Genomic DNA, 115,343 nt, shown 5'->3' with positions numbered 1-115,343 from the left:
CTTCCTATTCCCCTTTGACATCTCGGTAGAAGGGCGCAGATAGCCCGTGAGCGTTTAGAATCCGAACTGGCTCTCGACTGTCGACGTGTTAACCAACGCTGATCCCTGCGACCGTTCTGTTGGTTAAAACGAATTGCCGTCTGCCACTAGTGGCCCTATACTAATATTAATGAACAATAATTAACTATACTGCCGTCGGCGACTTGGCGGCAGATCCGTATGACTCGATCACGATACACAGACGTCGACAATATCGGTGTGCCAGTAGTGCCGTTGCTTTCCTCCCGAGAGAGCGACACGGCAAAAGCGACTGGCAGTCCCGCGGACTTGGTTGACGAGCTCGTGTGGGGCCACGACCCGGACTGAGTTCGACTTCCCCATGCCACCGCTGTTTGCCCAAGCGATCTGACGAAGCGGAGAGTAAGAGCCTTGTAACACACCACGTTTCCGGTGTAATCGTGTGCACGAGGTCTATTATAGGGTGTTTAGTGAGTGAATCCGCTCGTAGAGGTCGAAATTCCCACCAGTCGTATCCCTTCTGATAGTCACGTACTAAGAGAAAACACACACCTCGTTTCCGGTGAACTACTCCACCCTACCGCTCGGGCTGACGCCCTCGCGCTTGAGGATGGGGCTTCCTGTTTCCACGACGCGCTTTGCAGATACGGACGTATCCACAGGGAGCGCAGTCTCCACAGGCGTTGATTCGGAGCGTCCCGCTCCTAACCGCTTTTTGACACCGCGAGAAAGAATGTTCCACGCCGCGTTCGCGTCTCTATCCGCCTCAAACCCGCACGCCGGACAAGAGTGTTTACGGACCCACAACGGCTTGTCCGTCGAAACGCCGCAGGACGCGCATTCCTTCGTCGTTCCCGCCGGTTCGACGGCGACGAAGTGCGTCCCCTCTCGCTCACACTTGTATTTGAGCATCCGAAGGAACGTCCCCCACGCCGCGCCTGCCCGGTCCCGAGAGTTCCCCGGCAGTTCGACCAAGCCTTTCGCGTCCAAGTCTTCGACCGCCACGAGGTCGTATTCGCGGGCGTAGTGGTACGATAACTTGTGGAGGAAGTCTCGCCGCTTTCGCTTGAGGTCAGCATGGCGCTCGGCCACGACCTTCCGCTGTTCTTCCCAATTCGCGGAACCGTGTTCCTTCCGCGAGAGGTCACGCTGTGCGCGTTCTAACCGCTCTCGCTCGTCGGACAGGTCAAGTGATTCGACGGCAGTTCCGTCGGTATCGTGGGCATACTTGCAAATCCCCACGTCGATTCCGACGCACTTCTCGGGATTCTCCGGTTTCTCCGGTGGGTCGTCCGGGGTTTCGACGCCGAGGACGGCGAACCACGTCCCGGTGGGTTCTTGTTTGACTGTGACGGTCTTGATCTCGGCGTCGTCGGGAAGTTCGCGGTGGAAAGTGAGCGGAATCTCTCCGAGTTTCGAGAGCCAAAGTTTTGTTCGACCGCTCGTGTTCTTGAGCTTGAAGCCGGATTGACTGTAGGTGAAACTGCGGTACTCGTCCGGCGCTTTCCACTTGAGTGTCCCGACGTGGTAGCCGTTCTCCTTGCGACCCCGGAGCGTCGAGAGGTTGTCGTACAACCGCTGAACGACTTTCTGAAGAACCTTCGAGTGAACGCTTTTCAGGTCGTTCCACCACTTCTTGAGGCTCGGCAGGAGTTTCTGCTCGGAGTATGCCGAGGTGTCGTCGTTCCGGTTGAGACGGTGGAGGAAGTGGTTGTAGACCTGTCTACAGGTATCGACAGTCCACGCTAACTGTTCGCGGTGGGCGTCGGATGGTCGGAGCCGATACCTGTAGTTGTAGTTCATCTACGGGCGTTCTTCGATGAGTTCGTCAAGTTTCTCTTGGACGAACGACGAGAGGTTGAGGTGGTTCTCCTCGACCCACTCGGCTTGGTCGTCGCGGATAGAGATGTTCTTGCGCGTTGCCACATCACAATATACACAAACTACACAAATATGGGTTGCGATTGTGTAGGCCTGTGGGCCGAGCGTCGGACGTGTTTGATATTCGTGCGGCGTTGACGGGACGCTTGCGTCTCGTTCGCACACCAGAACGCTACGCGTTCTGGGGCCGCTGTATCCCCTCCCTACTCGCTCCCTTCGGTCGCTCGTTGAGGAAGGGGCCTTAGCGCCTCAATTCAGGTAAAACGCACTATACCACCGGGGAAATAGTATGGAATAATATATAAATAAAATGCCTGAAAGAACCGTGACATCAGACGAATTAAGCTATGTAATGTCGGTTTTCACTAGAAACGTGGTGTCTCTATGATTGATTAATGATATTATATAGGTGTTGGAGATACGTTGGCTACGGGATGCGAAACAGATTCGAGCCAACAATGAACGTGCCTTTCCGAGGAGGCATGCCCGCTCTACTGTCGGGAACGTCGAGCGGGCGCAGTAGAATACGGATAGAGCCGGGACCTCGTTTCCGATGAACCGAGATCGTGAATTTTCGCCGATGCTTATCGGACTAAGAATATAATTTCCGATGAATCGAAGATGCCGTTAAAGACAACTGCGAAGCGGTTACCTGCCAGATTACACTGGAAACGTACTGCGCGGCTTTCGGGGAAAAAGTAAAGTCAGTTCCACCGGAAATGTGGTCTGAACTAGGATGTCCGAATCGGACGATCTTTTCATTCGAGAGGACCCAATCTTCGCGAACAAGGAACTTCTGGAGATCAATCATCTTCCGGACGAGGGGCGTATCGTCGGACGGGATGAGGAGATCAGCCAGTTAGCGAACGCCGTGAATCCCGCGATTTTTGGACAGAGTCCGAGCAATATTCTCATCTACGGAAAGACCGGGACGGGGAAATCTCTTTGCGCGAAGTACGTGTCACAGCGACTCATCACGACGGCCGACGAGGAAGGCGTCACAGCAGGGTTCGCCTACGTCGACTGTGCACAGGACTCGACCGAAACGCAGGCCGTCCAGACCATCGCCAGCGCCCTCAACGATCGTTCGATTACGGACATCAAGATCCCCGACCGCGGCATCAGCACGGCGACATACTACAAGCGGCTCTGGTCGATTCTCGACTCGCGCCTCGACGTCGCCCTTATCATCTTAGACGAGATCGACAAACTGGACGGCGACGACATTCTCATGCAGCTCTCTCGGGCCGGCGAGGCCGGCAAGATCGAGGACTGCAAGATCGGCGTCATCGGGATCAGTAACAAGATCAAGTACAAAGATCGGATGGACGAACGCGTCAAGTCGAGCCTCTGTGAACGCGAGTTCGTCTTCCCGCCGTACGACGCGACGCAGCTGCGGTCTATCATGGAGGCTCGCAGCGACGCGTTCCGGGACGGCGTTCTCGAAGAGTCTGTCATCCCCCGTGCGGCGGCGCTGGCGGCGAAAGAGCACGGCGACGCACGGAAAGCTATCGACATTCTGCGCTACGCGGGTGAGATCGCCCAGTCTAACGACATGGGTACCGTTCGCGAGGAGTTCGTGATTCAAGCACGAGAACGCGCCGAAACGGACCGGTTCCGCGAACTGATTCGCGGATCGACGCCCCACTCTCGGTACGTGTTGCAGGCACTGACGGTTCTCTCCCTCGATGAGTCACAGCAGGAAGCGTTCCGTACGACCAAGGTGTTCGACGTCTATCAACAGATCTGCCGCCAGGAAGGGGCGGATCCGCTCTCCCTCCGGCGCGTTCGGGACCTCCTGAAGGAACACGCTTTTCTCGACATTCTGGAACAGTCTCGGCACAGCGGCGGCAGCGCAGAAGGGAGCTACACAGAACATCAGCTGCTCGAAGACCCGCACGTCGTCAAGAAGGTCCTCACCGAAACAGTCGAGTGAACAGGTCGGCGTTTTCCGCCCTCATGAGATCGCTGCACCGCCTTCGGTCCTACCTGTCCCTGTGATCTGCGATTGCGTTTTGTTCGTTCTCGAACTGTCGGGAACTTTTGACAGCAAACAAATGGAGTGAGGTTGTTATCAGAATTGAAAGAGTGATGGTGAGTGACCGATCCGTGGCCGTTCTGAGGACGCTTCCGGAACCCGTGTACGTGGGACTGATGATCTTCCTTCTGATCGGGACGGCAGTTGCGCTGTCTGTGGATCGGAATCTGATCGGCGTCACCGGGTTTCTGCTCCTCGCCCTCATGGCGCTTGGCTATGGCGCCGTCCAGACGTCAGAAGACGTGGCGTGAGTTGGAAAACGCTGGATAGACGTACTGACGGTTGTAAAAGCGACAGAAACTAAGTCTTCAGAGTACGCCGAGTATCGTGCTGCTTACGATACCGACGAGCGTCTCCCAGATCGAGACGCCGACGAAGATACTGAGCAGAGTATCAAATGCGAAAAACGCGAAGAGACCGGCGCCGAAGAAGTGGGCTTTCCGCAGCTCGAACTTGTGTGAGAACTTGTAGAAGAACACGGCGTTTACGATGCTCACCGGGATAATCGCGAGCATCTCGCCGACCCAGATCGCCGGATGGGCGCCGTACTGGAGGGCGAGACTGATCGTCACGAGTTGCGTCTTGTCTCCGAACTCCCCTGCGGCCATCATGCTGAAGATCGGCAGGAAGCCTCCGAAGTAGTCGGGAACCTCGCCGACGACGGGGAGGCGTTGATCTTCGACGGCTGCGATGCCAGACCCATCGGTGTTGAGCGTCTCTTCGCCGGGATCCGGTGCCGACCGGAACAGCAGGAACGCGAAGAGCAGGAACATCCCCGCCGTGATCGCGTCGAGAACGACTGGTGGGAGAGCACCTTTGATCGCCTGTCCGAACCAGATTTCGACCGCTGTCCAGCCCGCAAACGCAGCGCCTGCCGCTGAGACGACGACGATCGGATTGTAGTGCGTCGAGAGCCCGGAGATGAGGAACTGAACCTTCTCGCCCGGCAGCACGGCGAGCTGTGCCGTCAATGCGATCAGCATGATCTCCACGAACCCGCTCACAAGTGGGACACCTCAGGTTCGTCTCGTTCGTCGACGTCGATCGGCCTCGCGCGAATCGTTTCGGCGACGTCGTCGGGGAGATGTTGGTCGCCACCGTCGTGCGTGATCGTGACCATCCCGATCGGAGCGATCTCCCGAATTTCGAGTGCTCGACCGGGGACGATCCCCGCCTTTGCCAGGTAGTTCAGTTCCTCCTCGTTTCGATCCCGGACGCGGGCGACGATGACGGTATCACCGACAGCGAACTCCGACAGGGGTCGTGCATCGTCGTTACCCGGTGGCTCCAGCGTCTCTTCGGGAATCGGGTCCCCGTGCGGATCGACCGTGGGGTTCTCTAACGTCTCGGCGATCCGCTCTTCGAACTCCTCGCTGATGTGATGTTCCAGGACGTCCGCTTCCTCGTGGACGTCGGTCCACTCGTAGTCGAGTTGCTCGACGAGGAACGATTCCAGCAGTCGGTGATGCCGAATGATCTCGATGGCGACCGTTTGCCCTTCCTTGGTTAGCTCGACGCCCTTGTACTTCTCACGCGTGACCAGTCCTCGCTCTTCGAGTTTCTCCATCATACTGGTGACGGTCGGTGACGTCACGTCCAGATACTCCGCGATACGAGACGTCTGGACGGGAGCACCGTGTTCTCGCTGAAGCTGATAGATCGACTTGAGATAATCCTCCATCACGTCGCTCAACATCTTACGTGGGATTAGATGCGTCTAAACCTTAAATCCAACTATGCCAAGATTGATGATTGGCTCATCACTATCGTCTTTTAGCTTAACCAATCGACGACGGCTACCACGTCACATCGAAGGCCAAGGCCGAAGATGCGCTGTACGATCAGCTACGCGAGGACACGGAGTTGACCGCGAATCTCGTCCAGAAAGGGATTCATCAGGCCGTCGAAGCCATCAAGAGCGGCGTCGAACGCCTCAAAAACGACCAAGATACGTCCCGTCCGACGTTCACGGCCGATACCGCCATCTACGACAAGCGAAGTGTCACGTTCCACCGTGACCACGTTTCGCTATCGACACCGGATGGACGAATCAAGTATGACTACATTCTCTCTGATAATCCCGACACACCGCCGACGAAGTACGTTGCCGACGAGGACTACGAGTGTCTGGATTGTGGCTACCAGAACCACGCCGACTACAACGCGGTCGCCGGATTACATCCGGCGGGCAGCAAAGTCACTGCGTGACTTTTCGACGGCGAAAAAACATCGGCCTACAGTCTCTCCGCCGTCGGCAAAACGCAGACGACGGAGGCACACCCGTAGACGTGCGCTTGAATCGCGGGACGTTGAACGTGAGTGGAGAGTACGACCTTCCCGCCTCATCCGAGGCGTAGAACGGGAGTCCACGCGAAAGCCCTGGTGCAGGCGACAGCCTGCACGTCGTCAGACCTCGTCTGACGGAACCCTCAACGAGCGAGCGGGGCCATTGCCCCCGAGTGAAGTAGGGGAGGGTAGTTTACGTGTTCCAGTCGACCTGACTCCCGATCTCGATGTGGTCGGCTGAGTGAAGCATCGCTGCGACGCCGACGCCGACCAGAACCGATCCCGCCAACATACCGGTGACGAGCGTTGCCCAGACAGCGACTGGTGCAGCCGTTATCGAGGGGGAGTAGGTCGCGATGGCCCAGAAGAAGTCACCGATAAACACCCCGCCTCCGACGAGCAACAACAGGCCGAGAAGCCGACTCGGCGTCGGCGTCGCAGGCTTGTCTTTGATTCGCATTACGCGTTCCTCTGGTTTCCATATGAATATGTGTTACTCTAATTATGGATGTTGAAAACCACACTATCACTCAAAAATAAAGTTATTCGAATACCGGTTGATAGCGTGCGATTCCCCGGTTGATAGCTTCCGTCACGACTCGACGTGCGAGGTGCCAAATAACTGCCAGACCACTTCGCGTTCCGGCGTTCCGCGTCTCACTGAAGAACAGAACACCTGGCTCGTCGCTCCCTTGCCGATCGGACGACCCGTCGGCGTCGTGGACTCCAGTTATCACTGCGTCTGTACCGCGGGCTAACCGTTTGAATCGCTGAACTTTCGATTGTGAGCTAGTATATACCATAGCGACCATGTAACAAAGTTGGTGTCTCCGTAAAATGCGATAGCATTAGTCATGAGGGTCGAACAGATTGGTTTGGAGGAGTGGGGGACGGAACTTCCGAAATCGGGGTTCGAGGTGTTTCATCTGCCGGCGGCACTTTCGGTCGTCACTGACCATCTCGACGCCGAGCGTCGGTTGTACGCCGCCAAGAAAGGCCAGGAAACTGTCGGCTTACTCCCCGTTTTCGTCGAGGAGCGCCGCGTCGGTCGCGCTGTTCTCTCACCGCCACCGGGGCTCAGTATCCCGCGACTCGGACCAGTGCTGATGCCGAACAGTCCGAAACTGCGGAAGCGAGAACAAATCAATCAGGCACTGGTCGAGGGCGTGCTCGAAGACGTCGGGGCGAGTTCGTCGACGACGCTCGTCCGAATACTGAGTCCACTGGACTACGGGGACCCCCGTCCGCTGTCGTGGAACGGACTCGACGTGGATCCGAAATTCACGTACGTCGTCGACGTCGACGACGCATCGAGTTTAGCGGAACTCATGAAAGGCTTCAGCAAGAGCCTGCGGAACAAAATGCGGCGCTTTCCGGAGCTTGACGTCACCATCAGCGACGAGGGCCGAAGCGGCGCGGTCAGAATTCACGAGGACGTCGCCGAGCGATACCTCGAACAGGACAAAACGCCGCCCGTACACCGTCGCTTCGTCGAAGACCTCGTCGACGCGCTCGATGACCGGTTCCGAGCGTACGTCGCCCGGGACGACGAGGGCGCGTATCTAGGCGGCATCGTGGTCCTCTACTCGAACGACCACGCGTACTTCTGGCTGGGAGGAGCGAGACACTCGTACGATGGGATCAGCGTCAACACCCTCGTTCACCGCCAGATCCTCGACGATGTCCTGACTGATCCGGACTTCGAATCGATCACTGGATACGATCTGGTTGGGGCGAACACCGAGCGACTCTGTGAGTACAAGGCGAAGTTCTGCGGCGAGCTAACCGAGTACTACGTCGCCGAGTCCTCGGGGGTCGGGATGACGACGGCGAAAACGGCGTATCGAATGTTCTCCGGCTCGCTCACGAAGAGTTGACTGACGTTACTTGGAGCCGAGGACCGTCGACGAGCGAAGCTGTTTGTAAAAGTGGGCGGCGATGTTTATCGCCGTGGACCCGTGTTCGAGCGTGTAGTACTCCTGGAGATCGGGATTGAATTTCGCCTTGTACTTGTTGATCCGCGGATTTTCGGCACCGACGAGGTCGTACGTCGTGATGCCCCGGGATTTTGCGTCTTCCATCACTGCCCAATCGAGGTTGTCGTTGATCGAGATGGCAACGTCTGCGTCAGTTTTGACACCGCCCTGCCATCGATGGATCGTGTCACCGTGCTCGTATGCGAGGATGCCGCCGACGAACTCGCCGGCGACGCGACAGACGTACGGTCGTACTGCTCCCTCAGGCAGTCGCTCGTACAGATCGGTCACGAACGAATCCGAGAGATGGAACGCGATCCCCTGGTTCTCGTACCGTTCGCGGACGCGTTCGAGGATGGCGAGCACGGCGTCACGATCCCCGACCTCGATGGAGACGTCTGCTGCATCCCTGCCGTCACGGATGTTGCTTCGAGCGTCACTACTGAACGACATGAGGAGATCGTCGTCGTCCGGTGTCAGGTCGACGAGATACGTGTATGCCGGCTTCGCGTCGAATCCCTCCCATTGCATGGGACGAAGATCCGGATAATTGCCGTTAAGCCTGACGTGAATGTATCGCGGGTGAAGTTCGTCGTCGACCCAGTCGAAACACTCTTCCAGAAACGACTGGTGGCGTCGCTCCGCTTTCCGCTGTTTCAACTTTCCCATGTTCAACAGCGCCGGGCCCTGGTACGGGACGCGCAAGTCCGGTGGCGGCGAGAACGCGGTCGTCAGTGGCCCTTTTTGAATCTCGAACACCGGAAAGATCCCGACGGGTTCCTGCCCCTTGAAGCCCACCAGGTGGTAGACCTGACATCCCATCTCGTCCGCTTGCGCCTCGAGTGCCTCACGGCGGTGGAACAGATCCGCCTGCGGCGATTGGTCGACGTACCGGTTCCACTGCTCTAAATCGTCGTCGGTTACCTCACGAACTTCGATGCTCATGTCATCGACTCGTTTGTTGATGAGTCAGAATCTGCTCTCATTGTTATAGGGGTCTTTCGAGCGTTCTGTGCCGACGTCACTGCTGTTTGAGGGCTTTGAGATACTCGCCCATCGCGTATGCCATCCAGGCCTGACACCAGCGCATCAGCGTAACCCGACGCGTGTAGAACCGCTCTTTGCGGTAGTAGAATTGCCCGTCGCCAGCGTGGAGGTTGTCGAACACCCACTGCAGTATCTGACGCGCGAACTGGAGATCCCCGGCGTAGGTGAACACCAGGACGCCCTGTGTACTGGCGTGAATATCACGGGGATACGCGTTCTGCTCGTCGAAGTTCGGTGCGCCGTTGGGCTCGAACAGTTCGTGTCGGTAGAAGTGGAGTGCCGTGTCGAGCGTGTCCGCGTACCGCTCCTCGTCAGTGACAGCGTGGTACCGCTGGAAGCTCTCGATGACGAACCCGTTGTGGTGGTTGTCCATCGAGAGGTGCGAGGCGTCCGGCGGATGGCGATACGTCCAGCCCCCGATGTCCGCTTGCAGGTCTGCGATGTGGTCGAGTAGTTCGCGCGCTCGCGTTCGATACGCGTCGTCACCGAACTGGGCGTAGAGATCGACGAAGAGACGCGCGCAGAGTGCGCCGGCGTTGATCGTGTAGTACTCTTCAGAGTGATTGAGGTGATAGTTGACCTTGGCGCCGCGGTCGCCCTCCACCTGCCGATAGTTGAGATGGCCGTCGACGAACTCGGTAGCGCTCCGGGCGATGTCGGGATACGCTTCGTCCAGGGCGCCCGCTCGGAGGAGGGCTTTGGTGGCGTACGACGTCGAGACGACGTCCGGATCGGACGGCTGGCCGCGGCCGTCGAGATGCTGAATGGGATGGCGGTGACCGCCGCAGAAACCACCGTATCCTGAACACTGGTGCTCGACGAGCCAGGCGGCGAGCTCGTCGGCTTCTGCGGCGTAATCGACGGGCGATTGGTTCGGGGCGTGGCGAGCCTGAGTGAACCCTAACTCCGAAGCGGTGAGGTTCGCCATCGAGAACAGTGCGGTTCCTTTGAAATTCCGCCGTTGTTCGACGAGCAACAGCGGTCTGACGTTCACCGGGCATCGCTTACTGGTCTCCTGAAACACGAGGTTGAGCCACTTGTTGTCGACCGGGAGGGCTTGGAGGATCCGACTGCTCATTCCGTCGCCGTAGTCCCAGCCAGTGTAGTCACGGTCGCGTGCGTACGACAGTGTTTGCAGAAACAGATCGACGACCCGATAGTCCTCGATCGTCGTCTCGACACGCTCATCGGCCGTCTCCGAACTGATCTCTACTCCTCTCATGGTTGTAATAGACGCGAGGCCATCGACCTCGTCGTGATGGCCACGGCTTACGAAATCCCTCGACTGGTTCGGATATTGTTATAATTCTCCTACTACACGACGGTCTGCAATCATCTGGCTCACTCCTCTGCTGTCTCCGGTCCGCCCGCTGGTGGTTCGTTCCGTGGGGTTGGTGACACCGGCCTGAACGATCGAGTGGTCACCCCGGAATTGAACGTTGGTTCGTATCCGGATTTCTAGCACCGGGAACCGTTCGAATCGATAGAAACGGTGGCCGTGGTGTCCCAGTTCGGATTCCGTTTCGCTGCTTCCGTGGCAGCGCGCTGGATTGACCGCGGGAACGATTGCGACGTCGGATCGCGACGCGGGAACTGTGACGGCTCGCTGGGTGAGCAACGGCGATTTCATCCACACTCACCCATCACAGTTGGAACATAATCCTGTTTTCAGTAGGATACCCCACATTCGGCACAGAGCTAAATTTACGCCCGTTCGGCCTCACGGGGGCAACGACGACACCTATCCGTCTTTTAGTATCTGGTAGGACCTCTATTCTCCGCCGAAAATTACGGCGGCTGTCCACGTATCACATGGTCGGGCTGTATATTGTACCTAGGAAACGTGTCCGATTCGGCAAGTGAGCCATAACAATGGTGAATCCTTCCGAGAATTGGAACAGTTACCCGACGGCGGTACCCATGAAGGAGATACCTGCACTACCGGCGAGGGAACGGAGTCTCACCATTAACGGCGGTTACGATGCCGCTTTCACCGACGGAGCGAAACGATGAAAATCGCATCAGTTGTCGGTGCTCGCCCACAGTTCGTGAAGGCGTTCCCCGTCTCGAACGCGCTTCGAGACGACCACGAGGAGGTGTTGATCCACACCGGCCAGCACTACGACGACGAGATGAGCGACGTGTTCTTCGAGGAGCTGCCGATCCCTGAACCGGACGTGAACCTCGGTGTCGGGTCGCACTCACACGCAAAGCAGACCGCAGCGATGCTCGAAGGTATCGACGACGTCGTCTCGAAGTGCGCGCCGGACGTCGTTCTGGTCTACGGCGATACGAACTCGACGTTAGCCGGTGCGCTCGTCGGTTCCAAACGCGACGTCGTCGTCGCTCACGTCGAGGCCGGGCTTCGGAGTTACAACCGGTCGATGCCGGAGGAAACGAATCGCGTGCTCACAGATCACTGCTCCGACCTGCTGTTCGTGCCGTCAGAGCGGGCCGTCGAGACGCTCGCGAACGAAGGCATCACCCGGGGCGTCTACGACACCGGCGACGTGATGTACGACTCGCTGCTCGCGGTTCGTGAGCGCGCCCGGGACTGCTCTTCGATCGTCGACGAGCTGGGTCACACCGACGGAAAGTACGTCCTCGCGACCGTGCATCGAGCGGCCAACACGGACAACCCGGACCGTCTCGAATCGATCCTCACAGGCCTCAGCAACGCACCGTCTCCGGTCGTGTTCCCTGCACATCCGAGGACTGTCGACGCGCTCGAAAGCGAGGGTCTCGACCGGGCACTGCCGAGCAACGTCGACGTGATCGATCCAGTTGGGTATCTGGACTTCGTCAGGTTACTCGACGGTGCGGAACGCGTCGCGACGGACTCCGGTGGCGTCCAGAAAGAGGCGTTCTATCTGGACACACCCTGTGTGACGCTGCGCGACGAGACGGAGTGGAGGGAGACTGTCGCCTGTGGCCGAAACGAACTCGTCGGAACGGACCCGACTGCGATTCACCGCGCACTGACGCGGGAGTTCGAGTCGTCGACAGACGACACGCCGTACGGTGATGGCAACGCTGCCGCACGTATCGTCGCAGCACTCGAGTCTGTCACCGACGCTCCACAGCGGAACGTCTCCGAAGGAGTCACGACATGACTACGCTTTCCGGAACCGAATACGAGTTCGCGCTGTGTCTGACCCACGACGTGGACAAGCCCTTCAAGACGGCGTACCACGCGCTTTTCTATACACTCCGTGAGCGTGACCCCCGCCATCTTCGCGCGCTGCGGGACCAGTGCAACCCCTACTGGCAGTTCGAGGAGATCATGGCGCTCGAAGAGAAGCTCGGGGTTCGATCGGCGTTTTACTTCCTCAATCAGCCCAGCCTCGATTCGTTCCCGGTCTGTGACCTCGTCGACGTTTCCGCGCTGACACAGGAGTTCGGTCGTTACGACGTCAGAGAGTCCGACGTCGCTGAGCTGATCCAGCGACTCGACGACGGCGGCTGGGAAGTCGGGTTACACGGGTCGTATCACACGGCAACGGATCGGACGCGACTAGCGGAAGAGAAAACCCGGATCGAAGAGGTTCTGGGCAAAAACATCCGGGGCGGTCGGCAGCATTATCTTCGGTTCGAGGCACCGGAGACGTGGCAACACTACCGGGACCTCGGACTCAAGTACGACGCGAGCTTTGGGTCGGCCAGAAAGCCCGGATTCGGGTCCGGATACGACGTCTTTCGACCGTTCGGCGACGACTTCGTCGTCTTTCCGCTGACGCTGATGGATCAGCACCTTCCGGACCCCGAATCAGAGTTTCAGACGGCGTGGACTGACTGCAAGACGCTGTTAGATACCGCCAGCAGCGAATCGGCAGTGATGACCTGCCTGTTTCATCCTCGATATTTCAACACGCGCGAGTTCCCGGGCTACCGCCGCCTCTACGAGCGATTGATAACGGAAGCACGAGATCGTGGGGCATGGATCGGGTCGCCGGGAGAGTTCTACGAGGAGTTTCTCAGTCACCGGGGCGTAGTGCGCGACACGCAGGGGGAGTACATCGAATCGATTTCGTGACTGCTCTACGGCGACAGTTTTTCCGGTTCCACCGCTGTCTCTGATTCCTGACCCGGGTCCGGGCGCTCCCAGTCCCGGGAGAGAGCGCTCACTCGCTCTAACTGCTCGTGATTCGTGGCCACCTCGACGAGGACGTCCGTGAGGTTCACCTTCTCCTCGAAGAGACGCTGGCGTCGTTGCTGGTACTGCTTCTGTACGCCGTCCTGCTGAAGAATCTCCAGTGCACGGGAGCGCACGTTCGAGAACGTCGCGAGGTTATCGACGAGGCCTCGACGCGCGAGTTCGATGAAATTACCCATGTCGTCGTCGCCGACGAACGAGTTCGACCGAATGGCGGGCGTCCCCAGCAGTGCGGCTTCCGTCACCATCGTTTGCGTGTCCGCGACTAACAGCGAGGCTTCCGCTAACGCGTCGTGAAGGCGTTCAGGTGGCAGATTGAACGGGCGTGCGGGGAGGTTTTCGAGGGGACATTCGTTCCCCTCGTCTGAAACGAATACCGTCGCGTGGTCGGCAAGATCGCGAATTAACTGTCGGCGTTGCGCTGACGTGAACCCTCCTTTGGAGACGTCGTGGTGGGAGCCGAAAGCGTTGAACCGGAGCAAAACGAACGGCTCCGAGCCGATCCTCAGGGCAGACCGGATGTCGTCGTCTCGCTCGAAGATCTCGGGATGGAGATACGCACACTCTTTGAATCCGGGGAACGCGTAGTGGTTCGGTCCGAGAACGCGGCGGAACGAATCCGGTGTCAGCATCGCGTCTGCAAACGGCTTCGAGACGAGATGGTCTACCTGCGTCGGCTCGGAGTCGAGCACCAAAATCGTCGGCGTTCTAGACACAGCCCCCGCGTGCGCCGCGTATGCTCCCATCCCGAAAATCAGGTCGGGATCGTAGCGCAGCGTTTCCTTGATAATGTTCAGGTAGTGAGACGGGAGGTTCGTGACGAGTGACGCTTTGTTCGTGTCACAGCTCCCGTAGATCGTGTACGGCAGATCGAACGCCTCCGCCAGTTCGACAGTGCAACCGTAATCCCTGGCGAGAACTTTCACGTCGTGCCCGTCGGCCTGGAGCCGCCGGATCGCAAATTTATACAGATGTACGTGCGCAGGCGTATTGGTCAGGATCACGTATCGCATACGGGTTGCTAACAGGTATCGATACTTTGTTAGGTCGTGTCGAAATCATCAGTAGAGAATTCATACTCCGTTGCTATGTCCTTTCAGGGGTACGTCCGACTCGTTTCGACGAGAGTGAGTCTCGATCGTTCACACAGAACTGTCTGAGCAGGGAGCCGAAGATGGCTCTCGGATCAGCGTAAACAGGATATAACAATGACAACTCAACCCGATCACGAAACTGATCGGGGGAACGTCGAGACACAATGAGGATTCGTTATACGTGGGTGCAGCGGTCGAGACAGCGTGATCAGAAAGCATGACCACATTATCTGATGGTCACTGGTGGGAGACAGTCCGCGACTCAGTGCGGGCAGTACCGACGGATCTGGTACTCCTCCTCATCTATCTCGCTCTCGGTGACGCCCTCTTACTGCAGGACGCAACTGCTCGTCCGATACGAACAGTCGTCGGCATGCCGATCCTGCTGTTCTTTCCCGGATATGCGCTGGTCGCTGCCCTCTTCCCGAAAAAGAACGAATCGGTTCCAGCAGGTATCATTCCGTTCGGTAATAATGCGGGAAGGGGAACCACTCACGGTCTCGGCCTCGTGGAACGGGTTGCGCTTTCGTTCGGGCTGAGTATCGCGCTCCTCCCGTTGTTCGGGATCGGCCTTTCGGTCGTGGGGTTGCCACTGGATGGAACGGAGATCATCCAGATACTCACCGTGACCGTCGTTGTTCTCACGCTCAGTGCAGCCGTACGGCGATTGTCGGTCGGTCCCAGTGAGCGTTTTCGGCTCCCCGTTGACCAGTGGCTGAATGAAGTGCGAACTGCAACCGTACGTGCTCCGTCTGCGCTCGATGCGATCCTGAACGTCGTCCTTGCACTGGGGATCGTTCTGGCGTTTACGAGCCTCGGCCTCGGCCTAGTCACGCCGACTTCGGGGGAATCCTACACGCAGTTCCAGTTGCTGACGACGAACGAGAGCGACGACTACACAACCGCTGGGTATCCGCAGACGATGGACACCGGCGAACCGCGCTCTCTCGTCGCGAACGTCGTCAACAAGGAGGGAAAGCGAACGACGTACACCGTCGTCGTTCAACTCCAGCGCGTCGAAAAGACGGACGGGGAACTAACCGTCCAGGAACGGCAGTCCATCGAGACACTCGAATACACCCTCGATCCGAACGAATCCGTCTACGATTCGCATACGGTCACGCCACGAATGGCCGGCGACGATCTCCGGCTCACGTATCTCCTCTATGCCGGCTCGCCACCGACGACGCCCACGATACAGAATTCCTATCGCCACACCTATCTGTGGGTGAACGTCACGCGCTCGACGTAGTCCTCAGGAACGGAGTGGTCGTTCCTCGCCGACGGTCCGAAACTGACGGCGTGCGTCTCCGTCCTGGCCGTAGATACGCCATAACAAAACGAACTGGTTGTGTAGCTGAGTGGTGGCCCGAGTGACGTGAGGGGCTTGGAGAAAACTAGTTTCGATGTCTACTACCGACAGCTCACAGACGTCAGCGAGGAGTGGATCGACTGCGTCGCCGTCCAGCCATCGTGTACACGACCGCGACGAGGAGCGCGCTCTCAACGAGGACGTGGAGTTACTGATCGTGGGAACGTTCGGCGGTGGCGGCGTCAATCAGTACGTCGACAACCAGGCGTCGCGGCTGGAAGACCGGATCTCGGTTTCGACCTACGGAATGGGAATGCCGCCGTCCGGGAGCGGTGTCCTGTGGTTCCTTCGGGGTCTCGTTCTCGGATTCGTAGCGATGCTCCGGTTCCCGTGGCGACGACCACCCGAGATCGTCCACGTCCACACGTCCCATCAGTTCTCGTTCGTCCGCTCGTCGTTTTACGTCCTCTATGCGAAATACGTCTGGAACGTCCCCGTCATCCTCCACGTGCACGGGTCGTCGTTCGACGAGTTCGTCGAGACCGCATCGTATCCCCTCGCACTGTTTCAGTCAGCCGTGTTCGCCGCCACGGACGAGGTCATCGTCTTGTCCAACTACTGGCAGCGCGTCCTGACAGACCGCGTCGAGCAGTCGAAAATTACGGTCCTGCCGAACGCCGTCGACGTATCGGAGTATCGGGCGGCGTTCGACGCCGATCCGCCTCGAATCGTCTTCATCTCGAATCTCATCGAACGCAAGGGCGTCACCGAACTCGTCGACGCCATCGATCACTTGGTCGCGCGGACCGACGACTCGGTGGCAGTGGATATCGCTGGCGACGGCCCATTGTCTGGCCGCGTCGAACAACTCGCGGCGGACGCCGAGTCCGTTACCTACCACGGGTACGTCTCGGAATCAGAGAAGCGAGACCTGCTGCGCGGTGGGTCAGTGTTCGTGCTTCCGACCTACGCTGAGGGGCTTCCGATTGCGATACTCGAAGGAATGGCCGCCGGAAACGCGATCGTGTCGACGCCCGTTGGTTCGATCCCCGAGGTAATCGATGACGACGCTGGCGTCCTCGTGCCACCCGGTAGTGAAGAGAAGCTTGCAGACGCGCTCGAATCGCTACTGGCCTCGCCGGAGCAACTCGCCGAGATGGCACGTGAGAACCGCCGACGGATCGAGGACCGGTACACTTGGACGCAGACCGTCGACGAACTGCTCGCGATCTATCGCCGCCAACTTGCTGGCTGACGACGGAATCAAACTAGCAAACTGGCGGCCAGTAGTTCGGATATAACAAAGCTTGATCGCCTGACATGGCTGGCCATGGACGAGATGCCGGACGTATTGTTCGTCGTCCTCGATTCGCTCCGGAAAGATCACGTGTCGACGTACGGCTACGATCGCCAAACGACGCCAGCACTAGATACGCTCGCCGAGCGGGCGACGGTCTACGAGAACGCATACGTGCCCGCACCGTGGACGCTGCCGTCCCACTGCTCGATGTTTACGGGACTGTATCCCAGCGAGCACGGGATTACGAACGGGTTCACTGATTCGTCGCTCTCGCTTCCGGCAGAACACGAGACGATCGCCGAAACGTTCAGCGAGGACGGATACCGAACTGCTGGGTATTCGAACAATCCCTGGGTCGGGCAACTTTCGGATCTCAATCGCGGGTTCGACCGGTTCGTCGAGTGGGATCTCGAGGTTTCCAGCGGAGAGCCGGACAGAACGCGCGACCTCGCCTATGACAGGTGTCACTCACTGCTCGGACGCGCGATCCAGCAGCCGCTCGTGCTGGTAAAACGACGGTTCTTCACGGAGAATCTGGTTTCCCGCGCGCAATCGTGGATTCGTGAGAACGAGCGTGCACCGACGTTCACGTTCCTCAACCTGATGGAGGCGCACAGCCCGTACTACCCACCTGACAGCGGTTTCGAACGGCTCGGGCTGCAACCGCCAAATGCGGTGTCCAAACGGGTCCTCAATACGAAGCTACTCGCCTACGTCATGGGGCAACGCGAACTGGACGGCCGTGAACAGCAGCGAGTTCACGAGTTCTACGACGCGAGCATTCGCTACCAGGACGGGCAACTGGAACGGCTTCTCGCAACGCTGCGTGAGCAGGGCACGCTCGACGAGACCCTCCTCGTAATCTGTGCCGACCACGGGAAGACGCTCGGCGAGTTCGATCGCAACGAGACGCCGCCGCACTACCTCAGAAACATCAACGTCAACGTCCCACTCGTTGTGAAATGGCCTGGCCAGACAGAGGGCAAACGCGTCACTGATCCGGTCGAACTGACGAACCTCCATGCTGCGATGGAAACCATGGACGAGGACGCGCTCACGACGGAGACTGGCTACGCACTGACCGAGGACTTTCTACCGCACACGGCCAGTGAATCGACGTCGATCACGCGCTGGCGTTCGCTGAATGCCACCGATCTCGCTCTCGCGAGATGTGAAGACGGCCGCGAATACGTCCTCGACGGAAACGGTGAGACTGAAACGGCACAGCGAGCGTCTGCCGTCGACACTGACCGCCTTCGAACGCTCCAGACCCGTCTCTCTAAACGGGAGAAGGCGGTCGATGCCAGGGCGGCGACGACCGACCGCAGCGAAGACGACGAAGAAATCGCGTCCGGGCTCGAATCACAGCTTCAGGACCTGGGATACCTCTCGTAAATGGTCAAGAATCTCTCCGGCGGGATCTGAACGATCTGCCCGTCGTCACGCCGTGTGTTGCAGGGGTTGAGAACGAACCCACGCTCCGGCGAGGCGTGGAGGAAGACGTACGCGTTCGCGTTCGGGAGGAACTCACCGAGCGTCTGGGAGTCGGAAAGACAGCGCCGTTTCCGGTATCGTTTCAGCTCGTACCACTCGCTGTAATTCGACGCCGACGAACTCGCGACGACGACCGCCTCGTCGTCAGTACTGCCGCCGCCAGCGTCCGGCGCAGTGCTATCACCACCAGTTTCGATGGCCGTCGAAAAGGCGACCCATTCGTCGTCGACGGAGAGGACTGCGGCGTAGAACACCGACGACGGCAACGTATGCACTACTTCGGGCGTCGGCGACGACGTGCCGAGCTCGCTGCGTGGCAGCCGGTAGACGCGGTTGACATCCGAATACACGCAGTCCATCCCCCAGAGAATCGCATCCGCTGTGATAGCCAACTCGACGGCCCGCCACGATTGGCTTCCGCCGCCGACAACTCGGAGCTGTCCGTCCTGCGGACGATAGCGGTAGAGCCGACACGCGCGATCGACGTCACCAGTCGTGAGCCAGAGCCCGTCGTCGTACGGATCAACTTGCACGGAGTGGACGTGTCTCACGTCGGGAAACCGGTGGGCAGTCGTCCACGTGGCACCGCAGTCGGTCGACGCTAACAGCCGCGGAGACGCGTCGCTGTCGAGCGGATACTCTCCGAGATACACCGTCCCGTCCGCGACCGCGACGGCCGAGGGAAGCACACCCATCTGCCCCGATGACGGCGGCAGTTCCAGGGTCTGTCTCCACGTTCGTCCCCCGTCTGGCGATCGATAGACGTACCGTCCGAGGGTGGCGATCAGATCGGCTTCGGTCACCGACCAGACGTTCACCGTCGGGAACTGACCGACGATTCCTTCGAGGAGAGATTTCCACGGTCGGGCAGTCACGAGCGTGTTTTTCACCCCCTCTGTCGCCAGATCGCGAGGGATTCCGCCGCACCTGGACAGGCTGTCCGGATCGCGGCCACTGAACAGTTGCCGACCGCTGGTCGCGAGAATCCGATCGTTAGCGGCGACGTGTACTCTCACTGTTGTCCAGTCTGCGTTTCGTTTCCACCGACGAGGTAGAGGCGGAGATCGCCGTTCGTGAGCACTCGATCGACGCCACGCTGGTTCTCGACCGCGTTCAATTCTGCTCGGGAGTATCGCAGTTCCCGATACGCGTTCACCTCCCGTTGCACGTCGTACGTCGACAACACGACGTACATCGGCTTCTCTGCGGCCGCATCTAACTGCGTTAAGTTCGTCCCCGAAATAGAGCGATCGTATCTCCCGCTGTTTTGGTACCCTTCCACGCCGTCGCTGTAGCGGGTTGCAGACTGACGGAGCGAAGTCACGTCGATGCCGTCAGCGCCGTACTCGAACGTGGCTTCGTAGCCGGAAAACTGGCTTTCTGTGACGTGTTGGTTCGCCTTGTATATGTACGGTGATTGGTACGCCGTCGCCAGTGAGACAGGTGTCAGAACAGCGAACAGGACGACGAAACCGAGCGCGAACGTCGTCGACCCGTATCTGTCTGCAACGCCCTCGAAGACGTTAAAGAGCGATACCGCTCCGGCTATAAGCAGCAACAGGACGATGAACCCGAAGGTGCGGAAATACATCTCGGCGATGCTGCCGGCGAAATAGAGGACGAAGAGCGGTAACACGCCGAGAACACTCAGCACGAAGTACCGGACAACGGCATCGTGCTCGCTCCGGAAATTGATCCAGGAGGTGTAGCTCGCGAGAACCGCGACCCCTGCGAGTACCGCGAACACAGTCGTGGGCAGAAAGAGCTTCAGGTACATCTCCGGTAAACTCCCGCCGATCGCAGTGATCGACGTCCCCTGACTCGCGACGCGTCCCCCTGGTGTCGGTGGGTTTCCACGTAGATACCCCTGAGCGGCGAGGGAAATCGACTCGATCTGGGCGCGAAAGGCCGGCCGACCGGTGATCCAGGCGACGACTGCGCCAGCTAACAGCAGCGTATGAGCGAGCATCGACCGGTGTGACGTGATCGCATGATCCGTCCCACGAAGTCTGTAGAGATACTGAAGCACCGTGACCGACGCGAACACCGCGAGAAGGTGGACCGACAGTTGCGGATGGTAGATGACGGTTGCGACCGATGCAACCCCCAGAATCACCGCGATCGGAGTCAGCTTGCTCCCAGTCGTCTCTTCAGTCAGGAACTTGAACAGCAGATAGAACACGAGTGCCGAAAAGAAGAGCGTTTGAGAGAACGGATGCGCTCGGAGGAACATACTGATATTGTTGATCGGGAGCAAGAGGAACGTACTGAAGGCAGCGACGACAGTCGCTCTCTCGCTACCGGTGACGTACCGCACACACAGCGGGACGAAAACGAGAAAGATCGCTGTGAAACAGAGAATGGCCACGAGAATGCCGAGACGAAGGGAATAGCCGAGCGTTTCGTGGAGGATGACCGCCGCCGTGTGCAAGCCGGGATAGAAGAGGTTCGCGGGGTCGAGGACGCCGGACGAGATGTCTTTCGCCCAGCCGAGGTGCGTCATCGGATCGGCTGACCCATAGAAGTAGTAGCCGCGGAGAACCGGTAAGGCAACGACAGTGAACGTCGTCGCACCGCCCAGGACGAGCGCGGAACCCCGTAGATAGCGTGACGAAGTGGTGACGCTACTGACGAGCGAAGTGAAGAAGGCCACGGCAAGACAGAGCCACACCAGGGTCGGTGTCGCGCTGTACAGCGAGAGTTCGTATCCCGTTGCTGGAGCTCGGTGCGCGACTACCGCCGCAATCGAAAGCGCACCGAACCCGATGAGAAGCAGCACCCGACTGGATATCCGACTCACTCTCATAAATCTCAGTTACAACCTGTTGTCTCATATTCGACTGCTCTGCTATTTTGTTACACAGTTTTTACTCTCACTGTGGTGCACAACCAGGGGGTTCGAAATGTGGATTTCTGCCGACAGATCGGTACGAACCTACGTAAATCTAGTTACGTGATTTGTAACTGCAATATGTGATCTAAGACAGTCGCAGTGTATTCATAAACCGGGATAGACACCGTCTGTAGTCGCTGGGAACGGTTGTAAACGGCCACTAACAAAGAGTTAGCCGTGCTTCTATGCCGCCAAAAGATATACTATGTCAGACAAATCTAACGGAAAAGACGAAGTCTCCGAGACAGAAGTTCGGAAAATCGTCCGTGAAGAACTCAGAGCAGCGCTGACAGATTCGACGACGCGGCGGAATCTACTCGGGGCGCTGGGTATCGCTGGCATGGCCGGCATTGCGGGAACGCAGTTTTCTGACGCCTCGTCGCTCACTGACGGTTCGCCGTCGAATCTGCGGATAACGAACGGCGAATCAAAGGTCAGGGACAACGTTGGCACGCTCAATTTCAGGGAGAACCTTTCTCTCGATCTCTCGGGGAAGCAAGTCTCCGTTGACGCCGGACTCGACGCCGTCGGACCGAACGGCGAGTCGACTACCATCTCGAGCATCGACATCGGACCGGGACTCGACGCGACGATCGAGGACGGGACGCTCAACATCGCGCAATCGAAGACCCAATCAGGCAACGGCACCCATCTCGCTCGACCCGGCGAACTCCAGCAAACCCTCACCGATGCAGCGAGCGGCCCGGTCGGCTACGTCCGCCTCGCGGCCGGCGAAACATACGAAATCACGAACTCGATCGAGGTCCCGCCGGGCGTCTCCCTCGACTGTACCGGGGCACAGATCAAACCCCAGAAGGACGTGAACGTCTTCGAGCTCCACACGCAGAGTCAGATTTACAACCCGTATGTACGGACGTCGCATTTGAACGGGTATTCGTCGTCGATTTTCCACGTCTTTCCCAAGCAGTTCGACGAGAGCTTCGGAACGAACCGATCGGTGCCGCTCTGGACAGTCTTCGGCGGCTGGTCTGAGATGACTCCCGGACAGGGTACGTGTATCGAGCTTCACGGCGCGAGAGAACGGCAGTCGAACAACTACGACGCGACGAAACACAACCGAAACGTCTACTTCTGTTTCATTGCGCACAACTGTACAGGTGGACGGCGCTTCGCGTATCTTCACCGTGAAGGCGGTAGCACGACCAGGGGCGGTCACGTCAACAGCAACATCATCAAGGGCTACGCCGTGAACGCGACCCGGTTCGTCGAAACGAACGACAGTACCGGTGCGAAGAAGAACATGGTCAACGGAAACAAGTTCTATCTCGTTACGCAACCCGGCCCCGAATCGGACTGGCTCTGGTACGCGAACAAGGGAGCGCGGAACGAACTCTACGAATGGGGAACGAACTGGGATTACGCGAAGTACTCCGACGCAGACGGGGACGGCTACGCGGAATCCTGGTACATCGGTCCGAACGCGGGGATGAACTTTCTCTGGCGAAAGCAGAGCAACGCGAGTGGCGGCCTCGGTTCGACCGTCGTCGACGAAAGCAACGGGTCGAGCGGGAGCAAATACCTCGTGCTCGAACAGCTCGGAACGTCAGTCGGCGACCTTGAAGTCTGGGACAACTGAGGCGAGCATCTCTTCTCTTGGCTGCCCAGTTTCGTTCCAAACGATCAGCGGTGACGGACAGAACACGCAGTACACCGGGACAACTGCAGGGCGATAGATCTCGTAGCGATTCGTCCGGAGGACGGGTCGCTCGTGGCTGAGAGGTAATGATCTCTATAACAAAGGCAGGGATCGGGCAACAACTACGCAGCAACTGGCAATGTCTGACAATCGTCCCCAGCAGTTCGGTCCAGCACGACCGGCAGACGAACAAGTATGAGTCGGTGCTCGACACAGACAGTCGTCCTCGGGTTCGATGCATTGTCACGGAAATACCTCGAGACGTTCGATCTCCCGAACTTCGATTCGCTCCGGGAACGAGGTGCCTCGGCGTCGCTCCGATCGACGTTTCCCCCGTGGACCGGGAGCGCCTGGCCGTCACTGTACACCGGAGTCGACCCGAGCCACCACGGGGTGTACTCGTTTTTCGACTTCGAGAACGGGTATCCGAACGAAGCCGATCTCATCTCCCGGAAGGACGTTCGGGCCCCGGCGATATGGGACTATCTGACTGACGAAGGAGTGTCGGCAGTCGTCCTCAACATGCCGGTCACGCATCCGGCAGACGCGATCGACGGCGCGATCGTGCCAGGGTATCTGGCGCCAGAAGATGCGGTCGGGTACCCCCGCGAGATCCGATCCGAACTGACCGACGCTCTGGGTGAGACGTACCGAATTTACGCGACTGACGAGACGGGGAGTCCCGACGACGAGATGCTCCGCAGCTACGTCGACCTGATCGATCTCCGACGGCGTGCCGCCCGAACGCTGCTGCAGACGCGAGAACCGGACGTTGCGATCCTGCAGGTCCAGAAGACCGACACCGTATTTCACCAGTTCGACGACCGGACGGCGTTCCGCCGCGTCTACGAAGCGGCCGATTCGTTCCTCGGAACGATACTCGAGACGGTGGACGAAGACGCGAACGTGATCGTCTGCTCAGACCACGGTATCGGTCCCACGCGCGGGTACAACATCTATATCAACGAAATACTTCGGGAAGCCGGCTTCGTCGAAGAGACCTACGACGGCGAAACCCCGATGTTCGGCGACAGTAAGCACCGACTTGCAAACGATACCGACGGCGAGGAGGAGTCGTCCGCAGTCGCCACCCGCGCGATGTCGGGGCTCGCGACCGCCCTCGGGAGCGTCGGCATCCAGCCGGGAGACGTTTACACGATTGCTCAACGGGTCGGCGTCGGTGAATCGCTCCGCCGTCTCCTCCCCGCGCACACTGACGCGCTCGCTCGCCACGTAGATTGGTCCGATTCCCGGGCGTACTGTCGGAGCGGCCCGGAACTCGGCGTTCGTATTAACGTCGAGGGACGTGAGCCAGACGGCGTCGTACCGCCCGAGCAGTACGAATCCGTCCGCGACGACGTGATCGAGACGCTCTCTGGGGTGCGGACACCGAACGGCGAACCGGCGTTCGAGTGGGTGAAGCGCCGCGAGGAGGTCTACGACGGTCCGTACGCTGGAGAGGCGTGTGACGTGTTGTTCCAACCGGCAGGGATGAACCACATTGTCGCAACGAACCTCCTGGGCAAGCAGTTCATTTCGATCGACAAGCACAACCACAAATCCGACGGCGTATTTATCGGTGCTGGTCCCGCGTTCGCCGCCCAGAGTGACACTGAACAGCTATCGTTGACCGACGTTGCGCCGATGGTACTGGCACTCGCTGGATGCCCAGTTCCTGAACGGATGACCGGGTCGATACCGCCCTCCCTCCTCACCACGTCACACGAGACGCGTCCGTATGCCGACCTCCAGTACGGGACGGGAACGGTGACGACCGACGACGATGACCAGGTCGAAGCTCGCCTCGAGGATCTCGGGTATCTCTGATGTCGATCGACGAGGACAACATCTCGACGCTCCTGTCGAGCGCCTCGCTCATTCTGGTCGGCCAACTGCTCTTTTCGGTCTCGAAGCTGGGCGAACGGATCATCATTGCCCAGATGCTGACGCCCCAGGCATACGGCGAAGTCAGCATCGGTCTCGCGGTGGTGATGATCTCGACCACTGTAGCACTCGTCGGCTTACGCCAGGGAGTCCCCCGATACATCTCCAGATACGATGACGCTCGTGACATTCGTGGTGCCTGGGTAACAGGGATTCTCATCGCTGGAGTGATCGGCAGTGTCGTCGCGATCGGACTCGCCGTCGAGACCGAGACAGTCGTCGGACTGCTCTTCGAACAGGCTGACTCGACGGGATTGCTGTTCCTGTTCGCGGTAGCGATTCCGTTCGTCATCGGGATGCAGGTCGGTATCGGTGCGATACGGGGGTTCGAGAACACGCTCTATCGGACGTACACGCGTGATCTACTCTATCCCGGGCTCAGGATCGCCGCGCTCGTCGTCTTTCTGTGGGCCGGGTTCGGCATCCTCGCCGCAGGATACGCCTATCTGATCGCCGCTGTGACGACGTTCGTTGCCGTGCACGTCTTACTCAACCGGTTGATTCCGCTCGTGGGAGAGGTGAGAACGCACGTGCGCGAGATGCTTACCTTTTCGATACCACTCGTCATCTCGACGCTGCTCTCGCGGCTGCTGACTCGTACTGATACCCTCATGCTGGGGTACTTCGACACGTCCTACCAGGTGGGGCTCTACAACGCCGCATTTCCGCTCGCGAGCGCGCTCGTCCTCGTTCTCTCCTCGTTCGGATTCATGTATCTCCCGATGGCGTCGCGTCTCGACGCCGAGAACAAACGGGAAGAGGTCGATGCGATCTACAAAGTCACGACGAAGTGGATATACATTGTAACGTTTCCCGGATTTCTCACGATGGTCGTGTTCTCTCGGGACGTGATCGCCGTGACGTTCGGGGCCGAGTACACGCCGGCCTCGACTGCGCTCTCGATCCTCGCGCTCGGGTTTTTCACCCGAGCCACCTTCGGACGGAGCCGCGAAACCTTATCGGCGTTCGGACACACGACCTACCTGTTAGTTACGAACTCTTTCGCGTTCGTCCTCAACATCGGCCTGAACCTGTTTCTCATCCCGCGCTACGGGTCCACCGGTGCGGCCGTCGCGTCAGCAGTCTCGTTCATCGGCCTCAACGTTGCGGTGTTCGCATTTCTCAGCCGTCAGTTCGGCGTCTCGCCGTTTTCGCGGTGGACCCGCCGAACCGTGGTGGTTCTCCCTGTTTGTCTGTTCCCGCCCGCTCTCGTACTCGATTCGCAGATCTCGCTGACGCTCGTCCCGCTCGTGGTATTCGTCGCAGTCGCCGAACTCGCTGCAATTGCCGTCGTTACGGTAACGGGCTGTCTCCAACCGGAGGACGAGATACTGATAGAGTTCGTCGAAAACCGAATCGGAATCGACGTGCCACTCATTCGTCAGTACGTCACTGACTCGACCTAATCCGTCCGTCGCTGGCCACTGTAGCCGGTCCGCTGTGGCTCTCAGAGCAATACGTTCAGACTTTGTCCCGACCGATAACTGAAAGCGGTACCTCGTTCGCCAGACTTGCCACCGAATGCGTGGTAATAATTAGTCGCGCGATAGTTGATTTATATTTTTATTAACTGGTAACTAAACATAGTAAAGTAGGAAGATGTCTCTTGTAAGTAGGATTTTCCTAACACGATATGGAACCAGAGAAGGACGATACTACGCCAGAGAAGGAACCCTCTAACCGCCCGAACTCGCATAGAGGTGAGCAGCCCGAGGAAGAGACCGACGCTGTAGCGGACGATTCCACCGAGACTTCCTGCAGTTCTGCCGACTCCAGACGCGAGACGAGATCGAAAAGCGACATCGATCGACGATCGATATTAAAAGCGACTGGTGCTGCTGCGGCAGTAAGTTCCGTCGGCGCGGTCAGTTCCATCGGCCTCGCAAGCGCGGCAGTCGAGGTCACGCAGGAGAGCGACTACGAGGTCTGGACCGTCACGGGAAAGGAAGTGTACGACCTGTCTGACGGCGAGCAGTTGTCGAACGTCCTCATCGACCAGACTGCCGACGGCGCCTGCCTGACGATCCGGTCGCGGAACAAAACCGGCTGGGAAGTCAGCAACGTCGGCTTCGTCGGCGTCGGACAGGTCGGTGACGGCAGCAATCGGTTCCAGTTTCAGGTCTCGGTACCGGCCGGCGGACACGGACTGATCGAGAACATCTGGGCCAACGGGAAAGCGCGAGACGGGCAGCCGTCGACCGAACTCGGTGGCGTCTACGTCCGCTCGTCGCACGCAGGACACATCGACGTCAAACACACCTATATCGAGGGCTTCGGAAACAACGCCGTCTACGCGAGCGCCGTCGGAAAGGACGGCGGAAGCGACGGCTCGGTGGCGATCGAGAACAGTTTCCACCGGGACAACACCGTCAGTCAGTTCCGCATCGGTTCCCCCGACTCGTACGTCCGGAACTGCGTCGGGATCATCAACGACCCGAACGGCGAACGTGGCGTCTACCCCGGCACGACCAATAATCGCAACGCGCGCGGTATCTGGGGCAAACACTACCGGAACCAGCGCGTCGAAAATTGCTCGTTTTACGTCTCACCCGACGACGTCAATCCGGACGGCGTGTTCGAAGCACGTTACATCTCCGGACGGTCCCACGGCCCCGAAGCCGAGGTCGACGTAGTTGATTGTGACGCCAACGCGGATGCACCAACACTGACGGGTTCGACGAGCAATGCGAACGTGAATCTCGAGAGCATCGAGAACAGTCCAACGGTCGACGTCATCGGGGGCGGCGGTGTTCCCACCTCGCCAGAGATGGCCGCCCGGGGTGAGCGGGAGATGCCGAACCCACCGGAGCTCTCCGCTTCCGACGGTGGAAGCGACGGTAGCACCGACACGTCGACCCTCGATCGAACGCTCACGATCGACGGCAGCGACGCTGACTGGACCGAATACGAGTTTACCGTCTCTGGTACTGTCGAAAACAACGCTGACGTCGGCTCGTTCGACGGCGACGACCAGATCGACGGCTCGACTGTGAGCGGCTTCGTCAACGGTGGCGTCGACGGCTACAGGTTCGCCGGTGAGGTCACCGACGCCACCGTCGACGGAAACGCCACGGTCCTCGTCGACGGCCAGGCGGTCGACCCCGACGGGATCACTTCGGATCGGACGCTCACCATCGACGGCAGTGACGCCGGGTGGACGGACTACGAGTTCACCGTCAGCGGCGACCTCGCCGAAAATCCCGACGTCGGGGGCCTCGGTAGCGGTGATCAGATCGACGGCTCGACTGCCACCGGCTTCGTCAACGGCGGCGTCGACAGCTATCTGTTCTCCGGCGAGATCACCGACGCCACCGTCGACGGAAACGCCACGATCCTGGTCGACGAGCAGCCGCTCGATCTGGGACAGTTCGAGTCTGCGCCGGCGATCGTACGGTACGACGTCGTCGAGGTCGGCTCACCGAATCCCGACGCCAACATCGTCGTCGAATGGGGCGTCACCGACGCCGACGGCGACCTCGCGACCGTCACCGTCGAAATCGTCGACGAGAACGGGTCCGTCGTCGCTGAGTCGACGACGAGCGTCGCTGGCACCGAGGCGTACGACGTCGACTACTTCGCCATCGAGGACGTCGACGACCAGCGCTTCACCGTTCGGCTCACCGTCACCGATGCCTTCGGAACCGAGTCCGCAACCTCCGAGAGTATCCAGGAGTGAACAGCGGTCACGGGCACCACGCGTCCCGTGTTCTCGCAACTCACGATCAGCATGACGCGTTTTAGTTGCCACACCGATACACGTTAACTACTATTCGTCAACGGTCATGAGAGCAGAGATTTGAATACGAGCCCCCATGAGCAAATCTGGAGAAGTTTCGATAGATACGTGGTAAGTTCTCCATAGTTACTGAGACGGAGCACGAAATCACCAGGGAGACAGGTGGAGTCGGGAACGTCCTCTCAGCGCAAGCCCCTGAGAAGGAGTATTGTACCAGAAATAAAGGAGTATCTATAACACGTTTCTGTGCCGAAAAGAGTGACTACTGTTCGAATAACAACAGGCAGGGAGATGGATCCTCACGATCCATGGATCGCCGATCATTGTTGAAAGCGACAGGGATCGCAGCGGCAACAACCACGGTTGGAGTTACGAGTTCCGCCGGTATCGCCAGTGGCGAAGTTGAGGTCACTCAGGAGAGCGATTACGAAGTCTGGACGGTCACGGGAAAGGAAGTGTACGACCTCTCCGACGGCGAGGAGTTGTCGAACGTCCTGGTCGACCAGAGCGCCGACGGCGCTTGCTTGACGATCCGGTCGCGGAACAGTCGCAACTGGGAAGTCAGAAACGTCGGGTTCGTCGGCGTGGGGCAAGCCGGCAGCGGCAGCAACCGGTTCCAGTTCCAGGTTTCGGCTCCGGAAGGGAGCCAAGGCGTGATCGAAAACGTCTGGGCCAACGGGAAAGAACGCGACGGACAGCCGTCGACCGAACTCGGCGGGATCTACATTCGCGCCGCCCACGGCGGACAGATGAAAATCAGAAACACCTACATCGAAGGATACGGAAACAACGGCGCCTACGCGAGCGCAATGGGGAAAGACAGTGGGAACGGCGGCACGGTAACGATCGAAAACGCCTATCATCGCGATAACACCGTCAGTCAGTTCCGCATCGGCTCTACCGACTCGGACGTCCGGAACTGCGTCGGCATCGTCAACGACCCGAACGGCGAACGCGGCGTCTACACCGGCACGACCGACAACCGCAACGCGCGTGGCATCTGGGGGCTACACTACCCGGACCAACGCGTCGAGAACTCCTCGTTTTACGTCTCGCCCGATGACGTCAACCCGGACGGGGTGTTCGAAGCCCGGTATATTCCGGGCCGATCCGGGGGCTCCAGAGCGGTGTTGGAGGTGGTCGACTGCGACGTGAACCCGGACGCGCCGAGTCTGCGGGAGTCGACGAGCAACGCGGAAGTGAACTTCACGAACCTCGGCAACGAACCGACCGCCGACGTCATCGGGGGCGGTGGCGTCCCGCTCTCACCGGAGATGGCTGCGCGTGGAGAGCGGGAGATGCCGGACCCGCCGGAATTCTCTGAATCGAACGGTGGCGACGGGACACCCGACCTGGACCGAACGCTCACCATCGACGGAACGAACGCCGACCGGACGGACTACGAGTTCACCGTCAGCGGCGAGATTGCCGAGAATCCGGACGTGGGCTCTCTCGGCGAAGGCGACCAGATCGACGGGGCGACCGCGACAGGCTTCGTCAACGGCGGCGTCGACGGCTATCTGTTCTCCGGCGAAATCACCGACGCAACCGTCGACGGAAACGCTACGATCCTGGTCGACGGCGAGGAAGTCGACTTCGGGACACCAGACCTGGACCGAACGCTTACGTTCGATGGGACGAACGCCGACCGGACGGACTATCAGTTCACCGTCAGCGGCGAGATTGCCGAAAACCCCGACGTGGGCTCTCTCGGCGAAGGCGATCAGATCGACGGCTCGACTGCCACCGGCTTCGTCAACGGTGGCATCGACGGCTACCTGTTCTCCGGTGAGATCACTGACGCCACCGTCGACGGAAATGCAACCGTTCTGCTCGACGGAGAGGAAGTCGACCCAGAGACGCTGGGTTTGAACCGAACGCTGACCGTCGACGGGACGGACGCCGAACGAACGGACTACGAGTTCACCGTCAGTGGCGGCCTCGCCGAGAACCCCGACGTGGGCTCTCTCGGCGAGGGCGACCAGATCGACGGCTCGACTGCCACCGGCTTCGTCAACGGCGGCATCGACGGCTACCTGTTCTCGGGGGAAGTCACCGACGCCAGCGTCACCGGCGACGCTCCGATCCTCGTCGACGGAGAGCCGCTCGATCTGGGACAGTTCGAATCTGCACCGACGATCGACCGGTACGAAGTCGTCGAAGTCGACTCACCGAACCCCGACGCCAATATCGTCGTCGAGTGGGACGTGTCCGACCCCGACGGCGACCTCGCGAGCGCCACTGTTGAAGTAGTGAATGACAGCGGCACTGTCGTCGATTCGGCAGAGACCAGTATCTCAGGCGACGTGGCGTACGGCGTCGACTACTTCGCGATCGAGGACGTCGACGGACAGCGCTTCTCCGTACAGCTCACAGTCACCGATTCCTCCGGAAACGAGTCTTCAGCCTCCGAGAGCGTCCAGGAGTAGCCAATCACCCCGACAGTCATTCTCTGCCGTTGAGAAGTCTGACGAACACAGACACTCGGGATGGAACCCGAATAACGCATCCCGACACTATACCGCCACTCTCGACTCACCCCGTCACAGCGCACGGAGGATTCTCGAGTCGCGTTGCTGTCTAGGAGCGGACGTTAGGAACACTATTCGATCGAATTATCGGCTTACACGGCTTCTCTATCGATGTATTGCCATTGCCCCTACTGACACCTGAACACGATTTATAGAATACATAACAAAGACGGTTGGACGTCACCGTTCCAGCGGGCACGTGAAGGTGAAAAATATGATAGGTCATTTCGCTTCGTCATGGGGAACACGGACGCCAGGAGATATCGATATTCAGAACGGATCGCACGTACGTGGGGGGACGGTGGGAACGAAATGAAGGTACTCACGATCGTCGGCGCCCGGTCGCAGTTGCTCGAGTCGTTCCCCGTGTCACAGGCCCTTCGTGACGACCACGACGAAGTCGTCGTCTACACGGGCGAGAACTACACCCAGGAGATGGGCGAATCGTTCTTCGACGTGCTCTCCGTTCCAGAACCGGACGTCACCCTCGGTCTCGAGTCGCGTTCGGACGCTGAACAGACGGCGTCGTTGCTCTCGTCGCTGGACGATCTCGTGGAAACCCACGCACCAGACGTCGTCCTCGTCTACGGTGACACGAACGCCACACTCGCTGGCGCACTCGTCGGTGCCAAACGAGACGTGCTGGTCGCACACATCGAGGCGGGACTTCGAGACGATGATCGGAGCCAGCCCGACGAGATCAACCGCGTCCTCGCTGACCACTGTTCGGGCCTCTTGTTCGTGCCATCCGAACGGGCCAAACACTTCCTCGCAGACGAGGGGATCACCGACGGCGTGTACGATACGGGCGACGTGATGTACGACGCCTTGCGCATCGTCCGGGAGCAGGCACGCTCGCAGTCGGGAATCGTCTCCACGCTCGGTCGCGAAGATGACGAGTACATCCTCGCGGCACTCCACAGGGCCAGCAGCATCAACGACGGGGACCGGCTGCGTTCGATCGTCGAAGGGCTCGGCGCTGCGCCACGGCCGGTTCTCCTGCCGTCGCATCCACGACTCGACGAGGCTCTCGAGCGATACGGATTGGCAAGCGATCTCCCGGAGGGTGTGAACCGGATCGATCGGGTCGGCTATCTCGATTACATTCGACTGCTCGACGGCGCAGAACGAGTGGCGACGGACGCCGGTCGCGTCCAGAAAGAGGCGTTCTACCTCGATACGCCCTGTGTCACGCTTCGAGAGCGGACGGCGTGGTTAGCGACAGTCACCTGCGGCTGGAACGTCCTCGTCGGTACGGACCCCGACGCCATCAGTCGAAACCTCGATCGGTCCTTCGACGTGGCAGCGAAACCGAATCCGTACGGAGACGGGAGCGCAGCAGAACAGATCGTCTCGGCTCTGGAGTCGGAGCGCCTGTCGGTCGAATCCAACAACTCAGCTGAGAAACTGACCTCGTAACGATCGGTCCGCTAAGCGAGACTCTCTTTCTAGAACGATACTTTATACTCGAGGTGTTCGTTGTGTTGCATATCGAAGACCATCGCGAACAGGACCAGGGTCGTGCTGAAAAGGACGATGAGAAGCGCGAGTCCACCTGCGATCAGTGAGGAGTCGACGACGACTCCCCAGATACCGTAGCCGACGCCGAGGAGGGTGCCGAGTGTACCGAGGACGTAAAAGAGAACGAGCGGATGAAAGTCAGTGACGAAGTACTTGTACTTCAGTCGCCAGAGGAAGTCTTGGAACAGCAGGAGACTGAGTCCGGGGACGAACGACGAGTAGCGGATGCCGCTTTCCTCGTCACCGTAGACGGCCTTCATGGGGATGTCGGCGACGCGATAGCCGTGTGCGTTCAGCGAGACGAGGAGATCGTTGAGGAAGCCGTAGCGGTCGTACAGGGAGTCAAGATCGATCGCCTCCAGCGCTTCGAGGGAGATCGCTGTGTACCCATTCTGGGGATCGGTCATCTTCCAGTAGCCACTGGAAATCTTGGTGAGGAACGTGAGGATGGCGTTGCCGGTGAACCGCCAGGTAGACATCTCCGACCGGAGTTCGCTCGATCGAAGTCGGTTTCCCTTGGTATACTCCGCGTTGCCTTCGACGATGGGCTCGATGAATCGGTCGAGAATGTCGGGGTCCATCTGGCCGTCGCCGTTGATGACGGCCGTGACGTCCATGCCGTCGGTGAGTGCTCGCTGGTAGCCAGTCTTGATCGCGGCCCCCACGCCTTGATTCGTCTCGTGTCGGATCGGGACGACGCGTGAGGTCAAGCGACCACCGTCAGTCTTCGCCGTCAGTCGCTGTTCGTCGACACCCTCGACACGGTCGTTGATCTCTTTCCAGGTGCTGTCAGTCGAACAGTCGTCGACGACGTACACCCGATCGACGTACGCTGGAATCGAGTCGATAACAGCCCCAACGAGCCCCTCCTCGTTGTAGGCCGGGATAACGACCGCAACAGTCTTCCCTCGGTACATTCATCGTCTGAAAGGGATACGTAATTCCTTTGTAATGGACGACCTGTGAGGTAGAAGCCGCTCTGTTCTCGATTGATTGCGAGACGGCTACCAGCCGGCTACCGAGGGGACGCCGATCGCCGAGCGTCGCAGTTCCGATCCGAGGACGATTCGAACGCAACAAAAGGTGTCTCGGCCACCCCTTCTAGGTCGCCCCCGACGACCTCGTCCGAGGAGTGGTCGGTGACCGGAAGTGCCAGATCGGTGGACCCAGTTAGGCCAGAGTCGCAGTCGGCATCGGAACCACAGTTCGCCGGTTCGTTCCGGCGACGATAGTGTATGCTCGCTATTCCACGGTGTAGCTACTGCCGGGCATACACCATGATTTATTAGCAGACTAATTATTACGCAGATATGCGTCGTGGAACGATCGGCAGCCAGTCTTCCTCCCGCGTACACGGTACACATATGCCATTGGCCTGTGAGAATCCCAGGCAGTACCTGCGTGAACGGCGAGGGCACGTCATGTCGAACCACTACATCACAGCAGATGAACATCTGCCTGACGACGCGCACACGGAAACGACGCTCCAGATCACGGACGCCCGGACGAAGCGGATCTTCGAGGCGCGCGTGCGTGTCGCACGCGACCCCGACGAACTCACCGACCCGCAACCGCTGACGGTCGTGGCTGGCCCACACGAGAGCGTCAGTAAGGAGTGGTACGTCGAACTACTCGACGAGATCGACGCTGCGGGAATCAACGAGGACCTCCTTCGTCGGCTCGCGACCGAACAGGAGACGACGTCCAACATCGTCAACACGCGATCAGACGATCTGAAGGTCATCCTGCGGTATCTCGTCGAGTCCGGCGAGTACAACTCGACAGCGGACGCCGTCAGAGAGATCGCCTTCGAGTACCTCGCTGCGGAGCGGCCGGCCCTGCTCGAGCGCTACGAAGAGATTCGGACCGAGTTCGAGGCAGATCCGCTCCGCCGCGCCCTCGCCGACCAGGAGTGAGCATGACTGTCGACTCGTTTCGTGCGTATCTCGACCTGCTCGACGCCACGGGATCGAGCGTCGCCTTCGAGGAGTCGATGTCGTGGGACCTCGAAGCGAGCGCGATCACGATGCTGGCCAACCTGAACGACGGCCCGATCCCCGTGTTCGAGTCGGTCACGGGCTCAGAAGTCGAGACCACACTGGTCGGCGACCCGTATCGAGGCCCACAATCTCGTCCCTGGGACCAGTTAGCCCAGGCGATCGGACTCCCTGCGGGCCTGTCCGGTCGCGCCTACTACGACGGCGTCATCGACCGGCTCAGGGCCCCGCAGGAGCCCCGGGTCGTGAACCGAGATCGCGCACCCTGCAAGGCGGTCGTGCGAACGGGAGCGGACGTCGATCTGTTGTCGTTCCCGTGGCCGTACATCCATCAGGGCGACGGCGGGCGCTACTCGAACCTCCACACCGTCGTCGCACCGGACCCCGACGCGCAGTGGGGAAGCTGGTCGAGTCATCGGATGATGATCCACGACGACGCGCAGGCCAGCCTCCTGTTGTTGGCGGGCGAGCAGGTGCCGAACCTCTACTACTACGAGTACGAGCCGCGGGACGAACCGATGCCGGTCGCAGTCGTCGTCGGGGCCGAACCGGCCGTCGAGTGCAGCGCGGACATGTGGATCCCGACCGGCCGGAGTGAAGCCGCCTTCGCGGGCGGGCTCAAGGACGACCCGGTCGAACTCGTCGAGTGCGAGACCAGCGGGCTGCACGTCCCAGCGACGGCGGAGGTCGTCATCGAAGGACACGTGCGTCCGAACGACCGACTCGACGAGGGGCCGTTCGGCGATTACTTCGGGTACATGAACGGGCCACGGCGCTCCATGCCGGTGTTCGAAGTCGACGCGATCACCCACAGGCGCGAGCCACGGATACCCTTCTGCGTCGAGGGGACTGGCGTCGGGTACGGCCAGAATTCGAGCAGCACGCTCCAGCTCGCGGCCGCAGGTCCGGACGCGACGCTGGGGCTCAGGGCAGCGGGGTTCGACGTCGAGCTGGCGGTCCCGTGGCGCTTCACGTCCCGAACCGTCTGGGTCATCGCGACGGATCAGCCCTACCCCGGCTACCTCCACGAGCTCGCAAACTTCATCTTCACCACGTGGGGGATGCTCCACATCGATTTCTTCGTCTTCGTCGACCCCGACGTCGACCCGCTCGACCCGCGAGCGGTGCTGACGGCGATTGCCCTGGACGCCGACCCGGACGCGGACTTCCACCAGTTCGGCGTCGAGCACATGCCGAAAGTCCCGCTCAACATCTACCAGACGCCGGACGAGAAGGGGAGTGCCGACGTCGGCACGTCGAAAGCCAAGACGTCGAAAGCGTACATCGACGCGACGACTGGCGACGAGAGCGACGACGGCGATCCGCCCGACCTCCGCAAACGCGCCCAGGAGGTACTCGTCGACGCGGGAGTGGCTGCGGACCGATTCGACCTGCTCGACGAACGGGACGGTGAGTTCGAATGATTCCGTTCGCACAGTACGTCCGCGGACTGGACCGCGACGGTGACCTGGTATCGGTCGACGAGCACGACGACGTTCCGATCGACGTCATCGCAGCCGAGGGGCTCCGCGCGAGCGGCCCGGCGCTCCAGTTCGCGCGGGACGGCGGCGTCGACCTCGTCAGCGGCGCGTTCAGCGGGCCGGATCAGATGCAGCGGCGTGACGCCCAACCGTGGTCGCGGCTCTCGCTCGGGGTCGGATTGGACCCAGACGCGTCGTTCGTCGACCTACTGGAGACCATCGTCGGGCTCGGACCGCTCGGCGGACCACGAGAGCCGACCTACACGGGCCAGGCAGCGTCCCAGACCGACGCCGACGTGCAGGACCTGCAGTTCCCACGCGGTGCTGACGAGACGTGGCCGGGCCTGACGCTGGGCGTCGCGTCCGTCTCGACGAGTGACGGGTCACACTGGGCGCCGATTCACGGCTCCGTCGTGAGCGGTGACAAGCTGCGCGTTCGCGTGCCGACTGCGTTGGCGTCGCTACTGGGCGACGACGAGACGATTTCTATCGCCCTCGGCGTCCCACCGGCCGCGATCACGGCCGCCTACCTGCTCGCCGTCACCGAGCAGGTCGACACGCCAGTGCAGTCCTGTGGCGTGGCGGGCGACGTTCCACTGGTACCGACGAACGGGGGGCTCGTCCCGAGTGCGACGGAGGTGGTCGTCGAGACGACAGTCGCCGATCGACAGCCCGACTTCCGATCCGACCGCCGCGAAGCGTGGGAACACGTCGTCGACAGCACGGCACTGGCGCTCTCGGTCGAACGCGTCGTCGCGACCGACGATCCGATCGTCCCGTTTTCGCCCGTCGGCCGGCCGCTGGCCGGCGATCTGCAGCTCACAGGCCTGACGACGGCGGCGACGCTCTTCCACCGCGTCAACAACTACTGGGGAATCTCGCCCGTGGAGTGGGTGCTGTTGCCGGCGGAGACCGAACTCGGCATCTGTTTCGTGGCCAGCGACGTCCTCTACGCCGGGTTCGAGTGGCAACTGGCGAACATCCTCTTTTCGTTCTCGTCGCTGTTCGACACGGTCGTCGTCGTCGACGAAGACGTGCCGCCGCACGATTTCGGCCGCGTCCTCGGGGACATCTGGGTGAAGGCCCACCCGGCCCGCGACTGGACGTTCAGCGAACCGGACGCACCGGCGGCAAAGCGCCCCAGGTACCGTCAGGACGGTGAAACCGGGTCGCGACTGTACGTCAACGCCGCCTGGGACCCGCGCTGGGAGGACACGTACATCGCCCCACGCGTCACGTTCGAAGAGTCGTTCCCGCGAGCCATCCGAGACGTCGCACGTGCGATGTGGACCGACCGCGTCGGACAACAACGCGGAAACGAGCAGTAAGCGCCGTCTCGGACCACAGAATCGACGGTGAGTGATACTCAATAAATATATAATATATTATATTACGAAAACGGAATCGTTTACGCATTACATCGCGCATATGATTTCCGTTGTAGGTACCCTACACATATTTAGTTCGTTGTTTTTGCTAATGCAATTAACCAATACTGTTATGTAGGGAACTAGTATCCGGAGTGGTGTATGGTGACTAGCCACAATCTGGCGGATTACGAAGCGGAGAGGGAGCGGTTTTCGTGGGACGACATCTACGCGGACGCTGACTGGGACGCACCGGAGGAGCTGAACATCGGACACGAAGTCGTCGACCGACACGCGACTGACCGGGGAAAGGTCGCGCTCTACCAGGTCGGCACCGACGGAGAGCTCACGACCATGACGTTCTGGGAACTGGCCGATCGGTCGAGCCAGTTCGCCAACGTGCTCGAAGCCCTGGGGGTCGAGCAGGGCGACCGCGTGTTCTCGTACATGCCGCGGATTCCGGAACACTACGTCGCCCTCGTCGGAACGCTCAAACGCGGCGCAGTGTGGGGGAGCGTCAACGAGCGATTCGGCCCCGACGGCATCTCCTACCGGCTCGACGACTGTGACGCGAAGGTCGTCGTCACCACGACCGACAACCGCGACACCGTCGAAGACGCGCTCGACGACGCGCCGTCGGTCGAACACGTCATCACGGTCGACCGCGGGAGCGGGGCACCCGCCGACGACGTCGTCTTCAACACTGCGCTCGACGATGCGAGCAAAGAGTACGAGGTCGCCGAGACTGGCGGCGAGGACGACGCGCTCCTGTACTACACGTCGGGGACGACCGGACTCGCGAAAGGCGTCCTCCACAAGCAGCGCTGGATCGCCGGCGTCGCGGCGACACAGAAGTACACCGTCGACCTCCAGCCCGGCGACCTCTACTGGAGCACCGGCGACCTGGGGTGGCTGACGGGTGCGATCAACACGCTGGGTGCCTGGTTCTGGGGCGCGTCGCTGTTCACCTACGAGGGCGAGTTCGACCCCGAGGAGTGGGCCGACCTGCTCGACGAGTACCCCATCAACGTCCTGTTCTCGGTCCCGACCGCCTACCGGATGCTCCGGGAGAAAGCGGAGGTCCTCGAGGGCGTCGACCTCGATCTGCGCCACGCGCTCTCGATCGGCGAACCCCTCAGCGCCGGCGTCGTCGAGTGGGGCAAGGAGGAACTCGGGGTCACCATCCTCGACACGTACGGCCAGACCGAGACCGGCAACATGATCATCAACAACTACCCGACGATGGAGCTGCGTCCCGGCTCGATGGGGAAACCGCTCCCCGGCATCGAGGCCGACATCGTCGATCCAGACACGGGTGAGGTGCTCCCGCCGGGCGAGACCGGCGAGATCGCCGAGCGCGGCGACTACCCGTGTTTCTTCGCCGAGTACTGGAACAAGCCCGCGAAGACCGAGAAGTGCTTCGTCGACGGGCCGAGCGGCGAGTGGTACCTCTCGGGCGACCTCGCGCACAAAGACGAGGACGGCTACTTCTGGTTCGAGGGCCGGGCGGACGACGTCATCCTCTCGTCGGGCTACCGGATCGGGCCGTTCGAGGTCGAGAGTTCGCTGGGCGAACACGAGGCCGTCGCCGAGTCGGCCGTCGTCCCCAAGCCACACTCCGAACGCGGCAACATCGTCAAGGCGTACGTCGTCCCGAGCGAGGGAGCGACCCCGTCCGAGGAGCTCACGGAAGCCATCAAGAATCACGTGAAAGAGGAGCTATCGGCACACGAGTACCCGCGCGAAATCGAGTTCCGTGACGAGCTCCCCAAGACCGTCACGGGCAAGATTCGCCGGACCGAACTCCAGGACGAAGCAGAGGAAGAGGCAGAGGCCGCGTCCTAACGACTCACCGGGACGGGGCTGTGACGCGAGCAACCCACCGATCGAGACAATCAATGAATTTCGAATCCACACAGGAACGTTCGATGATTCGGTCGACCGCCGAGGACGTGGCGGCCGAGTTCGGACCGGAGTACTGGCGCGAGAAAGAGGAAAACGAGGAGTTCGCTCAGGGGTTCTGGGACGAACTCGCGGAGGCTGGCTTCCACGGCCTGTTGGTCCCCGAGGAGTACGAGGGGGCCGGCATGGGCATGCAGGAGATGGGGCTGGCGATGGAGACGCTCTGTGCCGAGGGCTGCGGCATGGCCGGCACCTGGTACCTGGTGCTGACCGCCGGCATGGCCGCCGTCGGCATCCGCGAGAACGGAACCGAGGCACAGAAAGAGAAATACCTCCCGGACATCGCCAACGGCGAGCGGAACTTCTCCATCGGCATCACCGAGCCGGAGGCCGGGACGAACACGCTGAACGTCGCGACCCGCGCCGAGAAAGAGGGCGACGAATACGTCCTCAACGGGCAGAAGGCGTGGATCACCTTCTCCGACCGCGCGGACAACATGATCATCGTCACGCGCACGACTCCCCGCGAGGAGGTCGACCGCGGCACCGACGGCATCAGCCTGTTCATCGTCGACATGGACGACCCCGGGATCGACGTCGCGCCGATCTCCAAGCACGGCATCAACTACTCGAAGTCCTGCGAGGTCTTCCTCGAGGACGTCCGCGTGCCCGCAGAGAACCTTCTCGGTGAGGAAGACGACGGCTGGTGGGCACTCGTCGACATGCTGAACCCCGAACGCATCGGGTTCGCCGCCGCCGGCACCGGCATCGGGAAACTGGCCGCCGACACGGCCATCCAGTACGCCAACGACCGCGAGGTGTTCGACGCGCCGATCGGCTCCCATCAGGCCGTCTCGTTCCCCATCACGCAGGCGTACGCGCGGATGGAGACGGCGGCGCTGATGCGCGAGAAGGCGGCCTGGCTCTACGATCAGGGCGAGGAGTGTGGCTACGAGACCAACGTCGCGAAGGCGACGGCCGTCAGCGCCGGCATCGAGGCGGTCAAGCAGTCGATGCAGGCGTTCGGCGGCTGGGGCTACGCCACGGAGTACGACGTCGAGCGCTGGTGGCGCGAAATCAACCTCACGCGGCTGGCTCCGGTCTCCCAGCAGATGGCGTACAACCACATCAGCCAGCAACTCGGCTTCCCCAAGTCCTACTAATGTTCGAGAAGGTACTCGTCGCCAATCGCGGCGAAATCGCCGTCCGCGTCATGGCAGCGTGTGAGGAACTGGGCATCGAGACGGTCGCCGTCTACAGCGACGCCGACCGCAACGCGGGCCACGTCGACTACGCCGACGAGGCGTACAACGTCGGCCCGGCACCGGCGAGCGACTCGTATCTCGACCAGGAGGAGATCATCGACGTCGCAGAGCGCGCCGGTACAGACGCGATCCATCCCGGCTACGGCTTCCTGGCTGAGAACGCCGAGTTCGCCCGGAAAGTCGAGGCAACCGACGACGTCACCTGGGTCGGTCCGCCCAGCGACGCGATGGAAACGCTCGGCGAGAAGACGAAGGCCCGGACCGTCATGCAGGAAGCGGGCGTCCCGGTCGTCCCCGGCACGACCGAGCCGGTCGACGATCCGGACCAAGTGCGCGATCTCGGCGAGGAGTTCGGCTACCCCATCGCCATCAAAGCCGAGGGTGGCGGTGGCGGCCGCGGCATGAAGATCGTCCGTAGCGAAGCCGAAGTCGAGGACGCCCTGGAAAGCGCCCAGCGCGAGGGCGAAGCCTACTTCGGCAACGACTCGGTGTACGTCGAGAAGTACCTCGAAGCCCCGAAACACATCGAGGTGCAGGTGCTCGCCGACGAACACAGGAACGTCCGTCACCTGGGCGAGCGCGACTGCTCGCTGCAGCGCCGCCACCAGAAGGTCATCGAAGAGGCCCCCAGTCCGGCGCTCGACGCCGACCTCCGCGCGGAGATCGGCGAAGCTGCCCGACAGGGCGTCAGAGAAGCCGGCTACACGAACGCCGGGACCGTCGAGTTCCTCGTGGAGGACGGGGAGTTCTACTTCATGGAGGTCAACACCCGGATTCAGGTCGAGCACACCGTCAGCGAGGAAGTGACGGGCATCGACATCGTCCGCTGGCAGTTGCGCGTCGCCGCCGGCGAGGAACTCGCCTTCAGCCAGGACGACGTCGAGATCGACGGGCACTCGATCGAGTACCGCATCAACGCGGAGGACCCGGCGAACGACTTCGCGCCCACGCCGGGGCCGCTGGAAACCTACAAGCCACCGACGAGCATCGGCGTCCGCCTCGATCACGCAGTCGCCCAGGGCGACGAGATCGGGGGCGACTACGACTCGATGATCGCGAAGCTCATCGTCACCGGAGAGGACCGCGAGCATTGTCTGGCACGCTCGAAGCGAGCGCTCGACCACTTCGACGTCGAGGGCGTGCACACGACGATCCCCTTCCACCGGCTGATGCTCGACGACGAGACCTTCGTGGCCGGCGAGCACACCACGAAGTACCTCGACCAGGAACTCGACGACGACGAACTCGACAGAGCCGTCGATCGATGGGGCAGCGAGGCAGCGAGTGCTGACGGCGACCAGACCTCGACGGACGAAATCGCCGTCGAAGTCGACGGCAAACGCTTCGACGTCGTCATCGAAGACGGGCTCCCGCGGGCACCGAACGGCGGTGCCACGTCCGACGGGAGTGCCGGTGGGTCGTCCGGCAGCGGGAACCCCAACGTCGCCGCTGCGGGCGCGATCACCGCCGAGATGCAGGGAACGATCCTCTCAGTCGAGGTCGAGGAGGGCGACGAGGTCGCACAGGGCGACGTCGTCTGCGTGCTGGAGGCGATGAAGATGGAAAACGACGTGGTGGCATCCACCAGCGGGACAGTCGACGCCGTCCCGATCGCAGCGGGCGACTCCGTCGATATGGGTGACACCCTCGTTACGCTGGAGTGAACACACATGCGAATCAGAGTATCAGACGAGACGACGGAATCGGAGGCGCAGGCGATCGCCGAGGCGCTGGCCGAACACTTTCGGGACGACGTGATCCTCGTCGTCGACAGCGGCGAAGAGGTCGGCAGCGCGTCGTACGACGGCGAGGCGAGCGCACAGCAGTCGGCCGAGACAGCGCTGGACGAGGACCTCGGCCCGACCGAGCGCGAGGAAGCGCTGCTGGACGAAATCGAGGAGATCCTCGAGGGCGGCCCGGAGAAGTACAAGGAGCAACTGCCCGAGGACGGGAAGCTGTTCGTCCGCGACCGGATCGACCTGTGGTTCAACTCCGAGGGAACCTCGGCGGGCAGCCGGACGGAGTCCGGCGACGGCAACGACTTCCTGTTCGAGGACGGCAAGTTCGCGGCGTTCGACGACGACGATCAGTTGCCGGCTGACGGCCTCATCACGGGCGCTGCAGAGTTCGAGGGCCGCGATCTGCACTTCATGGCCAACGACTACACGGTCAAGCGCGGGAGCATGGCCGCGAAGGGCGTCGAGAAGTTCCTCCGGATGCAGCAGCGCGCGCTGAAGACCGGCCGGCCGGTCCTCTACCTGATGGATTCCTCGGGCGGCCGCATCGACCAGCAGACCGGCTTCTTCGCCAACCGCGAAGGGATCGGGAAGTACTACTACAACCACTCGATGCTCTCGGGACGCGTTCCGCAGATCTGCGTGCTGTACGGGCCGTGTATCGCCGGCGCGGCGTACACCCCGATGTTCGCCGACTTCACCGTCATGGTCCGGGACATGAGCGCGATGGCCATCGCCAGCCCGCGAATGGTCGAGATGGTCACCGGCGAGGAGATCAGCCTCGACGATCTCGGTGGCCCGGACGTCCACTCCCAGTACTCCGGGAGCGCTGACCTCGTCGCCGACGACGAGGAACACGCCCGAGAACTCGTCGCCCAGCTCATCGGCTACCTCCCCGACAACTCCGACGAGAAGCCGCCACAGACCAGCGGCAAAGCACCGCAGTTCTCGCCGGAGGGGATCGACTCGATCGTCCCGCAGGAACCGAACAAGGGTTACGACATGTTCGACGTGATCGACCGGGTGGTCGACGCCGGCTCCACGCTCGAACTGCGACCGGAGTACGGCAAGGAGATCATCACTTCGTTCGCTCGGATCGACGGACGCCCCGTCGGGATCGTCGCCAACCAGCCCAACCACCGCGCCGGCGCCATCTTCCCTGACGCCGCAGAGAAAGCAGCCCAGTTCATCTGGACCTGCGACGCCTACAACGTCCCGCTGCTGTACCTCTGTGACACGCCGGGCTTCATGGCCGGATCGTCCGTCGAGAAGGAAGGGATCCTCGAACAGGGCAAGAAGATGATCTACGCGACCTCCTCGGCGACGGTCCCCAAACAGTCGGTCGTCGTCAGGAAGGCCTACGGCGCGGGTATCTACGCGATGTCCGGCCCGGCGTACGACCCCGAATCGACCATCGGGCTGCCGAGCGGGGAGATCGCCATCATGGGCCCGGAAGCGGCAATCAACGCCGTCTACGCTCGGAAGCTCTCCGAGATCGAGGACGAAGAAGAACGCAAGCAAAAAGAGCAGGAACTCCGCGAGGAGTACCGCGAGGACATCGACATCCACCGAATGGCCAGCGAGGTCGTCGTCGACGAGATCGTGCCCCCGAGCAGCCTTCGGGAAGAACTCACCAACCGCTTCGCGTTCTACGAGACCGTCGAGAAGGACATCCCGGACAAGAAACACGGGACGATCATCTAATACACACGAGGGCAACAATGACAGGACGCTACTACGAGGACTTCGAGGTCGGCGAGACCATCGAACACGACAAGCGCCGGACGATCAGCGAGAGCGACAACCAGCAGTTCTGCGACATGACGATGAACCAGCAGCCGCTCCACCTGGACGCCGAGTTCGCGGCCGACACGCAGTTCGGCGAGCGGCTGGTCAACGGGCTCTACACGATGAGTCTGGCCGTCGGGCTGACCATCCCGGACACGACCGACGGGACCATCGTCGCGAACCTCTCGTACGACAACGTCGAGCATCCGAATCCCGTCTTCCACGGGGACACGATCCGCGTCCAGTCGACGGTGACGGACAAACGAGAGACCAGCGACGGCGAACGCGGGATCGTCACGATGCACGTCGAGGTGTTCAAGGTGAACGATGAAGACGAGCCGCTCGTCTGTGAGTTCGATCGAACTGCTCTCTCGCTGAAACGCGAGCACGCAGAGTAACGATTCCGAGTCACTGCAGGCGAACCGATTCACGCCGGGATCTATTCGGTGACGCCGACGATCCATCGCCATCGCTGCTCGAAGGTACCTTCGAGGGAATTGAGGAGGTCGCGGGCTTTTTCGACGCGTTCTTCGGCCGAGAGCTTCGGATAGAGGCGCGCGGCCATCGCCGGGATGGAGTGGAAGAGCCGCAGGTCGTCGGCGGTCGTCGCGAACCGCCAGGTTCCCGTGGTGACGGCGAACTCGCTTTCGAGGGCGGCCTCGACCTCCTCCGCACCGGTCGGCGAGCGCGAGTCTCGTTCGAGGTCGGCGAAGACGTCCGTACCGTCGCCAGTGACCCAGCCGAGCGGTGCGACGGCGCCGACGACACCCCCTGGTTGGAGGAGGCGCGCGGCCTCACGGATTGCAACTGCGGGGTCGGGAACCAGAAAAAGGGAGGCAGTGAACGCGACGCCGTCGAACGACCGATCGGCGAACGGCAGGTGGTCGAAATCGCCCTCGACGCGCGGTGCCGACTCGATCTCGCGCAGCATCTCGCGGCTGATGTCGAGCGCGACCGTCCGCGTGGACTCCTCGGCGAACACGCGCGTACTCACGCCCGTCCCGGCTCCCGCATCGAGGACTGCATCGAGGGAGCCGCCGCGGGAATCCATTTCAGCAGCCAGCAAGCGCGCCAGAGCGGTGAATCGGCCAGTTCGTCGTTCGTAGGCATCGTAGGCATCGACGCTGGCGTCGAAGTTCGCCCGAACGATGTCCTTCATACGCGCTGGCACGGCCAGCCACGGAATAGGTATTCCCGTTGATCTCCGCACGCACCGTCGTATCGTTCGCCAACCATCCGTTTACACGATGACATCGGATTAATTGACGTTTAAATTATATGAATGGGTCGAATCGTGCACGAACCGACCCAGAGTCCGTCGAACCGACGAACGTCTGGGAGTTCATGCAGGCGTCCGACATCGACGACTACGACGAATTCGAGGACGCGCGGTAGCGTTCCAAAGCGCTGTCACGGTTCCAGTAGTGCGCTCGACTTTACCCCCAAACAGTCTCGAAGCCTGCATCACGGATGATTCCGTCGCTCGTGATGATCGCGTCCGTGTTCTCGGCGCGGTGACTGGCGACGATCAACCCGTCGTGGATGCTGAACTCGTCCACGAGTTGTGCGTATTCGATCAAGCCGTCGTCATCCACCGGCGCAACTGAGATCGGGCCGTTCCCAACCAGCGCCTGCCGGGCGTCCTCCGGCGTGCCCGAGAGCGTGATCCCGCGGACGTTTTTGTCCCGGGAGACCGAGTACAGAACTTCGGCGAGGGCAGTACTCGGCGCCTGGACGACTGTTTCCCCAGCTTCGGCTTCGGCGAACACTTGATCGGCTCGCTCCGGGAGCGCGTCGACGAGGTAGACGAGGAGCGAAACCGCGTCGGCCGTGTACGTCGCCACGTCAGTTCTCCTCGTAGTTGCGATCGCGGCGGTCGCGAACCCGCTGGCTGAGTTCGTCCGCGACTTCCTCGCGTTTTTCCGTCGAGATCTCGTCGGGGACGAGCAGGCCGCGGCCACCGGTGCGCGTGCGTTTCTTCACGACGATGCCCTCTTCAGTGTCCATCCAGACGACCTCGTCGCCGGGTTCCAGATCGTACTTCTCGCGGAGTTCCTTCGGGATGGTCGCTTGCCCCTTCTCCGTGACCCGCGTCGACTTGCTCATGTCCGGTAATACTCGTCGTAATACCTTAGGCTTGCGGGGAGCGATATAGCGGCTCGGCGTGAGGGAGGCCCGTCCACGGCCGTCGCCTATCTCGCGGTCTCGGGTCCGACGACGATCTCGTCGATGTTGGCGCGCCAGTACTGGAGGTCGCCGTCCGGGAGATTCCATTCGACGGACGCAGCAGTCGGCACTCGCATTCCGTTCCGCCGTTCGTAGTCACGGAAGTACCCAGTCCACGGCGCGTAGGAATCGTCTTCCTGCCGGTAGCGCTCGGTCGTCACACTCGAAATCTCGTCGTTCTCGTCGAAGTGGAAGACGACGGACGCGCTCGCGCCTTCGTGTTCGAGCGTCGCCATGGCAGACCGCTCGTCGATCCCGTTCCACTCGACGCCGTTCGCGGGCAACAGCGCGGTCGGGTACCAGACCGCTTCGGCGAGGTACCGGACCAGTTCCCCGGCATTCATGTCTGGGCTCGGACCCGCATCGGCGACGGAGACAGCGGAACGGAGTCGCGCGTCCAGCGTCCCGTCTCCGTGACTGTACCTGTCGATCACGCGGACCGGGAGCATCGGCAGCACGTCGATCGTGGCGTCCCAGACGAATCCAGGCGGCGCGGTAGTGACGTGTTGCGTCGCTTCGAGTGACCGCCAGGACGCGTCGGGTCCGCCGAGGCGAAACTCGCCGTGTTGCCGGAGTCGGACCGACCGGACGTGTGACTGCCCGTCGTCGAGGACAGTCTCGAAGTATCGCTGCACGGGCGCCGGCACGTCCTCCCAGTCCGCGTCGGTCACGACCGCGTCGCCGCTGCGCTCGGCGTCCGAAAGCAGCGATTCGACGTAGCGGTCGATCTCTCTCCCGAACTGGCGCTTCTGCTTGGTCGCGTAAGCGATTCCGACGCCAGCGAGAAGTCCCACAGCCGTCAGTCCGACGCGTCGCAGACGGTGCCGTGCGTTCGATGTCAGTGGTGCCCACCTGTGTCGTCGTCCGTCCGGGAGCGACATGAAACCCGCTTACTCGTCGGTGAGCGCCTGGATCGCGGCCCAGGACGGGTCCGTCTCCGGGGCCGTGACCTCGTCGCCGTCGACGTAGACGCCACGCCCCTCACTGACAGTGCCAACGACGGCGGCGGGCGTCCCTCGTGCTTCGAGCGCCGCGACCACGGCGTCGGCGTCAGCAGGATCGACGGTACTCAGGAGCGTCCCGCAACTCGTGACCCGCCAGGGGTCGACGCCGAGCGCGTCGCACACCGGCCGGACGCCGTCTCGGACGGGGACGGCGTCGCTGTCGACGTCGAAGCGGACGCCCGCCCCCGAGGCCATCTCGACCAATCCACCGTGGAGCCCGCCCTCAGTGGCGTCGTGCATCGCGGTCACCCGGCCGGCGTCGTGGGCAGCTGCCGCGTCACGAACGCCCTCGATGTCGTCGACACGCGCCTGGGCCGTCGCGATCGTCTCCGCCGGGAGGGGGAGTTCGTCGGGGTAGAGCGTCGAAACGAGGCCGGCGACCTCGGCACCCGGCCCCGTCGAGACGACGATCGCATCGCCGGGTCGGGCGCCGTCCGGTCTGACCAGGTCGGTCCGATCGCCGACGCCGAACGCCGTCGCCCCGCCGACCCACGACGACTCGACGCCGGCGGCCCGGCTGACGTGATTGGCGACGATTGCGACGCCGAGATCGCTCGCGTGGTCGCTCAGTCCCCGCCAGATCGTCGCGATCTCGTCGTCTGTCATCGACGGGGGAACGGTCAGCGTCAGGGAACAGTGGGTCGGCGCGATTCCCGAGACGGCCACGTCGGTGAGAAAGACGTTCAGCGCGAATCGGGCCGCGCGGTCGAGCCCCAGGTCCGGGAGGATCGAGAGCGGATCGGTCGCGGTCACGAGGAGCTGGTCGCCCACGTCGAGGACGCCGAAGTCGACGCCGTGGCGCGGCCCGAGCGCGACGTCGTCACGGTCGACGCCGAGCCGCGGTGCGATGACGTCGTCGAAAAAGGACCGGTCGACCTTCCCGAGATCACTCATTGGACTTTCCTTCGAGCGCTGTCAAAAAACGCCTCCGAAGCCGCGATCAAAGTCGGTGGACGTCCGCCCTGTCGATGCCGAGTTGCACCGTCGCTCCCGGCTCGGGACGCTGGTCGGTTTTCACGAGGATCGAGCGGTCCTGCCAGTCACAGTGCAGGCGGTACGCGTCGCCGAGGAACTCGACGTTCTCGACGGTCGCCGAGAGCGTCGCGTCGCCAGAACCGAGCGCGATGGCCTCCGGGCGGACCGAGAGCGTCACGGGCTCGTCGGCCTGCACAGCGTCGGCGTCGGGCAGCGGGAACGACTGGCCGTCGACCGCAGCGCTCGGTGGGGTTCCGGGCGTCACGGTCCCATCGAAGAGGTTGTTGTCGCCGACGAACTCCGCGACGAACCGCGAGGCCGGCTCCCGGTAGATCCGCTCGGGCGGCGCGACCTGTTCGAGTCGACCGTCGTTCATCACCGCGACGCGGTCGGAGATCGCGAGCGCCTCTGCCTGGTCGTGGGTGACGTAGACGGTGGTGATGCCCAGGTCCTGCTGGATGTCGCGAATCGTCACGCGCAGGCGCTCGCGAAGCCGCGCGTCCAGCGCGGAGAGTGGTTCGTCCAGCAGGAGGACTTCGGGGCCAGGCGCCAGCGCCCGCGCCAGCGCGATCCGCTGCTGTTGCCCCCCGGAGAGTTCGGTCGGATCGCGGTCGCCCATGCCCGCCATGTCGACCAGCTCGAGCAGTTCGTCGACGCGTTCGGCCGTCGAGTGCCCGCCTGGCGGGTCGCGGAACCGCAGTCCGTACCCGACGTTCTCCCGGACGCTCATGTTCGGGAACAGCGCGTAGTTCTGGAAGACGATGCCCACCTCGCGGTCTTCGGGCGGGACGCCCGCGACGGACCGGCCGCCGATGCGGATCGTTCCCGCCGCCGGCGTCTCGAACCCGCCGATGCTCCGCAGGGTCGTCGTCTTCCCGCAGCCGGAGGGACCGACGAACGTGAAGAACTCGCCCTCGGCGACCGAGAGCGACACGTCGTCGATCGCCGTCACGCCGTCGAACTCTACTGTGAGCCCGTCGAGTTCGACGCCCGGCTCGGCGGACGCGTCGCGTCCAGCGCGATCTGTGCCGGTCACAGTTCCCACCGACCGCCGAGGCGGTCGATCACGACGAAGCTGGCCGCTGTAATGGCGAGCAGGACTGTCCCCATCGCGGTCGCGGGGCCGAGGCTCGGCCCGAGTGAGCGGTTGGCGATGTATCGTTCCAGTGCCACGGGCATGGTGTAACTGTCGACGTTGCTCGCCAGCAGCACCGTCGAGTCGAACTCGCCGACGCTGATTGCGAAGGCGAAGGCCGCCCCGGCGGTCAGCGCTGCACCGACGAGCGGGAGTTCGACGTCCAGCAGCGCCCGAACGCGCGTCGCGCCGAGGGACCGGGCCGCGTCGACGAGTCGAGCGTCCAGACTCCCGAGCGCGGGCGTCACGTTCCGGGTGACGAACGGATACGCCGCCACCGCGTGCGCGAGGACGATCGCGACCGGACCGAGCACGGTGATCCGATAGCCGAACAGGACCGTACCGAACACGAGCGTCTGCAGAAGTCCCAGGCCGACGACGACGCCGCTGACGGCGATCGGTGCCGTCAGGATCGCTTCGGCTGCGCGACTTCCGACCACGTCGCGAGTGGCGACGACGGACACGACGATGCCCATCGGGACGGCCACCAGGAGGGTCCCGACGCCGAACAAAAGCGAGTTAGTGATCGCCGGCAGCGGCCTGGTCGTGCCCGACGCCGCGGCCGTCTGCCGAGACACCAGGAACTCGTAGTACGCCGTGGTGAAACTCCCGTTCGGTCCGGTCAGGCTCTCGACGAGCAGGCTGAGGAGCGGTCCGACGAACACCACGAGTGCGAGCGCACCGTAGGCAAGCAGGGCGACCCGGCGTGGGTCCGCGAGTGTTTCTCGGCCGACCAGTAGTTGACGTCTGCCGAGCGGCCGCCCGCCGCTCGTCCCGGCCGCCTGTCTGGCCTCGTATCGGAGATAGACGTACATCAGCAGGAGCGAAAATACCGTCTCGATGGTGGCCAGCGTCGCCGCCTCGGCGAGTGCGAGGTCCTGAACGCGCGCGAAGATCCACACCTCGACGGTCGCCAGCCGAAGGCCTCCGAGCGCGAGGACGATCGGGAACGACATGAACGTGAACACGAAGGTGAGCAAGGCGGCGGTCAGGAGCGACGGCAACAACTGCGGGAGGACGACGTCCCGAAATGCCCGCGCCGGCGAAGCACCCATCGCTCTGGCCGTCTCGACGCGACGGACGTCCACCGACTCCCAGGCGGCCGTGACCAGCCGCGTCACCAGCGGCGCGTTGTAGAACGCGTGGGCGAGCACGATGATCTCCAGCGAGAACAGGAGGTTCACCGATCCGAGTCCGAGCGCTCCGAGCACGTCGTTGAGGAAGCCGTGCTGGCCGAACATGGCGAGAAAGCCCACGGCGACCATGATCGACGGGAGGACGAACGGCAGCATCGTCAGGGAGCGCAGCGTTCGCCGCCCGGTGAACTCGTATCTGGCCAGCAGATACGCGCCCGGCAACCCCAGGGCGACGCTCGCGACAGTCGAGAGCAGCGCCTGATAGGCCGTGAAGCCGAACAGGTCGTGATAGAACGGGTCGGTCAGCACGTCGACCAGCGGGGCGAGCGTCGGACGGCCGTCGCTCCAGATCGCCTCGACGAAGACGCTGCCCACCGGATAGTAGAACACGATCGACAGCACCGCGACTGTCAGGACGAGTCCCAGTGGGATGGCGAGCCGTTCCGCCCACCGCCGCCAGGTCATCAGTTGCTCGCGACCAGCCGCGCCCAGTCGTCGATCCAGGCATCGACGTTGCCAGCGAGTTCGTCGTACCCGAAGGTCACGGGGTTCGGCGGCTCCAGCGCGTACTCCGAGAACTCCTCGCTGGGCGTGACGCCCTCGACGGCCGGGAACTGGACGTTCCGGACCGCGATTTCGGCCTGCGCTCGCTCGGAAAGCACGAAGTCCATGAACAGCCGGCCGAGCCGCGGGTTCTGCGCGTCGTCGAAGACGGCCATCGCCTCCGGGTTCGCGTAGCCCTGGTCGTTGAGGAACCCGACCTGATGTTTCGACATGTCGACGTCGGGGCCGTGGTAGTACACCTGGTCAGTCGAGTAGGAGACGACCATCGGCGCTTCCCCGTTGGTGTACGCCTGGTAGGCGGGTTCCCAGTCGGAGAGGACGCGCACGCCGTTGTCCAGCAGGTTCGACCAGTAGTCGAGATAGCCGCCCGGGCCTTTCTCGTGGATCGACCAGAGGAGGAAGGCTCGTCCGGGGTCAGACTGCTGGGCGTTCTGGGTGATGAGGTCGCTCTGGTATCGCGGCTCCAGCAAGGCGTCGAACGAACCGGGGTTCCGGACCGCGTCCTCGTCGTAGACGAGCGAGATGTACCCGGTGTCGTAGGGAAGCGCTCGGCCGTCGGGATCGATCTGCAAGCTATCTTTCACGGAGTCGCTGCGCTCCAGGTCGTCTTCGACGACTCGGAAGAGTTGGTCGTCGAGCTGCTCGTCGGCGCGCACGAGTTCGCCGGTGTTCAGGCCGACGTACACGTCCGCACCGAGAGGGGCGCCCTGCTTTTTGCGCTGGATGAACTGGTTGAACCCGTTTTCGGGGGTCGTGAACTCCACCGTCACCTTCGGATACTCGGTTTCGAAGGTGGATTTCAGCCACGTCCCCGCGGCATCCCCCCCGGTGAACGAGGAGTACGTCGCGACGGTGAGCGTCCCGCTCGGCGGTCCGGTCGGGGTGCCAGTCGTCGTCCCCTGCTCGACGGGGGCTGCAGTACAGCCCGCGAGAATCGTCGCCGACGCGACGCCGGCGCCAGCCCGCTGCAAAAATTGTCGCCGTTTCATTACCGGGTTGTTACACCGAGTTAATAAACGCCTTCCGAAACCGAACAGCGCTGGACGCGGCGCTCCAGGGTCGCAATACTCAGCACGGTCGCTGGCAAAAATCAGTCGACGCGGGTTCAGTTCGTCGAGGACGACAGGTCCTGGAAGATGCCGAGGTAGCCGACGAGTCCGTCGTTCCCGTCGATGCGCGTCGACGAGAGGCGCACCTTCCGGAGTTCGCCGGATTTGGTCTGGCGCTTCGTCTTGACGGTCTGGATGGTTTCGCCGCTGTTGAGTTGGCCGATGACCGGTTCGAACTTCGAGGGCTTGTTCTCGGGGAGGAACGGCACGGGCTTGCCGAGCACTTCGTCTTTCTTCCAGCCGAAGAGCCGTTCCGCGCCCTGGTTCCACAGAACGACCTCGCCCGCCGAGTCCACGATAACGATGGCGTTCGGCGAGGCTTTGATGACCGCTTCGAGGGTATTCGTCGTCTCCGAGAGGCCCTGCTGGACGTGTTTCCGGTCGTCGATGTCGATGTGGAGGCCGAGCGCGCGCGTTGCGTTCCCGTGTTCGTCCCGGTCGATGACTTTCCCGACGGTACGGACCCACTGCCAGTCGCCCTCCTCGGTTCGCATCCGGACTTCCTGGTCGTAGCGCTCGGTCTCGCCGTCGAGGTGGGCCTCCAGTGCCTTCCGGGCCTCGGCCACGTCGTCGGGGTGGATCACGTCCTCCCAGATGTCGAAGTCGAACTCCGGGACCTCGCTCGCCAGTCCGACCATGTTGGTCCACTGGTCGTTGAAGACGATCTCCTCGGCGTCCCGGTCCCAGTCCCAGGTGCTGATGTTCGCGCCTTCGACGGCGAGGTCGAACCGCTGTTGGGTCTGGCGCAGCGTCTCCGTGCGTTCGGTCTGCTCGGTCACGTCGCGCGTGGCGAAGACGAGGCCCTCGATGGGCGAATCGTCCAGTCGGTTCACTGCCGTCGACTCGACCCAGGCCCACGAGCCGTCGGCCTGTTTGAACCGGTACTGTTGGGTGACCGTCTCGGCGGGGTTCCCGAGCAACCGCCCGATCTCGGTTTCCAGTTCGTCTCGGTCGTCGGGGTGGACGTGATCGAGGAGGTTCGTGCCGACCAGGTCGGCCGGATCGTGCCCAGCGATCTGTGCGACCGCGGGACTCGCGTACTCGACTGTCTTCTCGGCGTCGATCGTCGCGACGAACTCGGAAGCGATGTCCACGAACGTCCGATAGCGTGCGAGATCCTGTTCGTGCGCTCGCTGCTCCGTGACGTCACGCGCGGAGCCGACCAGTTGGACGACCTCGTCGTCGACGATCACGGGTGCGATCCGGGTTTGCCAGTACGATCCGTCCGTCGGAACCGGAAGTTCGACCTCGTAGTCGACGGGTTCGCGCTGCGCGACGCAGTCGCGGTAGTACGAACAGAGTCGCTCGCCCGCGTCGTCTCCGAACACGTCCTGCGGCGTCTCGCCGCGGATCTCGTCGGCGGCCAGCCCGGTCTGGTCCTCGAACGCTGGATTCAGTCGATCGAACTCGAATCGTTCGGCGTTCTCGCCCACGTCGATGTAGAAGATCGCCTCCTGTGCGTTCTGGAACATCGCGTCCGCGCGGGCGAGTCCCTGCGTGTGCCCCGACTGCTCGGAGCTGTCCTCGAAGAGCGTCACGAAGTAGTCGTCGCCACCGATCTCTTCGCGGCTCGCAGTGACAGTTCCCTCGATTGTGTCGCCGCTGACGGTCTCGAACTCGACCGGCCGGTCTTCGACGTGTCCCGTCGCCTGGAGCGACTCGACGAGCGCGTCACGTTCCCCCGGGTTCGCATAGAAGTCGCTCGGGGCGCGATTCATGAGTGCGTCCGTCGACGCCGCCTCGAACAACTCGACGAGCCCCTCCGTCACGTGGGTGAACTCGTCGTCGTCACCGGTGGTCGCCCGCTCGATGGCGACTGGGAGGTGGCCGAGGATTCGCTCGTACCGGTCGACCTCCTGTTCGCGCTCTTTGCGCTCGGTAATGTCCGTGAAGAAGAGAGAAACGCCGTCGTCGTCGGGATAGACGCGGACCTCGAACCAGCGGTCGACGTCGTCGTCGTAGCGTTCGCACGTTTCGCGCTGGTTCGTCTCCATCGTCGCCTCGATCTTTCGTTGCGCCTCGGTGCCGACCATGTCGGGAAAGACGGTCCAGACGTGGCGCCCGACGACGTCGTCGCGATCCTTGTCGAGTAGCTGTTCGGCCTGCTCGTTACAGGAGAGACACTGGAAGTCAGAGTCGAGAACGACGACCGCGTCGGAGATCCGCTCTAGCATCTCACCCCGGGTGAGGACGTCATCAGGGTTCCCAGATCCGCTCATGTTAGTTTGATTGTATAGGGGGGTAGATAAATTGCTTTGCGTCATTCGACACGTCGAACACGAGCAAGCGGATGGGCAACGAGCGACGTCGGTACCGATTACATGTCGTAGCCCCAGCGACGAAGCACGTCGGCTGCTTCCTCCAAGTTCGCCATTCCCGCGAGGTAGATCGCTTCCCGTGCGTCGGTCCGGGAGAGATCCACGTCCAGCATCGCTTCGAGGTCACGCTCGGCCTCGACGGCCCGTTCGTGTGTGTCGGCCTGGACGAACAGCTGGTGGACTTCCGGCCGCTCGTCTTTGACCTTCTCGCGACGGAGGATGAACGGGAGTTCGTCGCGGCTGAGCCCGGTGACACTACTGTCCTGCTCGTCTGTAGTCGACTCGGTCGTTGGCTCGGGAGTCGCCGTCGAGTCCGGCGGTTCGGTGTCCGTTTCTGCGGGCTCCGCTTCGTCCTCGTCAATGGACTCCGCCGATTCCGCGTCGGACTGCGTCGGTTCGTCGTCGGCGAACGGATCGGAGGCGCCCGATTTCATGCGATCACCTCGCGTTCCGCCTCGGCGACGTCCTCGGGCGTCAGCTCGACGTCGAACTGACTGGAGATGAACCGAGCGAGCGTATCGAACGCCTCGAGCGTCTCGCGTTCGCGATCGGCGCGGTCGTTCTCAGCGACGAACTCGTACGCGGTCGTCTGTGCGTCCCACGCCCCGTTCAGCATCGCCTCTCGAACCGGAATCTGCACCGGCGAGACGGGATAGGACACCGTCTCCAGGGCTTCCTCGTACTTCGCACGGACGCGCGTTCGGCGGACCTTGTTCGGGACGACGGCAACCACGCCGACTTCCGCGTCGACTTCGGCTTCGAGATTCGAGACCGTGTCTTCGAGGCCACGGAGCGACTGTTCGCCTTTCGGCGACAGTTCGAGCGGGATGACGACGTTCGAGGTCGCCGAAACGGCGTTGTAGACGTGCTGGCCACCCGTCGCCGGCGGGTCGATGACGAGCACGTCGTACTCGTCGGTGACCCCGGCGTCCTGCAGGACGCGGCGCAGCTGGAGTTCCTTGACGAAGCGGCCGCCCATGTCCTGTTCCATCTCCTGGGCGCGCTGGAGGTTCGTCTCCAGACTGTCCAGCATGTTGTGGCTCGGGACGACGTGGATGCCGTGGCTCGTTTCTCGGACGAGGTCCTCGAAATCGCCCTTCGGTCGATCGATGAGGTGGCGCACGATGTTATCGACGTCGGGGTCGGACCGCTCGTCGTCGACGCCGAGATGGTGGCTCGCACCGCCGTTCTGGGGATCGAGGTCGATCAAGAGCGTCTGTTGCCCGTGGCGCTGATGGGCCGCCGCGAGGTTGACGGCCAGCGCCGTCTTCCCGACACCGCCCGCCTCGCTCCACAACGCGTACGATATCATTCAGTTCGAACTAATACAAACACCACACATAAATTCTCGTCAGACATTCTGACCAATGTTGTTAATAATACTGACTGAAACTACTGAGCAGTAATACTGACCAGTGTTATTGACCAATATTACTGTAGAGACAGACTTGCTGCTAGTACTGTATGGTAACACATTCTCGCAATACTACCTAGCCACATCTACTAGTAATAATTCAACACCAACATGACCGGTTATACTGATACGGAATACTATTCATTAAATTTGGACGATACAACTATGCGATAACTCTCACGGTCAACACTGATCAGCTAGAAGGTGTAGGTGGCCTGATCAGTATATCCGGAAAACGATATTGGCCGATGGCCCGACACAGTAGAGCCCCAATGTCACTAGTCACTGTCAACCGTAACTGCATGCGATGTGGTTACGCACGAGCGTAGCCCTGACACATCGGAGAGGACCAGAGCCACCGTGTATCGTACGCGCGGCCACCCTTTCTGAAACAGAACTGTTACGTCTCGACCGACCAAGATTCTGTATGAGCAGGCACGATGAACCCACTGAAGGCACTGATGAGCGAAGCATCCATTTCTACATCATCGTCGGAATGGTGCTCGTGTTCATCCTCGCAATAATCGTCGGCATGAGCTTCGAGGTACTGGCCTGAGCTCGATCTACACGTCGGTCCAACAGTGCCGCGTCACAGCCGAAAGTGCAGATTCGTTCCTCCTCGAATGAGGGTCCGAATCGGTTTTCGTGAAACTCGCAAACTAACTCTGAAGGTGAATCTGAGAGTGCGAATATCAGTGATCTCGGGATATAGGTAATTTATCCAACCATTTTTGGTTCGTCGTTGTCCAGTCCAGACAACCACACAACACCCCGATGGTAGGATATTATGACCATTGGCCATAAACTAAATATCGCTATACAGAGTGAACCAGGAGAATAAGGGTAATCAAACAGTAAGACCGTGTGGCCCTCCTATCCGTGAACAGGCGGGTCGAGAGTAAGCACCAGGGGTTGAAGAAACAGCACTACGGCTAAACAAACCCGGATAAAACAGCGAACGGAGGACCGTTACTGGATATCTGCCGAGCGAAGTCGTGAACTTCGCGGACCGGACGCTTCGAGTTCGGCTTCGAGAGCGGCAATGCGGCCCTCTAGCTGACGTTCCATCCTGTTGAGACGCGCGTCGAAGCTTTCCACTACGGACGCGTTACACGACGATTTGCCGTGGACCGCCTCACAGAACCGGGTGTGTACAGGTAATTTCAGATGAGATACCTGGTGTTGACAACCTGGGCAGGTGGGCATCTTGAGTGAGATACTCCCTGTGATAGCATGAGGGTTGACCCAAAAGACATAGGTTCATAACGAAAAAGCGGGGTAATCATCACGCCGTCGGTGACTGACGTTCCTGTCGTGTGATGGACGGGCATCAGGTTTTATCAGCAGGTTCGTGGTACCATTAGGCGGTTGGTCGAGCGCGTCACGCGCCGGCCGACGGGTATAATGAACTACCAGGGAGATAACCCAAACGCGCCCCGGGAGCGACAGCCCAGCGGAACCGGTTCACAGCAATCACGAGGTATTCAGTCACAGCCACAGCAACGACAGCAACCAACACAGGTGCCACAGCAGCCACCGTCACAACAGCAACAACAGTGGCAACAACCACAGGGACAGACTGGACCACCACAGACCCAGCCACAACAGCAGGGACAACCTCAACAGCCCCAGTCACAGCAAGGCCAACCCGGTGGTATGCAGCAGACAATAACGACACCACAGGGACCGACTGGCCAACAGCCACAGCCGAATCAGCAGCCCCCGACTGGACAGCCGTCGCCAGGTGTCCCACAAGGGATGACGACGCCCCAACCCCAGGCGATGCAGCAGGGAACCCAACCCCAGCAGCAGCAACCTCAGGTCGGGATGGCACGCCAGACCTTCGAGCCAGCGAAAGTCGAGGACCTCATCGTCACCGACGTCGTGACAGCACAGCGTGATACGCCCATTCGGACGGTGGTGAGCAGCATGGCCGAGAACAACGTCGGCTCCGTCGTCATTCTGGACGACGACGGCAAGACGCCGATCGACCTGGTCACCGACCGAAAGATAGCCCTCTCGCTGGAAGGGCGCCCCGCGATCGCCGAAAAGAACGTCGAGGAGTTGCTCACCGGCGACCTCATCACCGGATCGACGGAGATGACAGTCTTCGACGCTCTCGAACAGCTCAAAGACGCGAAGATCCGTCGACTACCGATCGTCGACGAAGATGGGACACTGCAGGGGATCGTCACTCTTGACGATCTGCTCGTATTCCTCGGCAACCAGCAGGCGGACGCACTAGAAGTCATCAGCGCCCAGAGTCGGCGATAACCGCGCTGGCGCCGAGGCGTTCGGTTCCCTATTTCTTCTTACAGCAGTACTGGCGTAAAGCAGAGCGCGACTGTCTCCAGATCAGGGACGTTCCTGTCACCAGTCTATTGGGAGCGCGCCTCTTGCACCTGCAGGCAACAAGTATTGGACCGGTGGCGTGAGAGTCACTACAGCATGGCTACCGAGATTACCCAAGAAGACGAAGGGAAGCCAGTCGTCCGCGAAAACGACACACTGGGCCGCATCGTCAACGTCGAGCACGGCACCGCCTACGTCGACCCAGACCCGAGCGTCACGGATACCATCATGTCGAAACTCGGCTGGAGCGACGAAACAAAACGCGACGAAACGCATCCACTCGCCGACAATTCAGTGGTCGAAGTGACGAGTGACGAAGTACGTGTAGAGAGCGATCTCTGAGAGTGTCTCGGCAAAAGGAGAGACGGCACCGACCGGCTATCGTAAACTCTCAGGACCCCCAGACCAGGTCAAGCGAGAGAACAGCTGTACACGCGGGATCTTGCAGCTGCTCGTCGTCCCCTTCGACTTCTGTGACGTCCGCGTCGAGATAGCCAGTACATCGACCTTCCTCGATGACCTGGATCAGTGAGACCGGCGAGCCACACTCCGGACAGTCGAGAAAGTACCCGTTCTCACGTTCGTGCAGTGCGTCTGGTTCGAGTTCCATCCGCGCCCCGTCTGACGAGTCGTGTTCAGGAGAATCGTCGGACATAGCCTTTCAACACAGTCAACGCGGACGTCGATAAAGGTACGCAGTACTGGCGTCGGGACTTTAGGGCGTGTGCGTCGAACTGGTGATATGGAGGTTCAAAGCGCGGCAAGCACGGACGCCGAAGAGATCGCGACCGTCGCGAGAGCGTCGCTCAGTGAATCGTACGGACACTTCATCGACGAGGACGCCATCGTCGACATCGTGGAAGAGTGGTATTCGGCGCCCCAGTTGAGTTCCCTTCTCGACGACGAGAACGAGGTCTTTCTACTCGCTTACGAGGACGACGACCTCGTCGGGTTCGTGCAAGGAGCGCTCCTGCAAGAAGATCCACCAGCAGGTGAGTTAGACTGGCTCCACGTGTCGCCACACTTCCGCGGGGAGCACACCGGCACGCAACTGCTCGGCCAGTTCCAGGATCGGATCGAAGATCAAGGCGCAGAGGTACTCCGCGGCAAGGTCCTCGCCCAGAACGAGGACGGAGGGGCGTTTTACGAAGAGCACGGGTTCGACCACGTGGCCACCCGCGAGGTTACAATCGGGGAGACCAACTACGATGAGCAGATTTACGAGAAACCACTCGGCGGATATCCGGCGGAGGAAGTCGTCGAAACGATCACTGAGCCGAACGACCGAGAACTGTTCGTGAGTTTTAGCGACGCTGAACGTGGTGCGAAAGGACCATTCTACACAGTGTTCAGTAGCGAAGCACTGGAAGAACGGTACGGGTTCTACTGTGGGAACTGCGAGTCGGTGGACACCGCGATGGACGCGATGGGCCGTATCGAATGCAACAACTGTGGGAACAAACGGAAAGCAACCAGATGGGACGCATCGTATCTGTAATCATTCGTCAGAAATCGGGAGTGGAAAACTGTGACTACTACTCAGTAACCACACTCTACTCGCCGAGGTAGAGCGGAACAGCGGATGAAACAGGCTTCTCGAGCGAGGCTAGTCCATATCCTGTCAGATTTCGTAACAGCAGAAAACCTTTTGGTAACCGTACTATAACGGAAGCACGTCACAAATGATGAACCGTAACGTATCAAATACAGAACTCAATACAGTGCCACAACAGGCCCCTCCGAAACAGCAGCAGCCGTACGTGGTCCACCACGAGTTCGGCGGGACGGCGGAGTTGACGACGACGCTCGCACACGCAATCTCTGACGTCACCGGGATCGACGTGACCGACACCGGGTTCACGCTCAACGACTACGTGGATCCGGACGCCATGGACAAACTGTTCAAGCCCAAACCCGACGGGACGCCGCGGACCAACGGCTCGCTCAATCTGACGATCCTGGGTTGCCAGGTCGCCATCCACAGCAACGGGCAAATCGTTATCTCTCCCCCTCAACAATCAGTTACTCAGTATCAAGGCTAAATGCGGATCGGCTGTCTCTGCGAGTCAGCACGCGGCTTGCTTGTCTGATTTCTTCTCGTAAAATCGTGTGCTCGGCTCCCGAATACGCACCCAGCGAGAAGTAACGCGAGCCACACTGAACGCGGAAATATTGACAGAAGGGGCTTACTTGAACGTCGCCGCCCAGTGTCCAAGCCTATCCCGATAAACGATATCGACTGTTTATATCCTGGCCAGAGGACGAAACGCTTGGTAGTGCAGTCGACCGAGACCGGGAACGAGTAGTGTCCTTTCACACTACTGGAACAGTTCACGAAATCTACACTGGTAGCGTGTCGTGGAAGCAGTTGCCGCACACGCTCTCCGAACTCGAAACTATCCAACAATGAGTCAGTCTACAGACCTCGAACAGCGGAACACAGGCCAACAATCGATGATGGCGAACGGGCAGCGGGCCTTACAGCAGGCCTTTCAGATCCCGCTCGAACAGAGCCTGCAGGTTCAGCGCAACGCAGCACAACTCTTCGTCAACGGTCTCGAAGCCCAGAGCCGCGCCCAGCGCCAGGGGATCGAGCTCACCAAGGACACCGTCGACAGTTACCTGCAGACCCTCGATTCCGTCGTCAAGAACACGGAACAGATGGCCGAAACCGAGATGGAAGTCGCCCAATCCCAGGGCCGAGAGATGCAACAGCAGTTCCAACAGACTGGGCAACAGATGCGGGAGGAGTTCCAGCAGATGGGCCAGGATTTAGGTGCTCAGACCGGCCAGGCGGCCGGCGGAATGCAACAGCAGCCATCGCAGCAATATCAGCAGCAGCCCCAGGCAGCATCCATCCAACCGCCGGCGCAACCCCAGCAGACGCACCAGCCACAGGGCCAACAGTTCCAGCAGCAACCACAGCCACAGAGCGGAATCCAACAGCAGCCACCACAACAGCCACAGTCCCAGCAGGTGCAGCAGCCCCCACAACAGGTTCAGCAGCCACGACCACAGCAGATTCAACAGCCACCACAGCAGGCCCAGCAACCCCCACAATTAGCTATCGAGCCCTATCAGGAGGGCGAACCGACGCAGGCACAGACGGCTGAGGCCAGTTCACAGCAGAAGGCGGATTCACAGCGCCAAGTGCCAGTTACCCCTGGACAGCAGGAATCGTCGTAAATACCGCCCGAAGTCACCGAAAAAACGGGTCACCGGAGGATTCGACTCCGGTCATTTTTCTTTTCTCGCGCCAGCGAGCTGGACTATCGCTGAGAAGTCTGTGTCGTCTGCGATCGCCCCTGCACGGGTTCGTTCTGCACCGTCGGTCCCTGGAGGTGTGCCTCGAGGAACCATCGCTTTTCACCGACCTCACGGGAGATTTCGTTGAGCAGGTCCGCCGTATCCACGTCGCCGGACTGGGTCGCCGCCTGAATGTCCTGACTGAGATTCGCGTCGTGCATCGCGATCCGATCCGCAAGCATTTCGATGAACTCGACGCCCGTCACTGCCGACGTCGAGAGCGGTGGGATGTTAGACGTCGAGGCAGCCGTGTACGTGCTGCCGATGGCCTGACCACCGAGCGACGTGATTCGCTCTGCGATCTCGTCGATGTGATCCTCGAACTCCTCCGCGATCTCGTCGAACAGTTCGTGGAGCGGGAAAAAGTGCAGTCCCTTCACGTTCCAGTGAGCGTACTTCGCCTGCGACTGGAGGACGATCGAGTCAGCGAGACACCGATTCAATCGCTGGATACTCGCCGTTCTGACGTTCTGTGACAGATAGCTCCTCGTCGGAAACTGTTGCGCTGCAGGCTGTCCGCCTTGCGCTGTTGTCTGCTGCTGTGTCGCTCCCGTCTGTCGTGGCTGTTGCTGCTGAGACTGGTTCTGGTTGTACATCTGGCTCATGGATTGTGAGTCCGGTCACAAGGTCCACGACCACCCTCAAGAATGTTCGCTAGCCCTCCGTGAAGCGACACGAATTGGCATCCAGACGAAGACTGTTCGATACCAAGAGGAGAGGAGAGGCTAGTCTCGTGTCTCTCCTTCGACTTCCAGTTCGACCGTATCGTCGGTGATCTGTGACACTTGACTGGCCGTCACGGGGTAGGCGTCCTCGTTGTGGCCACCCCAATCGAGTGCAGTCTTTATTTTGTCAGTGATCGACGGATGCGGGTCGACGAACATCGTCTCGTTCTCGACTTCGACGACCAGTCCGACTTCTTCACCGGTCGCGTCCACGACTGACTTGCCTTCCTCGTCTTGCGTCGGAACGAGCCGTCCTTCCTCCGCCCCAGTGTCCCCCATTTCCGTCTCTTCTTCCACCACTGCTTCCTCACGGGTCGTCGCCTCCTCCATCCCGAGGGTCGCCCCTTCTTCGTCGACGATGGCACTCTCGATCGTCTCGCGGGAGATGGTTTCGGCCGACACGGTCTCACCGTCCGTGATGGTGCCGGAGAACTCCTTCTGAAGGGAGAGTTCCTCCTCGATCGTCTTCCGTTCCATCAGCTCGGTCTCGAATACGTCACCCTCTCCGAATTCGGTGTGGATGGAGCCGCTCTCGATGACTTCCGACGTCGTCGCCTCCGTATCGATGAGTTCGCTCTCGAGGATCGTCTGTTGCACACCCTCGATATCGATCGTGCTCTCGATCTCGTCGGCTTCCACTGTGTCGGTCTCGGTGGCTTCGGTGTCGACGATCTGGCTTTCGATAGTCAGCCGTTCAAGTACCTCTCGTGTCAGATCCCAGGACTCGTTGACGATCACCTCGACGTCGAACTCGTCAGTGAGCGTCGTGCCGGGTTCGAATTGCTCGTACTCGATCGATTCGTGCCTTTCAGCCCCTCTATCCGTGACGTCACAGCTTTCGACGTCTCGCGTGAGGAGTTCGGCGTTCTGGATCGACGACTCGACCTGGTCTCGGTCCGCGATCTGACTCTCGATCTCGGCTTCCTCCACGACAGTGCGTTCTATCACCGTCGTTTCCGTGATCGTGCTGGTCACCACTTCACCTTCGACCAAGGCCTGTTTCAGTTCGTCACTCTCGACGGTCGCCCGGCCCATCGCCTCGTCGTGATCGAGAACCTCGAATCGGTCGCCCTCGTGGGCGACAACGACCATATTCTGGTCTTCCATCGTCGAGAAGAACTCGTCCCAGGACACCGTTTCGTGCATCCCACCGACGTTTGATTCCTCGACGAGGACGAGGTTTGACGGTCTCTCTTCGCCTTTCCGTCGGGCCGGAACGACGTTGGCGTCTTCCGCCCACGATTCGATCGTCTGGCGATCTGTCGTGATTTGACTCTCGGATTCGCTGTGGCTAGCCATAGCAGGTGCCGTACGGGAAACAGTTGATTAAATGCGTGGCTGGCCTATTCAAGCCATTGACGACAAGTTGGTCGCCTCGACGGCACACCCAGCCCAGTTGGGAAGGAAACGGGCGAAGAAGGCCTGCTCCTCGACTGCAGTGGCGAGTTGGCGGATGTCACACTTCATCGCCTTTGGGATGCAGGCTCCGCGCTGATACGCCTCGGACTCGAAGACACCCCGAGGTACGTGATAATGGCAGCGTTCGAATCGGCAGTCGTGCTACAAGTACAGGTTCCGGACTTCCTCGAGGAAACCATCAGTAACATCATCGCGTTCTTGCCTCGATTGGTCGGTGCACTCGTCGTCCTGCTGATCGGGTGGATTCTCGGCGTCGCGATCGGAAAGCTCGTGAAAAGCGTGACCGATCGCGTCGAGCTTGACAGGTTCGTGATGGACACGCCGCTTGGCGGAATTATGGGCGGAACCGAGCGTGCTGTCTCGGCGACGTTCGGGAAGATCGCCAAGTGGTTCGTGTACGCCCTGGCGATTCTGGCGGCTGCAGACGTGCTCGCCATCACGCTACTCTCGGAATGGATACAGACCGCGGTGTCCTATCTCCCGGCGTTCATCGCGGGACTGGCCGTCATCGTCCTCGGATTCGTCGTGGCAGACTTCATCGGTGACGCGATCATGGAGACGCGCGCTGCGACCCAGACGTCCTACACGAACTGGTTCGCGGCCGGAACGCGCATGTTCCTGTATTTCACGGCCATCGTCATCGGACTGGACACGATGGGCATCGACGTGAGCATCCTGTACCTCTTCGCGCGAGCGACAGCGTGGGGACTGGCCGCAGCGTTGGCCCTCGGTCTGGGAATCGCAGTCGGCTGGGGCGGTCACACCTACGTGTCGAACAACATCGACCGGTGGATGGGGCAGGCCTCCTCCGCGACGCCCGAACCCAGCAGCTCCCGACAGGCCGATGGCGGTTCGACTGTCGACGTGGAATCCACCACCGATGAGGACGACTAACGAGGCCCCGATTTGCAGGCCACTTCGGCCGTGATTGCCGCTGGTCGAACTGCAATCCAGTCCCGTCGGACTTCTTTTTGCTTGGATTCGTATAGTGGCCATACGACCGGTCGAGAGACCCCCTGGCCTGCTATTGCCAGGACGACGCGACGCAGTTTGGGTCGGATTTTTTCTGTTATAGTTCGGTCACGTCGTGGACGGGTTCGAGGAGACTCAGCGGCGGAAATTCCTCAGTGTCGGTTCCATGTCAATTCAATCGGCAAAATCAGGTACTGCGGCGTTACCTGCCATAGCCAGCAAATAGTAATACCCGTTGTTTTCCATGCCAACGACATGGGCACGATTGTGGACGCACGAATCCCGACGGCCGAGTTTGCACTGTCTGAGGCCTTCGGAGACGTACCGGACGCGTCGATGGAGGCGGTACACGTCGTAGTGCCTCGGAACGACTGTCTGCTTCCGTTCCTCTGGGCGTCGGCACCGGACACTGAAGACCTCGATGCGGCGCTGGAAGCCGACCCGTCCACGAACGAGGTGACCAGGCTCGTACAGGACGATGGGCGCGTCCTGTACCAGATCAGGTGGGATTCACAGGTCCGCGTGTTCCTCTCGATGCTCGTCGAGAAGCAGGGAACGCTACTCGACGCGCAGATTCAATCTCGGGCGTGGGAACTCAGAATCCTGTTCCCGGACAAAGACACGATGTCGGCGTTCTACGACTTCTGTCAGGCGTACGGGACCAGCGTCGACATCAATCGGGTCCACGACCTCGAAAACGTCGTGCAACACGGCGGCACCAGACTCTCCGCAGCGCAGTACGAGGCCCTGACCGAAGCGCTCAATTCCGATTACTACAGCGTCCCCCGCGGGACGACGCTCGTCGAACTGTCTGATCGCCTCGGCGTCTCCCACCAAGCCGTCTCGGAACGACTGCGCCGCGGACACCAGGTACTCCTCGAATCGAACCTCCACGACGGGATGGCCTCCAGCGGCTCCCTGTCCTGACGGCGAGAAGATGTAAGTCCACCTTAGACAACGCCAGAAACGGGTGTTCTCGCCCCCTCTTTCATAAGTACCCTGTAACAATGCGGTCCCGGCGAGTTGCGTTGTGCACGGGCCTCGGTGACACTGACACGTCACGCGCGTAGCTGACGGCCCGCTTGCACATCATGAACGATTTTACTCGATCAGCACGGCGGTCAGACGAACGGTCACAGCAGCACCAGCAGCGAGGGCAACAGCACAACCAGCACCGACCGCCGCGACAGCAACACCACCAGCAGTCTCACCAGGGACAGCAACAGGAGAGCCAACAGTCCCACCAGCAAGCCCAGCAACGACACGAGCAGCGTGGACGGCAACAGATCTCGCAGGGCTACGGCCAGGAACGATTCGACCAATTCGAGGGAGGCCAGCAGCGAGATGAGTTCGACCACGGACAGCAGGCCCAGCAACAACAGGGGCACCCCGGCCAACAGCACCCCGGGTTGCAGTCCGGTAAACAGCAGAGCGCACAGGGGACGCAGTTCGGGCAGCACCAGCAGTCCAACCAGGGACAGCATCAGCAGCGCTCACAACAGCATCAGCAGCCACAGCAGCATCAGCAACAGCGTCAGCGCCCGCAACACCACGCGAGCCAACAACGGGGACAGCAGCCACAGGCACAGCAACAGAACCAGCAGCACCAGCAGGGATTTCGACAGAGCCATCAGGGACAGCCCCACCAGGAGCAGCCGTCACAACAGACCCAACACCGAAGCCAGCAGCAACAGCCACAGCAGCAACGACAGCATCCCCAGCAACAGCAGGGGAGCGAACTCTCGGATTTGCGGAAGAGAGAGCACACCCAGCCCCGCGAAACCGAGCAAGGGCACAGGCAGGAACAGCAGCGAATCGCTCACCAGCGTCAGAGTGAGATCGGCGAACAGCACATCGACGAAGACGAGCAGACCCAGTACTGAGCGCGCGACCCTCAGCTACTGCCGCCGGATCTCCTCAGAGATGGGTTCCTGCTCGTCGATCGTCTCCGGTGGTGAACGGGTGGACAGGACGACGTTCGTCGCAGCCCCGACCAGCAGGACGAGCGCCCCGAAGTACAGCCACGTGATCAACAGCAGGATGCCGCCGAGAACGCCATACAGCTCCGCCGTCGAACTGTACGAGGCGTACACCTGAAAGAGCAACTGAAGGATCGTCCATCCGACGGCAGCGACGACGGCTCCGGGAATGACCTCCTGGAGCGAGACCTCCACGTCCGGAAAGACGTAGTAGATCGGGAGAAAGGCGATAGCCAACGCGACTGTCAGTAACAGGAGATTGAGGACGTTCATGAACGGCAGTGCCGGAAAGAGCGCGTAGACGGTCCCGGCGAGGAACATCGCGAACGTGGCGACGGAGATTCCGCCGATGACGATGAGCCCATCGATCGTTTTCTCGATAAAGCCCTCGTGTCTACCCGTCCCGTAGAGCTTCGAAAACGCCGTGTCGAGTCCTCTGAAGACGCTCGTGATCCCCCAGAGGAGCGTGAGAACGGCGATGATGGAAAGTTGGAAGCGGCCACTGGCTTCTTTGATGGTGTCGAGTAAGACCGACTGTGCAGCCGGCGTCAGATACGCCTCCGTCGCGTCGGTGACGAACGCCGCCAGCCGCTCGTCGCCGACGAACGAGACGATCAGAAAGACGAGCATGAGCAGCGGAAACAGCGACAGAAACGCGTAGTAAGCGATGCTCCCCGCCATGAACGGGATGTCTCGGTTGCGAAACTCCCGAATGATCGTCCCGACGATCGAGACGACGGAGTCGGCTCGTCGACGAAGCGCCAGTGACATCAGAGTTCACATCGAGAGAGGATGCGAACCTCTCACACAGTGACGTAGCAGTGGCAGCCACTTAGCCCTCTGGATGGGTCGCTGCGCGAACAAGAACCTGGGACTCCCCGAAGAGAGCCTGCATCAGCCAGCCCCGGACTTTTCGCCGACAACGTCCATGTGATTGTCACCCCTGCCAGGGCCACGGTGACTTCCGATGAATTCGAACCCATCCGAGACCGAGGACGCTGCGTCCGGGAAGCACACGTCGATCTGGCTGGACACGACGGACGAGACGTCGTACGACGAACTCGACGGCACCGAGACCGCCGAAACGGTCGTACTGGGCGGTGGCATCGTCGGCCTCACGGCGGCCTATCACCTGACGCGAGCAGGACAGGAAGTCGCCGTGGTCGAACGAAACCGTCTCGTGACGGGGACGACCGGCCACACCACTGCCAAGCTGACCTCGCTACACGGACTGCGATACAGCGACCTCAGGCACCAACTGGGAGAGGAACGGGCGCACCAATATGCCAGGGCGAACGAACAGGCGATCGACGAAGTCGAGACGATCGTCGAGCGACACGACGTCGACTGTGACTTCGAGCGCGTGCCGGCCGTGACGTACGTGTCGGACCGACAGCAAACTGACCGCGTGCGGGACGAAGTCCGAGCGGCTCGGCGGCTTGGCCTGCCTGCGACCTACGTCGAATCGACGGACCGGCCGCTCGACGTCGAAGCCGCCGTCCAGTTCGACGACCAGGCCCACTTTCACCCGCGAAAGTTCCTGCTGGCGTTGGCCGCGATCGTCGACGAAGGTGGCGGCAGGATCTACGAACAGACGAAAGCCCTCGACGTCGAGGGCCAGTCGCAGTTCTCGGTCGAGACTGACACGGGCTCGCTCCGCGCCGAGAACGTCGTCATCGCGACGCACTTCCCGATCGTCGACAAGTGGCTCTTTTTCTCCCGCATGTATCCCAAGCGGTCGTACGTGGTCGCAGTAACCATCGATGACCCCACCCCCAAAAAGATGTACTACAGACCAGGTAGTCCGTACGTGTCCGTTCGGCCGGAACCAGCTGGTGACGAGTCGACTGTGCTCGTCGGCGGACAGAACCACCGCACGGGCCACGGCGGCGACACGAACGAGCGCTACCGAAGGGTCGAACGGGCGGCTCGCGAGCGGTTCGACGTGGAGTCGGTCGAGTATCGCTGGTCCACGCAGGACTTCGTCTCCATCGACGGCGTCCCGTTCGTCGGCGTACACAAACCCTTCGGGGAGAACGCGTACGTCGCCACTGGATTCGGCGGCTGGGGAATGACGAACGGGATCGCCGCTGGCAGGCTCATCGCCGACAGCATCCTCGACCGGGGGTCACCTTGGGAACAGGTGTATCGCCCCTCGCGCCTCACGATCGACGGTTCGCTCCGAGAGTTCGTCTCCCACAACACCAAATCGGCTCGCCACCTCTTCGAGGACTATCTCCAGACGCGGCGTCCAGAGGCAGCCGACCAGTTGACCCGAGGGGACGCAACGGTAGTCGACTCCAGTGACGGTCCGGTCGGGCTCTACCGTGACGACGACGGTGAGATACACGCGGTCTCGGCCGTCTGTACGCACCTCAACTGCGTCGTCAACTGGAACGACGCAGAGAAATCCTGGGACTGCCCCTGTCACGGATCTCGGTTCGACGTCGACGGGTCCGTCATCGACACCCCGGCGCTCGCCGATCTGGAGCAGTACGACGCCGAACAGTTCAGTGGATTCGGTCGGCTGCGTCTCGAAACCGAACCGAAGTGAACCAGTCGTTCGACGCCACACCCGTGTCTCCGTGGACTGATTGTTTCCTCCTGCGAAAAATGCGAGCGCGTTGAGACAATCCGCTGACGCGAATGGAGCGGATCAGAATTCAGGCCGCTCCACTGCGTGCTCCCCAGTTACCGCTGCTGGGACTGCCGGCTCTGCTCTTCCTGCGGACGCTGCTGGAGCTGCAGGCCGCCCTGTGACTGCTGTGGCTGCTGTTGGGTCTGCTGCGTCTGCTGCTGTGGCTGCTGGGCCTGCTGCTGTGGCTGCTGCTGTTGCAGTCCGATCTGTGGCTGCTGTTGCTGGGGCTGCTGGGCCTGCTGCTGGGGCTGTTGCTGAGGCTGCTGTTGCTGGGGCTGCTGGGCCATCTGCTGGGGCTGTTGCTGAGGCTGCTGGGTCTGGGGAATCTGTTGTGTCTGCGGCTGCTGCCCCATCTGCTGGGTCTGAGGCTGTTGCTGAGCCTGCTGCCCCTGCTGGCTACCGATGAACTGCCCAGTCTGCGGGTCCCGCTGTGGCATCTGGTGTGGGTGCTGGGGCTGTCCATACTGCGCCGGTAGCTGCTGGGAGATCTGTTCGGGCGACAGCTGTTGTCCCTGCTGCTGGCCCTGCGTCGGCTGCTGTGTCGGCAGCCCGATCTGCTGGTGGACCTGTCGTTCCTGCTGTTCTCGCCACTGCTCGTGCTGCTGTGGCTCCTGAACGAACTGCCCAGTCTGTGGATCGCGAGGCTGTAGTTCGGCCTGGATAGCCTTGTCCTCGCGGAACTGCTGACTGTGACGCTGATCGGCTGCACCCTGGTCGGCACCACGAATCTGTTTGCCCGAGAATCCGCCCTGCATCTGCCCTTGCTGACCGGTTTGCTGTGTTTGCTGTCGCTGCTGGCCTTGGTTCTGGTTTCCTTGGTAGCTCATAGTTGTGAGAGTGTGATCGTTGACTTCCGGGTCAGTTCCGACATGTCTGTTCGTGGCAATCCGGACCGTCGGTTCCGGCAACCGCTCCCACGATCGTTCGACATGTGGCGAGATTGGGATGACGGACGGTTTCCGTCACGCCACGGGACCAGATGACTGATCCCTATCGAGCCGCTCAATGAGTATCCCATTAACCGTTTCGTCCGTTTGTACGGCTAAGGGTGGGCTACTCGTCAGTTTCCGCAACTCGCTCGAACGGAACCCAAGGCTTGCGGAGGTTTGGCTCACGTAACGTGTAGTTTGATTTCCTATATGTCAAATCGACGTTGCCAGTTACCAACGACCGGGTTGCGGAAGGGCCAAAGAAGAGACCAAATATAAAGCCTTGATCAATTCGGATTCGAACAGTTCCGGCCTGCGGTCATCGGACAGCGAACGAAAAATGACAGTAAAAATGGAGTCTGTCGGTGAGAGACCGGCCGTTCCGATCGAATGAACTCGACAACTCCGGTGTGTTGCTGACAGGCGACGCGTAGAGTTCGATGATCTAATATCCCGTCTGGGAACCAGACTGCATGCGTCCCTGAGTCATGCCACCTTGTTGCATTCCCTGCCGCTTCGATCCGGTGAGCTGCTGAATCGCGTTGAGCGACTGGCCGAGTACTGAGGCGCAGTCCTGACAGTGGCCCTGATTGTGACGGCTACACTCCTGTGCGCACGCCTGCATCGCCTGGTTAAGCGTCTGGAGGATCGGAGTACTGTAGTTCGATTTTCGAGAGAGGAGAACCTGACTCGCCTCGCCGATCTCGGAGACGTCCTCACAGAGCCGAATGCACTCCGCCATGTTGGCGTTGCCTTCGGCGACGCACTGGTCTGCGCACCATTCACAGATTTCGATGGCACGCGTGATGGCGTTCATCGCCGCGGCTTCCTGGGGAGACTGGACGTCCTGCAGTCGCAATCCGCCCTGCTGGCCGGTCATCCCGGACTGGCCCATCGTCGTTCCCTGCTGTCCTGTCCACTGCGTCTGCTGGCCTCCCTGCTGTGGATACTGGTCTGACATAGTAGGATTCGGACGCGAACACGCCCACAGCGAACTCCCTCGTGTCGATAGTTAGGTATAGGCCCAGTACACGACCGGCATGACGAATACCGTATGATTACACGCCGGGAACGCCTGTCGCCTCGAAGCCCGCGACACCGAGGATACCGAGGAGGACAACGACGAGCACGGACGCGACCCAAGCGATCAACGCGATGGCTGTCGCGTTCACCCACCCGCCAGGATATCGATAGTTGATGACACCGACGTACGCGACGAGCGTCGCCAGTGGGCCGAGAAGCGGTATCCAGCCCAGGAACAAGGAAACGAGCGCCCAGACGACGGCTCCGATTAACGCAGTTATAAGTGCATAACTGTAATCGTCCGTGTCGGTGACGACCCTCGCGCCGACGTAGATGCCGACTGCACCGATGAGCAGGCTCACTACGAACACGATGAGCGAGTCGAAAACGGCCATGGCGAACCAGTCCCCCGAAGTCGCATAGTTAATCAGGTCGTTATCTCGGGTCACCGACTCCACATCGTTCAGATTTTGCGTTGCACCCTCTCACGACGGAAAAGACACGTCAGGAATTACGTATTCGGATATCAACCGGACGCTACTCCGGGTCGACCTGTCCAGTAGTCAGTTGTGACTCGGCTGAACGGTCACACTGGTTTATCTATTACAGTCGGTTACGTGCCAATGGGTGATGTGGTGGTCATCCGTGACAGCAACTCGCTGGGAGCCACGTCGCTACCATATCGCCACGACAGTAGGTAGATACTCGATGCGTTCACCAGATGAACCGGACAGCACTGATTGGGGTGGGTTCGATCGACTGGTCACGTTTCCGCTGCAGCAAGCAGTCGAGACGCAGCGCACCATCGGTCTGATGACGAACAAGACAGTCGCGCTGGAGAAGGAGCTCCAGCGACCGTACATCGAGGTCGCGAAAACGATGTGCGACTCGTATCGAGGAGCGATCGAGCAGTCGATGCGCGAACTATCCCGAACTGTGGAGGTCGGTGCAACGGCCGGACCTGCGCCACGGGCGACGCCGAAACCGACTACGACGTCGGACGGTGACCGGCAACACCCACGACAGTCCACCGAGACGAAATAGTACGCACCGACGTACCTTCGGAGTCAAACCGTCCTTGCAACCCCTCACGGGGTTTTCAGCCGCGACAGACGGGAAGTGCCTACAGCGGCATCCACTTTGTCGCCTCGTCACTCCGCACGGTCGCATCGAGAACCCGCTGCACTGCCACACCCGCCTCGAAATTCGGCTGGTAGGGCTCCCCGCGGTCGATGGCCCGCAAGAACTCGAAGTTCTCGTTGATGATCGCGTGTTCCCACCCCAGCACGTGTCCCGGTGGCCACCAGTGGTCGACGTACGGGTCGGTTTCGTCGGTCACCAACCTCGTCTCGTACCCTCGCTGCTCGGGTTCCTTGACGGCGAGTTCGTTCGGCCGTTCCAGCGAGAACTGCAGACTGCCCGCCGTTCCGTGAACGCGAATCGTCTGGTCGTTCTTGTGTCCGGGCGCGACCCTGGAGCCTTCGACGGTCCCCATCGCACCGTTCTCGAACGCGAGTTGGGCAGTGTACGCGTCGTCAACCGTGACTTCGCGCGCCTCGTCGCCGTCCGGCTCCGGTCGTTCCTCGACGAAGGTACGCAACTGCCCGCTGACTCGCTCGACGTCCCCGACCAGATACCTGGCCAGGTCGATCGTGTGCGCCCCGAGATCGCCGAGCGCCCCGCTTCCCGCCAGGTCCTCGTCCAGCCGCCACGACCACGGAGCGTCCGGGTCGACGAGCCAGTCCTGAAGATAGCGTCCTCGAAACTGCCTCACGTCGCCGATCTCGCCCGATTCGACGACTGCTTTCGCCATCCGGATCGCCGGCAGGAACCGATAATTGAAGGCGATCCCGGCGATCGCATCGCTCTCGGTCGCTGCCTCGACCATCCGTTCCGCTGCATCCAGATCGTGAGCGAGCGGTTTCTCGCAGAGAACGTTGACGTCGCGTTCCAGCGCCGCGATCGTCGGCTCCGGGTGGAGATAGTTCGGTGCCAGGTTGTAGAACACGTCGATCTCGTCGAGTGCAGCCTCCCAGTCCGTCGTCGTCTTCTCGAAGCCGAGTCTATCGGCAGCAGCCGCGAGGGCCTCTTCGTCACGTCCGACCAGCACTGCCCGAGTCACCTCCGGAGCGTCCGGGAAAAACATCGGCAACCGGGCCAGTGCGTTCGCGTGTGCTTTCCCCATGAAGCGATACCCGAGGAATCCGACTCGAAGCGTCATGAATCGACCCAGTGCGGTTCCTCAGGTTGCGTCTCCAGCACGCACCGCTGGAGGAGTTCGACCGCTTTCTCGAGCCCTTCCTTCGAACTCATGAGCGAATCCTCGTGTTCGATGCTCAGCGCCCCGTCGTATCCGACGATGCGCAGCGCGCTGACCACCCGTTTCCAGTGTTGCTCACCGTGGCCGTAGCCGACGGTTCGGAACAACCAGGACCGCTCTGATTCGTCGTCGTAGGGCGTCGTATCGAGCACGCCCCGCGTTCGCACGTTCGTGTCGTAGAGTTCCGTGTCCTTCGCGTGGACGTGGTGAATCGCATCGGCCGCCCCGAGGTATCGAATCGCTGCGACGGGGTCGATGTTTTGCCAGTAGAGGTGCGAGGGGTCGAAATTCGCCCCGAGATGCTCGTTCGTCGCCCGCCGTAACCTGAGCAGCCCGTGCGGTTCGTACACGAGCATGTTCGGATGCATCTCGATCGCGACGTGTACGTCGTGTGACTTCGCAAACGTCGCGAGGTCCGTCCAGTAATCGATCGCGCGCTCCCACTGGTACTGGAGCGCCTCCGCGTGTTCCGGCGGCCACGGTGCCGTGATCCAGTTCGGCGTCACGTCGTCGGACGCACCGCCTGGAAGTCCCGAAAAACACGTGACCGTCCCGACGTCAAGTTGCCCAGCGAGACGGATCGCGTCCCGGAGTTCGGTATCTGCCCGTGCCGCCCGATCCTCGTCGGGATGGAGCGGATTGTTGTGCGTCGCCAGTGCACTCACGTACAGCCCGTGTTCGTCGAGTTCCGACCGCAGTTCCGATTGGGCAGTCTCGTCGTCGAGGTAGTCCCCTGTGGGGAGGTGCTCGTCGCCAGGATGGCCACCACAGCCCAGTTCGACCGCGTCGACGCCGAGAGAGGCGAGGTACTCGAGAGCATCTGTCCGCGATTGTGACGCTAATGGAACCGAAAGAACACCGGTGTCCATGACCGTTCTTCACCGCCGATCGGGTAATGCTTCGTGGCAGGTCGGTTACGGTTTGTTGTTCTGCTCCCTGGACCGACTCGATGCCCGACGTGGTCCGGTCACTGGCGGCTCCAGCTCGGTTTCGAGTTGTCGGATCCGGAGTTGCAAACTCTGCTCGACTGTGGAGAGGCGACGGTCGAGTTGCTCGATCGCGGCCATCGCGACGTCGTTCCCGCCGTTGAGATACGGACAGTGCTGTACGTGGACGTTGAGTTCGTCGTGTGAGACCTCTCTTTCACACCCTGGGCAGATTGGCATGTGCTACCCCCGTTTCGACGTTCTAGCACTTACGAGATTTGGGGGCTGTGCCGACAGAAGACCTGCGAATCCGATAGACATTTTTCCGTCAGTCCCTCTGCTTACCCATGGGCCTGCGTATCGGTGTTATCGGAGTTGGGGGTCTCGGCTATCTGCAAGCGAAGACGTACAGTGAACTCGAAGACGTGACGATCGTCGCGGCCGCCGACGTCGCAGCCGATGCACGAGAACTGTTCGAGCGGGAGTTCAACGCGCCAGCCTACCAGAACTACAGAGCACTACTCGACGACCACGCGTCCGAACTCGACGCGATGACTATCGTGACACCGCACACGCTCCACTACGACCAGGCCATTGCGTGTCTCGAACGGAATCTCCATCTCCTGATCGAGAAGCCGATGGTCACCGAGGTCCAGCAGGCCGTCGATATCATCGAAGTGGCAACGGAACGGGACCTCGACGTCCAGGTCGGCTATCAGCGACACTTCCATCCGGCCTTCGAACAGATGCGGTATCAGATCGAACGCGGTGCGATCGGTGACGTTCGGTCAGTCAACTGCTTCATCTCCCAGGAATGGATCGAGAACCACCAGAACACCTGGCGCGTGGACCCCGACTTCTCCGGCGGCGGTCAACTGTACGATACCGGCTCGCACCTCCTCGAAGCGCTCATCTGGCTCACAGACAGCGTCCCGAAGACGGTGACTGCGCAGGTCGAATACGACAAACCGTCGCTGGACGTCAACAGCGCAGTGACCATCGAGATGGAGCGTGGCGACCAGAGCTTCCTGTCGTCGGTCAGCATCACCGGCGACGGTGACGACGTCATCCCAACAGAGGGGTACTTCATCTGGGGGACAGAGGGATCGATAGCGTACGTCAACGACGTCCTCCACATCCACGAGAGCGACGAGGTCACGTACCGGGCGGAGATTCCGAGCGAGTTCAATTTCGATACGCTCAACGAACGAAAACTCGAGAATTTCATCGGTTCGATCGAAGGCGAGGTGGACCCCGCCGTCCCCGCCGAGATCGGCCTCGAAGTGACGGCGCTCACGGAGGCGATCTACGAGTCCGCCGACACCGGAACAGTGGTCGACATCGACGATTTCATCGACGGGTGCGACTCGTCCGATTTCGTGTACCGGTGACCCGCGTCTCTTGAATGCGTCCCATCCATCGCAAAAAGGACGCCACCTCCCGTTGCGCTGGAATCCGATACGTCGCCGTGGTCTCGTCAGTGCCGACGAAGACGTCGAGATCGCCCGGGCCGAGAACCTCGAACGCGTCCTCGTCAGTCGTATCGTCACCGACGTAAGCCGTCAGCCAGTCGTCGGGAACTCTGCGCTGGAGTTCCGTGACTGCCTTTCCCTTGTCCCAGTCGACCGCGGGTCTGATCTCGATCGATTGTTTGCCGGGAACGATCCGGAACTGGCCCATGACTCCGTCACCTGACTGCCCGGGGGGACCGTGCACCAGCGACTCGACGGCGCGCTCTACGTCGGGTACCCTGGCTGGTGGCACTTGCCGATAGTGGAGTGTCAGAGACAGTCCTTTGTTCTCTACGGTCGCACCCGGGATCGACGCAGTTCGCGTTTCGAGTATCGTCGCTGCACGCTGAATCGATGGTGCCTGTCGTTCGGCAACTGGATGCACGGTGACGCCGTGCCCGTCAGCAAGTTCGAGCCCGTGATTGCCTGCATACGCAATCTGAGGGATTCCCACGCGAGAAACGAGATCCGAAAGTTCGCGTCCGCTGATAATTGCAAGTCGTACCTGCGTTCGGGCGCGGAGCGTCTGGAGTGCACGTTCGTTCGCCGGGGTGATCGTCGGCGTCGTCGGCGAGTCTGCGATCGGAGCGAGTGTGCCATCGAAATCGAGGCACAGCAACAACCCGTCACTCTGTTCGAGGCGTGCGCGAAGCGTCGGTTTCGCTTCCGACACGAGCATCGGTGTCGATGGATGCATCACTCGGGACGGACTTGACGGGACGCGCGTAAAACGTCTAGCTGGCTGTCGACCCACTGCTGCAAGTCGTTTTGGGCCACGATCCCGCGCAGATCACCCATTCGCTGACGCCGATCGTGGGGGGACATGCAGAGCGCTGTTTCGATCGTCGAGCTGAACTGCCGGGTATCGTGGGGATCGATCGTGAGCGCGTGTTGACCTAGCAAATCGTGGGCACCGGCGTTGCTACTCAGGAGGAGTGCCGCGTCGTTCGACGTCTGCGCGGCGATGAACTCCTGGGCGACGAGATTGAGCCCGTCTCTAATTGGGCTCACGATCGCCACGTCTGCCTCGTTGTACAAGCCGAGCAGTTTCTGGCGGGAGAGGCGTTTCGTCGTGTACACGACGGGCGTCCAGTCGTCGGTGCCGTACTGCTCGTTGATTTCCGAGACCGCGTCCGTGACCGTTTCCTGGACCTCCCGATACGCGGGGATCCGCGATCGGCTCTCACTTGCGTTTTGCACGTAGGTGAGTTTCCCACGCCACTCGGGATTTGCATCGAAGAAGTGTGCCAGTGCATCGAGTCGTTCCGGAATCCCCTTCGTATAGTCGAGTCGATCGACGCCGATCGCGACCCGTGCTTCGTCAGGAATAGCGTGGTCGGCCTCGAATTCCGCTGCTTGCGCGCGAGCGTCCTCGGACGTGACTTCCGCCTGGATGTCCTCGACGGGAACACCCATCGGGATCGACTCGACGGTGATGGCCCGCCCCTGGTACCGAATGCACTGGCGTTCCCAATCGACGTTCGCCTCCGGGATCGCAGCGTCGACGCAGGACAGGAAGTTCTGACAATACCTGTGAACGTGGAAACCAATGCGGTCGTTTCCGAGCAGTCCGCGAAGCAACGTGTGACTGTTCGGCACGACACGATACACGTCCCACACCGGCCAGGGGATATGCCAGAAATGCTGTAGCGTCGCCTGCGTATCGAGTTGTGCCCTGACGAGCGAGGGCGCGAGCGCGAGATGGTAATCGTGGAACCAGACGACCGGGTCGTCGGACGCCTCCGCGATCACTGCATTCGCAAACTCCTCGTTTATCTGTTTGTATCGGTCCCAGTCACTTCCCCTGTATTCGATCTTGCCGGGGAACGAGTGACAAAGGGGCCAGAGCACTCGATTGCTCAATCCGTAGTAATATCGGTCGACGTCCTCGTCCGAGAGCCAGATTCGCCTCAGCGTATAGGCGTCCTCCTCTGGCGGGACCAACACGCGATCGTTCGAATCGACGACAGCATCGTCAGCGTCGCCATCCCCCCATGCGACCCACGTTCCGCCCAATTCACGCATGGCAGGATCGAGCCCCTCAGTTAGTCCACCGGTCGGTCGTTCGACTTCGATACCGGATTCCGTCTCAGTGTGTCTGTACGGTTGTCGGTTCGAGACGACGATCAATTGATTGTCAGAAACCGTCTGCGTGTGTCGTTCCCACTGCCTTTGAGCCCGCGACGGGTTTATCTGAGGTTGCATACTGGAAGGTACCGAAATGACCGAATTCCGGTCTGGATACCAGTTCACCACTGCCAAGATAAGGCAATGATGCCTGCACATGAAACGAGGACTGGAACGGCGTGAGCATGGTCCCAATACGCTGGACAATACCCAGATGAACAGGAGTCAATCGAGCCATCTCGGAAATCTAGTCGATTGAAGTTTACTCCTCTCTCCGATGCGATTACACACGCAATGTCGTACAGCAGTTCGTTCGGATCTCCAGCAACGCCACTGAAAAAAAGAGGGTCGGATTCGAGAACCGAGAAGGGTAGAGAGAGAACTGTTTCGTATTTAGGCTTGGTCGCGAGAGATGACGCGACCGGCAACGTACGTCAGTAGCGCCAAGAGAACGAACGGTACCAAGAGAAGTCCTTGTGAGACGACGAACAGGAACGCGTCGAAGGGCCATTCCTGGATGACTGCGAACATGATCATGAAAAAGAGGATGATTACGAGCGGGACGGCGTTCACAACCAGGTCGAGCGTGGTTTCTCGATCGAACCCAAACATTACACCAAAGCGTTAGTGAATAGGTCGTAAAATAACACGGCCGGCATCTGCCAGCCAGCTCGACGTGAACGCCAGTGAGACGCACCAATATCTACGGCAGAATGAAACGTGGGCTGTTCTGAGAGTCGACAATTGACGCGGAATACCGGAGACGGACACGATTAACCAACATTTCATTGGAATCGCCATTTGTTGGTTAACACGAGCGAGGTTAGAGAAGTTCGAACCCACGAAGTCATTCGGCAGACACACACCGGGTTTCCGGTGAAACCGATCGAAGAGATGGAGAGGGAGAGTAGGACAGAGACGAGAGAGACACACACCGGGTTTCCGGTGAAATCCGTTCCAAGGAGGGGATCGTGTGTGAAGTACCGATGGGACAAGCCCCGGCCAGCCTGTAGACCACTGGGTAGTCTGTGGAGGGAAGAAGAGTTAGAAGAGACGCGAGACGAGGGAGCAGGAATTACAAACGCCGATAGACCACGGTAATTCGACAGACACACACACCGGATTTCCGGTGAAATTGGTTACGAGAGGGGGTGAGGGGGCAACAGACGATGAGGATAGCCGAGGAGAGTGCAACACCCAGATGAAGGATGACTGTCCGTACAGCACTGAGAAATGCCTATACTGGTAGCTACAGCTTTTGGAGGATCCGGGACTGGGAGATTATTCTATCAGTACAGACTGTCTGTATCATCTAGTCATTTCCCGGAATCTATCTCTGACTAAATATTGCATAGTCAGTTAACTATTTATACTATACTAGCTAAAAGTCCATTAAATGGATCGCTAAATAAACAATGCGATAAGATCGCATGGAGATTCGGACCTCCAACCGAAAGCTCGGCAACTAAGATGCTCTTTCTTCCTTCCCGAAATAGAATCTCTGTAGCAGCTCGTAGTCCGTATTCGATGCGGTACTTTCAGAGGACATCTCCACGCACTCGCCTGCTTCCCGACGATATCTGAACTTCGACTCCATTCGCTGCTAACTCCTTGAACTGTGACTACCCTTTCTAACACCTCGATCGCATCCTTCGACCCCCGTTTCATGTGCACCCCTCCTCTCTCTTCCACCCGTTTCACCGGAAACCCGGTGTGTGTCTCTCGGCCCATCTTTTATATACTATTTCACCGGAAACACGGTGTCTTGGTATCGATAATCATCTATCACTAAGAATCTCTCCCGATTCAACCGTGGCGCGAGCTACTATCACCTGCGGCGATGAGCTAGCATCTTCTGGATCACTGAACAAAATCGGAATCTTTCAAGCTGCACAGTATTTGCGTCGTGGTTCAGTTTGGTTGCAAGATGATCCTATGATAATATACTTAGTTGCTTGATATACCATCTTTACTGCTGATTCCTGGCGGTAGCCACTGTATAACTATAGACGAAAATTCATAACGAACCTATGGACCCATGTTCGACCTGACTGGTTTCCAACGAGACATCATGTACCTGGTGGCGGGATTGGATGATCCACACGGACTCGCTATCAAGGACGAGTTGGAAACATACTACGAATCGGAAATCCACCACGGCCGTTTGTATCCGAATCTCGACGAATTGGTCAAGAAAGGATTGATAAAGAAAGGGAAAAAGGATCGGAGAACGAACGTCTACCGACTGACCGATCGCGGGCTCCGAGAGCTCCAAGATCGGCGCGAATGGGAAAACCAGTACCTGCAGGACAAAGCAGCGATCCCGACCTGAGCTGCTGATCCGACATCGGAACCACTTTTTTGGCGACGAGAGGCGGAGACGACGCCTGTGTAGTGACGCCATCGCTGAGAGCATCACTGTCAGGTCTGTAATTAGAGTCACCATCGATCGACAGCGTGTGGGGCTCCATGCCCCGACTAACAATCTGGGAGTCCGTGGGAGTACTGGGTATGGTGAAATCCATCCCCGAGAACTGTCCGGCGCACCCGATTGGTAGCACTCTCCGTCTCCCTCGCCACTGAGCCATGGCGCAACGAGACCTACACTGGGGGTTCGAAGCGAACACCGTCACCTCGGAATGGACTGTTGGGCTCGCACTGCTCGTCCTCACGAAGATGACGGACCTGCTCACGACGATCGTTGGACTGACACTCGTGGACGGCGTGACCGAAAAGAATCCCATTGGTGCCTGGATATACCGCGAGATCGGCATTGCCGGACTGATCGGGGCGAGCATCACCGGTGTGCTCATGGTCGTCATCGTCGTCGAGGTGGTCGGTTCCTGGCTCTCCACACTCGACGAGTGTTCCCTCGAGCGTCGTCACCTCTATTTCATTAGCTACCTTCCACTCATCATCGTCTACTCGATCGCGACGCTCAATAACTCAGTACTGCTGCTCAGCCAACTCAGCTGATGCAACTACGCCTCCGCGGACAGCCGAGAAAAAACTCCAATTACATGTTAACAGAGCAGACACCTCGTTACCGAGCACATAACTAATTTAACAACGCTACTGTCGGTATCCTGTGGGAGGGAGACCAACTTCACTCCCTTCCGATATCGGGAAAACGCATCTGGGGGACCACGCATGAAGGAAACGATCTCGTCTGAAGAACAACTCGGCACAGGTGCAGAGAACTACGAACTCGTTTCCGTCGTCGTCGAGTACGACGAGCGGCCCAATCAATGTACGATCTATCATCCCGACTCGAACGCTATCGAACGCATGTCGAGCTGGATCTCGGCCGATACCGAGTGTTTCGTTGATTTATACGCTGAACGGTAGGACATCTTCCAGCGTCGATTGACATCCTCCTCCGCCTGAAGGCGGAGGAATCCCGAGCGTTGGGATATTAGGGTTTGCAGGCTCCCTGTTCTCTCGTATTGAACGTCCCGCTTTCGCGGTCGAACAGGAAGACTCCGGGCTGTGCCAACCAGCCGTTACTCATATCCTCTGTTGGAGGACTCTGAGTTATCTTTCGGCGGATGTTTACCGCACCGTTCACGTCAGCGTTCATCGTCGTCTCGCACGACGAACAGACGTACAGGCCACGCTCCACGCGGTTAGCCTCTCGAATTTGCCCGCAACACGAACACGTCTTGCTCGTATTCTCCTCGTCCACACGGTCAACGAGGATACCGTGTTCCTCGGCCTTGTATTCGAGCAGATTCGTGAAGCGGTCGAACTCCCATCCGTGGAGTTTCTTGTTCCCCGACGCACCCCAGTTCCGCGAGTCACCGTTCTCGTCTTCGCGGATGTCGCTCAGGTCGCCAACCGCTATCTTCTCCACACCTTCTTCGACACACCGCTCAACGATGTGTTTCGAGAGGGTGTGGAGTAAGTGGTCTTTGCGTCGAGAGAGTTTCTGTCGAGCCTTCAACGCCCGTTTCGATGGCCCGTTCTCGCCTTCGGTTTGGTACTCGTCGCGGGTGAAGTAGTGCTTGTCTTCTTTCAGCGTGTTCCCCGGATACAACTCCGAGGGGCCGTCCTCGTAGTCGATAGCGAGGTAGTTGCTGATACCGAGGTCGATTCCCGCCGTGTTGTCGCCGGGGGCGTCCTCGACGGGAATCTGTTTCTTGCAGACGAGGTGCAGTTCCCAGCGGTCGCCGTTGTAGACGGCACGCACCTGCTGGATGTTCTCCACCTGTACGTCGGGACAAGTTTCGTACTCCGCGAGGATGAAGTCAGACCGACTCTCTTTCAGGTTGAATCCTTTCGAGAGTCGGAGGTGGCCGTGTTTAGCGTCGTGCTTGATGCCTTTCTGTTTCCACGTCACGGTAGAGCGCGGGTGTCGGTCGCCACGTTTCCGGTAGCCCGGTGGATTGTTACCGTCGTCGGAATTGTACCAGCCGGTGAACGCCTCAGCAAGTTCTTCGAGAACTCGCTGACTTGACTGAGAATGCAGGTCACTGTAACGTTCGTGGGCTTTCAACTCCGATTTCAGTTCGGCTTCGTCAGGTATCTCACCTTCTTCGTCCCACCGACCTTGGATGTAGTAGCGTCCGACGTTCCACAGTTTCGAGGCAGAGAACCCGCACTGGTCGAGGTCGTCACGAACCTGTTGGTGGTTCGTGATGCGTGCGACGTAGGTGCGGGTTGTCTCCAGCATCGTACTGTGTTCATAACCAGTTATGGAGTAGAGACTATTAAAGGCTGTGCTTGGCGTGGAATATCCGGCCCTGCCGGTATCGGTAGAGCGTGTCACTGAGTGACGGCGCGTATCCACGGCCTGAAGGCCGTGGTATTGCGCCTGCTCCGCGTATAACCTCGTGTGTGACGTCCGAACGACCGCGTAACACGTGCTCTATTCGATGCCAGCTCTCGAACGATTGTCTGGTTCAGACCCAGCTTGTGCTTCTTCTAACTCGCTCACAAACGATTAGCGGAGTTACAGCTAAACGATACCTTCAAACGAGATAGATCGGCTTACTCGTTGGTATCGCGCTCTGAGACGGTCTGGAGAACGGAAGCCGCCGCAATGGCGACACAGAGGCCGCCGAGTGCTGCAGTTTGTAGCAGTGCAGGCTGACCGAACACGACCGTCAGGAGGAAGAGGCCGACTCCGAAGGCACTGATACCGATGTAGTACTTGTACCACTTCCGGCCGCCAGCGTCGTCGTTATCGAGGTACTCGTAGAGCTGTGGCGCGTTCGGACCGAGGTCGACGATACCACGGTTCTGATTGAACTCGACGATCTCCATGTCTGCCATCTTCGGGAGGTGACACTGATACAGACCGACGTACACGCGTTTGCGCTGGCTAGACGTGATCGACGCGATGTCCGTATCGTTCTCGAGGGCAGCAATGTGCTCTGCCAGATCACTAAGCGTGACCTGTTGTTCGTGTTCTCTGAGATATCGTATGACTTCTCGTCGGCGTCGATTTTTCAGCACTTCGAAAATTAGGTCGAGGGAAAGCTGCGTCTCCGCTGACGACTCCGCTGCTTCGATGTCATCGTCGGCATTATTGTCTGCTTCCGGTTCCTCAATCGACTGTGTGGAAGGTCCGTTTGACCCCGTTTCTTTCGTGCTCATGCACTTATCACCCATCTCTCGTTTTTACGCACGATTCCCCACCCACTTTCCGTGTTGTATCTGTGGAACGAGTTCGCATTCGCTCCTTTATTCAGGGTTGGTCTTCCCCTATGAGTTCCATCTCGTGGGAACGGTTGGATTTCTTCGCTGCATCTACTTCGTCCATTGGCAGGCACTTAATTGTTATTTGTCGTCTAAAACACGATTGGAAGTATCGACAGTATAGTTCCGATTAAGTAGGTTTTTCTGCCTAATCGGCTCGAACTGAGACTATTTTTTTCGATTTCGATAGCACTCTCACGGATCGCGTTGCTCTTTTACGAAGTTTGTGTGGGTGATGGTGTCATACGACACGGTAGAGGTCCGTTGTCACCGCTATAGCCTTTCCGTACGGGCCCCCGAAAGCTATGGTCTCAAATCAGTTGGCAGTGTAGTATCAAGAACTGTAATTACTATCGTCTGATACCGGGTCGCCAACGCCGATCGTGTACACCGGGTGACCGTCTACTCGGTCCGAGAGCGCATCACGTCCATCGACGACGACGACGTCTTCGAACGCGCTCCACGGGAGCGACTCGAACTCATCGTGATCAGTGGCCAGAACAACTGCATCGAAATCGTGCTCCGGCAGTTCGTCGAGGGCGATCTCCGCCACGGGGTACTGCTCTAGCTCCACGATGGGATCGACGGCCGCGACGTCGATCCCTCGTTCGTCGAGCAGTTCGGCGATCGCAAGCCCGGGCGATTCGCGTGTTTCTTCGACACCGGGGCGATACGCGACGCCGAGGACGACGACGGAGGCGTCGTCGACGGTGCGTCCGTTCTCGGCGAGCGCTTCCCGAAGCTTTCGGACAGTGAACGCGGGCATCGAATCGTTCACGTCCCGGGCGGTGCGGAGCAGCGGCGTCTCGGTCTCGAACGGTTCGATCAGGAAGTAGGGATAGTACGGGATGCAGTGACCGCCGACCCCGGGACCGGGGCGGTGAATATCGCAGTACGGCTGAGTGTTCGCCGTTTCGATCGCTTCGATAACGTCCGTCCCGAGTTCGTCGGCCATCGTCGCGAGTTCGTTCGCCAGAGCGATGTTGACGTCCCTGTACACGCCTTCGAACACCTTGACACACTCAGCAGTCGTCGCGTCGGCGACGGCGTGAATCTCGTTGTTCGAGACCTCGTCGTAGAGCACACTTGCTGCACGCGTACTCTCGTCGTCGACGCCGCCGACGACTTTCGGGTACGCCCCGCGGATATCCTTGAGGGCACGTCCGCTCGACGTTCGTTCCGGGCAGAACGCGACGCCGAACTCCCCGAGTTCCAGCTCACTCTCCCGCTCTAAAACCGGGACGACGACGTCCCGACAGGTCCGAGGCGGGACCGTCGATTCCACGCAGACGAGATCACCCGGAGATAGCCCCCGGCCGATCGACTCGGCGACCGCACGGAGCGTCGCCAGGTCCGGTGTTCCGTCTTCGACTAACGTCGGGACGATAATGACGTGGATCGCTGCGTCCGTGGCTGCGGCAGTGGGATCACTGACTGCGGAGAGGGACCCGTCCTCGACGGTCGTTTCGATCGCCTCCGGAAGACCCGGCTCGCCGTCGACGGGACAGGTACCGCTGTTGACCGATTCGACGACCGACGGATCGATGTCAGCGCCGGTCGTGTTCCCGGTCACCTCCGCGAACACGGCAGCGAGTGGCAGCCCCATCTTGCCGAGGCCGTACACGGCGACCGGAACGTCACCGTTACGCAGTGCTGATCGCTGGTCTGTACTCTCGAGTGAACTCTCGTATAACGAATATCGATCGCTTGTTCGTGTGTGCATACCTCATCTCCTGACGACGGGGTCGTCAGTTATGGTCCGTTCTTGGATCTGGCGGGCGATCTGGAGCGCAGCGAGACCGTCCTCCCCAGACACTGGCGGCTCTGTGCCCTCTCGGACGGCAGTGACGAACGCTTCTAACTCCTCGCGGAGCGGTTCGCCGTTCTCGATCGTCGGCCGTTCGATGATGCTTTCGTGGCGATATCGGAGGTCGCCGTCGCTCTCGTAATACTCGGGGACGGAGTGGCGATGGATCTGAACGGTCTGGTTTTCGTAGTCCACGTTGACGCGACAGTCCTCCGCTGTGACGGCTAGATCACGGATTTTCTCTTGCGTGACACGACTGGCCGTGAGGTTGCCCACGACGCCGTTCGCGAACTCGACCTGTGCGGTCACGTGGTTCCCGTCGCGAGTGCTCATCGCCGTCACGTCCGAGATGTCACTGCCCATGATCGCGGTGAGAACGTCGATGTCGTGGATCATCAGGTCCAACACGACGCCGTCCTTCGAGTCCCGGTCGACCGGCGGCCCGAGTCGGCGAACGTCGACGGCGATCACGTCGAGATCCGTGACGATGTCGGTCACTGCCTGCACGGCCGGATTGAAGCGCTCGATGTGGCCGACCTGGAGACGGACGTCCTGCTCGCGCGCCTTGTTGACGAGATCGCGGCCTTCCTGGAGGTCTCGCACGAACGGTTTCTCGATGAGGACGTGAACGCCGGCGTCGATCGCCTCGCTCGCTACCTCGTGGTGATACCGGGTCGGTACGGCGATCGACACGACGTCACATCGGTCGATGACCTCGTCTCTGTCTCGGGGAACGGTGCCGTACTTCGTCGCGATCTGCGTCGCGCGGTCGTCGTCCGCGTCGGCAATGCCGGTGAGTCGCACGCCGGGAATCTCCTTGTACACGCGCGCGTGATGTTGCCCCATCTTCCCGACGCCGATAACGCCCGCATTGATTTTCTGCTCAGTCATGGTTCGTGTGGCGAGTGATGATTCGCGCGATCGCTTCGAGGTCGCTGTCGGTGCAGTTCGGGTGGACGGGCAGCGACAGCACTTCGTCCGTGGCACGCTCTGCGACTGGGGCGGCGGTGTCGACGTCCGCGTAGGCCGGCTGTTCGTGAATCGGCGTCGGATAGTAGACGCCCGTATCGATGCCAGCAGCCGAGAGCGCCTCCTGTAGCTCGTCGCGGTTCTGCGTCCGGATCGTGTACTGGTGGTAGACGTGTCGCCGCTCCGTCGGCTCGACCGGGGGAATGACGGCCGTGTCTTCGAGAAGGTCCGTGAGCTTGGCTGCGTTCGCGCGCCGGGCCCGGTTGAAACTGGGTAACTTCTCTAACTGGACCAGACCGATCGCGGCCGCGACGTTCGTCATCCGGAAGTTGTGGCCGACTTCGACGTGGTGATGTGACCCGTCTCGCCCGTGGTTGATGAACTGTGCGACGCGCTCTGCGACGTCGTCGCGGTCGGTGACGACGGCGCCTCCCTCGCCCGTCGTCATGTTTTTCGTCGGATAGAAGCTGAAACACCCGGCGTCGCCGATCGAGCCCACGTGGCGGCCGCTGTGGCGTGCACCGTGTGCCTGTGCGGCGTCTTCGACGAGGACGAGATCGTGTTCGTTTGCGATCTCCTGGAGGTGGTTCATCGCCGCTGGCAATCCGTAGAGATGAACGGCGAGTATCCCGTCGACGTTGCCGTCCAAATCGCGGATGGTCGCTTCGACGGCGTGGGGGTCGAGGTTGTAGGTTTCGGGGTCGATATCGGCGAACACTGGCTCTGCACCACACAACCTGATCGCGTTCGCGGAGGCGACGAACGAGAGCGGGGTCGTGATGACCCTATCACCGTCGCCGATACCGAGCGCGCGGAGGGCCGCGTGGAGGGCTGTGGTTCCGTTGCTCGTCGCGACGGCGCGGTCCGTCCCACAGAAGTCGGCAAAGGTGCGCTCGAAGTTCGTGACGGTTTCACCGGACGCGAGGCGGCCGGATTCGATGATCTCGGCGACCCTGCCGGACTCGCGGCTGTCGAGTTCTGGATCCGCGATCGAAACGGACTGGACTTGTTCGTTTTCAGTTGCCATGTTCGTCCTCCCTTACGCTGCGTAGCCCGCCTCCAAATTCGGGCCTCTCGGCTAAGGGTGAGATTTGACTATCAGCCGCTCGGAACGTCTCTGGCAGTGTCGATACGCCATGAAACTGCTGGCCGGAGTCGATACGCTGCCCGCCGGTGATCAATCCTGGGGACCTCATGATTCGAAAGCGTCAGCGTAGATGGTGCTGACACGGCCGAATCCTGGCGGACTGATTCCTTTGTTATGCGGACCCTTGGCGTCGGATAGGAGTCTGCTTCTCTGGCCGTCACTTACCACGTGACCGATGTGGCACCAGCCGGTAACAGACTCTTCGCCAAATATGATAATTGATGAAAATATTACTACAGAATACCCGGAAGACAGGACTGAGCTGCGATATTTCGGGTATGTATCCGTAGGTTACCGTATGAAAGGACGTTGTAACAAAGGAAAAAGGCGGGGATGTCCGTGTACGTCAAGTCGAACCTCATGAACGAATATCCAGTGGCGTGCAGTCGAGATCACGACTGACAGGGGATTGCTCCTTGATGGTACAGGAACAGGACGAACTGACTCAGGATCTCGTTTTCGATATCCTCAGTAGTCCGCGGCGTCGCTACGTCCTGTACTATCTGAGGAAAACCGGTGAGCCAGTCGCACTTAACGACCTCGCAGAACACGTCGCTGCCTGGGAAAACGAGACGACAGTCGAAGAACTGTCTGACCAGGAACGGAAACGAGTGTATGTTTCACTCTACCAAACACATATCCCGAAGTTGGACTCCGTCGGTATCGTCGATTACGACCAGCAAAGTGGACTCGTCGAACTGACCGATCGCGTCCATCGGATCGACGATTATCTCACCGAGTCGAGCAGTCCGATCCCGTGGCAACAGTTCTACCTGGCGCTCGCTGTCGTCAGCGCGATCATGTTGGCGCTCGTCTGGCTCGACGTGTGGATCTTCGCGACGATTCCCGCCGTCGTCGTCGGCGTCGTCATCACGACTGGGTTCGCCATCTCGGCGAGTGCGCACTATCTCTACTGGCGCTCACAGCGCAGACAGGTGCCAGGAGAGCTGCAGGATCGAGGTGGCTAGCGACCGTGGCGGCAGTGGGGCGGCCGTGGAGAGGCGACTGTCAGGATGAGGCTGCAAACGACACTGCGAACTAACCGGATGTCGGCCACGCAAGAATAAGTACAGCGGGTGTCGATCAGATCGGCGGTGCCCTATTCGTGTACGACGCCGCTTCCAGTGCGCAACGCGCGCATGGTGGAGCACTCCAGGCACGCGTACACGTGGTCCTGGTTGTTCCCGAACACTCTGGCAAACGCGCTAGTGACGTAGCTGCCACAGTTCTGGCATCGTGTTGTGGTCTCGTCTGGGCTCTCGTCGATTGCTTCTCCGAATTCCACGCTCATGCTCGATAGGCACGTGGTCGGGGGGGTGCTTTGTTATAACTCGACTATACCACTGTTTTGACTTTTGTCAGACCTTACTTGTTCGATACGCATGATTATCCGCTGGGGGAGCCAGAGGGCACTGAGACGACACATATGAGGAAACTAGACACTCTATATGAAACCCATAACTGGACAATCGTTTCGACGAGTATCCGAGTTCAACTGCGTGGTGCGTTGAGAATTTGTCGCCGAGTGTGCAATAAGGGGGACAAAATTATTGGGGGTGACGACGAATAGATGGCAAGTCAGCCGAGAACACCCACCCTCCCGGAATTCGATGTCGTGGTCGGATGCCCAGTGGGGTATCTTGGGGGTGGTCGCGGCACTGGTTGACTATCGATGGTTATGACGGGGATGAGCTCGCGAAGGAACTCGCCACGGCCTGCCGGGGCCACAACGTACAGTATCCCAATGCAATGAACTCAGACTGGGACGACGTCAGTTTCGTTATCAGTTCACAGTATCGAATCGCGGTCCTGAGACGTCTCGCGGACGGGCCAGCGACACCCTCGAGAATCGCCAACGACGCCGACCTCGGAATCGCTCACATCTCGCGTGCCCTTCAGGGGCTGCGGGATCGCGATCTCGTCGAACTACTCGTCTCCGAAGATCGCCGAAAAGGGCGAGTCTATGGAGTCACCGAGAAGGGGAGTCAGGTCTGGCAGAAAATCGAGGCCGAAAACATGGTGTAACTCTCTAATTTCCTGTCGCCCCACCCGACGTACCGAGAGACCGCGGTGGTGTCGTGGACTTATTCCCCTGCCCGAGTGTCGTCGCTCTCTTCACTTTCCTCAGGAACCAACTGGTCCGGCGTCCGCTCGTGCATCGGCGTCTGCGCGAATTCAGTGATCCGTTGCCACTCACTATCTGTCAGCCGTCCTTGCATACGCCACGTATTTACAGCCAAGATGGCTTAGTAATACTGGTCTTAGTTCACAGGTAACAGATTCGTACTCGGTATTTTCGAGGGACGGCCCTCCAAAAACACGTTCTCAACCAGTGATAGTATGTCTGTGAGTGAATACCATATTGTTGTTCTCTAACTGGCTCGGAGCGATGCCGGACTACTGCGACCTTGATACATCAGTCCTTTCCGCCTGTACTGCCGGTTTTCCGGATGATTTCCCCGAGTAATTACCACCGAATCGCGGGTTCGGAGACTCCCAGCGCTGCTCGCGACGATACGGGCGAACCGTCTCTGACGACGAGAGTAGCGCGTGCGAGACACCTGAATGGCGGCCGCTGGGTTGCTAACTCCGGAATCGTTTTGATGGAACAGTTTGTTGGCATTACTGTGACTGGTGACGAGTCGTCCGGTGAGTCTGGCGGTGCCCGCTGTGACTGTAAGGTAGGACGCGGCCTCGACGAGTACGACCTGCCCTCGCTGAACGAAGAGCTGGTTCGGCGATGGCAGGGCGACGGGAACGACAGGACGAGTCTTCGAGAGCTCGCTACCGTCTACAACCAACGCATCCTCGCTGCGGCGCTCGACCGCGCTGGCGCATCGCGACTCGATGGTGAAGTTGCGAACTTCTATCGGCTCCTGACCGACGACGACGTGAGTACGGGGATCAAGACCCAGACGCGGCGGCAACTGGAGTCGGAAGGTGTCCCGCTCGAAGACGTCGAGACCCAGTTCGTGTCCCATCAGACGATCCATACACATCTCACCGACTGCCTCGACGTGACGCGCGACGACACGCGGGCGGACCCTGCCGAACGCAGGCGCGCTGACCGCGACCGAATCCGGGCACTACAGCACCGGACGGAAGTCGTGACGACTGACGCGCTCGAGCGACTTCGCGGAGCGGACGCCCTCGAAATCGGCGACTTCGACGTTCTCGTCGACGTCTCTGTTCTCTGTGCGGACTGCAGTAGACAGTACGACGTCGGTGAACTCCTGGCCGAAGGCGGCTGTTCGTGCCAGTCTTCGTCCGCGCGTGAGTAGTCGCTGTTTAGATCGTGGGACCAACCCGTCTGCATCCTGAACCGCTTTACAACTATACTGATGTAAAACTATAGCCGATCGATGCGACTCGTTCCTAAGTGCTAGCTATAGTTGGCGTTCGTGAACTGTAACATAAGACTATAGGCCAGTAGCCTCTTGTTTCCGGACATGAACTCGGTCGGGACGACGAGTAACGTGGCTGTCGCCGTCGAGAACGTCGGCGGAATCGAGGAAGAATCGCTCTCGTTTGCGCCCGGAGTAACGGTGCTGACTGGAAAGAACGCGACGAACCGAACCTCTTTGTTGCAATCGCTGATGGCGGCGGTGGGAAGCGACAACGTCTCGCTCAAATCCGACGCGGAGCAGGGTGAGGTCACGCTCTCGCTCGACGGTGAGACGTACACGCGGACGCTCGTGCGCGAGGACGGACGAATTCGGACCAGTGGCGATCCGTATCTCGACGACGCGGAGCTCGCGGACCTCTTCGCGTTTCTCCTCGAATCGAACGAGGCCAGACAGGCCGTCCGACGCGGCGCGGACCTCAGGGAACTCATCATGCGACCGGTGGACACGGACGCGATCCGAGCCGAGATCGAACGCCTGGAAGCCGAAAAACGACGACTCGACGACGAACTCGCAGAGCTCGCTGATCTCGAGGAGGAACTCCCCGGATTGGAGGAACGGCGGACGAACATCGAATCGGACATCGCTGACCAGGAGGCGACGCTCGAACAGAAGCGATCCGCGCTCGACGCGCTCGACGCGTCGCTCGAAGATTCGAAGGAGAAACAGGAGCAACTGGACGCGAAACTCACCGAACTCGAAACTGCCAGGACCGATCTGGAAGGGAAGCAAACGCGGCTCTCGACCGAACGGGCCAGCATCGAGTCCTTGCGGGAAGAGCGAACGGACCTCGAAGCAGACCTCGACGACGTCCCCGACGGCATCGCCGACAGGATCGACCAACTCGACGCTGAATTGGACCGCGTCCGCGAACACAAACAGTCGCTCGATGCCACGATTACCCAACTCGGACAGGTGATCCAGTTCAACGAATCGGTCGTCGACGGCGAGTCGGACGCGGTGCTGGACGCACTCGACGCCGACGGCGAGGGCGAGTCAGTCACTGACCAACTGCTGGCAGACGACGGGGACGTTGTGTGCTGGACCTGTGGCTCCGAGGTAGCGCAGTCGAGCATCACGAACACGCTGGAAACCCTTCGCACGCTCCGACAGGAGAAAGTCACCGTGCGTCGGGACTGTCAGGCAGACATCGACGAGTTGCAGGCCGAGAAACGAGACCTCGAAGACGAACGAGCCGAGCGGGAGCGCCTCCAACGTCGACTCGACGACGTCGACGACGAAATCGAGCAGCGACAGGAGGCCGTCGCGACGCTCGAAAGCGAGATCGAGTCGCTCGAAGCAACGATCGAAGAACTCGAAGCGGCCGTCCAGCAACGGGAGTCCGAGCAGTACGACGACGTGCTGGAGCGTCACCGCGAGGTAAACGAAGCCGAGTTCGAACTGGAGTCGTTGCAGGACGACCTCGCCGACGTCGAGGCGGAGATCGAGCGGATCGAGGCGGAGATCGACCGCCGTTCGGACCTCGAAGACCGACGCGAATCGGTCGCAGCGGAACTGACCGAACAGCGGACGAAAATCGACCGACTGGAAGCCGACGTGGTCGACATATTCAACGAGGAGATGGCTGCCGTCCTCTCCTTGCTCGATTACGACAACATCGAACGGATCTGGATCGAACGGCGGGAACGAGAGAGCGGGGGGCGCCGAACGGAGACGGAACACGTGTTCGATCTACACGTGGTTCGGGGCAGCACCGACGGCGCGGCCTACGAGGACAGGATCGAGCACTTGAGCGAGAGCGAACGCGAGGTCGCCGGACTCGTGTTCGCGCTCGCGGGGTATCTCGCACACGACGTGTACGAGTCGGTCCCGTTCATGCTGCTCGATTCGCTGGAGGCGATCGACGCCGAGCGGATCGCCGACCTCATCGAGTATCTGAGCGAGTACACGCCCAATCTCGTCGTCGCGTTGCTCGAAACCGACGCGGCCGCTGTGGATCAGCAGTACGAACGAATCGAGATGGGCGCGTAAACGGACGGCTCACAGCACTGCCGTCGAGTCTGCGATCGAAGTGAGCCCCTCACGGAGGGCCACTGACGGCTCGTAGCCCAATCGGCGGCGCGCCTTGCTGACGTCCGCACAGCTTTCGGGAATATCGCCCGCTCGCCGGTCTCGATGGACGATCTCGGCCGTCGACCCAGTCACGTCGCGAATCAGTTCAGCCAGTTCGCGGATCGAGATCGTCTCGCCGGTGCCGATGTTGTAGGCATCGCCGGTGTGTTCAGTCGTGGCGGCGAGCAGATTTGCCCGGACCACGTCGTCGACGTGGACGAAATCCCTCGTCTGCGTTCCGTCACCCTCGACCGTGATCGGGCCGCCGTCGTGGGCCTGCTCGAGGAAGATGCTGATGACGCCGCTATAATCGCCGTGACCCTGCCGGGGACCGTAGACGTTGAAGTATCGAAGGACGACGGTCGGGAGGTCGTACAGTTCGTCGAACCGCTGGACGTGGTGATCGGTGGCGAGTTTCGAGATTCCGTAGGGGGACGTCGGCCGCTTTCGGGCGGTCTCCGTAATCGGGATCTCGTCGGGTGTCCCGTAGATCGCAGCGGACGAGGGGACGATGACGCGAGCGTCTTCCATCCGGGCGTGATCGAGTACTGAAAGCGTCCCGGCGGTGTTTATCTCCTGGCAGGCTCGCGGCTTCGTGACGGATTCCTCGACGCTGACCATGGCGGCGTGGTGGAACACGAACTCGACGTCCTGCATGGCCCTGCTCAGCGTGCCGTCGTCGCGAACGTCTCCTTCGATGACCTCCACGTCGGTGGGGAGGTTCATGCGACTCCCGTTCGAGAAGTCATCGAGGACTCGAACCTGGTTGTTCGTGGCGAGCGACTCGACGATGTGACTCCCGATGAAGCCGGCCCCGCCAGTGACGAGGACGGTCCGGTCCGTGAGGGTCGATTGCATAGTAGAGGCAGGCACCCCGGTTGCCGAATTGGGGGCGGACCGGCGCTCCGGGGCGCGAGTGGCTGTTCCAGAACGGCAAGTAAAGTTATCCGTACGGTAGAACCGGCGGGAGAGGGTCTGAATGTAGTAATCCCCGAATACTCAATCGTGTCTCGGTCCCAGTATCATTCGTTTCTGCGGGAGCTAGATTCTCCCTTCTCTCGCCGTAGCGCACGTATTCTAGGCATAACAAACTGTGATTGCTCGAACCGAGGTTGTATGAGCGAACCCGTCGCTTTCACCGATATTTACGTCGACGAATCTATCGTTGATCGGGTAACCGACGTACTCCGGAGCGAACGGTACGTCAAGGGCCCGATGGTCGAACAGTTCGAGTCGGCCTTCGCCGACTTCTGTGAGACTGACCACGCCGTCGGCGTGGCGAGCGGAACCGACGCCATCTACCTCGCGCTCAAAGCCGCGGGAATCGGACCCGGGGACGACGTCCTGGTCCCGGCGCACACGTTCTTCGCGTCGGTCAGCCCCGTGGTCGAACTCGGGGCGAACCCCGTGTTCGTCGACATCGACCCGGTCACGTACACGATGGGCGCGCTGGACCTGGAGGAGAAAGTCGCCGACGCCGACAATCCCCAGGCCGTCGTTCCGGTTCACATCTACGGTCACCCGGCCGAGATGCACTCGATCGCGAACGTGGCCCGGAAGCACGGTCTCACGCTGGTCGAGGACTGCTGCCAGGCCCACGGGGCGACGTATCGAGGCGATCCCGTGGGGAGTTTCGGCGACGCCGGGTGTTTCAGCTTCTACCCCTCGAAGAACATGACCGTCGCCGGCGACGGCGGGATGCTGGTCACCGACGACGACGACCTCGCAGCGGAGGCCCGCGCGATGCGCAACCACGGACGCGACGACACCGGTGAACACGTCCGACTCGGGCTGAACCACCGGCTCAGCGAACTCCACGCAGCCGTCGGGTTCGAGCAACTGGAGCACATCGACGACTGGAACCAACAGCGCCGAGACGCGGCCAGGCGATACAACGACCGCCTCTCGGACGTGAGTAGCGTCAAAGCCCCCAACGAGCGCTCAGACGTGGAACACGTCTATCACCTGTACGTCGTCCACGTGGCCGACCGCGACGACCTGCAGGAAACGCTCGAAGCGGACGGCATCGAAACGGGCATCCACTACGAGACTCCGGTCCACCAGCACCCGGCGATTCGGCGCCACCTCGACACGATTCCAAGTTTGACTCGCACCGAGACGTTGACCGACCGCATCCTCTCGCTCCCGATGCATCCGCGGATCACCGATGAGGAGATCGACAGGGTCTGCGCCGCGATCGAACGGCACTACGAAGAATGAACTACGGTATCGTCGGGACGGGCTACTGGGGCAAAAACCACGTTCGCGTCGCGTCCGAACTCGCAGCGGACGGCGTTCTCGACGACGTCGTCGTCTGTGACGTCGATCGGGAACGGGCGGTCGAACTCGCCGAGCGGTTCGACCTCGACTACTGCACGGACTACCGGGACGTGGACGTCGACGCCGCGTCGCTCGCGACGCCGTCGACGACCCACGAGCAGATTGCGACCGACCTCCTCGCGTCGGGGACGGACCTACTCGTCGAGAAACCGCTCGCGCTGGACGCAGACGCGGCGTGGAACATCGTCGAGACTGCCGAGGAGTACGACCGGACGCTCGGCGTGGGCCACATCTTCCGGTACCATCCAGCGCTCACGGAACTGAAGCAGTGGATCGACGACGGCAAACTCGGCGAGATCAAGTACCTGCACACCGCGCGGTTCGCGTTCGAAGTTCCGCGTGAGACGACCGGCGTCCTCTACTCGCTCGCCGTCCACGACGTGGACATCTACAACTACCTCCTGGACCGGCAGCCGACGCGAGTCTACTGTAATCGGGATTCGCACCTGCGCGACGGCATCGACGAGACGGCGACCGTGGAACTCGAATACGGTGATACCAGAGGCGTCATCCACTCGTCGTGGCAGATCCCCGTCTTCGGCAAACGGCGCGACCTCGCGGTCATCGGCACGGACGCGGCCGCGTACGTGGACTACCCGAGCGACACGGAGATCGAACTGTACGAGACGAGCGTCGCGGATCTCGGCGACGGGCAACTCGAACTCCGTAACGACGGGCCCACTGTCCACGAGATGCCCGAACGGGAACCGCTCAAGGCCGAAATCCAGTCGTTCATCGACGCCACTGCCGCGAACCGGGACCCGCTGGCGAGCGGCACTATCGGTGCCCAGACAGTCGAAATCCTCGAACGAGCCAAGCACTCGGACGAGAGCGACGAAGTACTCTCGCTTTCACCGACGAACTCCCTGACGACGAGAACGTCGTAGTCAGTACCGTTCTGTGTTGTAAGGCTGATCGGGCGCTTTTCTTGTGTGTATACAAAATAATGCTCTGTATACAGTCAGAAATATGCAACTCTCGCGTCAGCCGTCGTAGTCGGAGGCCGTGAGGTACACTTTGCGCCCGTCGAGATAGGTCCAGGCTGGTTCGTGCGGTGGGAAATCGAGCGCGCGGATCTTGTCGTAGATGGCCAGTTCCGTCTCCGTGTCCGCGCCGCGGAACTCGTCGATGGGAATCTCTTTCTCACCGTCCAGACTCTCCTTGGTGTAGAAGTATCGCTTTCCGTCGTACTCCTCCTGGGGCGTCGCCATGTCGGTGACGTGTCCAGTCGCGATGGCGGGGAGCATCTCTTCGAAGAGCTGTATCGAGGCGGCTCTGGTTCGCTCGTACAGCGACCGGGCGGTGTCGGATTCGGTGATGGGGACGAACTTGCGGTCGACGATGTCGCCGGCGTCGACCTTCGGTTCCATGAAGTGAAGGGTCGTGCCGTGTCGCCAGTGTTCGTCGTCTCTGGCGTTCATGATGGAGTGGCTGAAGACGTTGCTGCCCCGGTAGCGCGGCAGTTCCGCCTGGTGGAGGTTGAGAGCGCCGTCCTCCGGGTGGTCGAGCAGATCCGGCCCGAGGATGTTCGGGTAGTAGACGCTGAGGATGTAGTCGAGGTCCAGGTCGAGGACGCGCTCTTCCTCGTCGAGCGTTGCGATGGGATAGCCGAGTTCCAGCGCACGATCGTGGACGGACCCTTCCCACCAGGCGTCGTGATCCCGTGGATAGGTGACGACGAGTTCGGTCTCGATCTCGTCGGCGTCGGCGAGGCGTTCGAGACAGGCCAGCCCGAGCGGATGACTCCCGAAGAACGCTATCGATGTCATGCTGTCTGTCACCGCAAGAAATCCCCGCGGGTTTTGTTATGGACCGCTTTTGTGATACTTCTAGGCGAGGAAGCTCCGGACCTCTGCCAGGTCGAGGAGTCCGCTCGCGATCGAGAGGATTCCCCAGACGACGATCCCCGTCAGGACTGCCCCGAAGAGGCTCAGGAAGCCGCTAACGTGAGGGATGACGAGGCTCACAGTTCCGCCCATCACGAGGGCAATGACGCTGATGCGGCCACATTGTCTGAGCAGGTAGTCGACTCGGAGGTCCAGTTCGCGGTGGATGTAGTAGACGTTCACGGCGGTGTACGTCGAGTAGGTCACGAGCGTCGCGATGGCAGCGCCGACGACGCCGAACGGGGGGATGAGCGCGAAGTTCAACACGACGTTCCCGATGGCGGTCGTCCCCCGCGCGATTGCCCGAATCCTGGCGAGACCGAGGTAGTCCAACCCGTTGCCGGTGATCTTGTGGATCGCCCGGACGATGATGAAGACGCTGAACAGTTGCAACACCGGGACGGCACCGAGATAGTCGGTGCCGAAGATGATGCGTACTGCGGGTTCAGCCACGAGGAGCAGGCCGACGGCGGCCGGCAGGTAGAGCAACAGGATGTTCTCCATCGACCGCTCGTAGAGGGTGGCTGCGCGGTCGGCGTCGTCGCCGGCGCTCTGTTCGCCGATGGCCGGCGAGATAGTAAACCCCAGCGAGGTCGCCGGCGCGATACAGAAGTCCGCGATCTGGGCCGCCAACGTGTAGTAGCCCACGGCCACCGGGCCGATGAGCGCGCCGATGATGACCTTGTCCACGCGACTGTCGAGGATGACGCTGACGCGCGTCGCAGCGGTCGGAATGCTGTATTCGAGAATCCGTCGCTTGAGTCCCGCAGCGCGCTCGGTCGCGCGATCGTATCCGATCAGGACGTTGTTCTTGAGGACGTAGAACCCGACGGCTGCGGCGACGAGATACCCCGTGAGATAGCCCGCGAGCGCACCGGCAGCACCGAACCCGAGGACGACGAACAGCACCGCGAACAGCACGCGACCCCCGCCGTTGACTGCGCTGATGACTGCGCTGTACTCGACGCGGTTGAACCCCTGGAACACGTTCGTGAGATACGTGAACAGCGCTCGGGCGGCCACGTAGCCGCCCCCGATGAGGAGCAGCGGGGCGACGGCCGGGTTCCCGAGTAGATCGGCGAGTTGGGTGTGGATCAGGACGATCACGACGCCGACGACGATAGTCAGCGCCACCAGGATGGCGAGCGAGATGCGGATGATGTGGGGAATCTGCATCTCGTCGCTGGCCGAGTACTCGGCGATGTATCGCCCCGTCGCTTTCGGGAGGCCGAGCGTCCCGAACATGGAGCCGATACTGAGGACCGAGATGGCGAAGTACAACAGTCCGTAATCGCCGGGATCCAGGAGGTACCGGGTCAACAGGAACAACAGCACCGCGTTAGACGCGACGTAGATGAGGCGCGCCCCGAGGAACGCTTTGACGCCTCGTGAGATGCGCTCACTGAGGCTCATTCTTGTTCGTCGATGTAGTACAACCTGAAGTCACCGTTCGACCGGACGCGGTGGATGCCCGGGGTGGTTCTGAGCCCCCGGAACCCCTTCGTGGAGTACTCGAACCCGTCGTACAGGGCGACCTGGGTTTGTCGATCCTGGGCCGTCACCGGGACGTACCTGTCCCGATCGTAGTGTTGGGTCATGTTGTTCCCCCACACCGATGGCGGGATGGATTCCTCGTACCCTTCGAAGACCGCACCGCTCGGGGTCCGTTTGTCCTCTCTCGACGTGCCGTAGATCGCGTCGATGTACCGTTTGGGGCCGCCGTCGATACCCGTGAACCAGACCTCGGAATCGCGGGAATCGAAGGTGTTGGCGTACCCGGTCATGGTCATCTTGGTGACCTGGTCGGAACTCCGGTAGATGTAGGGCGATTCGTGGACGTGCGCGGCCTGCATCGCCAGGAAAATACCGAACACGACGACTGCGACTGTCTGCACCGCCCGCCACGACCCCCACGGGATGCTGAAAGGAATCCCCTCCAGGACGCCGACGATCGCGAGGACGGTCACGACGACCATGATCGCGCCCAGATACCGAAACGGATACACGGAGACGCTCGCGGCGAAAAAGAGGAGGAACGTGACGCCGAGGAAACCCAGACCGAACGAGAGGTAGCGGAGCGTCGTCCCCTGGACCGGGTCGTCGTCGAGGCGGCCGAGCACCGCCAGCAACGCGACGAAGCCGGCGATCACCGAGAAGATGAACGCGACGAGGAATATCTTCACGAACAGCTCTTCGATGCTGCCGCCGAGGATCGCGAGCGACGTCGTCCGGCCGGTCACCTCGTCGCCGACGGCTTCCGTTCCGCCGATCAATCCGTTGACGAACGATTGCACTGCGGACCCTGATCGGTCGAACCGCATAGTCCAGGCGAGAAACGCCAGGAAGACGAACGCGAACTGAAAGTAGAACGGCCGCTGGTTACTGACCGGATGGTCCCGCTTGAACAGGCGATAGAGGAACTGGACCGCGACGATCCCGCCGAACAGCAGCAGCACGCTGCTGGCCTGTTGGGGGTGGAGCACGACGATGGTGAGGGACGTGAGCGCCAGGAGGGCGCCGACGGACGTCACTGAACGCGGGAACGAGTCGTCCGGGAGCGTGACGTACTTGATGGCGAGATACAGCATGAGCGGGATGAAGAAGATCGCCTGTGCGGTCGGATACGGGAGGTGAAAGACGCTGACGTTGTTGATGGGGAGCAAGAGGAGAGCGGCGACGAACCCCGTGACGACCGCCCAGCGTGAGTCGGTCAACTCCCGAACGCACAGCGGGACGAAAACGACGAAGACGGCGGTAAAGATGAGGACCACGTACTGCATGGCCCGCGTCAACTCGACGTCCAGGACCGACTTGACGAACACGGAGGTCGTGTGGATGCCTGGATACATGATGTTGAACGGGCTGAGACTGCCGTCGTCGATCAGTCTGGCCCATCCGAGGTGACTCAGGGAGTCACCCGGACCGTAGAAGTAGTAGTTTCTGACGATGGGGAGCCCGAGAATGGCGAACACGGACAGTCCGAGGAGCGCGAGCGCTGCGAGTCTGATGCGGCGGGTGACTGCCCCGTGATAGGCGACGAACAGGCCGATGAGAACCGCCATGCCGACGCCGAGCCAGAAGGCGTTCGGCGTGGCCGCGTAAATGTCGAGTTCGTAGTGACGGCCGGGGGCGGCCCACGCACTGAGGACACCGATCGCGAAGGCGAGGAATCCGGCGGCGAGCAACACCCGCTGGTGCCAGGCTGGACTATACTCCGACATCTCGTGGTCCCTCCAGTACGTCCGACGACCGTCCGGTGGAACTGTCGTGAACAGTGGCTCGACGTTGGGTACAGATCATATCACGTTCCGGCTGTCTGCGGGTCGGTGTCACCGTATCGCTGGGTCGTTTGAGCGTTGTACATGGCTTTTCTGCGACTGGTGCAGGTCAGCTGTGTCGGTTACGTCTCTGCGAGCACGTCTCGATACACGCCGCGAATGCGCTCTCCCATTCGTTCGATGGTGAGGTCTTGGACGTGTTCTCTGCCGTTCGATCGCTCGTCGGCTTCGAGTGCGGCCACCAGCCCGTCCACGAGTTCCCGGTCGGTCTGACCGACCGTCGAGTGGGTGACGCCGTCGAGGCGTTCGGGGACGTCCCCGACGTCTGTGGCGACGACCGGGAGATTGCACGCGAGCGCCTCCTTTACGGTGTTCGGTGACCCCTCTCGGTGAGAGGTCAGCAGCATCACGTCGGCCGCGTTCAGGTAGGTCGGCATGTCCGAGTGGTCGACACCGGTGATGGTGTGTAATTCGACGGGGCCGTCGAATCGCTCCGCTGCCGTCTGGAACACCCGCTTCGCTCGCGGGAAGTTCTTGACGGTGCGTTTCGGCGGGTACGGAAAGACGACGTGCTTGACGTCCGGTGGCCACCCGAGTTCGGTCTGTGCCTCGCGTTGGGGTTGGGGCTGGAACTGGTCGAGCTTCAACCCGTGTGGGATCACGTAACAGTCGCGGTCGAGCTCTGCCGCCATCCGTTCGGACATCACGATGACGGCGTCGGCGAAGGGGACACAGCGTTTCGTCATCCAGCCGTACTCGCCCATGAGGTCTGACCCCCACAGCGAGAGGACGACGGGGAGTTTCCGCTGGACGAGCGCCGCCGGCGCCGTCAGGCCGTAGTTCGCGTGGAGCAGGTCGTACGACGAGGAGGCCTCGCTCATAACGGCGGGGAGATACCGGGCGTAGTCCCACACGGACCGCGTCGCGGTCTCGTTTTTCTCGGTGGATTCGCTCTTGTTCTCGCCCGGAACCGGAAGCGTCTCCGTGCTGACCCCCTGTGCTTCGAGCGTTTCGATCTGCTGGTTGTAGAACGTCGAATCGACGTTCGTCACCAGGTTGAGCACGCGGAGGGACGTCTGGGTGTCTGTACGGACGCCGTCCTGATCGGGAGTACTCAGTGTCACCGGACTAAGGCCTGATATGTTTTCTTCGCGAGGGACATCGTTCGGCCGCTCGATTCGATTCCGTAGTACGGCACGAGGTCCGCGCCGAATTTGCTCTTGTACCGACAGAGCCGCTCCGTGTTCGCGCCCATCAGGTCGTAACTGCGCACCGACTCGCGCGGTGGATCCTCGATGATGTCCTCGATGATGCGCCAGTGGAGGAGGCTGTTGACGCTGACGCCATCGTGGACGGTGCGCGTCCCGCCCTGCCAGTAGTAGCCCGCGTCGTTCGAGTACAGGACGGTGACGCCGGTCAACAACTCCCCGTTCCGGCCGCGGGCGGTGTAGACGCGAGCGCGATCGACCGCCTGGAGCTCCGAGACGAGGTCCTCGACGTAGTCGCGCGGGAGCGAGAACCCGCGGCCCTGCTCCCGATAGCGGTCTCGCGTCTGGTCGTAGACGGCCCGTGCTGCGTCGACTCCTTCCCGCTGGATCGAAACGTCGAGGTCTTCGGCGTCTCGAATGTCGCGGCGGAGGCTCTTGCTGAAGGACTCGAGCACCGCGTCGGCATCGCGGTCGTCCAGATCGAGCACGTACGTGAACTTGGTGGCCAGGTCGAAGTCCTGCCAGCGGAAGGGTCGCGGGTCCGCGTAGGTCGTGTTACAGACCATCCGGAACAGTTCCAGCGGCGTGTCCGCCTCGACCGCTTCGAGGACGGCTTCGGTGAACCGCTGGTTGACCTTCTCCTGTTTGCGACGCTTCGGACTGTTCGGCATCAGGACAGGCCCCAGTCGCGGGATGTTCCGGCCCGGCGGCGGCGAGAACACGAGCGTGCGGAACATCCCCTCGTCGACGACGACGGGCATGAGAGCGACCGGATGGTGCCCCTTGTACCCGGCGAACAGCCGCAGATCGCCGTCGACGTGGTCAGCGAGGACCGACAGGGCTGTCGGCGTATGGAACACCTCGAAGCCCTCGTCCGGAAGCGCCTCTGTCCACTCGTCGAGATCTATGCGTTCGACTCGCATCGATTGTCTGCCGCAAAAACGATCGTTTTGGTCATTGTTATCTCCAGCTTACGACTCACGGATGCGCGAGGTCGCCATTTGGGGACCGGTATGGTTCAGACTCCGGTACAGTTCGCCGACCGGTCCGACCCAGGCACCGAGTTCGCGGGCGCGTTCGATCAGACGCCGGTACAGCCGCGTGAATCCCGGATGGTCGTCGCTGAAGTAGCGCGGGTGCCAGAGCAGCGACATCACGGCGTTGTTGTTGCGTGCTTCGAGCAGCAACTCTTCGCACTGGTTCCAGGTAGCGTCCCAATCCGCGGCCGGGTCCGGGAGCGTCGTGTCCATGATCGTCACCGGGAAGACGACGAACTCGTCGTCGAAGGGCCGGAGCGGTTCGTACCCGTGTTTGAATCCGCTCGTCGTGACCGAGCCCGGCGTCGCGTCGTACAGGAATCCCGCTTCCCGCTGTTTGATCCACGTCGTCGGCCAGTCGAGGTTCAGGTAGTGCTGGCGGACGCCCGTGACCTCGTGGTCGAGGATCGATTCCAGCGTCTCTTTCTCCGATTCGAGGAGGTCGGCGTCGCGATAGGACTCGTACGACCCGTGCAGTTCGACCTCCCAGCCGTTCTCGTCGAGCCGAGTGATGAGCTGCTGGATTCGTGGATCGGAGAGCGAGTACCGGCCGGCGTACAGCTGCCAGGCTCTCGGATTGAACACGTCTCGGACGGGCCGGTCACGGATGATGTGCTGTTCGTCCAGGAAGTACCACGTGGACCGCACGTCGAGGTCGGACTCGAGCTCCAGGATCTCCTCGAACGTCCAGTAGGCGTTCCGATTCGGGAGGAAATCCAGAAGCTGCGACGGGTCCCGCTCGGTGAGGAGGTTGTACGCCGCCTGGTAGGTCTTGTACGGTCTGTCCACGTCGTGGGTGAGACAACAGGCGAAGGTGTGGTCCGCAGCGACGGACCCCTCACGCCAACTCATAGGACTGGCCTCCGTTCTGCAGGTGTTTGGCGGGTTCCTCCTGCCGGGGCCCCTGCTGGCGGATCGCGTCGACGATGAACGCGGTGACGTCGATCGTGTCTGCGAGTAGCTGGTCACGGCGTTCTGCCCACCGTTCGGTGGCCATCGGGTCGACGGCGAGGTTCTTGGCGTTGATCACTGCCTCGTCCTCGGTGTCGAACGACAGGACGAGGCTGTATCTGGATTCGAGTTCCTCGACGTGGCTGATCGCGTCCGCCGTGGCGAACAACTTCGACCGGACGCTCGGCGTGCCGAGCAGGCCCGCTTCGACGGCCATCTTCTGTGAGTCCCCGACGTACAGGTCGGCAAAGGCCAGGAGGTGGTGGACGTGCTCCGGCGGGACGGGGAACTCCGTCGCGTCGACGTCGTCGGGGGGCGTACACGTCGCGGAGAGGTAGACGTCTCCGTGGTCGCTGAGAAACGAGACGAGTTCCCGTTTCGCCGGCGCGCTGAAGCCAGCGCCGCCGACGTCGTAGTGGCCTTCCCAGGAGTCGAACCGGAGGACGAAGAACTTGCTCGCGGGGTCGACGCCGTTCGACTCGAGGATCTCCGTACTGGGATCGAAACGGTCCGGGTGGAGGTACGCCAGTTCGTGATAGCCGTCGTACCGGCGGTGTTTCGGCCCGAGGTCCACGCTGAACGCCCGTGGCGTGTAGACGTACGTCGTGAACGGGTTCGTCACCCGCCCCGCGACTTCGGTCGCGACCTCGTCGTCGTTGAAGATGAGGCTGCGTGCACCGGAGAGATGTGCCGCGTGGACCGCACAGGGGGTGAAGTGGCTCACGACGACGTCTGGCTCGAACCGGCGAGCGAGCTGGACGAGTTTGTACTCGCGGATCGCCCACTCCGGGATCGGGAACAGCCTGGACCGCCGCTGTTTCGAGATCGGGCGATGACTGATCCCGGAGGCGTCGAGGAGATCGGTGGTGATGCCCTTCTTCCGCGAGGTGACGGTCACTTCGTGACCGTCTCGCTCGAGTTCTGTGATCGCGTGTTTGAACAGATGTACGTGCGACGGCTGGCTCACGTCGAAGAGGACACGGAGGGACCGAGACGAACTCATGTTAGCAAATTCAGTCCCCGCTTGACGACGTTGACCGCCGTATCTTTCGCGTGCTCGCTCACGAACTCGGGGTAGCTTCCGGCCCATCGATTCGGGTGGACCAGGACGTACGGGTGGTCGACCTCCTCGGTGAGCAAGAGCCCGATGAGTTCGAACGTGGTGTCGACCTGCACGTCTTTCTCCCCCTCGCCCATCGTGTGGTCTTTGACCTTGAGCGGTCCGTCCCGCCAGGTTCGCCCGGTGTCGGAAAAGTACGTGAGGTCGGTGAAATCCGCCGACAGATAGGCCTCTCCGAGGAGGTCGAAATCCGCGAAGTCGGCCTCCTTCAACAGGTCGCGGTTGTCGTATGGGGTCAAGGGATTGCCGTGCATGCAAACCGTGTCGACGTCGACGATCGTTCGAAGTTTGTCGAGTTCCGTCCGGAACGACGACAGGGCGGCCTCCTGATCGCCGTCCGCGCGGTCGAGATCCTCGAAGTGGTACCCGACCTCGTGGCCCAGGGCCTCGATGCGTCTGATGAGGGCCGGTTTGAACGTCTTGCCGATGGTCCGCACGTAGTAGGTGCCGCTGATGCCGTGTTCGGCTTCCAGGCGAGCCATGGCCAGGGCGTTCTCGGGTTTGCGGTCGATGTCGTGGCGAAGAATGACGAACTTCTCCGGGAGTCCGTCACCGCCGTCGGCCTTCGGGCGTCCGCTGACCCCGTCACTGGCCGTGTGCGCGAGTGACTCCGCGTCAACGGGCTTGCGTCGCAGGTACTGTTCGACAGTGAGAAACTCGTATCCCGCTGTCAGTCCGGCTTCGAGCAGGTCACGATACGTGGTGTACGTGAAATCGAGCCCCCACGAGGTCACCGTCGTTCCCTCCGTTGTGGACGGTGCCTGGGTCGCTGCTTCCTCGTGTGATACGCGTGCGTCCGTGAAGTCATGGGCAGAAGCGATTCCGTCGGTTGGCCGTCGTCGATCAGTATCTCTGTCACAGTCATACACTCGGTGGATTGGGCGGTTGGATGCGGATAGATAGCATTGCCGTGCGGACTGGCAGCATATCGCCCCCGAGTCGGACTGGGGACGCGTTGCTTCGTCCCGCGATGTCGGTGCGCTAAACCTTGTTATTCTCTACCTATCGGCGAGATATGTCATGTTAGTTATCTTGGGGTCGTAACGTGTCGGAATAGGGTCGAACGGAGACCGGTAGATATGTTCCGCTTACTCGGAACACGAGTGGGTAACAAAGGTCCGCGAACGGCCTGCCTCTCTGCAGGGATGACACCGTTCTCGACTGACACTGCGTGGGTCGCAGACCATCTGGTACGCGATCGACGGTCGAATGTGGGGCAGGAGTAATGGACGAGCACAAACGCGTCATCTTCGACGTCAACCATCCTGCCCAGGTCCACCTGTTCAGACACGCGATCACGGAACTGGAGGACCGCGGGCACGACACGCTCGTGACGTCACGCGAGAAGGAGATCACCACCGACCTCCTCGACGCCTACGGCATCGATCACGAACTGCTCTCCACGGCGGGCGACGGGGCAGTCTCCCTCGTGACCGAGCTCCTGGGCCGGGAATGGCGACTGCTCAGTGTAGCGCGGGAGTTCGAGCCGGACGTGATCGTGAGCCGGCTGAGCCCCGCTGCAGCACACGTCTCGACGGTGCTCGGCTGTCCCAACGTGGTGTTTACCGACACGGTCGTTCCGTCGAAGCTGATGCGGACCCTGAACTACGGGATGACGCTCCCGTTCGTCGACGTGGCCTGTATTCCCCCGAATTTCGAGCTTCCGTTCTCGCCGGCTCGCACTGTGACTGCCGGCTTTCACGAACTCGCCTACCTGCATCCGAACCGCTTCGAGCCCGACGCCGAGCGGCTCGCTGCGGCCGGGGTGGCGGTCGACGAGCCGTACTTCGTCCTCCGGTTCGCCAGCTGGGACGCGTACCACGACGTGGGTAACGAGGGCTGGTCGCGGCAGGGCAAACGGGACATCGTCTCCTTCCTCGACGACCACGGGACCGTGTACATCACGAGCGAGTCTGAACTCCCGTCCGAGTTCCGCGAGTACCAGCTGTCGGTCCCGCCGCACCTCATCCACGATCTCCTGTACTTCAGTGACCTGTATCTCGGCGACTCCCAGACGATGTGCACGGAGGCGACGTTGCTCGGCACGCCGTCGATCCGCGTCAACTCCAAGGTCGGGACGCACGACATGAACAACTTCGTCGAACTCGATCGCCGTGGACTCCTGTTTTCGTACCCGGACGAGCGGGACGCACTCGCACAAACGCGAGCGATCGTCACCGGTCAGGTCGATGCGGACTGGGAACGGAAGCGACAGGCCCTCATCGACGACAAGCGTGACGTGACGTCGCTGATGCTCGAATTGATACTGCGTTCCGATGCAGCACCGGAAACCGAGGCCCCAGTGGATAGCCCTCGTTCGCGGGCGGCGAACGACTAGGAGGCGCACGCTCTGGCCCGAAATCGGCCGTTGCTGGCATCTGATTAACAGCACGTTATTCCGCCTGGGACGACCATAACAATGGGCATTCCATCCGCGAACGCGTACTATGGCGCTCAGAACTGCCGTTGTCGGCGGAGGAACTATTTCAGGTCGTCATCTCGATGGACTCTCAGACTGTCCGTACACTGATCTCGTCGGGATCTGTGACGTCGACGCCGACCGCGCTCGGTCCGTCGCTTCCGAGTACGGCATCGCGAACTACACCGACATGCAGGAGCTGTTGGACGACGCGAACCTCGACTGGGTGCACATCTGTACGCCGGTCGCGACGCATCTCGACCTGGCGACGATGGCCATCGAGGCCGGCGTGCCGGTGCTCATCCAGAAGCCCGTCACGGAGACCGTCGAGGAGTACGAGCGACTGAAAGCGACCGCAGAGAAACACGACGTTCCGGTCTCGGTCGTCCACAATCACGACTTCGACCCGGCGATGCGGAAGCTCACGGCGGCGATCGAGGACGGGGCCGTCGGCGACGTTCGATCCGTCGAAGTCCGGTACGCCGGGCAGACCTATCCGGACGACGTGCGCCGCGGCGAGTGGGCCTTCCAGTTGCCGGGCGGTGAGTTCGAGGAAGGCATTCCGCACCCGCTGTACCTCCTCCTGCGCGTCGGCGGCTACCCGCGCGACCTCGACGACGTCCAGGTCAGCACGCATCTCGTCAGGGAGTACGACCGGCCGTTCACGTACGACGGCACGAAGGTGCAGTACGTCAGCGACTCAGACGTGCTCTGTAGCACGACGCTGTTGCCCGGCGACGTGCCGGACAAGGGCGTTCACGTCCACGGAGACGACGGCGTGCTGATCGCTGATCTCGTCTCCCAGACGCTGGTCAGGCTCGACCGCGACTATCAGGCCTCGGCGATCAATCGCGCTCTCAGCAACGTCAAACGTGCCGCTGATCGATTGCTGGGGAACGTGGACAATCTCAGAGCGTTCGTCAGGGACAAGCGGTCCGACGAGTGGGACGTGAAGACCGAGATGAACTCACACTACTATCAGTTCGAGGCAGATGCACTCGCGTTGGAGGGCCGAGGCGAACGACCCGTCCCGCTGGAAGAGGCGGGGTGGACGATCCGGCTCATGGAGGCCATTCGGGAGGCGGCAGCCGACCAGGCTGCGGTCACCCAGGATGCGTCAGTGACGAGATAGCCCGGTCGGCTGGGGTGCAGGGAGGTCGCGCTGCCGGCTGCCACTCAGAGCTCGTTTGCTCCGTGTAGCTGATCGGGGAGCGGATGGTGTTCAGCGGGGACACCAGCGGCCAGCGTTTCCGGTGGCACGTCTTCGGTGACGACAGCACCGGCAGCGACGAATGCCCGTTCGCCCACGGTCACGTCTGGGAGGACCGTGGCGTTGGCTCCGATGGAGGCGTTCGATTCGAGAGTCGGACCGACGAGACCGACGTCGGTCCGGAGGGGATAGGGGTCGTTCGTGAGGACCGCATGAGGGCCGAGGAAGACGCCGTCAGCGATGGTGGTCTCGGGCGGAACGTACACACCGGTCTGCATGCTCACGCGGGACCCGACGTCACAGGTCCCGTCGATGACCGTGTTCGTACCGACGATCACGTCGTCGCCGAGCGTGGAATGCTCGCGGATGATCGCGTTGTGTCCGGTCGTGAGATCGGTGCCGATCTCGACGTCGGGGTAGATGATCGACCCCGATCTGATCGTCGCACCGTCTCCGATCCGCGGGGGAGCGCTGTCCCCGTCGGGCGAGACTATCTGTACCGACCGCGCGATATCACAATCGTCACCGATGCGTGCTTCGATCACGTTGAATCACCATCTGTGTGCGGCATCTTCCTGCGTTGGGCTCGACACGGGAGGATCACCGGGGCGTCCAGTACGAGCGTTCGGTGGCGCTCTCGTGAACCGCTCCCGCGTCAGTTCGCTAGTAGCGGCGTTTGCGCCTTTGTTATGGATTCTCTGAACCTTGGTAGGAGTTCGATGTGCGAAACCCCGGGGTACTTCGACGGCGCACCGACCGAGAGCGGCCACACGATAGGTAAGATGGGATTACTCGGGCAGTCCAGCGGGTAACAAAGTGACGCGCCGACCGTCGCCAGTGATATGGGTACTGTCGTGCTTTCGGTCGACGCCGAACTCGGCTGGGGATTCCACGACCAGAAAGATCCACCTGCCGATCGACTCGCGAACGCTCGGCAGGGATGGCAGACGCTGGTCTCCCTCTGTGACACCTATCGGATCGATGCGACCTGGGCGGTCGTCGGCCATCTGCTCCTGGACGATTGCGACAACTGCCACGCGACCCATCCCACGCCACCCGGGTGGTTCGACCACGAGCGCGGCGACGACGCCATGCCGGCTTCCCTCCGGTACGGGGACGGGCTCGTCGAGGCGCTCCAGGATGCCACCGCAAACCACGACATCGGGTCACACACCTTTTCACACGTCGAGTTCGGAGACAGCGAGACGACGCGGGAGATGGCCAGATCCGAGGTCGCTGCCGGGATCGAACTCGCTCGGGAACGCGGGATCGAGATGCAGTCGTTCGTCTTCCCGCGGAACAACGTCGGCCACCTCGATGCGCTGGCGGCGTACGGCATCGAGTGTTACCGCGGCGTCAACCCCGCGACGAAGCGAAACGACGTGTGGGACGGCCCGGTCGGGAAACTCGCACAGGCGACGCTCGTTCGGCGGCCGCCACCGCTCGTCGAACCCACCGTCGATTCGTTCGGCCTCGTCAACATCCCCGCCTCGCTCCACCTGTTCAGCTTCGAGGGGCAGGCGCGGGACCTCGTCGAACCGGTGTTCGGCGATCCGATGGTCAAGCAAGCGAAACTCGGAATCGACGCCGCGAGGGAGCGAGACGGCGTCTTCCACATGTGGCTGCACCCCAACAGCATCACGGAACAGCGAGACGTGGACCGACTCCGCGAGATATTCAACTATCTCGATAGGCGACGGGGCCGGACGTCGCTGTCGGTGAAGACGATGGCCGAAGTCGCCGCGGAGACGCGCGCACAGGCGACGGAATCCAAAACGAGTCCGGTCGAAGGGACCTGAGACCCTTTGACCGGTCGATTCACGCGGTGTTCTGCTCACAGAACGGCAACTGCCAGTTTGTCGGATCGGTGACGTCTCTGCCTTCGATCATCCACTCGTTCTCGGTGTTCGTTCGCTGCAGCGGCATGGTGATGAGGATCGTCTGATTCGACACGGGTGACAGCGGGAGCTCGTCGTTGGGTTGGAAGCCGAACTGCCGAAGTAGCTTCGACGGGACGCCCGTCCCCGCGAACGCGAACACGTCGCTGTCGCGGTGGACCTCGAGGAGCCGTGAGAGGATCGCAGCGAACCCTGGGAGTCGATCCTCGCCTGAGAGCGGAACCGCGTCGACGATCCGCGTCAGCACACGGCCGCCGTGCTCGCGCGTCCCTGCGACCATCGCCGCGAACGGGTCGCCGTCGCGATTCGCGACGAAGGCGTCGTACTCCCAGTTGGGGTTCTCGAAGCGCCAGTCGTAGAACCGCCGGTCCCGGACGGCGTGGATCTCGCTCGGAACATGGCTCGTGCCGAGGGCTGCCAGCGTCTCGCTGGGGATCGTCGCGTGTCGGTCGACGGTGATCCGCTTCGAGGAATCGCCGTTGTGCCGACGGTCGCGGAAGCCGAGGTACCCGCTCGCGAGTCCGTCCAACACCGAGCCGGTCTGACTCGGCACCCACGAACCGAGTTTCTGGTCGATGAACTGCGACGGGGACTCGATCCGGAAGTGTGATCGGATCGGACTGACGGTTTTCGCACCTCCCTTGAGGTAGCCGGGCCGAGAGAGGTCGTTCGGGATGCTGAACATGACCTCCGGTTCTCGCTGGCGATAGTACTCGAACGCGAGCTCGTTCATCCGGGAGAACAGCCCCCGACTCCGATGGTCCGGGTGGACGCCGGTGTCGGCGGTCTGGAGACCGATGGCCGTTCGCGGGCCGGCGCGCAGGCGAAAGGCCATGAACGGCCGGACGCCGACGATTTCACCCGTGTCCTCGCGTTCGGCCACGAAAAGTGGAGTGTGTGCCAGATACGGGTTGTCGACGAACTTCCAGTCGAACCACTCCGTTCCCCCGTCGTGGGGGATCATGCCGATCGCGTCGTGCAGGTCGAAGAAGGGCTGCCTGTCCTCGGGGCGATATCGCCGAAGCGTGTACGTCTCCCCTTTCGCCTCGTGGGTGACGACCGGGTCCGTCTCGGTGGCCGTCTCGCGGAGCGCGACGTCGGGGGAACTCATTGGGCCGAGGGCGTCTCAGCAGCAGCGTCCTGGAGGCGTTCCTCTGCTTCGTCCCGATCCTCGGGATAGCCGATGTCCAGCCGCCAGCCTTCGAGGGCGATCGCGTCGATGGTGCGTCCGCTCTGGAGGAGGAGGTTCACGGCGTCCGTGATCTCGTACTCGCCGCGATCCGACGGCTGGACGAGGTGACAGGCGTGGAAGATGGCCGGCGTGAACGTGTAGAAGCCGGTCATCACGAGGTTGCTCGGCGGCTCGTCGGGTTTCTCGACCACTTCGACGATCTCGCCGTAATCGTTGGTGTCGCAGACGCCGTACCGCGATGCCTCCTCGTGGGGTACCTCTTCGACGAGGAAGGCGGCGTCGGCGCGGTCTTCCTGCTGTCTCCGGACCACGTCCTGGAGGTTGGCGCGGAAGATGTTGTCGCCCATCATCAGCATGAAGTCGTCGTCGATCTCCTCTTCGACGGTCAACAGGGCGTGGGCGAGCCCGTTCTGTTCGCGCTGGTGGGCGTACGTGATCGGAATGCCGCGGAACGCGTCCCCGTAGTAACTGATGATGTCTTCTTTGCGATATCCCACGACGACGATGAGTTCGTCGGCGTCGAGTTGCGCCATCTTCTCGAAACAGTGGGTGAGGATCGGTTTCCCGTCGACCTCAACCATCCCCTTGGGCTTGTCTTCGGTCAGTGGACGGAGGCGCGTTCCTTGGCCGGCTGCGAGAATAACCGCCTTCATAGTTGCCGGAGTCAGGGGCTGCAGACAAAGGTATGCGCGCGTTATGCGACTCTCGTCTCGATACGCTGTTTCTACCCGGCCAGAAGATGAGCGTTGGGAACAGCTCTGTCAGTCATCGTCGGCTGCTGATTCCGGCATCGCCTCTTCAACGTGTGATTTGAATACCTCACAGTCACACTCGTGTTCGAACTCGAAGCGGTCGTTGCAGATGTCCGCTTTCATCGGCGAGACGAACTCCTCTTGTACAGTACAGAGGGGGCGTTCGTGGTCGAAGTCCACGTCACCATCACTGTGACGATACTCCAGGTATGGGCACGTCATACTCCCTTCCTGCGCAGATGCACCCAATGTTATTTAGCCCGTAGTTCAGTAACAGGGTACTAATCCAACACGCGAAAACTGGCGTCTGAGGGGCGCTCGGAGGTCAAATATCGAGAAATCGGAGAAACTTATCGGTCGATACCGAGGATCGCTCGCGCTTCGTCGGGCGTCGCGAGTTCGCGACCCAGCCTGTGGATGACGTCTACCGACCGTTCGACGAGCTGTGCGTTGCTTTCGACTTGCTCACCCCGCTTGAAGTAGAGGTTGTCCTCCATGCCGACGCGGACGTGGCCGCCCATGATCGCCCCCATCGTCGTCAGCGGCAACTGATGTTGCCCCGTCGCGAGAATGTTGAAGAGGCTCTCGTCGGGGAGGTTGTTCACCATGTTGATGAGGTTCTCCGGGCTCGGGATGGTGAAGGTTCCGGGACCGAAGATGAGGTTGATGTAGTACGGCGGATCGAGGATGTCCTTCTCGATGAGCCGATACACCTCGTTGAGGTGGCCGTTGTTGAACACCTCCATCTCCGGTTTGATCCCCTTCTCGTTCATCTCCTGGGCGAGCGATTCGATGTTGTGGCGAGTGTGTTCGGTGATGATGTGCTGCCCGCGGTTGAACGGGCCCATGTCGAGCGAGGCCATCTCCGGGGCGGGATCGGTCCGGATGCCCGCGATGCGGTTCTCGTAGGGGCTCTGGCCGCCGGTCGTGTTCTGGATGATGATGTCGTCACACTCCTCGCGGATGGCGTCGTTGACTGCCTGAAGACGCTCTGGGTCGTTCTCGCCGTGTTCGTCACGACCGTGGACGTGGACGATAGCGGCCCCGAGTTTCTCGCACTCGCGCACCTGCCGTGCGATCTCGTACGGTTGTTCGGGGAGGTTGGGATTGACGTCCTTCCCGTGCACGCCGCCTGTCGTCGCCACGGTCAGAATGAGTTTCTTCCGGTCGAGGTAGTCCTGGTAACTCATAGTTGCGGAATCGACTCCGAGTGGGCCACGAGTGGTGCACGACTTGCGATACAACGCCGGAGCACCGTTTCAGCGCGGTTAGCACGGTCGTGTCACCCAGTAGCCCGTCTGTGGCGTGGTGCTTCCCCGACGGCCTTTGTTTTTAGATGCTTACCAGGCCGCTGAGAACCGTTATCCAAAAAATCGAGACGACTACGCGGATCCGCAACGTCATCGCGCGGTCGAGAGAGGGATCTGCCGAAGACGGTTGCTCGGAATCAGACCCGGTCGCCGAGGTCGACGACAGAGGCGGAGTCGGCGACGATGAACGCCTCTTCCCGGAGGAACGACTCGTCGTGCGGCAGGATGACGTAGTGGCCACCGTCCGCGGTCGATTCGGTGATCTCGAGTTCGAGCGGGTCGTACCCGAGGTCGTCCAGATCCGGATCGGCAGGGAGCTTCCCCCAGTCGACTGACTCTGACTCGCTCATCTCATCCCTCCAGGATTTTGACGTCGGCCTCACCGTCGATCTCCACCGACTGGAGGCCGCCGGTGAATCGATACGCGTCCTGTCCGTTGCCGACGAGACCCACTGCGCGGCTGTCGGTCACGTAGTCGCGGACCTTGTCCCAGGGGAGTCCACCGTCGGTGACCGTCGTGCGCTGTTCGTCACGCTCGAGGGTCCCCGTCACGGAGAACTGGTACTTGGCCGTCTCCTCGCTGTCACCGGTTCCGTCGATGATGAGGGTCCGCTGTTGCTGGGCACTCCCGTCGGAGCCTCCGGCGTCGTCATCACCGGAGCCGTCCGAGTCGTCGCCGGAACTATCCGAGTCGTCGGAGGAACCACTGTTCTCCCCGGTCAGCTCCTCGAAGGTCGTTTCCGTCCCGTCGACGCTGACCGTGACGTCGTACCCATCAGTGACGCTGTAGTCGGTGATGGTCCCGCTGAAGTGGTAGCTGTCATATGCGTCGGGGTTCATCCTGACGCTGGTGACCGTGTAGGTACCGTCCTGGTTCTCTTCGATCGTGTCGGTGTCGGGTTCGGCCTCGTCGCCGTACTCGACCTCGCCGTCCACCGTGAACGAGACGTCACAGTAGGTGTCGGGGTTGTCCGGGCTCGCGTGGAGGGTGAGCTTCTTGCCGTCGGACGAGTCGTCCGAGCCGTCGGAGGAACCACTGTTCTCCCCGGTCAGCTCCTCGAAGGTCGTTTCCGTCCCGTCGACGCTGACCGTGACGGCGTAGCCCTCGGTGACGCTG

The 115,343-nt window shown here is 61.0% G+C and carries 104 protein-coding genes and 2 pseudogenes; 46 read left to right on the top strand and 60 right to left on the bottom strand.

Annotation, left to right across the window (positions count from 1 at the left end; genetic code table 11):
- Positions 1-585: 585 nt before the first annotated feature.
- The gene (locus MU553_RS21580) at positions 586-1,821 is read right to left on the bottom strand and encodes an RNA-guided endonuclease InsQ/TnpB family protein (protein WP_247381521.1); all 1,236 of its coding nucleotides are present in this window, start codon (positions 1,819-1,821) and stop codon (positions 586-588) included.
- Positions 1,822-1,944, bottom strand: a complete 123-nt coding sequence (locus MU553_RS23685) for a hypothetical protein (protein ID WP_282594413.1) — start codon at positions 1,942-1,944, stop codon at positions 1,822-1,824.
- 691 nt (positions 1,945-2,635) lie between these two features.
- On the opposite strand from MU553_RS23685, the gene MU553_RS21575 reads away from it, so the two are divergent.
- Positions 2,636-3,835 (top strand): orc1/cdc6 family replication initiation protein, encoded by a 1,200-nt coding sequence (locus MU553_RS21575; protein ID WP_247381520.1) that lies wholly within the window; start codon positions 2,636-2,638, stop codon positions 3,833-3,835.
- Between the two features lie 107 nt (positions 3,836-3,942).
- Entirely contained in the window at positions 3,943-4,188 is a 246-nt protein-coding gene (locus MU553_RS21570) for a hypothetical protein (RefSeq protein ID WP_247381519.1), read from the top strand.
- A 57-nt stretch (positions 4,189-4,245) separates the two neighbouring features.
- Here the strand turns inward: MU553_RS21570 and MU553_RS21565 are convergent, their stop codons facing one another.
- Together MU553_RS21565 and MU553_RS21560 are read right to left on the bottom strand one after the other, a co-directional pair.
- Positions 4,246-4,941, bottom strand: a complete 696-nt coding sequence (locus MU553_RS21565) for a TMEM165/GDT1 family protein (protein ID WP_247381518.1) — start codon at positions 4,939-4,941, stop codon at positions 4,246-4,248.
- Entirely contained in the window at positions 4,938-5,633 is a 696-nt protein-coding gene (locus MU553_RS21560) for a metal-dependent transcriptional regulator (protein ID WP_282594412.1), read from the bottom strand. Before MU553_RS21560 ends, MU553_RS21565 begins: the two co-directional genes overlap by 4 nt.
- A gap of 92 nt (positions 5,634-5,725) precedes the next feature.
- On the opposite strand from MU553_RS21560, the pseudogene MU553_RS23910 reads away from it, so the two are divergent.
- Positions 5,726-6,061, top strand: a pseudogene (locus MU553_RS23910) (RNA-guided endonuclease TnpB family protein); the annotation flags it as partial.
- Positions 6,062-6,416: 355 nt separating this feature from the next.
- Here the strand turns inward: MU553_RS23910 and MU553_RS21550 are convergent.
- Positions 6,417-6,683, bottom strand: coding sequence for a hypothetical protein (locus MU553_RS21550; protein ID WP_247381515.1), 267 nt, complete (start codon positions 6,681-6,683; stop codon positions 6,417-6,419).
- A gap of 394 nt (positions 6,684-7,077) precedes the next feature.
- Here MU553_RS21550 and MU553_RS21545 point away from each other — a divergent pair, with 394 nt between their 5' ends.
- Positions 7,078-8,100, top strand: a complete 1,023-nt coding sequence (locus MU553_RS21545) for a GNAT family N-acetyltransferase (protein ID WP_247381513.1) — start codon at positions 7,078-7,080, stop codon at positions 8,098-8,100.
- A 6-nt stretch (positions 8,101-8,106) separates the two neighbouring features.
- On the opposite strand, the gene MU553_RS21540 is transcribed toward MU553_RS21545, so the two are convergent.
- Together MU553_RS21540 and MU553_RS21535 are read right to left on the bottom strand one after the other, a co-directional pair.
- The gene (locus MU553_RS21540) at positions 8,107-9,144 is read right to left on the bottom strand and encodes a GNAT family N-acetyltransferase (protein ID WP_247381511.1); all 1,038 of its coding nucleotides are present in this window, start codon (positions 9,142-9,144) and stop codon (positions 8,107-8,109) included.
- 76 nt (positions 9,145-9,220) lie between these two features.
- A complete protein-coding gene (locus MU553_RS21535; RefSeq protein WP_247381509.1) occupies positions 9,221-10,468 on the bottom strand; it encodes a YyaL domain-containing protein in 1,248 nt (415 codons plus the stop codon).
- A 787-nt stretch (positions 10,469-11,255) separates the two neighbouring features.
- On the opposite strand from MU553_RS21535, the gene wecB (MU553_RS21530) reads away from it, so the two are divergent.
- Positions 11,256-12,359: a non-hydrolyzing UDP-N-acetylglucosamine 2-epimerase gene (wecB, locus tag MU553_RS21530; RefSeq protein WP_247381508.1), complete on the top strand. Its 1,104-nt coding sequence runs from the start codon at positions 11,256-11,258 to the stop codon at positions 12,357-12,359.
- Positions 12,356-13,279 (top strand): polysaccharide deacetylase family protein, encoded by a 924-nt coding sequence (locus MU553_RS21525; protein ID WP_247381506.1) that lies wholly within the window; start codon positions 12,356-12,358, stop codon positions 13,277-13,279. The genes wecB (MU553_RS21530) and MU553_RS21525 overlap by 4 nt, the downstream gene beginning before the upstream one ends.
- 5 nt (positions 13,280-13,284) lie before the next feature.
- On the opposite strand, the gene MU553_RS21520 is transcribed toward MU553_RS21525, so the two are convergent.
- Entirely contained in the window at positions 13,285-14,412 is a 1,128-nt protein-coding gene (locus MU553_RS21520; RefSeq protein WP_247381504.1) for a DUF354 domain-containing protein, read from the bottom strand.
- A 346-nt stretch (positions 14,413-14,758) separates the two neighbouring features.
- On the opposite strand from MU553_RS21520, the gene MU553_RS21515 reads away from it, so the two are divergent.
- The 3 genes from MU553_RS21515 (at position 14,759) to MU553_RS21505 (ending at position 18,500) form a co-directional block, all read left to right on the top strand.
- Entirely contained in the window at positions 14,759-15,745 is a 987-nt protein-coding gene (locus tag MU553_RS21515) for a DUF1616 domain-containing protein (protein ID WP_247381502.1), read from the top strand.
- 154 nt (positions 15,746-15,899) lie between these two features.
- Positions 15,900-17,060 (top strand): glycosyltransferase family 4 protein, encoded by a 1,161-nt coding sequence (locus MU553_RS21510; RefSeq protein ID WP_247381501.1) that lies wholly within the window; start codon positions 15,900-15,902, stop codon positions 17,058-17,060.
- Between the two features lie 84 nt (positions 17,061-17,144).
- Positions 17,145-18,500, top strand: coding sequence for a sulfatase (locus MU553_RS21505; protein WP_247381499.1), 1,356 nt, complete (start codon positions 17,145-17,147; stop codon positions 18,498-18,500).
- On the opposite strand, the gene MU553_RS21500 is transcribed toward MU553_RS21505, so the two are convergent.
- Both MU553_RS21500 and MU553_RS21495 read right to left on the bottom strand, forming a co-directional pair.
- The gene (locus MU553_RS21500) at positions 18,476-19,474 is read right to left on the bottom strand and encodes a WD40/YVTN/BNR-like repeat-containing protein (RefSeq protein WP_247381497.1); all 999 of its coding nucleotides are present in this window, start codon (positions 19,472-19,474) and stop codon (positions 18,476-18,478) included. The two genes, MU553_RS21505 and MU553_RS21500, sit on opposite strands and share 25 nt — an antisense overlap.
- A gap of 137 nt (positions 19,475-19,611) precedes the next feature.
- Positions 19,612-21,378, bottom strand: coding sequence for a hypothetical protein (locus MU553_RS21495; protein ID WP_247381495.1), 1,767 nt, complete (start codon positions 21,376-21,378; stop codon positions 19,612-19,614).
- A gap of 319 nt (positions 21,379-21,697) precedes the next feature.
- On the opposite strand from MU553_RS21495, the gene MU553_RS21490 reads away from it, so the two are divergent.
- The 6 genes from MU553_RS21490 to wecB (MU553_RS21465) all read left to right on the top strand — a co-directional run bounded on the left by MU553_RS21490 (position 21,698) and on the right by wecB (MU553_RS21465) (position 32,779).
- Entirely contained in the window at positions 21,698-23,089 is a 1,392-nt protein-coding gene (locus MU553_RS21490; RefSeq protein WP_247381493.1) for a hypothetical protein, read from the top strand.
- A gap of 255 nt (positions 23,090-23,344) precedes the next feature.
- Positions 23,345-24,976, top strand: a complete 1,632-nt coding sequence (locus tag MU553_RS21485; protein WP_247381491.1) for an alkaline phosphatase family protein — start codon at positions 23,345-23,347, stop codon at positions 24,974-24,976.
- Positions 24,976-26,499 (top strand): flippase, encoded by a 1,524-nt coding sequence (locus MU553_RS21480; protein WP_247381490.1) that lies wholly within the window; start codon positions 24,976-24,978, stop codon positions 26,497-26,499. The genes MU553_RS21485 and MU553_RS21480 overlap by 1 nt, the downstream gene beginning before the upstream one ends.
- A gap of 227 nt (positions 26,500-26,726) precedes the next feature.
- The gene (locus MU553_RS21475) at positions 26,727-28,769 is read left to right on the top strand and encodes a hypothetical protein (RefSeq protein WP_247381488.1); all 2,043 of its coding nucleotides are present in this window, start codon (positions 26,727-26,729) and stop codon (positions 28,767-28,769) included.
- A 368-nt stretch (positions 28,770-29,137) separates the two neighbouring features.
- Positions 29,138-31,258: a hypothetical protein gene (locus tag MU553_RS21470; protein WP_247381487.1), complete on the top strand. Its 2,121-nt coding sequence runs from the start codon at positions 29,138-29,140 to the stop codon at positions 31,256-31,258.
- Between the two features lie 414 nt (positions 31,259-31,672).
- Positions 31,673-32,779: a non-hydrolyzing UDP-N-acetylglucosamine 2-epimerase gene (gene wecB / locus MU553_RS21465; RefSeq protein ID WP_247381486.1), complete on the top strand. Its 1,107-nt coding sequence runs from the start codon at positions 31,673-31,675 to the stop codon at positions 32,777-32,779.
- A 29-nt stretch (positions 32,780-32,808) separates the two neighbouring features.
- On the opposite strand, the gene MU553_RS21460 is transcribed toward wecB (MU553_RS21465), so the two are convergent.
- Positions 32,809-33,798: a glycosyltransferase family 2 protein gene (locus tag MU553_RS21460; RefSeq protein WP_247381485.1), complete on the bottom strand. Its 990-nt coding sequence runs from the start codon at positions 33,796-33,798 to the stop codon at positions 32,809-32,811.
- 504 nt (positions 33,799-34,302) lie between these two features.
- Between MU553_RS21460 and MU553_RS21455 the strand changes: the two genes are divergently transcribed.
- The 8 genes from MU553_RS21455 (at position 34,303) to MU553_RS21420 (ending at position 44,815) form a co-directional block, all read left to right on the top strand.
- Complete coding sequence (locus MU553_RS21455) at positions 34,303-34,797, top strand: ubiD operon protein (protein WP_247381484.1); 495 nt, start codon at positions 34,303-34,305, stop codon at positions 34,795-34,797.
- Positions 34,798-34,799: 2 nt separating this feature from the next.
- Entirely contained in the window at positions 34,800-36,302 is a 1,503-nt protein-coding gene (locus MU553_RS21450; protein ID WP_247381483.1) for a UbiD family decarboxylase, read from the top strand.
- Positions 36,299-37,687 (top strand): UbiD family decarboxylase, encoded by a 1,389-nt coding sequence (locus MU553_RS21445; protein ID WP_247381482.1) that lies wholly within the window; start codon positions 36,299-36,301, stop codon positions 37,685-37,687. The genes MU553_RS21450 and MU553_RS21445 overlap by 4 nt, the downstream gene beginning before the upstream one ends.
- A 201-nt stretch (positions 37,688-37,888) precedes the next feature.
- Positions 37,889-39,571 (top strand): acetate--CoA ligase, encoded by a 1,683-nt coding sequence (locus MU553_RS21440; protein ID WP_247381481.1) that lies wholly within the window; start codon positions 37,889-37,891, stop codon positions 39,569-39,571.
- Positions 39,572-39,624: 53 nt separating this feature from the next.
- Positions 39,625-40,791, top strand: a complete 1,167-nt coding sequence (locus tag MU553_RS21435; protein WP_282594410.1) for an acyl-CoA dehydrogenase family protein — start codon at positions 39,625-39,627, stop codon at positions 40,789-40,791.
- Positions 40,791-42,557, top strand: a complete 1,767-nt coding sequence (locus MU553_RS21430; RefSeq protein WP_247381478.1) for an acetyl-CoA carboxylase biotin carboxylase subunit — start codon at positions 40,791-40,793, stop codon at positions 42,555-42,557. Before MU553_RS21435 ends, MU553_RS21430 begins: the two co-directional genes overlap by 1 nt.
- Positions 42,558-42,563: 6 nt before the next feature.
- The gene (locus tag MU553_RS21425; RefSeq protein WP_247381476.1) at positions 42,564-44,333 is read left to right on the top strand and encodes an acyl-CoA carboxylase subunit beta; all 1,770 of its coding nucleotides are present in this window, start codon (positions 42,564-42,566) and stop codon (positions 44,331-44,333) included.
- Positions 44,333-44,815, top strand: a complete 483-nt coding sequence (locus tag MU553_RS21420) for a MaoC family dehydratase (RefSeq protein ID WP_345893428.1) — start codon at positions 44,333-44,335, stop codon at positions 44,813-44,815. Before MU553_RS21425 ends, MU553_RS21420 begins: the two co-directional genes overlap by 1 nt.
- Before the next feature lie 41 nt (positions 44,816-44,856).
- On the opposite strand, the gene MU553_RS21415 is transcribed toward MU553_RS21420, so the two are convergent.
- The 11 genes from MU553_RS21415 to MU553_RS21365 all read right to left on the bottom strand — a co-directional run bounded on the left by MU553_RS21415 (position 44,857) and on the right by MU553_RS21365 (position 56,196).
- A complete protein-coding gene (locus MU553_RS21415) occupies positions 44,857-45,576 on the bottom strand; it encodes a class I SAM-dependent methyltransferase (protein ID WP_247381474.1) in 720 nt (239 codons plus the stop codon).
- Between the two features lie 277 nt (positions 45,577-45,853).
- Complete coding sequence (locus tag MU553_RS21410; protein ID WP_247381473.1) at positions 45,854-46,261, bottom strand: PIN domain-containing protein; 408 nt, start codon at positions 46,259-46,261, stop codon at positions 45,854-45,856.
- Position 46,262: 1 nt separating this feature from the next.
- On the bottom strand, positions 46,263-46,523 hold the full coding sequence (locus tag MU553_RS21405; RefSeq protein ID WP_247381472.1) for an AbrB/MazE/SpoVT family DNA-binding domain-containing protein: 261 nt from the start codon (positions 46,521-46,523) through the stop codon (positions 46,263-46,265).
- Positions 46,524-46,609: 86 nt separating this feature from the next.
- Positions 46,610-47,437, bottom strand: a complete 828-nt coding sequence (locus MU553_RS21400; protein WP_247381471.1) for a DUF6920 family protein — start codon at positions 47,435-47,437, stop codon at positions 46,610-46,612.
- 96 nt (positions 47,438-47,533) lie between these two features.
- Positions 47,534-48,541 (bottom strand): AIR synthase family protein, encoded by a 1,008-nt coding sequence (locus MU553_RS21395; protein WP_247381470.1) that lies wholly within the window; start codon positions 48,539-48,541, stop codon positions 47,534-47,536.
- A gap of 46 nt (positions 48,542-48,587) precedes the next feature.
- Complete coding sequence (locus MU553_RS21390; protein ID WP_379814687.1) at positions 48,588-49,667, bottom strand: ABC transporter ATP-binding protein; 1,080 nt, start codon at positions 49,665-49,667, stop codon at positions 48,588-48,590.
- Positions 49,655-51,358: an ABC transporter permease gene (locus tag MU553_RS21385; protein ID WP_247381468.1), complete on the bottom strand. Its 1,704-nt coding sequence runs from the start codon at positions 51,356-51,358 to the stop codon at positions 49,655-49,657. Before MU553_RS21385 ends, MU553_RS21390 begins: the two co-directional genes overlap by 13 nt.
- Entirely contained in the window at positions 51,358-52,446 is a 1,089-nt protein-coding gene (locus tag MU553_RS21380; protein WP_247381467.1) for a thiamine ABC transporter substrate-binding protein, read from the bottom strand. Before MU553_RS21380 ends, MU553_RS21385 begins: the two co-directional genes overlap by 1 nt.
- Positions 52,447-52,562: 116 nt before the next feature.
- Complete coding sequence (locus MU553_RS21375) at positions 52,563-54,785, bottom strand: GGDEF and EAL domain-containing protein (RefSeq protein ID WP_247381465.1); 2,223 nt, start codon at positions 54,783-54,785, stop codon at positions 52,563-52,565.
- Between the two features lie 98 nt (positions 54,786-54,883).
- Entirely contained in the window at positions 54,884-55,318 is a 435-nt protein-coding gene (locus MU553_RS21370) for a DUF7970 domain-containing protein (RefSeq protein ID WP_247381463.1), read from the bottom strand.
- A complete protein-coding gene (locus MU553_RS21365) occupies positions 55,315-56,196 on the bottom strand; it encodes a ParA family protein (protein ID WP_247381461.1) in 882 nt (293 codons plus the stop codon). Before MU553_RS21365 ends, MU553_RS21370 begins: the two co-directional genes overlap by 4 nt.
- Before the next feature lie 529 nt (positions 56,197-56,725).
- On the opposite strand from MU553_RS21365, the gene MU553_RS23680 reads away from it, so the two are divergent.
- The 3 genes from MU553_RS23680 (at position 56,726) to MU553_RS21355 (ending at position 58,992) form a co-directional block, all read left to right on the top strand.
- On the top strand, positions 56,726-56,854 hold the full coding sequence (locus MU553_RS23680) for a hypothetical protein (RefSeq protein WP_282594409.1): 129 nt from the start codon (positions 56,726-56,728) through the stop codon (positions 56,852-56,854).
- Positions 56,855-58,056: 1,202 nt separating this feature from the next.
- Entirely contained in the window at positions 58,057-58,572 is a 516-nt protein-coding gene (locus tag MU553_RS21360) for a CBS domain-containing protein (RefSeq protein ID WP_247381459.1), read from the top strand.
- 174 nt (positions 58,573-58,746) lie between these two features.
- Positions 58,747-58,992: a PRC-barrel domain containing protein gene (locus MU553_RS21355; RefSeq protein ID WP_247381457.1), complete on the top strand. Its 246-nt coding sequence runs from the start codon at positions 58,747-58,749 to the stop codon at positions 58,990-58,992.
- 49 nt (positions 58,993-59,041) lie between these two features.
- Here MU553_RS21355 and MU553_RS21350 read toward each other — a convergent pair whose 3' ends face one another.
- Positions 59,042-59,305, bottom strand: a complete 264-nt coding sequence (locus MU553_RS21350) for a hypothetical protein (RefSeq protein ID WP_247381455.1) — start codon at positions 59,303-59,305, stop codon at positions 59,042-59,044.
- 87 nt (positions 59,306-59,392) lie between these two features.
- Here MU553_RS21350 and MU553_RS21345 point away from each other — a divergent pair, with 87 nt between their 5' ends.
- The 3 genes from MU553_RS21345 (at position 59,393) to MU553_RS21335 (ending at position 61,836) form a co-directional block, all read left to right on the top strand.
- Positions 59,393-60,148: a GNAT family N-acetyltransferase gene (locus MU553_RS21345; RefSeq protein WP_247381453.1), complete on the top strand. Its 756-nt coding sequence runs from the start codon at positions 59,393-59,395 to the stop codon at positions 60,146-60,148.
- 223 nt (positions 60,149-60,371) lie between these two features.
- Positions 60,372-60,692 (top strand): HalOD1 output domain-containing protein, encoded by a 321-nt coding sequence (locus MU553_RS21340; RefSeq protein ID WP_247381451.1) that lies wholly within the window; start codon positions 60,372-60,374, stop codon positions 60,690-60,692.
- A 364-nt stretch (positions 60,693-61,056) separates the two neighbouring features.
- The gene (locus tag MU553_RS21335) at positions 61,057-61,836 is read left to right on the top strand and encodes a hypothetical protein (protein ID WP_247381450.1); all 780 of its coding nucleotides are present in this window, start codon (positions 61,057-61,059) and stop codon (positions 61,834-61,836) included.
- 83 nt (positions 61,837-61,919) lie between these two features.
- Here the strand turns inward: MU553_RS21335 and dps are convergent, their stop codons facing one another.
- Together dps and MU553_RS21325 are read right to left on the bottom strand one after the other, a co-directional pair.
- Positions 61,920-62,552, bottom strand: a complete 633-nt coding sequence (dps, locus tag MU553_RS21330) for a DNA starvation/stationary phase protection protein Dps (protein ID WP_247381545.1) — start codon at positions 62,550-62,552, stop codon at positions 61,920-61,922.
- A gap of 129 nt (positions 62,553-62,681) precedes the next feature.
- Positions 62,682-63,980 carry a hypothetical protein gene (locus MU553_RS21325; RefSeq protein WP_247381449.1) on the bottom strand — a complete coding sequence of 433 codons (1,299 nt, stop codon included), beginning with the start codon at positions 63,978-63,980 and terminating at the stop codon, positions 62,682-62,684.
- 234 nt (positions 63,981-64,214) lie between these two features.
- On the opposite strand from MU553_RS21325, the gene MU553_RS21320 reads away from it, so the two are divergent.
- Both MU553_RS21320 and MU553_RS21315 read left to right on the top strand, forming a co-directional pair.
- Complete coding sequence (locus tag MU553_RS21320) at positions 64,215-64,994, top strand: mechanosensitive ion channel family protein (protein WP_247381448.1); 780 nt, start codon at positions 64,215-64,217, stop codon at positions 64,992-64,994.
- A 333-nt stretch (positions 64,995-65,327) separates the two neighbouring features.
- Entirely contained in the window at positions 65,328-65,999 is a 672-nt protein-coding gene (locus MU553_RS21315) for a helix-turn-helix domain-containing protein (RefSeq protein ID WP_247381447.1), read from the top strand.
- A gap of 206 nt (positions 66,000-66,205) precedes the next feature.
- Here MU553_RS21315 and MU553_RS21310 read toward each other — a convergent pair whose 3' ends face one another.
- Genes MU553_RS21310 through MU553_RS21295 form a run of 4 tightly spaced genes read right to left on the bottom strand, consistent with a single transcriptional unit; the run spans position 66,206 to position 67,822 of the window.
- Complete coding sequence (locus MU553_RS21310) at positions 66,206-66,556, bottom strand: hypothetical protein (RefSeq protein WP_247381446.1); 351 nt, start codon at positions 66,554-66,556, stop codon at positions 66,206-66,208.
- Between the two features lie 9 nt (positions 66,557-66,565).
- Positions 66,566-66,718, bottom strand: coding sequence for a hypothetical protein (locus MU553_RS21305; protein ID WP_247381445.1), 153 nt, complete (start codon positions 66,716-66,718; stop codon positions 66,566-66,568).
- A gap of 12 nt (positions 66,719-66,730) precedes the next feature.
- The gene (locus MU553_RS21300) at positions 66,731-66,925 is read right to left on the bottom strand and encodes a hypothetical protein (protein ID WP_247381444.1); all 195 of its coding nucleotides are present in this window, start codon (positions 66,923-66,925) and stop codon (positions 66,731-66,733) included.
- Positions 66,926-66,970: 45 nt separating this feature from the next.
- Entirely contained in the window at positions 66,971-67,822 is an 852-nt protein-coding gene (locus MU553_RS21295) for a YihY/virulence factor BrkB family protein (protein WP_247381443.1), read from the bottom strand.
- Positions 67,823-68,018: 196 nt separating this feature from the next.
- Between MU553_RS21295 and MU553_RS21290 the strand changes: the two genes are divergently transcribed.
- Positions 68,019-69,605 (top strand): FAD-dependent oxidoreductase, encoded by a 1,587-nt coding sequence (locus tag MU553_RS21290; RefSeq protein WP_247381441.1) that lies wholly within the window; start codon positions 68,019-68,021, stop codon positions 69,603-69,605.
- Between the two features lie 137 nt (positions 69,606-69,742).
- Here the strand turns inward: MU553_RS21290 and MU553_RS21285 are convergent, their stop codons facing one another.
- From MU553_RS21285 to MU553_RS21275, 3 genes are all read right to left on the bottom strand, one after another.
- Positions 69,743-70,516: a hypothetical protein gene (locus MU553_RS21285; RefSeq protein ID WP_247381439.1), complete on the bottom strand. Its 774-nt coding sequence runs from the start codon at positions 70,514-70,516 to the stop codon at positions 69,743-69,745.
- 547 nt (positions 70,517-71,063) lie between these two features.
- On the bottom strand, positions 71,064-71,579 hold the full coding sequence (locus tag MU553_RS21280; RefSeq protein ID WP_247381437.1) for a four-helix bundle copper-binding protein: 516 nt from the start codon (positions 71,577-71,579) through the stop codon (positions 71,064-71,066).
- 97 nt (positions 71,580-71,676) lie between these two features.
- Positions 71,677-72,036: a hypothetical protein gene (locus MU553_RS21275; RefSeq protein WP_247381544.1), complete on the bottom strand. Its 360-nt coding sequence runs from the start codon at positions 72,034-72,036 to the stop codon at positions 71,677-71,679.
- Between the two features lie 313 nt (positions 72,037-72,349).
- On the opposite strand from MU553_RS21275, the gene MU553_RS21270 reads away from it, so the two are divergent.
- On the top strand, positions 72,350-72,685 hold the full coding sequence (locus tag MU553_RS21270) for a hypothetical protein (protein WP_247381435.1): 336 nt from the start codon (positions 72,350-72,352) through the stop codon (positions 72,683-72,685).
- A 79-nt stretch (positions 72,686-72,764) separates the two neighbouring features.
- On the opposite strand, the gene MU553_RS21265 is transcribed toward MU553_RS21270, so the two are convergent.
- From MU553_RS21265 to MU553_RS21255, 3 genes are read right to left on the bottom strand one after another with little or no spacing between them, the layout of a single operon-like run.
- Positions 72,765-73,862 (bottom strand): Gfo/Idh/MocA family protein, encoded by a 1,098-nt coding sequence (locus MU553_RS21265; RefSeq protein WP_247381432.1) that lies wholly within the window; start codon positions 73,860-73,862, stop codon positions 72,765-72,767.
- Complete coding sequence (locus tag MU553_RS21260) at positions 73,859-74,830, bottom strand: sugar phosphate isomerase/epimerase family protein (protein WP_247381430.1); 972 nt, start codon at positions 74,828-74,830, stop codon at positions 73,859-73,861. The genes MU553_RS21265 and MU553_RS21260 overlap by 4 nt, the downstream gene beginning before the upstream one ends.
- Before the next feature lie 45 nt (positions 74,831-74,875).
- Positions 74,876-75,127, bottom strand: a complete 252-nt coding sequence (locus tag MU553_RS21255; protein ID WP_247381428.1) for a hypothetical protein — start codon at positions 75,125-75,127, stop codon at positions 74,876-74,878.
- A 107-nt stretch (positions 75,128-75,234) separates the two neighbouring features.
- Here MU553_RS21255 and MU553_RS21250 point away from each other — a divergent pair, with 107 nt between their 5' ends.
- Positions 75,235-76,278, top strand: a complete 1,044-nt coding sequence (locus MU553_RS21250; protein ID WP_247381427.1) for a Gfo/Idh/MocA family protein — start codon at positions 75,235-75,237, stop codon at positions 76,276-76,278.
- On the opposite strand, the gene otsB is transcribed toward MU553_RS21250, so the two are convergent.
- The 3 genes from otsB to MU553_RS21235 form a co-directional block, all read right to left on the bottom strand.
- On the bottom strand, positions 76,238-77,095 hold the full coding sequence (gene otsB, locus MU553_RS21245) for a trehalose-phosphatase (RefSeq protein ID WP_247381425.1): 858 nt from the start codon (positions 77,093-77,095) through the stop codon (positions 76,238-76,240). The genes MU553_RS21250 and otsB overlap by 41 nt on opposite strands.
- Positions 77,095-78,603 (bottom strand): alpha,alpha-trehalose-phosphate synthase (UDP-forming), encoded by a 1,509-nt coding sequence (locus MU553_RS21240; protein WP_247381423.1) that lies wholly within the window; start codon positions 78,601-78,603, stop codon positions 77,095-77,097. The genes otsB and MU553_RS21240 overlap by 1 nt, the downstream gene beginning before the upstream one ends.
- 315 nt (positions 78,604-78,918) lie before the next feature.
- Positions 78,919-79,137, bottom strand: coding sequence for a DUF6684 family protein (locus MU553_RS21235; RefSeq protein ID WP_247381421.1), 219 nt, complete (start codon positions 79,135-79,137; stop codon positions 78,919-78,921).
- Between the two features lie 1,426 nt (positions 79,138-80,563).
- Here MU553_RS21235 and MU553_RS21230 point away from each other — a divergent pair.
- From MU553_RS21230 to MU553_RS21220, 3 genes are all read left to right on the top strand, one after another.
- Positions 80,564-80,857 (top strand): PadR family transcriptional regulator, encoded by a 294-nt coding sequence (locus MU553_RS21230; RefSeq protein ID WP_247381419.1) that lies wholly within the window; start codon positions 80,564-80,566, stop codon positions 80,855-80,857.
- A 254-nt stretch (positions 80,858-81,111) separates the two neighbouring features.
- Positions 81,112-81,501 carry a DUF5658 family protein gene (locus MU553_RS21225; RefSeq protein ID WP_247381417.1) on the top strand — a complete coding sequence of 130 codons (390 nt, stop codon included), beginning with the start codon at positions 81,112-81,114 and terminating at the stop codon, positions 81,499-81,501.
- A gap of 174 nt (positions 81,502-81,675) precedes the next feature.
- A complete protein-coding gene (locus tag MU553_RS21220) occupies positions 81,676-81,873 on the top strand; it encodes a DUF7511 domain-containing protein (protein ID WP_247381415.1) in 198 nt (65 codons plus the stop codon).
- Between the two features lie 67 nt (positions 81,874-81,940).
- Here MU553_RS21220 and MU553_RS21215 read toward each other — a convergent pair whose 3' ends face one another.
- From MU553_RS21215 to MU553_RS21195, 5 genes are all read right to left on the bottom strand, one after another.
- Positions 81,941-83,197 (bottom strand): RNA-guided endonuclease InsQ/TnpB family protein, encoded by a 1,257-nt coding sequence (locus tag MU553_RS21215; protein WP_247381413.1) that lies wholly within the window; start codon positions 83,195-83,197, stop codon positions 81,941-81,943.
- A gap of 317 nt (positions 83,198-83,514) precedes the next feature.
- Positions 83,515-84,123 (bottom strand): DUF7344 domain-containing protein, encoded by a 609-nt coding sequence (locus MU553_RS21210; RefSeq protein ID WP_247381411.1) that lies wholly within the window; start codon positions 84,121-84,123, stop codon positions 83,515-83,517.
- A 436-nt stretch (positions 84,124-84,559) separates the two neighbouring features.
- A complete protein-coding gene (locus MU553_RS21205) occupies positions 84,560-85,948 on the bottom strand; it encodes a nucleotide sugar dehydrogenase (protein WP_247381409.1) in 1,389 nt (462 codons plus the stop codon).
- A 3-nt stretch (positions 85,949-85,951) separates the two neighbouring features.
- On the bottom strand, positions 85,952-86,923 hold the full coding sequence (locus MU553_RS21200; protein WP_247381407.1) for a Gfo/Idh/MocA family protein: 972 nt from the start codon (positions 86,921-86,923) through the stop codon (positions 85,952-85,954).
- A complete protein-coding gene (locus MU553_RS21195; protein WP_247381406.1) occupies positions 86,916-88,028 on the bottom strand; it encodes a DegT/DnrJ/EryC1/StrS family aminotransferase in 1,113 nt (370 codons plus the stop codon). Before MU553_RS21195 ends, MU553_RS21200 begins: the two co-directional genes overlap by 8 nt.
- Before the next feature lie 539 nt (positions 88,029-88,567).
- Here MU553_RS21195 and MU553_RS21190 point away from each other — a divergent pair.
- Positions 88,568-89,116 (top strand): DUF7344 domain-containing protein, encoded by a 549-nt coding sequence (locus MU553_RS21190; RefSeq protein ID WP_247381404.1) that lies wholly within the window; start codon positions 88,568-88,570, stop codon positions 89,114-89,116.
- A 131-nt stretch (positions 89,117-89,247) separates the two neighbouring features.
- Here MU553_RS21190 and MU553_RS23905 read toward each other — a convergent pair whose 3' ends face one another.
- On the bottom strand, positions 89,248-89,439 hold the full coding sequence (locus MU553_RS23905; RefSeq protein WP_428222021.1) for a DUF7563 family protein: 192 nt from the start codon (positions 89,437-89,439) through the stop codon (positions 89,248-89,250).
- A 458-nt stretch (positions 89,440-89,897) separates the two neighbouring features.
- Here MU553_RS23905 and MU553_RS21185 point away from each other — a divergent pair, with 458 nt between their 5' ends.
- The 3 genes from MU553_RS21185 (at position 89,898) to MU553_RS21175 (ending at position 93,544) form a co-directional block, all read left to right on the top strand.
- Positions 89,898-90,173 carry a winged helix-turn-helix domain-containing protein gene (locus tag MU553_RS21185; protein WP_247381543.1) on the top strand — a complete coding sequence of 92 codons (276 nt, stop codon included), beginning with the start codon at positions 89,898-89,900 and terminating at the stop codon, positions 90,171-90,173.
- Between the two features lie 602 nt (positions 90,174-90,775).
- Complete coding sequence (gene rdfA, locus MU553_RS21180) at positions 90,776-91,429, top strand: rod-determining factor RdfA (protein WP_247381402.1); 654 nt, start codon at positions 90,776-90,778, stop codon at positions 91,427-91,429.
- A gap of 168 nt (positions 91,430-91,597) precedes the next feature.
- Entirely contained in the window at positions 91,598-93,544 is a 1,947-nt protein-coding gene (locus tag MU553_RS21175) for an archaea-specific SMC-related protein (protein ID WP_247381400.1), read from the top strand.
- A 9-nt stretch (positions 93,545-93,553) separates the two neighbouring features.
- On the opposite strand, the gene MU553_RS21170 is transcribed toward MU553_RS21175, so the two are convergent.
- Positions 93,554-94,483 carry an NAD-dependent epimerase/dehydratase family protein gene (locus tag MU553_RS21170; protein WP_247381398.1) on the bottom strand — a complete coding sequence of 310 codons (930 nt, stop codon included), beginning with the start codon at positions 94,481-94,483 and terminating at the stop codon, positions 93,554-93,556.
- 258 nt (positions 94,484-94,741) lie between these two features.
- Here MU553_RS21170 and MU553_RS21165 point away from each other — a divergent pair, with 258 nt between their 5' ends.
- On the top strand, positions 94,742-95,845 hold the full coding sequence (locus MU553_RS21165; protein WP_247381396.1) for a DegT/DnrJ/EryC1/StrS family aminotransferase: 1,104 nt from the start codon (positions 94,742-94,744) through the stop codon (positions 95,843-95,845).
- The gene (locus MU553_RS21160; RefSeq protein ID WP_247381395.1) at positions 95,842-96,852 is read left to right on the top strand and encodes a Gfo/Idh/MocA family protein; all 1,011 of its coding nucleotides are present in this window, start codon (positions 95,842-95,844) and stop codon (positions 96,850-96,852) included. The genes MU553_RS21165 and MU553_RS21160 overlap by 4 nt, the downstream gene beginning before the upstream one ends.
- A gap of 96 nt (positions 96,853-96,948) precedes the next feature.
- Here the strand turns inward: MU553_RS21160 and MU553_RS21155 are convergent, their stop codons facing one another.
- The 8 genes from MU553_RS21155 to MU553_RS21120 all read right to left on the bottom strand — a co-directional run bounded on the left by MU553_RS21155 (position 96,949) and on the right by MU553_RS21120 (position 106,179).
- Positions 96,949-97,734, bottom strand: coding sequence for a methionyl-tRNA formyltransferase (locus tag MU553_RS21155; RefSeq protein ID WP_247381392.1), 786 nt, complete (start codon positions 97,732-97,734; stop codon positions 96,949-96,951).
- A 60-nt stretch (positions 97,735-97,794) separates the two neighbouring features.
- On the bottom strand, positions 97,795-99,264 hold the full coding sequence (locus tag MU553_RS21150) for a flippase (RefSeq protein WP_247381390.1): 1,470 nt from the start codon (positions 99,262-99,264) through the stop codon (positions 97,795-97,797).
- Positions 99,261-101,072 carry a hypothetical protein gene (locus tag MU553_RS21145; RefSeq protein WP_247381388.1) on the bottom strand — a complete coding sequence of 604 codons (1,812 nt, stop codon included), beginning with the start codon at positions 101,070-101,072 and terminating at the stop codon, positions 99,261-99,263. The genes MU553_RS21150 and MU553_RS21145 overlap by 4 nt, the downstream gene beginning before the upstream one ends.
- Before the next feature lie 179 nt (positions 101,073-101,251).
- Positions 101,252-102,253 (bottom strand): glycosyltransferase family 4 protein, encoded by a 1,002-nt coding sequence (locus MU553_RS21140; protein ID WP_247381386.1) that lies wholly within the window; start codon positions 102,251-102,253, stop codon positions 101,252-101,254.
- A complete protein-coding gene (locus MU553_RS21135; RefSeq protein ID WP_247381384.1) occupies positions 102,250-103,260 on the bottom strand; it encodes a GNAT family N-acetyltransferase in 1,011 nt (336 codons plus the stop codon). The genes MU553_RS21140 and MU553_RS21135 overlap by 4 nt, the downstream gene beginning before the upstream one ends.
- 48 nt (positions 103,261-103,308) lie before the next feature.
- Entirely contained in the window at positions 103,309-104,226 is a 918-nt protein-coding gene (locus tag MU553_RS21130) for a polysaccharide deacetylase family protein (RefSeq protein ID WP_247381382.1), read from the bottom strand.
- A complete protein-coding gene (locus MU553_RS21125) occupies positions 104,213-105,328 on the bottom strand; it encodes a DUF354 domain-containing protein (protein WP_247381379.1) in 1,116 nt (371 codons plus the stop codon). The genes MU553_RS21130 and MU553_RS21125 overlap by 14 nt, the downstream gene beginning before the upstream one ends.
- The gene (locus MU553_RS21120) at positions 105,325-106,179 is read right to left on the bottom strand and encodes a polysaccharide deacetylase family protein (RefSeq protein ID WP_247381377.1); all 855 of its coding nucleotides are present in this window, start codon (positions 106,177-106,179) and stop codon (positions 105,325-105,327) included. Before MU553_RS21120 ends, MU553_RS21125 begins: the two co-directional genes overlap by 4 nt.
- 491 nt (positions 106,180-106,670) lie before the next feature.
- Here MU553_RS21120 and MU553_RS21115 point away from each other — a divergent pair, with 491 nt between their 5' ends.
- Together MU553_RS21115 and MU553_RS21110 are read left to right on the top strand one after the other, a co-directional pair.
- Positions 106,671-107,783 carry a DUF354 domain-containing protein gene (locus tag MU553_RS21115; RefSeq protein WP_247381375.1) on the top strand — a complete coding sequence of 371 codons (1,113 nt, stop codon included), beginning with the start codon at positions 106,671-106,673 and terminating at the stop codon, positions 107,781-107,783.
- A gap of 109 nt (positions 107,784-107,892) precedes the next feature.
- Positions 107,893-108,996, top strand: coding sequence for a Gfo/Idh/MocA family protein (locus tag MU553_RS21110; RefSeq protein ID WP_247381374.1), 1,104 nt, complete (start codon positions 107,893-107,895; stop codon positions 108,994-108,996).
- Between the two features lie 44 nt (positions 108,997-109,040).
- Here the strand turns inward: MU553_RS21110 and MU553_RS21105 are convergent, their stop codons facing one another.
- Entirely contained in the window at positions 109,041-109,616 is a 576-nt protein-coding gene (locus MU553_RS21105) for an acyltransferase (RefSeq protein ID WP_379814711.1), read from the bottom strand.
- 300 nt (positions 109,617-109,916) lie between these two features.
- Here MU553_RS21105 and MU553_RS21100 point away from each other — a divergent pair, with 300 nt between their 5' ends.
- Positions 109,917-110,873, top strand: coding sequence for a polysaccharide deacetylase family protein (locus tag MU553_RS21100; protein ID WP_247381371.1), 957 nt, complete (start codon positions 109,917-109,919; stop codon positions 110,871-110,873).
- A 19-nt stretch (positions 110,874-110,892) separates the two neighbouring features.
- Here the strand turns inward: MU553_RS21100 and MU553_RS21095 are convergent, their stop codons facing one another.
- From MU553_RS21095 to MU553_RS21070, 6 genes and pseudogenes are all read right to left on the bottom strand, one after another.
- Positions 110,893-112,083, bottom strand: a complete 1,191-nt coding sequence (locus MU553_RS21095; protein WP_247381370.1) for a GNAT family N-acetyltransferase — start codon at positions 112,081-112,083, stop codon at positions 110,893-110,895.
- Positions 112,080-112,817 (bottom strand): UTP--glucose-1-phosphate uridylyltransferase AglF, encoded by a 738-nt coding sequence (aglF, locus tag MU553_RS21090; RefSeq protein ID WP_247381369.1) that lies wholly within the window; start codon positions 112,815-112,817, stop codon positions 112,080-112,082. The genes MU553_RS21095 and aglF overlap by 4 nt, the downstream gene beginning before the upstream one ends.
- 108 nt (positions 112,818-112,925) lie before the next feature.
- Positions 112,926-113,138 carry a hypothetical protein gene (locus MU553_RS21085; protein WP_247381368.1) on the bottom strand — a complete coding sequence of 71 codons (213 nt, stop codon included), beginning with the start codon at positions 113,136-113,138 and terminating at the stop codon, positions 112,926-112,928.
- Positions 113,139-113,266: 128 nt separating this feature from the next.
- Positions 113,267-114,106 carry a beta-keto acid cleavage family enzyme gene (locus tag MU553_RS21080; protein WP_247381367.1) on the bottom strand — a complete coding sequence of 280 codons (840 nt, stop codon included), beginning with the start codon at positions 114,104-114,106 and terminating at the stop codon, positions 113,267-113,269.
- Positions 114,107-114,363: 257 nt separating this feature from the next.
- Complete coding sequence (locus tag MU553_RS21075; RefSeq protein ID WP_247381366.1) at positions 114,364-114,576, bottom strand: hypothetical protein; 213 nt, start codon at positions 114,574-114,576, stop codon at positions 114,364-114,366.
- Between the two features lies 1 nt (position 114,577).
- Positions 114,578-115,343: pseudogene (locus MU553_RS21070) on the bottom strand (hypothetical protein); the annotation flags it as partial.

This window comes from Halorientalis brevis (genome assembly GCF_023077655.1).
Note: the sequence above shows the minus strand (reverse complement) of the source record. Positions and strands in the feature narration are given on the sequence as shown.

Excerpts from the sequence above, each read along its gene's own strand:
- MU553_RS21325 (WP_247381449.1), bottom strand. The coding sequence starts at position 63,980 with ATGGCTAGCCACAGCGAATCCGAGAGTCAAATCACGACAGATCGCCAG.
- MU553_RS21575 (WP_247381520.1), top strand. The coding sequence starts at position 2,636 with ATGTCCGAATCGGACGATCTTTTCATTCGAGAGGACCCAATCTTCGCG.
- MU553_RS23680 (WP_282594409.1), top strand. The coding sequence starts at position 56,726 with ATGAGCAGGCACGATGAACCCACTGAAGGCACTGATGAGCGAAGCATC.
- MU553_RS21085 (WP_247381368.1), bottom strand. The coding sequence starts at position 113,138 with ATGACGTGCCCATACCTGGAGTATCGTCACAGTGATGGTGACGTGGAC.
- MU553_RS21430 (WP_247381478.1), top strand. The coding sequence starts at position 40,791 with ATGTTCGAGAAGGTACTCGTCGCCAATCGCGGCGAAATCGCCGTCCGC.
- MU553_RS21200 (WP_247381407.1), bottom strand. The coding sequence starts at position 86,923 with ATGACTGAGCAGAAAATCAATGCGGGCGTTATCGGCGTCGGGAAGATG.
- MU553_RS21520 (WP_247381504.1), bottom strand. The coding sequence starts at position 14,412 with ATGCGATACGTGATCCTGACCAATACGCCTGCGCACGTACATCTGTAT.
- MU553_RS21115 (WP_247381375.1), top strand. The coding sequence starts at position 106,671 with ATGGACGAGCACAAACGCGTCATCTTCGACGTCAACCATCCTGCCCAG.
- MU553_RS21125 (WP_247381379.1), bottom strand. The coding sequence starts at position 105,328 with ATGAGTTCGTCTCGGTCCCTCCGTGTCCTCTTCGACGTGAGCCAGCCG.
- MU553_RS21435 (WP_282594410.1), top strand. The coding sequence starts at position 39,625 with ATGAATTTCGAATCCACACAGGAACGTTCGATGATTCGGTCGACCGCC.
- MU553_RS21345 (WP_247381453.1), top strand. The coding sequence starts at position 59,393 with ATGGAGGTTCAAAGCGCGGCAAGCACGGACGCCGAAGAGATCGCGACC.
- aglF (WP_247381369.1), bottom strand. The coding sequence starts at position 112,817 with ATGAAGGCGGTTATTCTCGCAGCCGGCCAAGGAACGCGCCTCCGTCCA.
- MU553_RS21310 (WP_247381446.1), bottom strand. The coding sequence starts at position 66,556 with ATGCTGTCCCTGGTTGGACTGCTGGTGCTGCCCGAACTGCGTCCCCTG.
- MU553_RS21355 (WP_247381457.1), top strand. The coding sequence starts at position 58,747 with ATGGCTACCGAGATTACCCAAGAAGACGAAGGGAAGCCAGTCGTCCGC.
- MU553_RS21100 (WP_247381371.1), top strand. The coding sequence starts at position 109,917 with ATGGGTACTGTCGTGCTTTCGGTCGACGCCGAACTCGGCTGGGGATTC.
- MU553_RS21560 (WP_282594412.1), bottom strand. The coding sequence starts at position 5,633 with ATGTTGAGCGACGTGATGGAGGATTATCTCAAGTCGATCTATCAGCTT.
- MU553_RS21210 (WP_247381411.1), bottom strand. The coding sequence starts at position 84,123 with ATGAGCACGAAAGAAACGGGGTCAAACGGACCTTCCACACAGTCGATT.
- MU553_RS21160 (WP_247381395.1), top strand. The coding sequence starts at position 95,842 with ATGAACTACGGTATCGTCGGGACGGGCTACTGGGGCAAAAACCACGTT.
- MU553_RS21280 (WP_247381437.1), bottom strand. The coding sequence starts at position 71,579 with ATGTCAGACCAGTATCCACAGCAGGGAGGCCAGCAGACGCAGTGGACA.
- MU553_RS21370 (WP_247381463.1), bottom strand. The coding sequence starts at position 55,318 with ATGAAATCGGGCGCCTCCGATCCGTTCGCCGACGACGAACCGACGCAG.
- dps (WP_247381545.1), bottom strand. The coding sequence starts at position 62,552 with ATGTACAACCAGAACCAGTCTCAGCAGCAACAGCCACGACAGACGGGA.
- MU553_RS21215 (WP_247381413.1), bottom strand. The coding sequence starts at position 83,197 with ATGCTGGAGACAACCCGCACCTACGTCGCACGCATCACGAACCACCAA.
- MU553_RS21510 (WP_247381501.1), top strand. The coding sequence starts at position 15,900 with ATGTCTACTACCGACAGCTCACAGACGTCAGCGAGGAGTGGATCGACT.
- MU553_RS21580 (WP_247381521.1), bottom strand. The coding sequence starts at position 1,821 with ATGAACTACAACTACAGGTATCGGCTCCGACCATCCGACGCCCACCGC.
- MU553_RS21155 (WP_247381392.1), bottom strand. The coding sequence starts at position 97,734 with ATGACATCGATAGCGTTCTTCGGGAGTCATCCGCTCGGGCTGGCCTGT.
- MU553_RS21550 (WP_247381515.1), bottom strand. The coding sequence starts at position 6,683 with ATGCGAATCAAAGACAAGCCTGCGACGCCGACGCCGAGTCGGCTTCTC.
- MU553_RS21385 (WP_247381468.1), bottom strand. The coding sequence starts at position 51,358 with ATGACCTGGCGGCGGTGGGCGGAACGGCTCGCCATCCCACTGGGACTC.
- MU553_RS21230 (WP_247381419.1), top strand. The coding sequence starts at position 80,564 with ATGTTCGACCTGACTGGTTTCCAACGAGACATCATGTACCTGGTGGCG.
- MU553_RS21195 (WP_247381406.1), bottom strand. The coding sequence starts at position 88,028 with ATGGCAACTGAAAACGAACAAGTCCAGTCCGTTTCGATCGCGGATCCA.
- MU553_RS21135 (WP_247381384.1), bottom strand. The coding sequence starts at position 103,260 with ATGCGAGTCGAACGCATAGATCTCGACGAGTGGACAGAGGCGCTTCCG.
- MU553_RS21285 (WP_247381439.1), bottom strand. The coding sequence starts at position 70,516 with ATGAGCTACCAAGGAAACCAGAACCAAGGCCAGCAGCGACAGCAAACA.
- MU553_RS21255 (WP_247381428.1), bottom strand. The coding sequence starts at position 75,127 with ATGCCAATCTGCCCAGGGTGTGAAAGAGAGGTCTCACACGACGAACTC.
- MU553_RS21490 (WP_247381493.1), top strand. The coding sequence starts at position 21,698 with ATGTCAGACAAATCTAACGGAAAAGACGAAGTCTCCGAGACAGAAGTT.
- MU553_RS21505 (WP_247381499.1), top strand. The coding sequence starts at position 17,145 with ATGCCGGACGTATTGTTCGTCGTCCTCGATTCGCTCCGGAAAGATCAC.
- MU553_RS21315 (WP_247381447.1), top strand. The coding sequence starts at position 65,328 with ATGGGCACGATTGTGGACGCACGAATCCCGACGGCCGAGTTTGCACTG.
- MU553_RS21205 (WP_247381409.1), bottom strand. The coding sequence starts at position 85,948 with ATGCACACACGAACAAGCGATCGATATTCGTTATACGAGAGTTCACTC.
- MU553_RS21335 (WP_247381450.1), top strand. The coding sequence starts at position 61,057 with ATGAGTCAGTCTACAGACCTCGAACAGCGGAACACAGGCCAACAATCG.
- MU553_RS21250 (WP_247381427.1), top strand. The coding sequence starts at position 75,235 with ATGGGCCTGCGTATCGGTGTTATCGGAGTTGGGGGTCTCGGCTATCTG.
- MU553_RS21535 (WP_247381509.1), bottom strand. The coding sequence starts at position 10,468 with ATGAGAGGAGTAGAGATCAGTTCGGAGACGGCCGATGAGCGTGTCGAG.
- MU553_RS21450 (WP_247381483.1), top strand. The coding sequence starts at position 34,800 with ATGACTGTCGACTCGTTTCGTGCGTATCTCGACCTGCTCGACGCCACG.
- MU553_RS21150 (WP_247381390.1), bottom strand. The coding sequence starts at position 99,264 with ATGAGCCTCAGTGAGCGCATCTCACGAGGCGTCAAAGCGTTCCTCGGG.
- MU553_RS21470 (WP_247381487.1), top strand. The coding sequence starts at position 29,138 with ATGGATCGCCGATCATTGTTGAAAGCGACAGGGATCGCAGCGGCAACA.
- MU553_RS21080 (WP_247381367.1), bottom strand. The coding sequence starts at position 114,106 with ATGAGTTACCAGGACTACCTCGACCGGAAGAAACTCATTCTGACCGTG.
- MU553_RS21170 (WP_247381398.1), bottom strand. The coding sequence starts at position 94,483 with ATGCAATCGACCCTCACGGACCGGACCGTCCTCGTCACTGGCGGGGCC.
- MU553_RS21460 (WP_247381485.1), bottom strand. The coding sequence starts at position 33,798 with ATGTACCGAGGGAAGACTGTTGCGGTCGTTATCCCGGCCTACAACGAG.
- MU553_RS21480 (WP_247381490.1), top strand. The coding sequence starts at position 24,976 with ATGTCGATCGACGAGGACAACATCTCGACGCTCCTGTCGAGCGCCTCG.
- MU553_RS21095 (WP_247381370.1), bottom strand. The coding sequence starts at position 112,083 with ATGAGTTCCCCCGACGTCGCGCTCCGCGAGACGGCCACCGAGACGGAC.
- otsB (WP_247381425.1), bottom strand. The coding sequence starts at position 77,095 with ATGCATCCATCGACACCGATGCTCGTGTCGGAAGCGAAACCGACGCTT.
- MU553_RS21265 (WP_247381432.1), bottom strand. The coding sequence starts at position 73,862 with ATGACGCTTCGAGTCGGATTCCTCGGGTATCGCTTCATGGGGAAAGCA.
- MU553_RS21290 (WP_247381441.1), top strand. The coding sequence starts at position 68,019 with ATGAATTCGAACCCATCCGAGACCGAGGACGCTGCGTCCGGGAAGCAC.
- wecB (WP_247381486.1), top strand. The coding sequence starts at position 31,673 with ATGAAGGTACTCACGATCGTCGGCGCCCGGTCGCAGTTGCTCGAGTCG.
- MU553_RS21220 (WP_247381415.1), top strand. The coding sequence starts at position 81,676 with ATGAAGGAAACGATCTCGTCTGAAGAACAACTCGGCACAGGTGCAGAG.
- MU553_RS21350 (WP_247381455.1), bottom strand. The coding sequence starts at position 59,305 with ATGTCCGACGATTCTCCTGAACACGACTCGTCAGACGGGGCGCGGATG.
- MU553_RS21380 (WP_247381467.1), bottom strand. The coding sequence starts at position 52,446 with ATGAAACGGCGACAATTTTTGCAGCGGGCTGGCGCCGGCGTCGCGTCG.
- MU553_RS21225 (WP_247381417.1), top strand. The coding sequence starts at position 81,112 with ATGGCGCAACGAGACCTACACTGGGGGTTCGAAGCGAACACCGTCACC.
- MU553_RS21270 (WP_247381435.1), top strand. The coding sequence starts at position 72,350 with ATGCGTTCACCAGATGAACCGGACAGCACTGATTGGGGTGGGTTCGAT.
- MU553_RS21485 (WP_247381491.1), top strand. The coding sequence starts at position 23,345 with ATGAGTCGGTGCTCGACACAGACAGTCGTCCTCGGGTTCGATGCATTG.
- MU553_RS21405 (WP_247381472.1), bottom strand. The coding sequence starts at position 46,523 with ATGAGCAAGTCGACGCGGGTCACGGAGAAGGGGCAAGCGACCATCCCG.
- MU553_RS21240 (WP_247381423.1), bottom strand. The coding sequence starts at position 78,603 with ATGCAACCTCAGATAAACCCGTCGCGGGCTCAAAGGCAGTGGGAACGA.
- MU553_RS21075 (WP_247381366.1), bottom strand. The coding sequence starts at position 114,576 with ATGAGCGAGTCAGAGTCAGTCGACTGGGGGAAGCTCCCTGCCGATCCG.
- MU553_RS21525 (WP_247381506.1), top strand. The coding sequence starts at position 12,356 with ATGACTACGCTTTCCGGAACCGAATACGAGTTCGCGCTGTGTCTGACC.
- MU553_RS21260 (WP_247381430.1), bottom strand. The coding sequence starts at position 74,830 with ATGGACACCGGTGTTCTTTCGGTTCCATTAGCGTCACAATCGCGGACA.
- MU553_RS21375 (WP_247381465.1), bottom strand. The coding sequence starts at position 54,785 with ATGAGCGGATCTGGGAACCCTGATGACGTCCTCACCCGGGGTGAGATG.
- MU553_RS21395 (WP_247381470.1), bottom strand. The coding sequence starts at position 48,541 with ATGAGTGATCTCGGGAAGGTCGACCGGTCCTTTTTCGACGACGTCATC.
- MU553_RS21295 (WP_247381443.1), bottom strand. The coding sequence starts at position 67,822 with ATGTCACTGGCGCTTCGTCGACGAGCCGACTCCGTCGTCTCGATCGTC.
- MU553_RS21415 (WP_247381474.1), bottom strand. The coding sequence starts at position 45,576 with ATGAAGGACATCGTTCGGGCGAACTTCGACGCCAGCGTCGATGCCTAC.
- MU553_RS21165 (WP_247381396.1), top strand. The coding sequence starts at position 94,742 with ATGAGCGAACCCGTCGCTTTCACCGATATTTACGTCGACGAATCTATC.
- MU553_RS21545 (WP_247381513.1), top strand. The coding sequence starts at position 7,078 with ATGAGGGTCGAACAGATTGGTTTGGAGGAGTGGGGGACGGAACTTCCG.
- MU553_RS21320 (WP_247381448.1), top strand. The coding sequence starts at position 64,215 with ATGGCAGCGTTCGAATCGGCAGTCGTGCTACAAGTACAGGTTCCGGAC.
- MU553_RS21455 (WP_247381484.1), top strand. The coding sequence starts at position 34,303 with ATGTCGAACCACTACATCACAGCAGATGAACATCTGCCTGACGACGCG.
- MU553_RS21540 (WP_247381511.1), bottom strand. The coding sequence starts at position 9,144 with ATGAGCATCGAAGTTCGTGAGGTAACCGACGACGATTTAGAGCAGTGG.
- MU553_RS21130 (WP_247381382.1), bottom strand. The coding sequence starts at position 104,226 with ATGAGTTGGCGTGAGGGGTCCGTCGCTGCGGACCACACCTTCGCCTGT.
- MU553_RS21145 (WP_247381388.1), bottom strand. The coding sequence starts at position 101,072 with ATGTCGGAGTATAGTCCAGCCTGGCACCAGCGGGTGTTGCTCGCCGCC.
- MU553_RS21440 (WP_247381481.1), top strand. The coding sequence starts at position 37,889 with ATGGTGACTAGCCACAATCTGGCGGATTACGAAGCGGAGAGGGAGCGG.
- MU553_RS21185 (WP_247381543.1), top strand. The coding sequence starts at position 89,898 with ATGAACTCAGACTGGGACGACGTCAGTTTCGTTATCAGTTCACAGTAT.
- MU553_RS21275 (WP_247381544.1), bottom strand. The coding sequence starts at position 72,036 with ATGGCCGTTTTCGACTCGCTCATCGTGTTCGTAGTGAGCCTGCTCATC.
- MU553_RS21110 (WP_247381374.1), top strand. The coding sequence starts at position 107,893 with ATGGCGCTCAGAACTGCCGTTGTCGGCGGAGGAACTATTTCAGGTCGT.
- MU553_RS21425 (WP_247381476.1), top strand. The coding sequence starts at position 42,564 with ATGCGAATCAGAGTATCAGACGAGACGACGGAATCGGAGGCGCAGGCG.
- MU553_RS23905 (WP_428222021.1), bottom strand. The coding sequence starts at position 89,439 with ATGAGCGTGGAATTCGGAGAAGCAATCGACGAGAGCCCAGACGAGACC.
- MU553_RS21175 (WP_247381400.1), top strand. The coding sequence starts at position 91,598 with ATGAACTCGGTCGGGACGACGAGTAACGTGGCTGTCGCCGTCGAGAAC.
- MU553_RS21445 (WP_247381482.1), top strand. The coding sequence starts at position 36,299 with ATGATTCCGTTCGCACAGTACGTCCGCGGACTGGACCGCGACGGTGAC.
- MU553_RS21190 (WP_247381404.1), top strand. The coding sequence starts at position 88,568 with ATGGTACAGGAACAGGACGAACTGACTCAGGATCTCGTTTTCGATATC.
- MU553_RS21365 (WP_247381461.1), bottom strand. The coding sequence starts at position 56,196 with ATGATATCGTACGCGTTGTGGAGCGAGGCGGGCGGTGTCGGGAAGACG.
- MU553_RS21360 (WP_247381459.1), top strand. The coding sequence starts at position 58,057 with ATGACGACGCCCCAACCCCAGGCGATGCAGCAGGGAACCCAACCCCAG.
- wecB (WP_247381508.1), top strand. The coding sequence starts at position 11,256 with ATGAAAATCGCATCAGTTGTCGGTGCTCGCCCACAGTTCGTGAAGGCG.
- MU553_RS21235 (WP_247381421.1), bottom strand. The coding sequence starts at position 79,137 with ATGTTTGGGTTCGATCGAGAAACCACGCTCGACCTGGTTGTGAACGCC.
- MU553_RS21475 (WP_247381488.1), top strand. The coding sequence starts at position 26,727 with ATGGAACCAGAGAAGGACGATACTACGCCAGAGAAGGAACCCTCTAAC.